We start from the raw sequence: 115343 nt of genomic DNA, 5'->3' as shown, positions 1-115343 counted from the left end.
ACCTTATTATAAAACAGCAGCTCATCAATAACGAAAGCTCGGTCTTGCGAAGAGCGTTTCTTATATTGATGAGCCGCTGTTTTGTTCAGTGTTTCCGATAAGCGGGTAGCACTCTTATTCGGGAGCGAGGGAGTTTGCGTAGCTATCGTAGGATGATTCTCTCGGAGGGGAGGGAGAAAGGTTGTCCTTTAGTGGGGAGGTGAGGATGGAAGGTTTGATATTAAATTGATGAGCCGCTGTTTTGACAGGGCTTCCGATAAGCGGGTAGCACTCTTATTAGGGAGCGAGGGAGTTTGCGTAGCTATCGTAGGATGATTCTCTCGGAGGGGGAGGGAGAAAGGTTGGTATGAAGTGTTTCTTATATTGATGAGTCGCTGTTTTCTCGGTATTTCCGATAAGCGGGAATTACTTCCTCTGGGAGAGAGGGAGTAAAGTCATTCTTTAGTGGGGAGGTGAGGATGAAAGGTTTGGTTTTATTTTTGTAAGTGTTTGGTTAATATAAGGTTAGTTATATAGTTATAGGAATTCTCGAAGCTTAACAAATAATATTTAAAGCGATGCTCATATATCTAAGAGGTCAGATCTTGCGAATGAACACATAAAAGAAGGAGACTATCCGCAACGAAAGCTCGGTCTATCGAAGAGCGTAATTTAAATAAAGCGATGCCCATATATCTCAGAGGTCATGTCTTACGAATGACACTCTTGCGATATATGAGCATCGCTTTTCTTTTTTTTGGGGGGGAGAGAAGAAAAAGAGGAAGGCTTGACTACCAAGACATGAGTCGCCCTCTTGGTTATATGGTTTACATCTTATAGTAAATTATGTTCTTTGGCAAGGTCATGAATTGTAACCTCACCGGAGGAGTATGCCGTATGGCAGCAAACAAAAGCGGATGCTAAGGCTGATTATGTGAATGAATTTTTAAAGATTGGGAACGGACTTTTTAAAATTGCTGATGATGCAGCCGCTAACGAGTTTTTTACAACACAGCAGAGTTTGAAATTAGATATAGTGGATAAAAATTATGAAATCACACATGCACAATGGCAGTATGAACACACGAACGACAGTACATGGCTTGATATTAAAAAGAAGGCCTTAGATGAAAGAGATAGAAATAGCCGGTAGGGTAGGAAAGAATAGAAAACAAAAAGACGGTCTTCCGTTTGAAGGAAGATCGTCTTTTTATTTTCTATTGGTTATGGTTGTTATGATATATGATACGGTGTTTTACGATATATCATACGCGATAAAATTCTTTGTACCATTGTGCGAAGCGGCGTAAGCCTTCGCGCAATGTTGTGTTGGGTTTAAAGTTGAAATCCCGTTCCAGCGCAGAGGTATCTGCATAGGTAATGGGAACATCGCCGGGTTGCATAGGGACAAGTTTTTTGTGACTGTCAAAGTCGTAGTTGGCCGGTAGGACTTCGGCGCGGATAAGCTCTTCTTGAAGAATCGTGACAAAGTCCAGGAGGTTTTCCGGGTTGTTGTTGCCGATGTTATACACAGCATACGGCGGTAACGGGAGACCGTCTTCTCCGGTTTGTTTGGCTGGTGCTTTTTCCATAACGCGTTTTACGCCTTCCACGATATCGTCGACGTAAGTGAAGTCGCGTTTGCAGTTACCGTAGTTGAAAATCTGGATGGTTTCGCCTTTCAACAGTTTATTGGTAAATCCGAAGTAAGCCATGTCGGGACGTCCGGCCGGACCGTATACAGTGAAAAAGCGCAGGCCCGTAGAAGGGATGTTATAAAGCTTGCTGTACGCGTGCGCTAATAATTCATTACTCTTTTTAGTGGCAGCGTAGAGGGAGACCGGATTATCTACTTTATCGTCGGTACTGTAAGGGACCTTTTTGTTGGAACCGTATACAGAAGAGGATGAGGCATATACCAAGTGCTCCACACCGGTAGCGCCATTATCGTAGGAGTGGCGGCAGGCTTCCAAAATATTATAGAAGCCGATGAGATTACTTTCCACATACGAATCGGGATTCGTAATGGAATAGCGAACACCGGCCTGCGCAGCAAGGTTGACAACGATATCCGGCGCATAGGTAGTAAATAGTTGATCAATACAAGCTTTGTCAGCTAAGTTTCCTTTAATAAAATGGTAGGTGGCATTCGGATGTTCGGCGGCGCAAGCTTCGATTTGCTGAAGACGCCATTCTTTGATAGACACATCGTAGTAGTCGCTCATATTATCAAAGCCGATGATTGTAATGGGCGACTGTGTGCGAAGTAATTCCAAGACTAGGTTACTGCCGATGAATCCGGCAGAGCCTGTAACAAGTACGGTTTTTCCGGTAAGAGAAATGGCGGTCTTGGCCGGTGCAGAGGGTGTCGAGGTAGAGGTTACCATGAGATGGGACTCCTTTCTTAGGTACTACTCATAGATTTTTTTGATAGATATTCATTGGGGAAGGTGTATCCCTTTTTTTGTGCATCCCGATTAGAGGATTGATTTCGATTTTCTCTGGATTAATCGCGTTTGAAAATATCGCGAGTATATACCTTATCTTTTACATCGTCTAAGCAAGCATCGTAGCGGTTGGCGACAATAGCCTGGCTTTGTGCTTTGAAGGTAGCCAAGTCATTTACTACTTTGCTGCCGAAGAAGGTTTCACCGTCCTTGAGAGTCGGTTCATAAATAATAACGGTAGCTCCTTTGGCTTTGATACGCTTCATAACGCCTTGGATAGAGGATTGACGGAAATTATCCGAATTGGATTTCATAGTCAGACGATATACGCCGATAATTTTGTGGTTAGCTTCTTCCATGGCCGGGTCCCAAGCACTGTTAGCTTCGTAGGTGCCGGCGATTTCTAAGATACGATCGGCAATAAAGTCCTTCCGTGTACGATTGGATTCAACAATGGCGGACATCATATTTTGCGGTACGTTGTCGTAGTTGGCCAATAGTTGTTTTGTATCTTTCGGTAAGCAATAGCCGCCATAACCAAAGGATGGATTGTTGTAGTGTGCACCGATGCGAGGGTCAAGACAAACGCCGTCGATAATGTTTTGCGTGCTCAAGCCTTTCATTTCTGCATACGTATCCAGTTCGTTGAAGTAGGATACGCGCAGGGCCAAGTAGGTGTTGGCAAATAGTTTGACAGCTTCCGCTTCGGTAAAGCCCATGAAGAGGGTGGGGATATTTTCTTTAATGGCTCCTTGTTGGAGCAACGCGGCAAATACGCGCGCTTTTTGTTCTGATGCTTCGTCGCAGGAAACGATGATGCGGGACGGGTACAGGTTATCGTAAAGGGCTTTCGATTCACGCAAGAATTCGGGGCTGAAGATAATATTTTCCGTATTATATTTTTCGCGCACATGTTTCGTGTAGCCTACAGGAATCGTCGATTTAATAATCATCATCGCCGTTGGGTTTACTTTTAATACCAATTCGATAACGGCTTCCACGGCAGAGCAATCGAAGAAGTTTTTCTTGGTATCGTAGTTAGTCGGGGCGGCAATAATAACGAAGTCTGCATCGCGGTAGGCTGCTTCTCCATCTAAGGTGGCTGTAAGGTTTAATTCTTTTTCAGCCAAGTAGGCTTCGATGTAGTCATCTTGAATCGGTGATTTACGTTGATTAATGAGGTCCACCTTTTCCGGAATGATGTCTACGGCAGTGACTTTGTTGTGTTGTGCCAGTAGGGTGGCCAGGGATAAACCGACGTAACCGGTACCGGCTACAGCAATGGAGTAGCCCCCTTCTTTTAGTGTAGGTATGTTGCTTGCGGCAGTGGTAGAAGCTGCTTCTTCCACGAATACATCGGTAATATCAAAGTCCAGCGTGGCGGCTAACTTTTGTAATTGTTCAATGGAAGGGGTGTATTCTTGGTGTTCGATACGACCGATCATGATACGATTGATGCCGGTGCGATCGGAGACTTGCTGCTGGGTTAAGTTTTTTGCTTTACGACTGATAATAATTGTGTCTGCCAATTTAGCTAGGGATAATGTTTTCATAGGGCACATCCTTTAGAAATATATATGCATGTTACTTTGAGTAACATATGAAGAGATAAATTGTAAAAAAATATAAAAAAAGAGATTTTTAGAGAATTTTTATATATTTATGTTACCAAAAATAAACATTGATGACAATAGAGAAGTTGGTGAATACATAGAGAACTTAGCTAATGAATAGAGATGGTATGCAACGCATATATTTGTAGTAGACCTCCCAAACTATATATGCTTACGTTCCCTCTTGACCTAGAGTCGACTATAGGTAGTATGATAAAACCATAGAAGTAGGAATATCGCATCAAAGAGGTATTAACCGGTAAGATTGCGATTAAGCTGCATACCGGAGAGCCTTACGGTCCGAATATTATTCCTCGTCCTTGGGTAAAAGAGTTGATAGCCAAGCGTTTGCAAGGGCAGTCTATCGTGGAAACCAATACCTATTATGAAGGGGAACGGTATACGACGGAGCAGCACCGGAATACATTGAAGGTAAACGGTTGGGACTTTGCACCGGTAGACATTATGGATGAGGAAGGAATGACGAAGCTGCCTGTACCGAAGGGCAAGTGGTTTGATGCGATGAGCGTAGGGACCCATTTGCTGACATACGATTCATTGTTAGCGTTGACGCATTTCAAAGGTCATGTGCAAGGTGGTTTTGGCGGGTCGAATAAAAATATCGGCATCGGTTGCGCCGATGGTCGTATAGGAAAGAAGATGATTCATACCACGCCGAATCAGCCGGATATGTGGGATATTGCCAAGGAAGAATTGATGGAGCGTATTACGGAATCTACGTTGGCTACGATTACCCATTTCGGTAATCGTGTTGCTTATCTCAATGTACTTCGGAAGATGAGTGTATCCTGCGACTGCGAAGGGACGGCGGCGGAAGCTGTGGTGACTCCGGATATCGGTATGGTCGCCTCGGTAGATTTGTTGGCCGTGGATCAGGCTTCCGTTGATTTGGTGTATGCGCTGCCGGAAGAAAGCAAGCATGCATTGGTAGAACGGATGGAATCCCGTCACGGATTGCGCCAGCTTTCCTACATGAAGGAAATGAATATGGGTCATGATAGATACCGTCTGATTGATATTGACCATGATGATGCGGTCATTACTGCACAGGAAGCGGTAGCCGGTATTAAAGGAACTTGGGTTCCGGATGCATTTCAGGTCTAATACAAGTAGAATGCGAGTCAAACGTATTGAGAATTAAACATAGGAGAGTCAAACATATAAGTGATACTCAGAGGTAGGCTGACAGTCAGGAGGTGTTATGTATGATTACGGTATACGCTATGTCTACGTGTCAAGATTGTATCTATTTGCACGATCAATTATTGAATAATCCTAAGTTTGAAGTGCGTGAAATCAGCGCGCATGTAAAAATCTTGAAAGAGTTTATCCGACTGCGCGATACACATCCGGCGTTTAACGAAGTTCGTCGGCAAGGATTAGTCGGAGTACCGTGCTTTGTCAAGGAAGATGGTTCGGTTACTTTGGTTCCCGAGGATGTCGGATTGAAAGGACGTCCGCAGGAATAGGAACGGGCAGATTATGAAGTGGTATAATGATGTCACAATAACAATATAAGAATAGTACGTAGTGATTGAAAGTAGGGGAAAAATGATGATTATACGACGATGGATTGCCTTACTGTTAGTGATAATAGGGTGTGTTGGAAGTAGTGTTCTAGCCGGAAATTTTTCATTAGCTAAAGATTGGCATCATATTGGTTTTCATGAGCGTACATATACAGTAAAAGGAGAGATGAATGATACGATTACATTTAAAGTAAAAGGGAACGCTTACTACTCATCTATTCAGTTGATAAGTAGTCGGAAAGATGTACCGGTACTACGTTTGCCCTATCCGGAGGGAATGAATATGGCACCTATAGATTTTTATATTAAGGAATTAAGAGATACTACCAGTGGTAAACGCTTTTGGGTCGTAACTTCAAGAGAAGGTAATAAGGTTATTGGATACGGTTTTTGGATTGTAGGGGAATATAAAGGAACATATGTTGTTTATGTGTCTGAGCAAAGTATGAGGAATATGGGGTGGAATCGGCCTCTACACAAAAGCTCAAGAAATTATATAGGAGTTGTGGATGGAGATTTATATATTCGTCTCACGAAGGTACATGTAGATTTTAATTTGCCGACATATATGACGTGGACTGATGAGGATCCAGTAACAGTTAGGTTGTTCTGGGATAATACGGCGAATTGGTTTGGTATGGTCAGTGATGGAGCGACAATTCCAAAGGCCGAGATAGAAACACGCTATTATTGATAGAATAAGTAAATTATTTATATATGTCGATGATTGCACACTAGTATGAATAATTAAAATGTAATAGAAATGTAGTGTATATAAAAAGGTCTGTAACGCAATGAGGAACGCATCCCATTGTGTTACAGACCTTTTATTATATAGATTTTATTGTATAGGTTTTATTGTATAGGTTTTATTATATCGTTATGAATATAAACGTTGTTTACGCAGGAATACCTTTAGAACATCCATTCAACGGTGGTACCGGCAAACACGGAATTGTCGGAGGTGTTTGTTCCTTCCGCATGTTTTACCTGGGCATATCCCAAGGTACCGCGGAGGTATACGTCGCTATGAAGTTTGTATTGACCGGTTAAGGCTACTTCGTTAACGATAGGATAGTTGGCGATGTCCCGTTCCATTTCGGTGCGTTTGGCGTAAAGGCCAAGGGTGGTTTCATTCGGCAGGTAATGATTTACTCGTGCATAGTAGGAGCGGGCTTCGCGTCCCATGGGGTCACCGAGAATGTGACCGCTGTAGGTCCAACCGTTTTGGAAGGTGCCGTGACGGTACCAGTTGCGACCGGTATCGGCGATTTCCAAGGTCATATCCCAGGCGCCGTTGCCGGCGAGGTTAGGCAGGTATGTACCGAAGCGATAGCCTACCTGACTTGGTAAATAGCCAGCCTGGTCCTCGCCGTACAGTTCGCCGTAGAATTGTACGCCCGGCAGACGTAAGCGGAAATCAAAGCCGGCGATATCATTCCATTTATCATTAGAGTATGCGTTGGTACCGGTGAACCAGTCGTTCCAGTCAGAATGGCTTAGCGCATTACCGTTGCCGCCGATCATGGAAATACGAGAGGCACCGATGGTGAAGTAGTTGGTAGGCGTTACATCAACACGTAATCCCAACAGGCCCGGATGATCGAATTCTTCCTTGCCACCCAGCTGTGCAGCTATATCGCGGCGATTGCCTTCCAGTTCGCCGTAGAAAGCATGTACATCAACTTCGCCTAAGAAGCGGAAGAAGCCACCGATTTTCTGCGGTTGCTTAGTTTGTACGCGGAAGGTAGTCAACGGTTTCATCGAATTGCCTAACAGGAGGTTACCGGATGCACCTTGGCCCCAAATCATGGCTTCTTTACCGAAGAGGAGATCCCAAGCACCGATACCGCCTTTGATATATCCTTCTTCAAGGCTTAGCTTGCCGCTGTTATCCTTGTCGTAGCTCCAGCGCGGTTGTGCGGATACGGCGATGTCCTTCGTCAGGTTGCCTTCTACGCGGAAGGTAGCTAAATAATTGGAACCGCGACCGTTGTCATAACCGTTATTCCCGGTGCCGAACGGTTGGTAGTGACCGTTAATCACATTGCTGCGCACATTGCCGTCTTTTTTGTTGTGCACATATCGATAGTTCATCTGATCGCTGTGGTTATAGGCATAGCCGAGGGTAGCGGAGGTGACATGTAAGGGGTTATGTAATTCTTCGCCGTTCAATACAGCCAGTTCTGGTGCTAAATAGTCTTTTAATGCATTGAATTGGCTTTGCAAATAGGCCGGCATCGGTTTGGTGGCGGCTTTGGCTTCCGCTTCTTTTACCCATTGCGCCATTTGTTGACGGCTGTACGGTTTGGCACCGTTCGGCATGGACTTGATATACCCCATACCGCTTAATTTTTCAATGTAGTTGTAGTAGACAGTATCTACAGCCACGTCCGGTGTTGTGGTAGATGCACCGGCTACGGCAGGGAGTAGGAGACTGCCGAGGACAGCCGCATACAATACATGACGTTTCATATAATCACTCTTCCTAACATTGTTAACATATGAATATATACAATAAATAGTAAAATCTACATTATTATATCATAAAGTTTGGTAACACGGTAAGGGAATACTTCCTTTACATATGTAAGTATCTTTGGTACTCTAAGCGTATTGAGTAAAAGGAAGGAGCGTCGATAGATGAAAAAATGGATAGCCCTTGCCGTAGTGGCTGCGGTTATCGTGGCTATTTGGCATAATTCATGGCAATCGGCCGACGTGTCGGATGGCCTGAGCTTACTGATTACCCGTAAGGTACGATGGATCTTTAACGATTTAGGATTTCACTGGTCGGTAGCCTATACAAACCACGTGTTGCGCAAAATGGCGCATGCTTTTGAGTTTATGTGTTTAGGGATTACCACTTATATAGCGTTTTTGGTTATCGGGTGGCGTCGATACGGACGGTGGATAGGCACGTTGCTCCTTTGCATAGTCGTCGCTGCTACCGATGAGTATTTTCAATTCTTTAGTCCCGGTCGGGCACCGATGTGGCAGGATGTGGTGTTGGACAGCGCCGGCAGCTTGGTGGGAATTATTTTGGCATCCGTAGTAGGCCGTGTATTTCGTTATATTACGGGGCGTCACTGATAGATGCCTACGGAACTCGTTACTATGATCATAGAGATGGCCCTATGTGTTAGCTTATGTGTTAGTCTATATATTAATCTATAATGTTAGCTCATGTGCTATCTAGATATTGGCAAAGAATACTACTCATATATGTTGTAAAGGCAGTGCCGTATGGCACTGCCTTTACATTTTTTATTTTGTTTCGATGTAATCGCCGATTTTCTGAATCAATTCTGAAAGAGGAATACCGCTGCGGTGGGATACTTTTTCTAAAGTGGCTTTGCCGGCCATCATTTTAGCCATCGGCGTAGCGAGCATAGTAAACATGGGATGAATGGAAGGCATGTGTTTTTTCAAGCCGTCGACCGTATCGAAGAGATCAAACAGTTTGGTATCGCCGGTTAACGTAATGCCTTTCACGGTGCGCGTCACTTCGGCGGTATCAGTTTTGCCGGTATCTGCTTTGTCGGTTTCGTTGGTAGCATTATCGGCGGTATCGGCAGTGGAGGCAGTATCGCCGTGAACTTCATCGTCCCAGGTAAGCAAGGTACGGGAGCCTTCGAGGGAGCGAATGCGCGTGCAGTCCTGCATCATTTCCAACACGCCTTTGAAGTTTCCTTGTTCATCGCGAACGGCAGTATAGATGATATAAATAAAGAGGTCCGGTTTGTTAATCCAAAACTCGGCCTTGTCCTGTTCACCGCTGCGGAATTTTTCGATAATTTCCTCAACGAGGTGAACGCTCTTGGCAGGGTGACAGTTCTTTACTTCACGGCCGATGACATTGGCACTGCGCGGGAAAATGCGATGCTTCGTGTCGCTGTAGAATTTGACCAGTTCGTTTTCATCAACGTAGGAAAGGTCTACAGGCATGTGCTTGAAGAGAAGGTTAATACGTTCCAAGGAAAGCTTGCCCGTGGCTACATCCAGTTCTTCTTCCGTATTCGTGGTGCCGATATTGTATTTGCCGAGAAGGGCAGCCAGTTCGTTCATAAAGCCCGCCGGTGCCTTCGTAGCGGCGTTAGCGGTTGTTAAAGTATCCGTCGGTACCGTGCCGTAGAAAGGCGGTGTAGGGATGAGGGCAAAGCCGATTTCATGATCGCCGCGGCTCATTACGGCAAAGTCTTCTTCGCTGAGAAGCTTAAAGGCAGTAGGCAGAAGGACTTCTTGTTCTTTGCCCAGCAAATCGCGGAAGTCGTCAATCAGTTTCGGCATGGCGGCTATAAATTCATCCGTAGCGTCTGTGGTCAGTAACGTGTAGGCGCGGCTGATGGATTCGCGTACATTATCGTCGAAGGTCCACATAATTTTGGTGGGGCGATCGAAGCCATAGCGTTCCAACATGGGATACAGCTGATTTTGTTTACGTGATAGGTGGGTAGGCCATTGACGAAAGCGATCGAAGAGACCGAGCCACGGATTTTTGATGAAGTGCGGTGCCTGCAACAATGTTTCCGCTTCGCGGGCCAGGTCTTCGGCGGCGTTGATTTCCTGTTTATATACCCAAAGCGGGTGATTTTCAGGGAATTCATTGTTGGCGCGTACGAGAATACCGTCAAAGAGGGCAAGCAGGTCATCCATGCGATGGGTAATTTCTTCGTCCGTGTAGGTTCCCTTTAATTGTTGTTCGCCGTACGCGAATTCATCCGGGGTACAGGTGCCGATTTTCTCTTTTAATTGGGCACGGGCTTCCTCCATGGTGTATTCGCCGGATAAGTATTTATCTTTAATGGTGATTAATGTAGTTAAGCGATCGGTGTCGGTAAATTTAAAATTCTTTTGTAATTCGTTATTCATTATAAAACCTCCTTAGCGTAGGGATTATGTAGTACAATTCACGTGGCGCACGCTGCGTAAACAGTGTGCTGTTGTGATTGTCATTATAGTGAAATTGAAACATATTTTCAGTAGCTGGGGATACATTTTGCGCAATAACTGTTTGGCAGGATGCACATAGGTTAAATTTGTGCTTGCATAAATGGACATAGTCGCATATAATTGGAATGAACTATTATTACTTGGTCATAAAAGGTGGTCTCATGAGTCGGATAAAAAAACAAGAGCGCCAGCAGCAGTTGCGGGAAAAACTGAATAATACGCCCTTTGTTACTGATGAAGAGTTGGCTGCCTTTTTTCAGGTAAGCGTGCCAACGATTCGTCTGGATCGTTTGGAATTGGGGATTCCCGAATTGCGAGAACGCATTAAGGCTATGGCAGAAGAGCATAGTCATGATACAATAGAGAACGAACGGGTAGAAGTGGTAGGCGAGTTGCTCGATTTAACAGCGGGCAAACAAGGCCTTAGCATGTTGCACACTACGGCGGATATGCTGGATGCCACAGGGTATGTGGAGCCACACTTCTTATATGCCCAGGCCGATTCGTTGGCAAAAGCGGTGATCGGTATTCCCGCCGCCATTGCCGGCGTAGGCAATATAAAATATAAAAATCCTGTTGCGGCGGAATGTAATTTAGTCGCTAAGGCAGAGGTTGTTCGTCGTCGCGGTGACAAAGCATTCATTTGGGTGACGATTAAGGATAAGGTTAGAGAAGTGTTTCGGGCCAAGTTTATCATGGAGCCCGTAAAGAATAGGATGTAATACGGATGAAAATTGCAGTAGACGCTATGGGCGGTGATTTTGCGCCGCTGGAAATTGTCAAGGGCTCCATCGAGGCAGTCAAGGCATTTCCTCACATGGAGATCGTCCTTGTCGGCGATGAAGCACAGATTCATAAGGTGTTAAGCGAATACGGTGAAGCGGATAATCCGCGTATCTCTATTCACCATGCCAGTGAAGTCATCGAGATGAACGAGCATCCGGGTATTGCCTTACGCAAGAAGAAAGATGCTTCCATCGTAGTCGCTACACGGTTGGTACGGGAAAAACAATGTCAGGCCGTTATCGCTCCGGGCAGTACGGGGGCGGCTGTGGCGGCTGCGTTGTTTGGTCTCGGTCGTATCAAAGGCATTGACAGACCGACGATTGCAACGCCGATTCCTACACCGGAAGGTGTAACGGTTATGCTCGATTCCGGTGCCAACTCTAACAGTAAGCCAAAGCACTTGGTGCAGGGGGCCATCATGGGGTATAACTACGCCAGACTTATGTTTGGTAAGGAAAACCCGACGGTGGGACTTTTGAACATCGGTGAAGAATCGACAAAGGGCAATGACGTTGTATTAGCGACGTACAAACTATTGGAGCAGCTTAAGACGATTCCTTTCAAAGGCAATGTGGAAGGCCGCGATATTCCGAAAGGCACGGTGGACGTTGTTGTCTGCGACGGCTTTGTAGGAAACGTGGTGCTTAAATTTGCGGAAGGTCTTGTAGGCGTTGTAACGCAATTATTAAAAGAAGGTATTAAAGAAAGCGGATTATTCGCAAAGCTTGGTGCGTTATTGGTGTATCCGGTGTTTAAGAAGTTGAAGAAACGGCTGGATCACACAGAAAACGGCGGGGCGCCATTACTGGGTGTTAACGGTGTTTTCATGATTTGTCACGGCAGTTCGCGGTCAAAGGAAATTTTGACGGCCATTAAGATTGCCGGTGAATTGGTGGAACGCAAAATCATTGAGAATATTCAGCATAGTATAGAAGAAGAAGGAGCAATTACCTATGACGATGTGGACTAAGCCGGTCGGTATTATCGGTACAGGCAGCTTTTTACCGGATAATGTGGTGACAAACCATGATTTGGAAAAAATGGTGGACACCAGCGATCAATGGATTAGAGAACGCACCGGCATCGAGGAACGTCGTGTTGCGCCGGAAGGTATGAATGCTTCGGACATGGCTACCAAAGCAGCTAAGAAAGCATTGGAAGCGGCCGGGCTTACGGCAGAGGACATCGACTGTATCATCGTGGCTACGTTAACCGGTGATATGGCTATTCCCTCTACGGCTTGTATCGTACAGGCCAATCTGGGTGCCACCAAGGCGGCGGCTTTTGATTTAGGTGCTGCTTGTTCCGGTTTTGTATACGGTTTGATTACAGCCGGTAGCTATGTAAACATGAACATGTTTAAAAACGTGTTGGTTATTGGGGTAGAAGTATTGTCCCGCGTGTTGAACTGGAAAGATCGCGGCACATGCATTCTCTTTGGTGACGGCGCCGGTGCGGCCGTAGTTTCTACCGTTGAAGAAGGGTACGGTATGCGCGGTATGGATATGGGGGCTGACGGTACCGGCGGAATGTCCTTGAGTATTCCATCCAGCGGTACGGCGATGGTGCCAAACGATCAGCGCATAGAAGAAGGTTTAACCTATATTCATATGAACGGTTCGGAAGTATATAAATTTGCAGTAAAAACTATGGGACGGACTGTGCTAAATGCACTGGAACGTGCTAATATGGAATTAGAAGAATTGGATTGCTTTATTCCTCATCAAGCGAACCTGCGCATTATTGATTCCGCAGCGCATCGTTTGAAATTATCCGAGGATAAGGTATTTGTTAATTTACCGAAGTACGGTAATACGTCGGCGGCATCTATAGGGATTGCACTGGATGAGGCGGTACGATCCGGTTTTGTGAAAAAAGGCGATAATGTAGCATTTGCCGGATTCGGGGCCGGATTGACATGGGCCGGCTTAGTAATGAAATGGTGCTAAGGAGGAAAATCATGATAAGGACTGATATTTGCGATTTGTTAGGTATTGAGTATCCTATACTGCAAGGCGGTATGGCATGGCTCGGAACTGCCGAATTGGCAGCCGCTGTGTCTGAAGCAGGTGGTCTTGGCATCATTGGTGCAGGTCACATGCCACCGGATGTATTCCGCAACGAAATTCATAAGTTGAAGGAACGTACGAGTAAACCGTTCGGCTGTAACATCATGTTGATGTCGCCGTTTGTAAAAGAAGTTATGGAAGTGGTTTTGGAAGAACGCGTACCTGTAATCACCACAGGTGCCGGTAATCCGAGTACCTACATTCCTCGTCTGAAGGAAATTGGCACCAAGGTAATTCCGGTAGTGGCTTCCGTATTGTTGGCGAAGCGCTTGCTCCGCGGCGGTATTGATGCAGTTATTGCGGAAGGTACCGAATCCGGCGGTCACGTAGGCGAAATTACTACGATGTGCTTAATCCCGCAGATTGTTGATGCCGTAAATGTTCCTGTTATCGCAGCCGGCGGTATTGCCGACGGTCGCGGCATGGCAGCTGCCTTTGCTTTGGGTGCGCAGGCAGTACAGATGGGCAGTCGCTTTGTTGTATCCGAAGAATGTATTGCACATCCGAATTACAAGGAAGCCGTATTAAAGGCAAAGGATCGTTCTACGGTTATGACCGGTTTGACTACGGGTCATCCGGTTCGCATTTTGGAAAACCTTTTGTCTCACCAGTACCAGGAATTGGAATTCAGCGGTGCGCCTAAGGAAGAATTGGAAAACCTCGGTGCCGGTACGCTTCGCCGTGCAGCTATCGAAGGTGAAGTGAAACACGGCAGCGTAATGATCGGTCAGATTTCCGGTATGCTTACCGATATCAAGCCGTGCGCTACGATTATTAAGGATATTGTTACCGAAGCAGAATCCGTTATTGGCGGTTTGCAGACGGTTGTCAAGTAACATAGGAGGGTACCGATGAAAACAGCATTTGTATTTCCCGGCCAAGGTTCACAGAAGGTAGGCATGCTTCTGGACCTGTATAAGGAATATGAAATCGTTCGTCAGCGTTTTGCCGAAGCAGACGAAGCCTTGGGGTATTCTATTTCCCAGCTTTGCTTCGACGGTCCGGACACGGAATTGGTGAAGACGGCCAATACGCAACCGGCGATTCTTACAGCCAGTGTAGCATGTTATGAAGTCTTAAAGGAAAAAGGCTTTACACCGGATGTAGTGGGTGGACACAGCCTCGGAGAATACAGTGCGTTGGTAGCGGCCGGCGTACTTGATTTCAAGGATGCGGTATATGTTGTTCATAAACGCGGTGAATATATGCAGGATGCGGTACCGCTAGGAAAAGGGGCTATGGCAGCTATTTTGGCCTTACCTCGCGAAACGGTAGTAGACATTTGCGAAGCGGTTGACGGTGAAGTCGGTTCCGTACAGGCGGTTAACTTTAACTGCCCGGGACAGATTGTTATCGCCGGTGAAACCGCTGCCGTAGAAGAAGCATCCAAACGCATGAAGGAAGCCGGTGCGAAACGTGCCGTTATGCTTCCGGTAAGCGCTCCTTTCCACAGTCGCTTGATGGAACCGGCAGCAGCTCGTCTTGAAGAAGAATTGAATAAAATCGCCATCCATGATGCAACTATCCCGGTGGTAGCTAACGTTACCGGCCAGATGGTAACATCCGGCGAAGAAATTAAAAAGCTCTTAGTCGTACAGGCAGCGCATCCGGTACTTTGGGAAGACTGTGTGGATACGATGGTGAAGAGTGGTGTGGAAGCATTTGTCGAAGTAGGACCGGGCAAGGTGTTGACCGGCTTTACGAAGAAGATCAACAAAGAAATGAAGCTGGCAAATGTAGAGGATGTAGCATCCTTGGCTAAAACACTTGAATTTTTGCAAGGGGGGATATAAAATGCATTTGGCAGGTAAAGTAGCATTGATTACCGGTGCGTCTCGCGGTATCGGTCAGGCCGTAGCGTTGGAAATGGCACGGGCCGGTGCGGATATTGCCGTAAACTACAGCGGTAGCGAAGCAGCTGCACAGGCTACGGTGGATCAGGTAAAAGCATTGGGCCGTAAGGCTATTATGGTAAAGGCCAATGTAGCCGATGCGGATGAAGTGGCAGCAATGGTAGAAGCTGTACAGGCTGAATTCGGTCACATTGATATTTTGGTAAATAATGCAGGCATTACGCGCGATACATTGTTGATGCGTATGAAGGACAGCGACTGGGATGATGTAATCAACATCAATCTTAAAGGGGTATACCTGGTAACCAAAGCGGTGTCCAAGCTGATGATGAAACAGCGCAGCGGTCGCATTATTAATATGAGCTCCGTAGTCGGTGTTACGGGTAATGCGGGACAAGCGAATTACAGTGCCTCCAAGGCCGGCGTTATCGGCTTTACCAAGACTTGTGCTAAGGAATTGGCCAGTCGCGGTATTTTGGTAAATGCGATTGCTCCTGGTTTTATTCATACCGATATGACCGACGTACTTCCGGAAAAAGTGAAGGAAGCTACGCTGGCGGCTATTCCGTTGCACCGGATGGCCGAACCGAAGGAAGTGGCATCTGTAGCTGTCTTCCTGGCATCTGAGTATGCGTCTTATATTACGGGCCAAGTACTGAATGTAGACGGCGGCATGGTAATGTAAGCCAATATATAGATAGAACAATGTGAAAGGAGGTGAATCCCAATGACCACGTTTGATAAAGTAAAGGCGATCGTTGTGGAACAGTTAGGCGTTGACGAGTCTGAAGTTACCATTGATTCTACTTTCATCGATGACTTAGGCGCTGATTCCTTGGATATCGTTGAATTGATCATGGCTTTCGAAGAAGAATTCAACGTAGAAATCCCTGATGATGTAGCTGAAAAAATTAAAACAGTAAAAGATACGGTAGAATATATCGATTCTATCAAAGAAGCGTAAGACTGTGCACCGATAGAGGGTGGTATGGCCACCCTCCTGTCGGTATGCACCCAACAGGAGGAATTAATAGTGAAGCTCCCTGAACTTCGCATTGGCAATTTGGTGGCTAAGGTGCCCATTATTCAAGGCGGTATGGCGATCAGATTATCTACGGCTCGTCTCGCAGCGGCTGTAGCAAATGAAGGTGGCATCGGTCTTATTGCGGCCTCGGGTATGCCATTTGACGAATTACGTTACGAAATTAGATTAGCACGAAAATTATCACCTACGGGGATTATTGGTATAAATGCAATGGTGGCGGCCACCCAGTTTGCGGGTTTGGTTCGTACCGCTATAGAAGAAGGAATTGACCTTGTGGTAGCCGGCGCGGGTTTTTCGCGTGATATGTTCGGCATGGGCAGAGAGTCCGGAACGCCTATCGTTCCGATTGTATCGTCTGCTAAGTTGGCTCGTATCTCCGAAGGGCTGGGCGCATCTGCGGTTATCGTGGAAGGCAGTGAAGCCGGCGGACATTTAGGTACAAACCGCTCTTCGCGTGAGATTGTACCGGAAGTTGTAGCAGCAGTGAAGAAGATTCCGGTTATCGGTGCCGGCGGTGTACTTGACGGTAAGGACATCGTGGACATGTTACGACTCGGTGCCAACGGTGTACAGATGGGAAGCCGATTCGCAGCCAGCGTGGAATGCAATGCTTCGGATGAATTGAAGAAGATGTACGTACGCGCTACGAATCCGGAAGATATCGTATTGATTCAAAGTCCGGTAGGATTGCCGGGACAGGCCATTCGCAACAAGTTTGCGGAAACGGTATTGGACGGTACGGTACCACCACCGACGGAATGTGATCGTTGTTTGAAACATTGTTCGCACAAGTTCTGTATTATAAAAGCGCTCTCCCGCGCACAGCAAGGTGACGTTGAGACGGGATTGGTATTTTCCGGCAATAACATGCGCAAGGTAGATGAAATCTTGCCGGTTAAGGAGATTTTTGCCCGTTTGAAGAAACAGGTTGCCGAAATAGAGTAATGTAAGTGATAGATGTAAGAGGTGAAATAATTGGAAAAACGTGTAGTTATTACCGGTCTCGGCGCCGTTACTCCGGTGGGCATCGGTAAGGATGCATTTTATGAAGCACTCTTGGCAGGTAAATCCGGTATTGGCCCGATTACCCATTTTGATGCCAGTGAATATGCCACTCGTATTGCCGGTGAAGTGAAGGATTTTGATATAACCAATTACGGTGTAGAAAAGAAGGAAGCACGCCGTATGGACCGTTCTGCTGAATTTGCTATTGCGGCAGCAGTAATGGCGTTGGAAGATTCTCATTTGGATCTTGATGAAGAAGATCGCGATCGTTGCGGTACTGTAGTAGGTACCGGTATCGGCGGGATCGACTCCATCCACGATGTATATGTAACGTTGTTTAATAAGGGACCTGCTCGCGTAAGTCCGTTCGCAGTGCCGATGATGATTGCCAACATGGTATCCGGTCGCGTTTCTATCCAGCTCGGTCTTCGCGGACCGGCTATTACGGATGTAACTGCTTGCGCATCCGGTACGAATGCTATCGGTGACGCATTCCGTATCGTTGCTCGCGGCGATGCCGATATTATGTTTGCCGGCGGTACGGAAGCAGCTGTATCTCCGGGAGCCGTAGCCGGCTTTGCTTCTATGAAAGCGATGTCTACGCGCAATGATGAACCGGAATTGGCATCTCGTCCGTTCGATGCCGAACGCGATGGCTTTGTTATGGGTGAAGGAGCCGGTATCGTTGTATTGGAAGAATTAGAACATGCCAAGGCTCGTGGTGCTCATATCTACGCAGAAGTTATCGGTTACGGCAGCAATGGCGATGCATACCATATTACGGCTCCGGCACCGGGTGGTGTACAGGCACGTAAATGTATGGAATTAGCTATTAAGGATGCCGGTATCGATCCGAGCGAAATTAACTACATCAATGCGCACGGTACGTCTACCGGTTTGAATGATAAGAACGAAACCTTTGCTATTAAGGAATTGTTCGGCGATCATGCTAAGGATATTGCCGTTAACTCTACTAAATCGATGACCGGTCATTTGCTTGGTGCTGCCGGTGCTATCGAAGCGATTGTTATGGCCATGGCTATCGAAACAGGTAAAATTCATCCGACCATCAACTTGACGAATCCGGATCCGGAGTTGGATCTTGATTATGTTCCGGAAGGGGCTCGTGAATTGAAGGTTAACTGTGCACTTTCCAATTCCTTCGGTTTCGGCGGACACAATGCTACATTGTTGGTACGCCGCTATGAGGACTAATTGAAGGGGCGCAGGACCCATAAGACAATCTCGTTACAGGCTCGTGAGGCTTCGCTTCAGGAGCTTGTGGCGCGTTTGCGCTTACCCTTGACGGATATTGCCTTACTGGACAGGGCATTTACGCATACGTCTTATGCAAATGAAAATAAGGCACGTCATGTACAGCATAATGAACGCTTGGAATTTTTAGGTGATGCTGTATTGGACTTGATTATCGGCGAGTATCTTTTTAAAACATATCCTCAAATGACTGAGGGTGAACTGACGAAAACAAAAGCAGCGATTGTCTGTGAAACTTCATTGGCAGCGTGCAGTAAGAAGCTGGGCTTTGGCAAATATTTATTGTTAGGTCGCGGCGAAGCGGCCACCGGCGGAAGCGAACGTCCGTCGATTTTGGCGGATACCTTTGAAGCCTTGGTGGGAACGCTGTATGTGGATGTATCCTATGAGGCAGCCTCGCAGTTTGTGTTGAGTCATTTGGCAGGATATTTGGAAAAAGCTCGAAAGGGTACCTTAGGTAAAGATTATAAAACGCTATTACAGGAATTTGTACAACAGGAAGGCGAACGCCAGATTCACTATTCGTTAATCGGCGAATCCGGCCCGGATCACGACAAGGTATTTTGTATGGAAGTACGCATTGACGGGCATCGGTACGCGTCTGGTACAGGTAAGAGCAAAAAAGAAGCAGAGCAGCATGCTGCACAGGTAACATTGGCGCAGCTGCAGCAGGCATCATCACATTGATTAGGGAAAGGAGTGGGAGACCGCTCCTTTTTTGTTGACATAAAAGCGACTATGGTTAGGGTGTTACTAGAAGAGGTTGAGCGGTCTAATAGGATATGCGGGAGGTTTGATCGCATACAACCAATGATGAATACGGTTGTGCGCATGATAGAAAGGAGTGACGAAGGGCAGATGGCAAAGCAAGGATTGATTCCTTTTTTTATTCCTCATATCGGATGTCCGCAGCAATGCGTGTTTTGTAATCAACATCGCATAGCTTCGGGACAAGTACAGGCAACGGCGGAAGATGTGGCACGCACTATTGAGGCTTGTACGGAAGGAGGACGGCGTCACACGCAGTCGTTTTGGGAAGTTGCTTTTTACGGCGGCAGCTTTACAGCGTTGCCGGCAGAGCGCCAAGAACGTTTACTTACGCCGGCTTGGCAGGCATTGCAGCGCGGTGCCATTCAAGCCATTCGTTGTTCCACAAGACCGGATGCCATTGATAAAGCAGTGATAGAGCGGCTTCGCCGCTTCGGCGTAACTACCGTTGAATTAGGTGTACAGACGATGAATCAAGCGATGCTGGATGCATCTAAGCGCGGCCATACGACGAAGGATGTAATCCGTGCGGTGGCACTTCTTAACGAGGCAGGGTTTACCGTAGGTATTCAACTCTTGCCGGGACTGCCCGGTGAAAGCTGGCATACCTTGGTAGCCACGGCAGTAGCGGTGGCAGCCTTAGCACCTGATTTTATTCGTATCTATCCGGTAGTAGTGGTGGAGGATACGGAATTGGCAGATATGATGCGCCGTGGTGAATACACACCGTTAACTACGGAAGAAGCAATTGCCTACAGTGCGTTTTTACACAGCTATATGAAGAGTAAAGGGATTCCCACCATTCGCATAGGTTTGCAGGCAACAGAGGATTTTGATAAAGGCATCGGTCTTGTAGGTGGTCCTTACGAAGCGGCGATGGGAGAAATGGTAGTCAATTATGAATATCTCATGCGAATGAAAGCAGTACTGCAAAGCCATCAGGCACAATGGGGACAGCCGAATACAGTGGTTGTAGTGTATCCGCGTACACTTACATCGAAGGTACGGGGGTTACATAACAGCAATCGCAAGGAAGTGGAGCGCCTGTATGATACGGTGCAATGGTCATGGTGCGAATGGGGTAGTCGGTCGTGGCAACGACTGATCCCGATTCATCGTCGATGGGGAACGGCAGAAGCAACAATCGTACAAATGTATATAGATGGTATGGCCTATGTGGTATAATAGATAAGATAATACATAGTGCATAGGTACAAGCAGTAGGAAAGGTGGTAGCCATGCAGCTTCTTCGTTTGGAGCTACGAGGATTTAAATCCTTTGCGGACAAAACTATAGTGAAATTTTCACCGGGCATGACTGCCATAGTAGGGCCTAACGGCAGTGGTAAAAGTAACATTACGGATGCCATGCGCTGGGTGTTGGGCGAATCGAATGTGCGTAATTTGCGTGGCCAGCGTTCGGAAGATGTCATTTTTGCGGGAACGGAAAAGCGTAAACCGCTCAGTACGGCAGAGGTGACTTTAGTCTTTGATAACAGCGATGGGCAATTACCGGTAGAGCGAGCGGAGGTAGCCGTAACCAGACGGTTGTATCGCACCGGGGAAAGCGAATTCTTTATCAACAAGCAAGCGTGTCGATTAAAGGATATTCATTTGCTTTTGGCGGACACCGGGCTTGGTAAGGATTCCATGGCCATTATCGGTCAGAATCGCGTGGATGCTATTTTAAACAGCAAACCGGAGGAACGACGTCTGATTTTTGAAGAGGTAGCCGGTATTGCTCGGTTTAAGCTCAATAAAGAAGAGGCATTGCGGCGCATTGGAACAACGACGCGCAATATGGAACGCGTGGCGGATTTAATGGCCAATCTATCGGAGCAAACGGAAAGCTTGGCAGAGAAGGCCGAGGCAACGCGCGAGTATAACCGCCTCAGTCGAGAACGACGGACCTATGAAGCCGTGCTGACTCTGCATGAGTATCGCACGGCGGATCGCTTATTTACGCGACAGGAAAACGATAAGCTGGCATTGGAAGCAGAGGATGTGGAATTGCAAACGACGGAGGCGACGACCGGCGCGGAAGAGCAACGGTTACAGCTGGCGTTGACGGAACAGCGCAGTGCGCTACGCACCTGTGAAGAGGATTACGCCAAAGCACAGCGCCGTGAGGCAGAGTGCGAAGGGGACGTACGTATGCTGCGCGAGCAAATGCGAACCATGGAAAAAGAAGCGGCGGATAAAAAGAGTCGCTTGGATGAATTGGATGCCTCTCGAGAAGCCGATTCCCAGCAGGTGCAGTTATTGGAAAAACTGATGGCTGACGAAGAAGCGGAGTTGGTATTGCTGCGTGCTAAAGAACGGGAAGCGGAGAGCGATTATACATCGGCTACGGCAGCATTGACGGCCGGGCAAGCATCGTTTATGGAGGCGCAACAAAAGGAGCGGACCCGGCGGGAACAGGAAATGGCGTTGATTGCGAAAGCGGAAAGCTATCGTTCGGATGTGACGGCGGCGGAAGACGAGTATCGGCGCTTAACGGAAAGTTTGGGGCGTTTGGAAACGGAAATCGAAGAAGCGCGCCGTGACACCGCATCTATTCGCGAAGGCTATGAACAGCTGACGACACAATTAACCGAGGCGGAAGCAGACGGACGTCGTTGCCGGGAACGTCAGAGCGAATGTCAGCAAACGATGCGCCGCTTGGAAAAGGAACAGCGCCAGAATCGACAACGGTTGGAGCAGGATAAAGGGCGACGGGAGCTGTTATCACAGTGGGCCGAACAGTACGAAGGCTACAGTGAAGGTACGCGAAACGTATTGAAAGCTACCTTGCCGTGGCGTAAGGCGGTGGCCGGTGCCGTAGCCGAATTATTTACGGTAGATGACACGTATGCAACGGCTATCGAAATTGCTCTCGGCGGCAGTGTCAATCACGTCGTAACCACTACGTCGCAGGTGGCCTCGCAAGCGGTGGCGTATTTGAAGGAAATCCAAGGCGGTCGCGTTACGTTTTTACCGCTGGAAGCGGTAAAGGGACGACGGCTTACATCACCGGCATTAGAAGAACCGCATGTTCAAGGGCTGGCTGTTGATTGCATCAAGTTTGATAACCGCTATGAGGGAATTTTTTCGCAATTATTGGGCAGAGTGATTGTAGTCGATACATTAGAGCATGCCATAGAGTTGCAGAAAAAATACCAGCATCGGTTGTCCGTAGTTACCTTGGGCGGTGAACAATTACAACCCGGCGGATCGTTAACGGGTGGTGCCGTAAAACGGCGGAAGGCTACTGTTATGGCACGCAAACGAGAAGCACAGCAACTGGACGAGCGCATCGCCGTAACGGAGCATCGCTTGGAAGTGGCCAAGGCAGAGATGGCAGCCTGTGAAACGGCACTGAGTGAAACGGATACAGCCTTGGAAGTAGCGACGGAGCGGTATCGCGATTTACATTTACAGCAAGCGAGTCGCGAGGCTACACTTACGGTAGCTAAGGAACGGTTGGAGCGCAAGGAACGAGTATATCATGACGAAACAGTGCGTCGCCGTGAATTGGAGACGCGCAGAGTTCAGCTTACACAGGCATTACAGGATGCCGAGCAACAGCGCACAGCGTTGTATAGCGAAGGCGAAAGTGCGGAGGATGAAGCGGAACGCGTGAAAGAGTTGGGGCGATTGCAGGAGGCCCAACAAAAAGCGTATGAAGTACTGAGTCAAGCGAAGTTGGCCGTTATGCAAGGAGACAATGCACAAGACGAACGACGTCGTACGATTCACGAAAAGAAGGGTGCCATTGCTTCTTATGAATTGCGTCGTCAACCGTTGTATACGGCTTGGCAAGAAGCCAGCGAAGCAATGCAGCATCATTTGCCGCAGGCGTTGTCGGAGGCAGAAACAACATTGAAGGAATGCCGTGCTACCATACAGACCATAGTGTCAGGCAAGGAGACATTTTACGGACGAATTAAAGAGTATGAGCAAGCTATCAATGAATTACGAGAGAGCCGTCAAGATAATGAACATCGTCTTCGTCAGGTGCAGCGCCGCTTAGGAGATATGCGCGAACAGCTGGCGAAGTATGAGGTACAGAAGGAGCAAGCCTTGGAAAGATTGGATGCTCTCGGCTTTACCCGTGAGGAAGCGCAAGCACTGCGCGTAGATGGTGCCGTTGCCGATTGGAAGACCGCACATATTACTTTATCTACGGCTATAGAAGCATTAGGGGCCGTCAATCCCAATGCTATCGAGGAGTATGAAGAGGCAAAGAATAAGCTTGCTTTCTATGAAGCACAGCAAAATGATCTGACCGAAGCGAAGGCGCAGCTAGAAACGGTAATCGAAGAAATTGACAAGGCGATGACCGAGCAGCTGTTGCAAGTGCTGGATATCGTGGGCGAACGCTTTCAGAGTATATTCAGTCAGCTGTTCGGCGGCGGACAGGCACAGATTGTAGTGACCGACCGGGAGCATATCTTGACGGGGGGCATTGATTTTTATATTCAGCCACCGGGAAAGAAGCGTCAGCAGCTGAGTTTATTGTCCGGCGGTGAACGGGCCTTGACGGTTATTGCGCTACTGTTTTCGTTTCTCGATTACCGGCCGGCACCGTTTTGCGTGTTGGACGAAGTGGATGCGGCCTTGGACGAAGCAAATGTAGAACGCTTCGGTCGGTATCTTAAAACCTTGGGTGAGGATACCCAATTCATCGTGGTATCCCATCGTAAGCGAACCATGGAGGCAGCTCATGTATTGCAAGGGGTAACGATGGTGGAACGCGGTGTATCGCGATTGCTCACGGTAACCTTAGAGGATGTAAAGGAGGATATGTAATGGCCTTAGGCTTTTTTAATAAAATAAAAAAAGGGTTGGAAAAAACCCGTAAACAATTTGTAAAAAACGTAGAACGCGTTGTTATCGGCTATGCGCAGATTGACGATGATTTCTTGGATGATTTGGAAGCCGTTATGCTCACCGGTGATTTAGGGGTGCGCACTACGGAGTATTTGATGAAAGAAATTCGTCGCGGTGTTACGGAAGGGATCATTAACAATACCGGCGATGTTATGCCTTTCATGGAAGCGCGCATTGCCGAAATGCTGGGTGCGCAGGAAGAAGAAATGACGTTGCACAATCCGGAGGTTATCTTAGTGGTAGGTGTCAACGGTGTAGGCAAAACGACGACGATTGCCAAGCTGGCGCATTATTACAAAGAAGAAGGTAAATCGGTTATTTTGGCAGCGGCCGATACGTTCCGTGCAGCTGCATCCGAACAGCTTACGATTTGGGCGGACAGGGCCGGTGTTCCCATTGTAAAGCATAAAGAAGGCGCCGATCCGGCAGCGGTTGTATTCGATGCCTTGGCCTCGGCGAAAGCCAAACAGGCCGATGTAGTCATCATTGATACGGCCGGTCGTCTTCACACCAAGACAAACTTGATGGAAGAATTGAAAAAAATAGGTCGCGTAGCCGATAAACAGGTACCGGGTGCACCGCATCAGACGCTGTTGGTACTGGACGGTACAACGGGACAAAATGCAGTAAGTCAGGCGAAACTGTTCGGTCAAGCCGTGCCGGTTAATGGCATTGTTGTTACGAAGCTGGACGGCACTGCCAAAGGCGGCGTAGTTATTTCCATCAAAGAGGAATTAGGGGTTCCCGTACGGTGGATCGGTGTAGGTGAAGGCATGGACGATTTGCGTCCGTTTAATGCCAAGGATTTCACGAATGCCTTATTTGCCAAAACCACGGAAGAGCAGCCGTAGAAACAGAGCAAGATAGAATAAAAAGAGAAGGCATAGGTACGCGAGACGAGATATGGGATTGTAAAGTTAGTAAGGAAGAATAGAAGGACAAAGAGAGAATGAATGTACGTACTATGACACGAGATGATATTATCGCTTATAGCGAACGTGAAAACGAAGTAAACCAATACGGCGCACCGAAGGAAGCCTTTGCTACCATTGCGGATCTTGTTATGTATATGGGGCGCGAATTATATCGCCCCATTACACGCCTGTTACTGGCAAATTGGCGCGAGCTGCAGGGGCGGTTGGCTTCCTTTAAAGACAGCGAATGGGAGCTACCTGCTAAAGTAGCTGACGAAAGCGGACTGGACAAGCGTTCGGTAGCATTACTTATTGAGGTATTGGAAGGACAAGACACGACAATTCAGGCAGAAGCCGGTAAGACGACACTGACCGCGGCAGAGCGCGCAATGATTCAAGAACACTTGCAGGCCAGTCGTACGGAGGTTCCGGCGGAACAGGAGCAGTAATATGGCGACGCCTACTATACACAGAAATTACAGCGGCGAGCCTACACCGTTTAAGGTGGAGGCTCCCTTTGCGCCTATGGGGGATCAACCGGCAGCGATTGATTCCTTGGCGAAGGGAATAGAAAACGGCGATTGGGCACAGGTACTCCTCGGAGCTACCGGCACGGGCAAGACCTATACGATGGCTAAGCTTATCGAACGGGTGCAAAAGCCGACGTTGATTATTGCCCATAATAAAACATTGGCGGCGCAGTTGGCCAGTGAATTTAAAAGTTTTTTCCCGAATAACGCCGTAGAATATTTCGTATCCTATTACGATTTTTATCAACCGGAAGCATATATCGCTTCTACCGACACATATATTGAGAAAGATGCGTCCATTAACGATGAAATCGATAAATTGCGCCACTCGGCGACGATGAGCCTTTTCGAACGACGGGATGTCATTATTGTAGCTTCCGTCAGCTGCATTTACGGCTTAGGCGATCCGGAGGATTACAGTGATCTGGTATTGTCTCTTCGCTTAGGGCAAGAAAAGTCGCGCGAAGAAATACTAAAAAAATTAGTGGATATTCAATACAGCCGTAATGATATGAATTTTACTCGTGGTACCTTCCGCGTTCACGGGGATACTATTGAAATTTTTCCGGCCGCTTACAGTGAAAGAGCGGTGCGGGTGGAATTGTTCGGTGACGAAATCGATCGCCTTGCGGAAATTGACGTACTTACCGGTGAGGTCGTGGCGGAGCGCAAGCATATTGCCGTCTACCCGGCATCGCATTATGTAACGACTAAGGATAAATTAAATCTGGCTATTCAACGAATCGAAGCCGAATTGGATGAACGCTTGGCACAGCTGAAGGCAAAGGATCGTTTGTTGGAAGCGCAGCGCTTAGAGCAGCGTACGCGGTACGATATTGAAATGATGCAGGAAATGGGCTATTGCTCCGGCATTGAAAACTATTCCCGTCTTCTATCGAATCGCAAGCCCGGTGAAGCACCGTTTACGTTGATTGACTACTTCCCCGATGATTTTATGATTCTCATTGATGAATCTCACGTGACCTTGCCCCAGCTGCGTGCTATGTATAACGGGGACCGAGCCCGCAAGGAGAACCTGATTGAATACGGATTTCGCTTGCCGTCGGCTCTCGATAATCGGCCTTTGAAATTTGAGGAGTTTGAAGAACGCATTAATCAAATTGTTTACGTGTCGGCTACGCCGGGACCCTACGAAATGGAAGTGCAAACCAATATTGCGGAACAGATTATCCGTCCTACCGGTTTGTTGGATCCGGTTATCGAAATTCGTCCCATCAAGGGGCAGATGGATGATTTGTTAGGGGAAATTCATCAGCGGACAAAACGTAACGAACGTGTACTGGTAACGACGTTGACGAAAAAAATGGCCGAGGACTTAACGGATTATCTCAAGGAAATGGGCGTGCGGGTGCGATACCTGCATTCCGATATTGCCACTATCGAGCGGGCCGATATTATACGCGATTTACGTGCCGGCGTATTCGACGTTCTGGTAGGGATTAACTTGCTTCGCGAAGGATTGGATATGCCGGAGGTGTCCTTGGTGGCTATCCTTGATGCGGATAAGGAAGGCTTTTTGCGCAGCGATACGTCACTGATTCAGACGATAGGTCGTGCGGCGCGCAATGAAAACGGGCGCGTTATTATGTATGCGGATCGCATAACCGGATCTATGGACAGAGCCATAGCGGAAACGAATCGTCGTCGCAAGGTACAGCAAGCATATAATGAAGAGCATGGTATTGTGCCGAAGTCGATTCGCAAAGAAGTAAAGAACCTTATTGATTTAACGAAACTGGAAGATGAAGAGCAGCCGACAAGTCGCAAGCGAGGACGACGCAGTAAAGATAGCACGGATACGTCTTCGCAAGTGGCGGAAACAACAGCTTCTTATAAAACAGGTGTGACGGCAGCAGCAGAAATGACTGCGGAGGATATATATAATCGGATTGAACGGTTAACCCGTGAAATGAAGGAAGCCGCCAAGCTGTTAGAATTTGAAAAGGCCGCTGCATTGCGCGATGAACTGGGTGAATTGCGTCAGCGTTGGTCTGATATGCATGAGGCAGGCCGGCGTAAACCGCGTGCGGCCAAGGGTCAGAAACAACAAAAGTGAAAGGAGTTGCCGTGAAGGATCAAATTATAGTAAAAGGAGCCCGTCAACATAATTTAAAAAATATTGATGTCAGCTTGCCGCGAGATAAGTTTATTGTCATTACCGGATTGAGCGGTTCCGGCAAGTCATCATTGGCATTTGATACCATATATGCGGAAGGGCAGCGTCGTTATGTGGAATCGCTTTCGGCGTATGCTCGACAATTTTTGGGGCAAATGGATAAGCCCGATGTGGATTATATCGAAGGACTGTCACCGGCAATATCTATCGATCAAAAAACTACCAGTCGTAATCCCCGTTCTACGGTGGGCACGGTGACGGAGATTTACGATTACCTGCGCTTACTATTCGCCCGTATCGGTAGAGCTTATTGCCCGTCTTGCGGCAAACCGATTACGCAACAAACCATCGAGCAGATGGTAGACGATGTGATGCGCTTGCCGGAACGAACGAAAATTCTCGTCATTGCGCCTGTATTGCGCGGCAAGAAAGGGGAACATAAAAATTTACTGGAACGGCTGCGCAAGGAAGGCTTTGTGCGCGTGCGTATCGATGGTACGATTCATACCTTGGAAGAAGAAATCAACCTGGAGAAGAATAAAAAACATAGCATTGAATTGGTTGTGGATCGTCTGGTCGTGAAGGAAGGCATCGAGTCGCGTTTGACGGATTCCATGGAAACAGCGGCGCAATGGGGCGAAGGCCTTGTGATCGTACAGGAGGTAGACGGGCCGGAGCATACCTATAGCCAACATTTTGCCTGCCCGGATTGTCAAATATCGCTGCCGGAAATCGAACCGCGCATGTTTTCCTTTAACAGTCCCTTCGGAGCTTGTCCGGCCTGCTCAGGGTTGGGCAGCACTATGGAGGTCGATGAAGACAGAGTGCTGTTGGACGGCGATACCAGTTTTGCGGACGGTGCCGTATTGCCTCTCAGTTCGAATCCCAATGCATGGTTCATGCGGCAGTTGGAAGGACTTTTGGAGGAATATGGCTACACGCTGGATAATTGCTGGAACGATCTTCCCAAAGAATTACAGGACAAGGTTATGAACGGCACGACGGAAAAGGTGCGTTTCGAATATGAAAATATGCGGGGGGAAATAAAAACATTCCATACCGAATATGAAGGAATTTTACCGATGGTGAAACGGCGCCACAGCGAAGCATCTACGGACAGCATGCGGGAAAGCTTTGAAGAATTTATGTCTATTAAGCCGTGTAAAACCTGTCACGGTGCGCGGTTAAAACCGGAAGCCTTGGCTATTCGCGTAGGGGATAAGAATATTGACGAAGTAACGCAGATGACAATCAATGAGGCCGGTGCGTATTTTAACGAAGTAGTATTGACGGAACGGGAACAGTTCATCGGTGCGCAGATTCTAAAGGAAATCAAGGCCCGTTTGCAATTTTTAAATGATGTAGGCTTGGATTATTTAACTATGAGTCGTAGTGCCGGTACGCTGTCCGGCGGTGAAGCGCAGCGCATTCGTTTAGCTACGCAAATCGGATCCGGGTTGGTAGGGGTCCTGTATATTTTGGACGAACCTTCTATCGGCTTGCATCAGCGCGATAATGATCGCTTGATTGCTACATTAAAGGGTTTGCGTGATTTGGGCAATACCCTATTAGTGGTAGAGCATGATGAAGATACGATGCTGGCTTCCGATTATTTGGTTGATATCGGTCCGGCAGCCGGTGAAAACGGCGGACAGGTTGTAGCGGCCGGCACGGTGGCGGAAGTTATGGCTAACGATGCATCTATAACCGGTCAATATTTAAGTGGTAAAAAATATATTGCTTTGCCGGAGCAGCGACGTAAGCCGGGCAAGCAGTATTTGGAAATCCGCGGGGCCAAGGAAAATAATTTAAAAGGCATCAATGTGAAATTCCCCATCGGTGTGTTTACGGTAGTAACCGGCGTCAGCGGTTCGGGAAAATCCACGTTAATTAATGAGATTTTGTATAAGGGCTTGGCCAATACGCTGTATCGTTCCCATCATAAGGTAGGAGCGCACAAAGAAATTCGCGGTACCGAATATATAGATAAGATTATTAATATCGATCAAAGCCCCATCGGGCGTACGCCGCGTTCCAACCCGGCTACTTATACAGGCGTGTTCGATGCGATTCGCGAGTTGTACAGTCAAACACCGGAAGCGAAGATGCGCGGCTATAAACAAGGACGTTTCAGCTTTAACGTGCGCGGCGGTCGCTGCGAATCTTGTCGCGGTGACGGTATTATCAAGATCGAAATGCATTTCCTGCCGGATGTGTACGTGCCTTGCGAGGTCTGCAAGGGGGCGCGTTACAATCGGGAAACCTTAGAGGTGAAATACAAAGGAAAATCTATTGCCGATGTGTTGAACATGGTCGTTGATGATGCGGTGGAGTTCTTTAAGGCGATTCCTAAGATTCACCGGAAGTTGGTAACGTTGCAAGAGGTGGGCCTGGGTTATATTCGTCTGGGACAGCCGGCAACGACTTTGTCCGGCGGCGAAGCGCAGCGAGTTAAACTGGCGACGGAATTGGCGCGGCGCAGTACAGGGAAAACCTTGTATATTCTGGACGAACCGACTACGGGACTTCACGCCGAAGATATTCGTAAGCTCCTCGATGTATTGCAGAAACTGGTAGACGGTGGCGATACGGTAGTTGTTATCGAGCATAACCTCGATGTGATAAAAACGGCGGATCATATTATCGATCTCGGTCCCGAAGGGGGAACGCGAGGCGGTACTATTGTGGCTACGGGTACACCGGAAGAGATCTGCCGAGTACCGGAAAGCTACACGGGGCGTTTTTTGGCACCTGTATTAGCCAAGACTAAGGCACATATGGAAGGAAAGATTGATGGTTAGCGAAGAATTACTGGAGAAAGTCAGCCATTTACCGACTACACCGGGGGTATATTTATGGCACGATCAGTACAAGCGAATTATTTATGTAGGTAAAGCAATCAATTTGCGCAATCGCGTGCGTTCCTATGTGCGCCACGATAGCCGACGTGCTCCTAAAGTGGAAGCCATGATGCGACGCGCCGTTGATGTGGAGGTTATACAGACAAAGACGGAAATGGAAGCGTTGATTCTGGAAGCTACCCTTATTAAGGAACATCATCCGCGCTATAATATTATGCTTCGCGATGACAAGACATATCCGTATGTGAAAATCACGGTGCAAGAGGAGTTTCCTCGCGTATTGATGACGCGGCGCATGGAACGGGACGGGGCAAAGTACTTCGGCCCTTTCACGGATGTAACGTCAGTACATCGTACGCTTAAGCTGTTGCGGCAACATTTTCCCCTGCGTACATGCCGCAATATGAAGGTGGACCGGCCATGTCTGCAATATCATATGGGATATTGCGAGGCTCCTTGCATGGGATATGTGAAGAAAGAACACTATGCGACGTACATTGACGAGATTGTCCATCTTTTTGAAGGAAAGCGTATTCCCTTATTGGATGTGCTGCAGCAAAAGATGGAAGCTGCCGCGGAGGAGTGGGACTTTGAAACGGCGGCGCTGTACCGCGATCAGCTGCAAAGCATTGAGAAGGTGCAGGAAAAGCAACGGATGGTGACGCAGCGCGGTGACATTGATGTACTGGGGATTGCTGCGGAAGGGCAACTGGCCTGTGTGCAACTCTTTTTTATTCGCAGCGGTCGCTTGTTGGGACGAGAAAATTATTTCGTGCAAAATGACGGTGATGAACCGGTGACGATTATGACGGAATTTATTAAGCAATATTACGGTGCATCTACATTTATTCCAAAGGAACTGTTATTGCCAATGGAAACGGAGGACCGTACGCTTTTCAGCGAATGGTTCAGTGCCATGAAGGGACAGCAGGTGGAAGTCAGTGTACCGCAGCGGGGTTATAAAAAAGATTTGCTTCGCATGGCGGAAGAAAATGCACATAATTTTTTGAACGAACGCCGTCGTCAATGGCAATATAATTTGGATAAAAGCGGCGGTGCGGTGAAAAAATTGGCAGAGGTGTTGGATTTACCGCGTTTGCCGGAGCGCATGGAATGCTTTGATATTTCTCATACCCAAGGAAGTGAAACAGTAGCCTCCATGGTTGTCTTTGAAGGCGGACGGCCGGCAAAAAAAGAATATCGCCGGTTTAAATTGAAAACCGTGCAGGGAAAGCCGGATGATTTTAAATCCATGGCAGAAATTATGGAGCGCCGCTACGGTAATGAACGGGATTGGCCCTTGCCGGATTTGATTATTATTGACGGCGGCAAAGGTCAGCTGAATGCGGCACTTCCGTTGATACGCAAGGTAGGTGTCAGCGATGTACCCGTTATTTCCTTGGCTAAGCGCATTGAAGAAGTGTTTGTGGAAGGCAAATCGGAAAGCATTATCTTGTCACATCATTCGCCGGAATTACAATTGCTCCAGCAAATTCGTGATGAAGCCCATCGTTTTGCCATTACGTACCATCGCAAGCTACGGGGCAAGCGCAATCTGGAATCCATTCTCGATCATATTGAGGGGATCGGCCCCAAACGCCGACAGGCACTGTGGAAGCATTTCGGTACTATGGAAGCCATCAAGGCGGCGACGGTGGAAGAACTGGCGGCGGCAGACGGCATGAATCATAAAGCGGCGGAAGCAGTATATCGTTTTTTCCGCTTGTCGAAGGATGAAAAAAAGAAAATTATCGAAGGCTGATATACATGTTTGACTATGGTCTTTATTTGGGATACTATGGTAATTGTGTGCAATATATTACCTAATTAACAGGAGAGTGATTCCAGTGCAGCAAAAATTATCATTGAGTTCGTCGATACTTATCGGCTCAATGTTGTTCGGCATGTTCTTCGGAGCCGGCAATTTAATTTTCCCGGTTCATATGGGACAGGAAGCCGGTGCTTCTGTATGGCTAGCGACAGTAGGCTTTCTTATTACAGCTATCGGGTTACCGTTTTTAGGTGTGGTAGCCATCGGTATTTCTCGAAGCAACGGCTTATTTGATTTGGCTTCGCGCATACATCCGACCTATGCGAAATTATTTACGGTGTTATTATATCTAACCATAGGTCCTGCGTTTGCTTTGCCGCGTACGGCTACGGTATCCTATCAAATCGGATTGGCACCGTATATCGGCGAAGCCTATCAGACGATGGCCTTGGCCGGTTTTACGTTGGCATTTTTTGTGGTAGCTTTATTCTTTGCCATGAATCCGGGCAAGCTGATGGTGTATATCGGAAAATTGCTCAACCCTTTATTTTTACTCTTTTTGGCAGTGCTTTTGGTGACGGCCTTGCTCGCACCTATGGGAAGTATTGCGGGAGCACCCGTTAGCGGCGATTATGTAAGTCATGCTTTCTTCAAAGGATTTACGGAAGGCTATAACACAATGGATGCACTGGCAGCGTTGGCATTCGGTATTGTCGTGGTGCGTGCCATGCGTGAATTGGGCGTGACCGAACCGAGTGCCATTGCCGGAGGTATTGTAAAATCCGGCATTGTTACGGTTATTTTAATGGTAGTTATCTATGGCTTCTTAGCGTATGTAGGGGCGTCCGGTGTAACGACGCTGGCCCTTTCGGCAAACGGCGGGATTGCTTTGGCACAAACGGCGGATTATTATTTTGGATCCGTAGGGGCTGTTCTTCTGGCTGTTATTGTTACCTTGGCCTGTTTGAAAACAGCGGTCGGTCTTATCAGTGCTTGTTCGGAAACCTTCGCCGATTTATTTCCGGCAAGTATGAGTTATAAACCGTATGCATATGTGTTTACCGTAGTCTCCTTTTTAATCGGCAATGTAGGGTTGACACAAATTATTACGTTGGCTATTCCTATTCTAATGCTCTTATATCCATTGACGATCACGTTGATTTTATTAACCTTTTTATCACCGTTGTTCCATCATCGTCGCGCTGTATATGCTTGGACTACGGGCTTTGCCGTATTGGCTGCTATCGGTGATGCATTGAATACATTGCCGGCAGTGCTAGCGCACACGGCAACGGTGCAAAGCATACTGGCTGCATACGGGCAATTGCCGTTTTTCGATATAGGCATGGGATGGGTGGTGCCATCGATTATCGGTTGTATTATCGGCTGTATACATGCGGCTTTTTCGCGTGCCCAAGTATAACGCATCTATAATTTCACTGATCATGTACGGCTATATTAATTAAGTAGGAGGAATGCTCCATGAATATTTGTGTTACCGGCGGGGCCGGTTTTATCGGGTCCCATTTGACAGATCGTTTGATTGAAGAAGGACATCGGGTTCTTGTGATTGATAATTTATTTACCGGCAGTCGTGAGTTTGTCAATGGTAAGGCTGATTTTCGTGAAATGGATATTCGTGATACAGCATTGACGCAGGTATTGCTGGAATTTAAACCGGATTATGTATTTCACGAAGCAGCACAAACGATGGTGCCTGTATCCATGGAGAAGCCTGCATTGGATTGCGATATCAATCTGATGGGATTGATTAATGTCCTTAATGCGTGTCGGGCTGCTAATGTTAAAAAGTTGATTATGCCATCCTCCGCAGCCGTGTATGGTGATTTAGATACGTTGCCGTTAACGGAAGCTATGCAGGGGGCACCGTCCTCTTTTTACGGTTTGACGAAGCTGACGACGGAAAGTTACTTGCGTATCTATAAGGAAGCCTTTGGTCTTGATTATATTTGCTTCCGCTACTCCAATGTGTACGGGCCTCGCCAGGGGCACGGCGGTGAAGGCGGTGTTATCAGCATATTCTGTGAACGTTTAGCTAAGGGACAAGGCGTTACGGTATATGGTGATGGTGAGCAAACCCGCGATTTTATTTATGTAGGCGATGTAGTGGAAGCTAATATGTTGGCGTTGCAGCATATGGAATGTAGCGGTGTGTATAATGTAAGCACCGAAGTAGGGACTTCTTTGAATACACTACTTGGCGAATTAAAAGTTATTATCGGAACCGATATTGATATCAGCTATGAGCCGACTCGTACCGGCGATATAAAACACTCAAGATTAAGTATCAAAAAAAGCAATAATGACCTTGGATTTAGAGCAAAAATAGATTTGACAAGTGGCCTGAAAACAACGTATCATTATTTTGCAGATATGGAAAATTTTGATATGTAAAGGTGATAATATATTACACTTTTACATATGTGTCAATGAAAATTATCTATGACATATTGGTGTGTTAGATGATGAAGGAGAGATGTATGGAAACGAAAAAGCAACAAGAGAAGAAGATACAGTATATTATTTGCCGTGTTTGCGGATACATCGAAACGGCAGATAAGGCAGATCAGCCTTGTCCGGCCTGTGGTTACCCAAAGACGGTTTGGATGGAGTATAATCCGCGCCGTTTGAATCCGACACGTAAGAAGTTATTGGATTTGCATTTACATCCGATTGCCGTACATTTCCCGATTACCGGTTCGGCAGGTACCTTGTTGGTGCCGTTGATTGCCTTAGTAGTACCTTACGGTTTATCGTATCGTTTGTTCGATGTGGTAACTTTGATTGCTATGATTATGCCTCTTTTGTCATTAATCGGTGCAGTTAGCGGTTACATCGGAGGCAAGTTGCGGTACAAGACGACTACGGCACCGTTGTTAAAACGTAAGATGTACTTGAGCATTGTTTATTTCCTCATTACGCTGGGACAGTCCTATATCGCCTTTTCAACCGGCGTGGGACCGGAAAATGCGTTGATTATGTCTGGGCTGGGATTGGTTTCGTCCGTTGTGGCAGCTGTTCTCGGGAAAAAAGGCTCCCATTTGTTTGCCGGTTTGCATGGACCGTATGTAGCCGGTTAACGAACGTCAATAAAATATGTAATAATGAGTGCTCTGATTCATGTGTTATAATACGTGATGGCAGAGCACTTAATTTTTTTATAGGAGTTGTGATAGATGCAGGTAAATAAAGCAGTACTGCAAATTTTTGATTTTACCTCGTCCTTGGCAGTGTATTCGGAAAATGAACTGCAAGTAGGCGAAGAGCATATACAAAATTATTTGCAAGCTCATGTGGATAAGGCATTTAGGGATCCCGGCGCTCGTACCGGCTATATTCGAGAAGAGAGTCATATAGGTCAGCAGCTGGCATCGTATGCGGCAGGTGAAACTTCGATGGTAGCATTGTCTAAAGCGATGGGGGAGCAACTGTTTAATTATATGAAGCAGGCTACGGAGCCGGTAGTTATGGATGGGATTTTCTGTGAAGCTGCCGGTGATGCAGGCAATTATCTGTGCTTACTTCTTTGCCAAGCACATGATGCATATACGCATCAACTGTTTAGCGAGGATGATGGCACATTGACGACGGAGCTGGTTGAGCATCGGGCAGTACTTCCCATGCCGACGCAGAAAATACGATCTTTTTTTGCCGTCAATTTAGAGAATTACAGTGTACGCGTATTTGAGCCTAAGGGAGAATATGACGGTGAGGTCGTGTATATTCTCAGCGATAAGCTTCTTGACATCGGAACAAATCAGTCGTCACGCGATACGGTGCGTAAAGTAAAAAATATCGTAAATCGAGTGGCAACGGCTCATGAGTCGGACGGCGTAGCAGAGATGGCCAAGGCGAAGGAAATCATTGCAAAGAACGCCGAGGTGTCCGATACCTTAGATCCGGTAGCTGTTATTGAGGATGTGTTCAGCAGTAATCCTATTCAGCAGGAAGCCGCTAAAAAGGAATTGGCCGAAGCCGATATGATGCGACCTTTACCGGTGAATCGTGAGTTTGCCGGCAAGCAGGGACGACAGCATAAGATAAAGACGGATACGGGCATCGAAATCAGCTTTCCCGTAGAATATATGAAGAACCGAGATTTTATTGAAATCGTTACGAATCCTGATGGTACGTTGCGAATCGAGTTAAAGAATATAAATAAAATTTCTAACAAGTGACGTCTGATAAAGGAAAATAAAACGCAGTAAACGAGGTATGAAGTAGGTATGAGTAAGAAGGATCACAAGAAAATAAATGCTATGCGTATTTTGGATACACATAAGGTGGCATACAATGTATTGGAATATGAATGGGAAGAAGGGCGCGGTACCGGTGTACATGCGGCGGAGGAATTACATTTGCCGGCAGAGCGTGTGTTTAAAACATTGGTTGGCCGCGGGGCTAAGACAGGACCGGTTGTTTTTTGTATTCCCGTAGCGGCGGAATTGGATTTGAAGCAGGCTGCTAGAATCAGCGGCAACAAGTCGGTGGAATTAATTCATGTGAAGGAGTTATTGGGTATTACCGGTTATATGCGCGGCGGCTGTTCGCCGGTGGGGATGAAGAAGCTTTTCCCTACATATTTCGATGAAACTATGGCGCAATTCGATGCGGTCTATGTCAGTGCAGGACTGCGCGGTATGCAAATTCAGCTGAATCCGCAGGAATTGGCAGAGGTGGTACAAGCACAGTTTGTACCGCTTACCATGTAACCGATTAGTCCTATGCAGTGAATCATGGAAGAGGATAATATACAGGCAATAGATCCGTATGTAGTATATGGTCAATAGAGAATGTACAATGTATTAATAATAGTGAAGACGTAATGCAAAGGAGGTCGCATGGCCAAAAAGTTTTATGCCGTACAACGAGGGCGTACACCGGGAATCTACGTGACCTGGAGCGATTGTGAAAAGCAGGTGAAGGGATATGCCGGTGCTGTTTTTAAATCGTTTCCCACGATGAAGGAAGCGGAGGCCTTTATGACAGGGGGCAGTGTAAGCATGTCCTTAGCCGATTATTTCGGATCACCTAAGGAAGCCGAGGAAAGAAGGATATTAAGCGGTGGCGTGCCTACGTCTCGTAAATCTATAGGAGAGAGTATATCCGACAAAACTGGAAAAGAAGAGGTCGCACCATCGACAGAAACTATATTGACCGCATATATTGACGGTAGTTTTGATAAAAGAACGGGGGCGGTAGGTGCCGGCGGAATTATATTCCGTGGCAATGAAGAGGCGGAGTTTTCGTTCGGTACTCGCGAATCCCTGTACACGGCGTATTGGAATGTTGCCGGAGAATTGTTGGCAGCACGGCATGTTATTGAGGAAGCCTTGGCAGGCAGATACGATGAGTGTCATATTTACTACGATTATATGGGCATAGAAATGTGGGCCACGGGCCGGTGGAAGGCAAACAATCCTTTAACGCAATCGTACGCTGCTTTTTGTAAAGCCGCAGCTAACAACGTGAAGCTAGTATTTCATAAGGTGGCGGCGCATACCGGCGTAGCCTACAATGAACGGGCAGACAGTTTGGCTAAGGCAGGAACAAAAAAGGTATAGTATGCGCATTGACAAGAATTATGTGAATAGTGGGAATATAGACTTCTAATGAGCATTTATTGGTTGCTAATGAACAAAAATACCGTTACAATGAAAAGGTAGCTATCATCATGATTGCTATGCAAATAATTAATAAAGGACGGTGACAGTTATGAAGAAAATCACATTATCATCGGGTTTTTCCTTTGATTATACAAATATAATGATGGATGGCGGCGTAGTACAACAGGATATCGAAGAATCCTTTGAACGGATTGCTAATGCCGTAAAGGCATCTGAACGTGTACGGCGCAGCGGCGTTGTAGACGGTCATCTTTCCAAAGACGGCGAGCCGGAGGCGGTGCTATTTCCTCAATTACCGTATATAGAGGAAGGGAATATTAACAGCCCAGCGGTGCTTCATCGCTTAGAGGCGCTGGGAAAGCATGCGCAGGCAGAGATTGATGCGGTAGTGAGCTTTGGTATCGGTGGCTCCTATTTGGGAGGCAAGGTGCTGTTTGATGTACATTGCGGCGAATTTTGGAATTCCATGAGTGCGGAAGAACGTAATCAATATCCGCGATTATATTTTAGTGGTAATAATGTAGACGGTGATCGCACGGCAGCACTTATTGATCAGCTTTGCCGTGAAGCACAGGCAAAGAGCGGTAACTACAAGGTTATGCTCATCGTCATTTCTAAATCCGGATCTACGATAGAGCCTATGTCTAATTTTATGGTAGTAGAGCAAGGACTGCGGGATGCAGGCATTGATTACGAAGTCATTGCTGTGACGGATCCTCATGAAGGCGAAAAGGAAACGCTGCTGCACAGCTTGGCAGTAGAAAAGAATTGGCCTATTTTTTCCGTACCGGACGGCGTGGGCGGTCGTTTCTCCGTGTTTACCGAAGTAGGTCTTATTATCGGTGCCGTGACCGGCTTTGCCATTCGAGAATTTTTAGATGGTGCCAAGTCTATGGATGAAGCGTGTCAGACAGGCATTGTTACAGAGAATCCGGCGTTGATGAATGCATTGTTAAAATATATTGCAGCAGAAAAATACGGTCGCAATATAGAAATTATGATGCCCTACGGTGATAATCTTAAGTCCTTATCGGAATGGTATGTACAGCTGTTGGCGGAATCTCTCGGCAAGGAGCAGAAGGATGGCAGTCGGTACGGTCGCACACCGGTGGTGGCCGTAGGTACGACGGATATGCATGCGCAGACGCAGGAGCATCAAGAGGGTCGATACAATAAAATCGTCAGCTTTGTGCGGATAGCAAAAGGAAAATCGGATTTCGTCGTACCGCATACATACGATACGTACAGTAAACTGGCTGCCTTCAGCGGATTACCCTTACATACGATTATGAATACAGCCTTGGAAGCTAACGCAGAAGCATTGACCAGCGATAATCGTTTTAATTGTACGGTAGAATTGCCGCAATTGAATGCATTTCATTTGGGTGAAATCATGTTCATGTATTGCTGGGCTATTTTCTATGAAGGTCAGCTCGCCGGCGTAGATGCGTTTAATCAACCGGGCGTGGAAGTGTATAAGAAGCTGCTGGGTCCTAAATTGGCAGCGCACAAGGAAGAAAAATAGGAGGCGTTACAGCTATGAAGTTATTGGTTACCGGCGGTGCCGGTTACATCGGCAGTCACACCGTGAAGGCTTTATTGGCAGCCGGTCACGAACCGGTGGTATTGGATAATCTATCGCGAGGACATGTGGCAGCCGTACCGGCGGGAGTTGCGTTTATTAATAAAGACATTGCGGATCCGAATCTGGCAGAACTTCTCCGGGAGGAACAGATAGAGGGCATTATGCATTTTGCCGCACATTCGCAAGTAGGCGAATCTATGGTAAACCCTGCGATTTATTATGAAAATAACGTGGTCGGTTCGTTTCGCCTTATCGAAGCAGCACGACAGGCCGGTGTTCGTTATTTCGTATTTTCTTCGACAGCCGCCGTATACGGCGAACCGGATGAGGTGCCCATTAAGGAAACAGCAGACTTGCATCCGACTAATGTATATGGACGTACGAAGCTTATGATTGAACATATGCTTCGTGATTACAGCTCTATTTACGGTATGCATTATGTAGCCTTGCGGTATTTTAATGCAGCCGGAGCCGACCATTCGGGTTGTATTGGTGAAGATCATACACCGGAAACACATTTGATTCCGCTTGTATTGCAGGCAGCGCAGGGAAAACGTGAGTCTATTACCGTGTTTGGTACAGACTATCCTACGGCAGACGGTACTTGTATACGCGACTATATCCATGTCAGCGATTTAGCGTCGGCTCATGTGTTGGCAATGGAATATTTACGTGACGGCGGCGAATCGCAGGTATTTAATTTAGGAACGGGCAATGGCTTTAGTGTTAAGGAAATTATTGATGCGGCTAAGAAAGTGACGGGCATTGATTTTAACGTGACTATCGGTGAACGCCGTGCCGGTGACCCGGCAAAATTGATTTCTTCTTCGGATAGAATTAAAGATATGCTGGGATGGAAGCCGGTAGCCAGTGAGGTAGAACAAGTATTGGCTGATGCATGGCGTTGGCATGAAGCACATCCTAACGGATATGATGACAAAGACTGATGAAGAATACGGAATAAACTAGCAAGTAGTGATTGTTCTACGGCAGAAGAGTAGTTTATTATAAGTGAAAGAAGATAAATAAGTAAAAGAAGGCAAAACATATGAATATAAAAAGACCGAACCGACAGGCAGTATGGGATATAGTAAAAAGAAAGGGCCGACTCCTGTGTGGAGCGGTCTTTTTATTTTGCAGTATTGGTATATACGGTTGGCAGGTAGGCGCGTTACATACTGTTTTCGGACATACATCGGCAGCAAATACAACGTCAACGATAGATGCACATAATAGAGGATACGAATTGACTGAGGGCAAACAGGTAACAGACGACGGAGAAAAAGAGTTAGTAAGCGTAGCCAATAGTCAGCGAGCTTGGCCATTGGAGAATCCCTTCGACGGAATTATACATCACGGAGATACGACTGAGAGTATGTCGATGGAATTAGTTCCGCTACAAGATAGAGGGGGAGAGAATACAGCAAAAAGACAGCGCGGAAGCAGTGAGATGAGAGTAGGAGACTATGTACAGGCGCTGCGGAGCCGGACACCACAAGCATTACAGGGAGATACTTCAACGGCGCCGAAGAAAAGCGTCTCCTCTTCTCGAAATAAAACGGTAACGCTACAAGGTATCGTAACCGGGGGACATCCGGTAGCACTTTTGCGTGTAGGTGAGCAGGAGGAAGCCTGCGGAGTAGGTGAAGGTGTAGGTGGTGTGCGTATTGTTTCTATTACAGATACCAGCGTTGTCATTGCCGACGGCACCGGTACGAGAAGAATATATTTATAGGAGATGGAATACATGGTAATCGGGTATGTACCTAAATCGTTAGTAAAGAAATTTATGTTCATTATGGTGGCTGTGATAACAGTGCTCCTGTGGGACGTGAGTACTACAGTAGAAGCCGCTGTAACAATGCATGTTAATAATGCCAATATAGCCGCATTAGTACGGGGGATTGCCAGATCGGAGGGGATTCCTATTATAGGGACAGAAACTTTATCCGGCGAAGTAACGGCTGACTTTAATCACGAAAGCGGTAAGGAAGCTATCTGTATGTTGGGAAAACTAAAGCATTTTTCCGTAACGGAAGAAAAGGGAATTCTCGTAGTAGATGGCAGCGGAATGGGAAGCAAAGAGGATCGACAGGCGCATATTGTTGTACCTAAGCATCTATCACCACCGGCACTGGCCGATGCATTGGCAGCAGTTATTGATACGAAACGGTGCCGTGTTATAAAAGCTACCAATCAAATTATGGTGTATGCTACGCCGGCCGAATGGCGTCGTATTACAGAGGTGCTGGATACGATAGATCGTATACCGCAACAGGTTCATATTGAAGCGGCCGTGGTAGCTATGGAATCTTCTTATATGAAGGAAGCCGGAATTGAATGGAGTTGGCAAAGCTTGACTGGGCATGGAGAAGACAGCACGCATGAATACGGCGCGATTACTTACGGTAAGCTGCTGCGAAGCGATAGGTACCACGTATTAGTAAAACCGACACTTCATGCGTCGGAAACGGAAGGTAAAAGTGTACTTATTACAAAACCATCCATCATGACGGTAAACGGAGAGGAAGCAAAAATTCTTATCGGTGATAAGCTGCCTGTATTGGTAGAAAATCGCGAAGACGGTGAAACGAGAACGACCGTGCGTTATGAAGAGTCGGGTATTCGATTGACCTGTACACCGTATGTTACATCTGATGGCAGTGTAGATGCGGATATCTTTGCGGAAGTCAGCAGCCCTTCCATGGTGTCCGAATTAAAGGCGTACAGAATTACATCACGAGAAGCACATACGCGTGTACATTTGCGACGGGGAGAAGTGTTGGTTATCGGCGGATTGATGGATAATCGCACGGGACGTCAGGAAAGTAAGGTACCGTTATTAGGGGATTTACCGTTGGTAGGTCATTTATTTCGCCATGCGCGACGTACGAAAGACAGCGTGGAGCTTTGTATTTTAGTAAAAGCCGATGTGATTCCCTCTGTCGGCTATGACGAGGGACCTTTACAATATGTGCCGGATAGAGGATAATTAAATAGATTGTGTAATGACGAGCAAGGAGGCAGGTATGGAGCGAATTCGTATTATAGGATTAGGTAAGTCCTTCGGCATACGTGAAATTTTTAAGGATATATCTTTTGAAATAAAAACCGGCGATCGTCTTGGGTTAGTAGGTCCTAATGGTGCCGGTAAATCGACATTACTTAAATGCATTATGGGGTTGGAAGAACCGGATGCAGGACAAGTAGTCATTGATGATGCGGCCAGTATCGGTTATTTGCAGCAGGATATTAGCCTCGGCAATGACAGTTTGGAAGAAGAAATACAAAAAGCTTGGCGTGATGTACAGCATCTGGAAGAACAACTACAAGAGGTGACGACACGGCTGGAAAAACAACCGGACAACGAACGTGATTTACAGCGATTAGCACACTTGCAGGAACGGTTGGAATGGCTGGGCGGCTATGATTATGAAGCACAAAGTCGTCGCATCGCTTACGGGTTAGGCTTTACCGATGAAGATCTTAAGAAACCGGCGGATGAATTTTCCGGGGGACAGAAGACACGCATTAACCTGGCCAAGGCATTGGTGCGCAGGCCGGAATTTCTTTTCTTGGATGAACCGACCAACCATTTGGATATGGATATGCTGGAATGGTTGGAAGGCTATTTGAGTGCTTATCGCGGCGGAATTCTTATCGTCAGCCATGACCGCTATTTTTTAGATCGCGTAGCGACAGGTATCGTCGAATTGGAGCATCATAAGGTTACCGTATATAAAGGAAATTACAGTCGCTATCTACAGCTCCGGGATGAACGTATGAAGGCGGCGCGAACGGCGTATGAAAAACAGCAGGAATATATCCGTAAGACTGAAGAGTATATTGATAAATACAGAGCCGGTATTAAGTCTAAAATGGCGCGGGGCCGACAATCCCAGCTGAATCGTTTGGAACGTCTGGAGGCACCGGAAACATCAAAGCACCTGCGCTTTACATTTCCGCCGGCTGCCGTCAGTGCCGACAAGGTATTGGTAGTAGAAGAAGTATCTGTAGGTTATGGCAACCGAGATATTATTGATGATGTATCTTTTACCGTACGCCGCGGTGAGGCAGTAGGCCTTATTGGGCCGAACGGTGCCGGTAAATCGACATTGGTCAAAGCGATTATGGGTGAACTGGTGCCGGAGATAGGGTTTATCGATATTGGCAATCGCGTGCAAATAGGCTACTTCTCACAGGAGCATGAGGAGTTACATGATCATTGGACTGTACTGGAAGAAATTATGAATAATTTTAATTATTCCGAAGAAAAAGCACGCAATGTGCTGGGCATGTTCCTCTATCGAGGGGATGATGTATTTAAAATGGTAGGCGATTTATCCGGTGGCGAACGGGCACGATTGGCTTTGCTAAAATTATTTTTGGAAGGAGATAACTTTCTCGTACTGGATGAACCGACCAATCACTTGGACATTCCTACGCGCGAAGTGGTAGAAGAGGCGTTGCAACGTTTTGAGGAAACCTGCTTTGTTATCTCCCATGACCGCTACTTTTTGGATAAGGTAGCCAAGCGTATTCTCGTCTTGGATGAAGGAAAAATTACGGAATACGGAGGTAATTTTTCCTATTACAAGGAAAAACTGCATGAGCAAGCGGAGCGTGAACGATTGGCTAACGAAGAGTCCGAAGCAGGCAAAAGACATCACGGTGCAAATGGTGGAGCGACTATAGCCGATAATGCAGCAGGTGTTAAGGGAGCAAAGACAAAGAGTTCTGTCGATACCGGTAGTGCTGAAGCAACACCGACAGGAGAGGTTAAAAAACCGAATGCGTATATGCAAGCAAAGCGTTTGACAGAAATAGAAACAGAAATTGCCCGCCTGGAAGCAACACTAAAAATGTATGAAGTACAGGTAGCCAATCCTGAAGTGCAATCAGATCCTGAAGAAATGGCACAGGTAGCTAATGCAATGGAAGAGGTAACTACAAAATTAGAAACTCTTTATGAACAATGGGAGGCCTTGGCAGAATGAAGGGACGATTTGCACCAAGTCCTACCGGCCATATTCATTTAGGCAATGCATGGATAGCGATGTTATCGTATATATCCACACGGCAACAGCAGGGTTCGTATGTGCTTCGTATGGAGGATATCGATTATGTACGAGCCAAGCGCAGTTTAGGTGAAGATTTACTGGATGATTTGGAATGGCTTGGTTTCGATTGGGATGAAGGACCGCGAACGGGTGGTCCCGATGGTCCTTACTGGCAAAGTGAACGCTATGATAGATATACGGAAATTTTGGACGCGTGGCAAGAAAAAGGTTGCATTTATCCGTGCTATTGCAATCGGGCACGCTTGCAAAGTATTGCGTCGGCACCGCATCCAGGAGAACCGCCTCATAGTTATGATGGGCACTGTCGTCATTTATCTGCTGATGAGAAAAAGGTGTTGCACAGTAAGAAAGCCCCTTCGTGGCGATTGTGCTGTGATACGCGAAGCGTATATTTCTATGATACTTGGCAAGGACCTCAGTTATATGAATTACAGGCAGCTACCCATGACTGCGTAGTTCGTCGGGCCGATGGTATGTTTGCTTATAATTTAGCGGTCGTGCTCGATGATGCGGCGATGGGGGTTACCGAAATTGTTAGAGGCTATGACTTATTGGACAGCACACCGATTCAGTTGTACATATACGATATATTAGGAAAGGAACCACCGGTTTATAAACATGCACCGCTTATCGTAGATAGCGAAGGGTATCGCTTGTCCAAGCGGCAGCAAAGTATTACGATTCGTGAATTAAAGGACTCGGGATTTAGTGCGGCTATGATATGGGGACGTTTGGCATTATTAGGCGGATTAGTAGATGAATCTATGCTGGGGCCGCAACGGACGATAACGTTGCCAGAGTTGAGAAATATAAAACTAAATTTTACAAAATTAAAATGCCCGTCTATAAGATTGACAAATTTCGATATTAAGGTATAATTAATGGCGTGAGGTGATATACTATGATGCCCCAAGAAGCATTGGAGAAAAAGGTTTGGGCTGTTATCGGTGCCACGGCACGAACAGAAAAATTCGGTTATAAAATTTACAAACATCTTCGTGACCATGGCTATACGGTATATCCCGTAAATCCGAATGTCACCGCTATTGACGGTGATGTTTGCTATCCGTCGTTACGTGCTTTGCCGGAAGTTCCACAGGTAGTTGATTTTGTTGTTCCCGAACGGGTTGGACTTGAGGCGGTTGACGAATGTCAACAGCTGGGCGTGGAAATCGCTTGGTTGCAGCCGGGTGCGGATACATCAGCGGTAATTACCAAGGCGAACGATGCCGGTTTAGCGGTTATAACGGATTGCGTATTAGTACAACTTAAGTAGCCGTAAGTATGACAGGCTTACAGCATGTGAATATAGAGTGACAGTAAAGGAGATATACACATGAGCGATGTAATTAAAGATGTAACCGTAGAAAATTTTAAAGATACCGTAGTTAATCATGAAGGCGTAGCTGTCGTTGATTTTTGGGCACCGTGGTGCGGCTATTGCGTACGTATGATGCCTGTATATGATGAGTTGGCAGCTAACTTGGGTGATAAGGTTGTGCTTGCAAAGGTTAATACGGATGAACAGGTTGACTTAGCAAAGGAATACCAGATTGAAGTATTACCGACATTCGCTATTTTTAAGAACGGTGAAATTGTCGATCGTAAAATTGGCTATGTACCGCTTAGCGAGTTGCAGGCTGCCGTAGAAAAATATTTATAATTGAATAGCGGTAAAGTGGATACGAGCTTTGCCAAGGTATAAAACATCATAGATTACAAATGAAGAAGCAGTAACGAATGGGATATTTTCTCGTTTCGTTACTGCTTCTTTTTATGTCTTATATTATTACGGGTGACCGGCACCTCTATCCTGTAATAGCTGTAAGAGTCGTTGATGTTTAGCACGATCCAGATAACGACTGGCAAGAATATGCGGAATAGATACGCCGATAGCAATACAAATAATAGTTGTTATTCCGGTTACACCGCTACGTAGTGCATGAAGAAGACTTTCAGTATCCAATGTGTTAATCGTAACAATTCCAAAAAGGAAACGATATAGCAACACGCCGGGGATCAAAGGTATAACAGAGGGAATGGAAAGTACCGGTGCAGCCGTTCGGAAGTAGCGACTTGCTTTCAATGCACAGATGCTGATAATAGCAGTAGCTAAAAAGGTAGCACCGGGAAGAGAAAATCCTAAGTACACCAGTAGGGTGTTGCGTATGGCTACGGCAATAAGTCCTCCCATGCCCACCAATGGTAAAAGACGGTACGGAATATTAAAAATAATAGAAAATCCTATGGCACCAACCACAGAAGCTGCTAACTGTAAAGGATATAGTTGACCGGGAAGAATACTCAGGCTGGTAAAATTGGACAGGCGATCAAAATATAATGCCATCGTTATACCGACTGTCATGCTGCCGACGATAAGAAAGGTATTCATAGCTCTTGTCATACCGGCCATGATATGATTGTTTATCATGTCATCTACCGCATTAATGAGGGGAACACCGGGAATCATGAATAAGGTACAGCTTATCATGGCGTAAATCATGGCACCGGAAGCAAACAGTGTGTGCAGTAGATAGGCGGATGTGGTAGCAGTGAAGGCAGCAGCCATGATACTGATATAAATATTGACTTCCCAGCGATTACAGAGTGTACGAACAAAAAATCCTATAATTGCACATAAGGTTGTAACCCACGCAGAAAGAATAGTACCACCGAAGAGCAAAGCAAATGCGCCACAGGCAAAACCGGCAGCTATGTTAAGGAGTCCGTGAGGATAACGCGGCGGTGTTTCGGCAATGGTTCGTAAACGTTTTTCAAATTCATCTAAGGTAAACGATTGCTCCAGCGCTTTCCAAGTTAGCTTACTCAGTACGGAAAGCGTTGTCATATTTACTCCGTGATGTAATGTTTTTCTAAAAACCGTATAGGCATGCGAGTCATCAGAAATATTTAGCATAATTGTAGTATATGAAATATGAACATGTACTAAATTTTCATTAATTCCCATATAGGCGGCAGCACGCAACATATCACGTAAAATCTGATTTGTGTTGGCGCCGTTCTCCATAAGAAGTTGACCCAGTAGAAGCAGGAGATCCATTTTTCGACGGATGTCGTCAAACGGCGTTTCCAATAGGGTCAACTCTTTTTTTGTATATACATTCATTACATACTGTCCTTTCTCTTTATTATCGTTTCTAAAGTATAGCATGATTAAGAGTTGGGCAAAAGAGCAATTCTTCTGTGAAAGAGAGGAGTCCGAAGATAACACCGTTATGGTGTGACAGATTATGAGGTGGTATGCAGTGGTACATAAGGTGGTGGAAAGTGGTGCCCAGTAGGCAAGCTGATATTATAGAAACGAAAAAATGAACAATTATATAGAACTAATATATTATAAAATAGTATGAATACAATAAAAAATTACATTAAATTTCAGAAAAATTTACAAATTGGGCTATATTTATTGTGATAAGTGGGGGATTGTGGTAGAATTTACCATATAGTGGGTGTGGAGAACAAGGATGGAAGGAGGCGAGACAACATGTTCATGGGTGAGTTTTCACATACGATTGATACAAAGGGTCGTTTGATTATCCCTGCGAAGATGCGTGAGCAATTGGGAGAGACTTGTGTTATCACTCGTGGATTTGATTCTTGTCTGGCCGTATACACCTTGGAAAAATTTGAAGATATGCGGGCTCGGTTAGCAAAGCTGTCCGATACCAAAAGCGGCGTACGCGCATTGAAACGCCTTTTATTCGGACGCGCTGCGGAATTGGATTTTGACAAGCAGGGGCGTGTTCTCATTCCCAATTCGTTGCGCACCTATGCCATGTTGAAAAAAGATGCTGTTGTAGTCGGTACCAGTGATCATATTGAAATCTGGAGCCGAGAACAATGGGATCGGTATAACGATGAAGTCGGGGGCAATTTAGAAGCGTTAGTTGAAGAGTTTGATGATATTATGCTGTAGAAAGGGGTCTTGTATGGAATTTCAGCACGTAAGCGTTTTATTGGAAGAAACAGTGACGGCTGTCTTAACAGATCCCGATGGCATTTATGTGGATTGTACGCTGGGCGGTGCAGGTCATTCGCATGCGTTGGGAGAACGCCTTAGCGAAAAAGGTCTGTTAATCGGATTCGACCAAGATGAAGTAGCGTTAGAAGTAGCTAAGAAGCGACTGTCCGATTTACCATGTCGGGTTATGACGATTCCCAGCAATTTTCGGTATCTTAAAAAGGAATTGGCTGAGCGGGGAATTGATGCTGTCGATGGTATTATTTTTGACTTAGGTGTATCCAGTTATCAGTTGGATACGGCAGAGCGTGGATTTTCATATATGAATGATGGACCATTGGATATGCGCATGGATCGGCATAATCCTCTATCGGCGGAAGTCGTTGTTAATGACTATGAAGCAGAGGAACTGGTTCGAATCATCAGAGAGTACGGTGAAGAGCGATGGGCTAAACGCATTGTAGGATTTATCGTAGATGCTCGGCAAAAAGAACGTATTACGACGACGGGACAGTTGGTATCCATTATAAAAAAGGCAATCCCGGCCAAGGCACGTCAGGATGGACCGCATCCTGCGAAGCGCACCTTTCAGGCTATCCGCATCGAAGTTAACCAGGAACTGTCGATTTTACACGATACTTTTGTGGATGCAGCGGAATTACTTACCCCCGGCGGTCGTATGGGGGTTATCACCTTCCACTCGTTGGAAGATCGAATTACAAAACAAACATTTAAAGAATTAAGTACAGGATGTATTTGCCCGCCGGAGCTACCGGTGTGTGTATGCCATCATGTAGCAACAGTGAAAGCAAGAAATAAGGCAATTGAACCTAGTGTGGAAGAGATAGAGCGTAATCCGCGTTCGCGCAGTGCCAAGCTTCGTGTAGCGGAAAAGTTATGATAGACAGGAGAGGATAGCATGTTGGTAGAAAAGGCAGCCTGGAAGATGAATTCGGCACAGCCCTATGTCGGTGACGTACAAAAAGTCAGGCGCCGGGATGGCTCTTTTCTGAGCATGTCTCCGGAGATGAAAGGGATATGCATAGTTGTCGGAATGATAGTGCTTTGTGTTATAATGTTACTGTTCATGCAGTCGATGAAAGCACGTACCGGTTATGAAGTTGTTCGTATGCAGCAGGAAGTTGTACAACTGACCAAAGCCAATGATGAATTAAATTTAGAAGTGGCAGAACTTAAATCGCCGACGCGTATACAAAAAATCGCGCAGGACAAATTAGGGATGGTATTACCGGACGCTTTCGTGTACAATAGCAAAGGTACTACGGTAGAACGTGACGTACAAGTAACGAAGCGTATTGTAGATTAATCTATGGTATAGAGCAGCCCTCAAGGGCTGCTCTCCTTGTTTGAAGTGGAGGTTTTACTGGTGAAGACGGTAAACGAAGTATATAACAGTATTACAAATGCCACCCTGACGGGCAACGGTGACATACAAATTACCGGCATTACTGCGGATTCTCGCGAAGTAAAAAAAGGAAGTTTATTTATTTGCTTAGTGGGGGCTCACGTAAACGGACATAACTATATTGATAAGGCGGTACAAGCAGGAGCGGCAGCCGTCTTGGTATCCGAAGATGTGAAGGTTCCTACGGAGGTAGCGGTTATTCGTGTCAACGATACGAGAAAGGCAATGCAAGAGTGCGTGCCTTATTTTTATGAATACCCGGCGAACAAAATGCGAATGATAGGTGTAACGGGAACGAACGGTAAAACGACAACAACGCATATTATCGGACATATTTTGCGTAAACAAGGATATAAGGTAGGTATTATCGGAACGGTACATGTGCTCATCGGAGATAAAACGTATCCTATTCATAACACGACACCGGATGTAGTCGATTTACAGCATATATTGGCACAGATGGTAGAAGAAGGGGTGACACATTGTGTAATGGAAGTATCTTCCCACGCCTTAGCATTAGGACGTACGGCCGGTGTAGAATACGATACGGCAGTATTCACTAATTTGACGCAGGATCACCTGGACTTCCATCATACCTTTGAAAATTACTTGGCAGCTAAATGTAAGCTTTTTGAACAGGTAAGTGCCACCAATCAGCATAAAGGGAAAAAAGGTGCCGTTATTAATATTGACGATCCTTACGGAAAACGTGTTATGGAAAAGAACTCGGCGCCGCTGATTACCTATGGTACGGAAGGTAGAGGTTCGCTGGAAGCTTCTCATTTGACGATTACAGCTAAGACGTCGGCGTACGATATAGTATGGGATGGTACTACGTATCATAATCATATGCGTATTACAGGCTTGTTTAATGTATATAATACATTGGCGGCAGTAGGTGCTTGTCTTAACGAAGGCATAGGTATGGATGCTATTATTCAGGCATTGAGTGATTTTACAGCTGTGCCGGGACGATTTGAGCTTATCGAAGAAGGACAACCTTTCGCAGTGGTAGTGGATTACGCACATACACCGGATGGATTGGAAAATATATTACAAACAGCCAAGAAGATTGTTGAACATAGAATTTTGGTTGTCTTTGGTTGCGGCGGTGACCGCGATGCAACAAAGCGGCCGATTATGGGACGTATTGCTGCACAATACGGTGATGTTGTATTTGTTACCTCGGATAATCCGCGTACGGAAGATCCGGTACAGATTGTAAAGGATGTAGAGGTAGGTGTAAAAGAAGGCCTTCGTGATGGTGTACGCTATGAGGTTATCGTCGATAGAGCAGAGGCTATTCACAAGGCAATTGCCCAAGCACAGGCCGGTGATGTTGTTATTATTGCCGGTAAAGGACATGAAGATTATCAGATTTTGAAGGATAAAACAATACATTTCGATGACCGCGAAGTTGCTCGAGATGCTCTTAAGGAGAGATAATCATGGCTGAATTTACATTGCAGGAAGTCATTGAAGCTACCGGAGGAAATTATTCGGGAACAGCAAGAAATGATACGATGTTTACGCATATTTCAACGGATACTCGAGCTATTGAGACCGGTAATTTATTTGTGGCATTAAAAGGCGACACCTTTGATGGTCATGATTTTTTAAAGACCGCCAGAGAAAAAGGTGCTACCGGTGCCATTGTTGAGTATGGGCGAGGTATAGATGGTCTCGTTTGTATTGAAGTCGATTCCACGCTGCAAGCATACCAGGATCTTGCTCGATATCATCGGCGCCGTTTTACGATACCGGTAGTTGCTGTAACCGGTTCATCGGGAAAAACAACAACTAAAGAAATGATTGCTGCTGTGTTGGCAACAAAGTATTCTGTTTTAAAGACTGAAAAAAACTTTAATAATGAAATTGGTTTGCCTAAAACATTGTTACAGCTTACTGATAAGCATGAAGCATGCGTAGTGGAAATGGGGATGCGTGGTTTGGGGCAAATTAAAGAGTTGGCTGATATTGCGGAACCTACGATAGGGGTCATTACCAATGTGGGGACCAGTCATATTGAACTGTTAGGCTCACAGGAGGCCATTGCTCAAGCGAAAGGTGAATTAATCCAAGCCATTAAAGAGGATGGTACCGCGATTCTTAATGGTGATGATAATTTCGTTAAAGCTATGGACGGCCTTACTGCGGGGAAAACGATTTATTATGGTATACACCGGCCGGCTACGGTGCAAGGTGTCCAATTAAAATATCGGAAGGACGGGATAGGATTTACTTGTCGGTGTTTTGATGAAGTATTTCCTGTAACCTTACCGATGATTGGGGAACACAATGTATACGATGCGTTAGCGGCAATTACCGTAGGACGTGTTCTCGGTGTGCCATCGGCAAAGATTGCCAAAGGGTTGGCAGCGTTTGCCGGTACACCGATGCGTCAGGAAATCGTATCTTTCCCGGATTTTGTTATTTTGAATGATGCGTATAATGCAAATCCGGCATCGATGGCAGAGTCGATTAGAGCATTAGGACAGCTGGAAGGCAAACGAAAAATTGCTATGCTAGGTGATATGTTGGAACTTGGTGGATACACCAAGGAAAGTCACCGTGAGGTAGGACGCTTACTGGCAGAAGAAGGGTATAGCGCAGTCTTCACCTTTGGTGAAGCAGCAAAATACATAGCAAAAGCAGCTAAGGAAGCCGGTGTGCCAATTGTTAAGCCATGTACCAGCCATATGGAAATGGCTAACGAATATTTGGAAATGGCCGTAAAGGGCGATGTTATTTTGGTAAAAGGCTCGCGCGGCCTGCGGATGGAACGGGTAGTACAGGAACTAAAAGAACGGTAAAATATATTGCATTGTAATCGGTTATGTACTACTATATATAGCGGTGCTTTTTCGTGGTACCATGGCTATCACTATGTTCAATGCAAGAATAAGGGAGCGAACCTGATAAAATGATTTTACAATTGATATATACGTTTATTTTTACATTAGTTGTTACGGTAGTGTTGGGACATTTTGGCATTCCTATGTTGCGACGATTACATGCACAGCAAAGTATACGTGAGGAAGGTCCGAAAAATCATCAAGCAAAGGCGGGGACCCCAACTATGGGTGGGCTCTTTATGATGTTGGCTCTCATCATTGGTGTGCTATTCATGGCTCCGTTGAGTATTACAACAGGAATTTTGCTGTTTCTGACATTGGGTCATGCACTCTTAGGCTTTAGTGATGATTTTATTAAGGCTGTTAAAAAACGTAATCTGGGACTAACAGCTAAACAAAAATTGGCAGGTCAGTTGGTGATGGCAGCTATTTTTTGTTACATTGCAACAGAATACATAACTCTGCCTACGACAGTATGGATTCCTTTTGTTGATACTACCGTAGATATCGGTGCGTTCTATTACTTCTTAGTATTTATCGTTATTGTAGGTACGACGAATGCAGTTAATTTAACGGATGGGCTTGATGGCTTGGCAGCCGGCACAGGTGCGATTGCGGCAATTTCTTATGCGGTTATCGGTTTATTGGCAGGTCTGCCTAGCGTAGCTTTCTATGGCGTAGCACTCTGCGGTGCCGCCTTGGGATTTTTGTATTACAATATGAATCCTGCAAAAGTGTTTATGGGCGATACCGGATCGTTGGCACTGGGCGGAGCGTTTGCCGGCATGGCTATTATGACAAAAACAGAGTTATTACTTGTGATTATCGGGGGCATTTTCGTTATGGAAGCGCTTTCGGTTATTATACAGGTGGCTTCTTTTAAAACGCGAGGTGTTCGCGTCTTTAAAATGAGCCCGATTCACCACCATTTTGAATTATCCGGATGGGGTGAGCAAAAGGTAGTAACACGTTTTTGGTTGGGCGGATGCATATGCGCGATTATAGGATTGGCTGTGTATGTCGTGCAATGTCAATGAAGTCATTAGCTGAGCAGGTGAAATTATGGAATATAAAGGTACACATATTTTAGTATTGGGAGCCGGTGTTAGCGGCATTGGCGTGGCACATATTGTGGCCGGATTGGGAGCTCATGTAGTTTTAAACGACTATAAGCAAGTTTCCTTTGATAAAAAAACGGAACACCTTTTGGAAGAATCCGGTGTCGAGGTCATTACAGGCCGCCAGGATTTTTCATTACTAGATGGAGTAGAGCGTATCATCGTTTCTCCGGGAATTGCGCTGACAATTCCTATTTTGGAAGAGGCGAAGCGTCGCCATATAGAAATTGTTGGCGAGGTGGAACTGGCCTATGAAATTTCCAAGGCTCCCATATTGGCCGTGACAGGAACTAACGGTAAGACAACGACGACTACATTGTTGGCTGAGGTAGTAAAAGCAGCAGGCAAGCCGGTATTTGTCGGTGGCAATATTGGTCTGTCTCTCAGTGAGGCTGCCCATAAGGCAACGGAGGACGGGTATGTGGTAGCGGAATTATCCAGTTATCAGTTGGAAAGCAGTGTCACCTTCCGGCCTAAAGGTGGCATCATGCTAAATATTACGCCGGATCATCTGCAGCGACATAAGACAATGGAAGCCTATCAATATGCGAAGGAAGCTATTTTCCGTAGACAACGGGCTGACGATTTTATGGTTTTGAATATAGATGATCCTATAGTGGCCGATATGGCCATGCGTGTACCTGGCAAAGTTCTCTCAATCAGTCAACAGCGGCGCGTAACAGACGGTGCATTTTTTGAAAACGGCGTATGTTATGCCGTACAAAACGGTAAACCGGATCCGGTAGTCACTGTAAAAGAGATTCATATTCCGGGAGCCCATAATGTAGAAAATATTTTAGCGGTTGTTGCCCTGTCCTATGCACTAGGCTTTTCTAAAGAGAGCATTGCATCAGCCATCGATAGTTTTAATGGGGTGGAACATCGTATAGAAAAAGTAACGACCTATAAAGGTGTTACGTACTATAATGATTCAAAAGCTACAAATACCGATTCGGCTATAAAGGCATTAGATGCATTTCATCAGCCGGTGATTCTGTTGGCAGGTGGTCATGATAAGATGACTCCCCTGGAAGACTTTATAGCTAAGGTAAAATCGAATACAAAAGCCGTAATTTTCATGGGTGAAGCAGCCGATCGATTTACACAAGCCGCTATAACAGCAGGCGTAACGAATATATACCGGGCCGACTCTATGGAAGAAGCAGTTACTATGGGGGCTGATTTGGCTACGGAAGGAGATGTGGTACTGCTGTCGCCGGCATGCTCCAGTTTTGATTGGTATCATTGCTTTGAAGAACGAGGCGACGATTTTAAGCAATGTGTGCATGAAATGGCAAAGAAGGGGGCTACGGAATGAAACGGGTAATCATATCCGGTGGCGGAACCGGAGGTCATATCTATCCGGCGATTACTATTTATAAAGAAATAGCGGCTATGACAGAAGCTGAGTTTTTGTATATTGGTACGGAACGTGGCTTAGAAGCTTCTATTGTACCTAAAGAAGGATTGCCGTTTCGCACGTTACCGGTTCAGGGGTTAGCTCGCAAGCTGTCTCTCCAAACCGCGGTGACACTAGGAAAATCGGTGGGATCTTTGTTTATGGCCAACAGTATTATTTCCGAATTTAAGCCGGATGTGGTTATAGGTACCGGCGGTTACGTGTGTGGTCCTATATTAATGGCAGCAGCATTGCGTAAAATACCTACATTAATTCAGGAGCAGAATGTAATTGCCGGCATTACCAATAAAATTCTCAGCCGTTTCGTCGATGTTGTGGCTGTAGGCTATGAAGAAGCGGCAGCATCATTTAGTCATTGTAAGCGCGTTATTTACACAGGTAATCCTGTGCGACCTGAGGTCCTTATTGATTCGCGCTCCGATGGCCGGCGCCATTTTAAATTAGCCGATTCCGACTTTGCCGTTTTAATTGCCGGCGGATCGCGCGGTGCACGTAGTATAAATAATGCTATGATAGAGGTGCATCGCCATTTTAAAGATAGAAAGGGTATTAAACTCATTCATGTAACCGGAAGTGCCGAATACGATCGAGTGCTAGCAGAATTGGGTGCCGAAGATGGCAACTCTTTCAGTGAGTCGTCGTTAATTTTGTCATATTTGCATGATATGCCAAAAGGCTTGGCAGCAGCGGATTTAGCCGTGTTCAGAGCCGGAGCGGTAGGTCTGGCTGAGTTGACCGTACGCGGGATACCTTCTATCTTGATACCGTATCCCTACGCGGCAGAGGATCATCAGACATATAATGCACGTTCGTTGGTAACAGCCGGAGCGGCGCGTATGATTGTGGATAAGATGCTTACCGGTGAAGATTTAATCGGAGAAATAGAATACTTTTTAGAAAATCGAGAAGAGTTGGCGCATATGGCGTCGGAAGCCAAGGCATTGGGACGACCGAATGCGGCAAGAGATATTGCTCAATTGGCATTGGAAATAGCAAAATAAATGTGAGGAGCGAATGCGACCATGTTGGATGGTATACATAAAATTCATTTAATCGGGATTGCCGGATCAGGCATGCGGGCAATTGCGAATATACTGATTAGTCAAGGATTTCAAGTGTCCGGATCGGATATCAAGGAGTCAGCTGTAACGGAACGTTTCCGTTCTATGGGAGCGACAATTCATATCGGACATAAGGCAGAATATGTAAACGGTACGGATGCAGTGGTTCGTTCGACAGCTATTCATGACGATAATCCTGAGTTGATGGCAGCAAAGGAAAAAGGAATTCCTATTCTTCATCGTTCGGACATCGTAAAAGCTGTACTTGATGTTACGACCGGTATCGCAGTGGCCGGTGCTCATGGCAAGACAACGACTACATCCATGTTGGGACAGATTTTTGTGGAAGCCGGTGAGGATCCTACCGTTATTATCGGTGGCGAAGTAGATTACTTGAAAGGCAGCAGCCAATGGGGGAAAGGCAAGTACAGTATTGCGGAAGCTGATGAAAGCGATGGTTCTTTTCTTAAACTGCGACCGAAAAAAATTGTTGTAACTAATATTGAGAATGACCATATGGATCACTATGGGACCATTGAAAATTTGCATCGTGCGTTTGCACAATTCCTATCCGTATTACCTAGTGACGGAGTAGCTGTAGTTTGTGGTGATAATGCAGCGATTCAATCTATTATTCCTCAAGTAGAACGACGCTTTATCACCTATGGCCTAGGTGAAAATAATGAGTATCGTGCACTGAATATTCATTATGAAAAGGGAAAACTTGTGTATGATATTGCTTTCAAAGGGAATGTTATCGGTCAAATGGTATTACGCGTGCCGGGTACTCACAATGCACTTAACTCGTTAGCTGCTTTTATTATGGCGAAAGAATGCGGATTGGATGCAAAAACTATTTGTGATGCATTATCTCACTTTACAGGTGCCAAACGTCGTTTCGAAACGAAAGGACATACGGCAGGCATATGGGTGGTTGATGATTATGCACATCACCCTACGGAGATTAATGCGACCTTGCAAGCAGCTAAGGCCTTGGAAGAACATCGGGTGATTTGTTTATTTCAACCACATCGTTACACGCGCACAAAGTTGTTGCTTTCTGAGTTTGGGAATGCATTTAAAGCAGCCGATAAAATTTATATGACAGATATTTATAGTGCCGGAGAAGATCCTATAGAAGGCATTGACGGTATGTCTATTCCTACTATGATTAAGAAAACAACGGGACAAGACGTATGCTATGTGGCAGATATAGAAGAACTGCCTGCCCGTGTAAAAAGCGAATTACGTCCCGGGGATTTGGTAATCACCATGGGAGCCGGTTCGATTAATCAATACGGTCCTAAATTGTTGGCACTATTAGGAGACGATAATAAATGAAAGACAAAAAAATTGTTGTATTAATGGGTGGCCCTTCCAAGGAAGCGGAAGTATCTCGTCGGACAGGGGCTGCCATTGCCGAAGCATTGCAAAGCATCGGTTACAAGGCTGAAACATTGGAACTTCGTCCGGCACATGTAGTTGAAGATATACGTGCTGTAGGCGGTGATGTCGTGTTTATCGCTCTTCACGGAAAATTTGGTGAAGACGGGGCTGTACAGGGAGCACTTGAAATGGCCGGCATTCCTTATACCGGTTCAGGTGTTATGGCACATGCGGTAGGAATGAATAAAAAAATCAGTAAAGATGTATTCCGCGGTGCCGGTATTCCTACGGCATCATCCGTATCCTACAACGGTGCGGTACAAAGCGAAGAGGAAATTATTGAAGATATTCACCATCGCTTTTCCTTGCCGGTTGTATTAAAACCGGCTACACAAGGGTCGAGTATTGGTGTGGTAATCGTTAAAGATGAGTCTACATTGGGAACAGCGGTGAAAGAAGCATTATCGTATGACCCAATCTTGGTAGTGGAAGCATACTTGGACGGTCGGGAATTTACGGTATCCGTATTGGATGGTAAAGCATTGCCTGTCATTGAAATCAGACCGCACTCCGGTGAATATGATTACGCGTCTAAGTATACAAGCGGTGCTACGGATTATTTAGTACCGGCTCCGATTGATGAAGAATTGACGGCCACCATGCAACGTATTGGTGAAACTGTATTTAAAGAATTACAGTGTAGCGGAACTATTCGCGTAGATGTTATGACAGACAGCCACGGTGATGCGTATGTGTTGGAATACAACACGATACCGGGAATGACGGCTACCTCGTTGGTGCCTAAAGCCGCGGGCGCATTGGGAATTGACTTTCCTGCATTATGCGAAAAAATATTACAGTCTGCAGGCTTAGGAAAATTCTAGGAGGATAGGGTCGCCCATGAGAGAGTATAAAGGTGGTAACAGCCAGGGCGAACGTCAGTCTGAGCGACCCTGGCAAGCAGTAACGGCTCCGGTAGTGTCTTTTGCCGAAGAATTGCGTAGACGTGGTGTTATCGTTGCCGGTGTTAATGACGACACTACGTTATCATCATCCGGTTCGGTTGCGATGACGGAGGATGACGGGCACTATAGGAATGGCGAATTTCCTGAAAACGCCCCTGACTTAGATACTACGCAAACAGAAGCTAATCAAGACAATAGAAGACGAAAAATGACAACGGATGGGCAACGACAAATGCGAAGCGGTGGCGGAACACAGTTTCGAAAAGGCCCGCACCGTTGGCAGAGAAAAGCGATTATCAGTACGATACTGGTTATCATGGTTCTTGCCTTGCTTTATGTATTACCGATTCCTTTGGGAACGATACAAGTAGTGGGCAGTGATAAGGTGACGGTACAGGACGTGATGGCCGCCGGAGATATTCGTTCTCCTGTTAATTTATTGCAGATTAATACGGGACGTTTGGAAGATCGATTAGCAAATGATTTACGTGTTGAAGTTGCCAAAGTTAACTATGTATTTCCTTTAACTCTTCAAGTTAATATCACCGATAGAAAAGCATTAGCGGTAGTAACGACTAAATTCGGATTTGCGTCGATAGATAAGAACGGACAGGTAATTGCTATGGGGCCGGCTATTGAGGATACGGCAGTACCGATTATATCCGGCGTTAAGCTCGGCAATATTTTATTAGGCGATAAGCTTGATAACAAGGCAATTCACGATGCGTTGGTTTACCTGAATGCCTTGACACCGGATGGCTTAAAATCTATTGCCGAAGTCAATGTAGGTGATGAAAATCAGTTGACGGCATATACCGTAGACGGGCTTCCGCTCCGATTAGGTGATGGCTCCGAACTGGTTAAAAAAGCACAGTTAAGCGAAGAAATGATTAAAGATGTGAAAACACGCGGCGTAGCAGCACAGTATTTAGATGTAAATGTTACGTCACCGTTTATTAAGGTGCAATAGATAGGAAAGGACAAGCATTGAAGCAAGGACGTTGGGCCATTGCGGCGGTAAGTATGGTATTGGGAATCATGTTGGTTACTCAATACAGAATGACTCAGACCATTACAGAGAATAATGTGCATTTGCAGCGAGCCGGGGACTTGGCGTTACAACTTAATGCGGCGCAAAAAGAGCGCGATGAGTTACGGGCTCAGCTGGAAAAAATAAAAAAAGGTACCACTGATGATGTTAATTCGGATTACAGTGTGTTGAAACAACGGGCCGGCTTAACTACGGTCAGTGGTACGGGTGTTGTGGTTACTATCAATGATAGTAAAGTACCTGTTAAGGATAACGAAAACCCCAACTTATATTTAATTCATGACGAAGATATTCTGCGCATTGTTAATGAGTTACGTGCCGGAGGTGCGGAAGCCATTGCGATAAACGATCAACGACTAATCGGTGTATCGGAAGTTCGATGTGCAGGGCCGACAATTATGGTTAACGGCAAAGTGTTTGCACCGCCTTTTGTTATAAAGGCAATTGGTGATCCCAAAACATTATCTGCAGCACTTACGATGCGAGGTGGCATTGTGGATACATTGAAATATTGGGGCATTGAGCTAAAAATCCAAAAAGAAAATCAAGTAGTAGTACCTGCCTTTAATGGTACCTTTCGAGAAGAGCATTTGACGGCTGTAAAAGAGGGGGCGACTACATGATATATGTATATATAGTGTTGGGCCTGATTGTAGGTATCAGCTTAGGTTCTATATCGCCCTTGGAAATTCCGCCGGTATATGCCAAATATACATCGGTAGCATTATTGGCCGCTTTAGACAGTGTGTTTGGCGGAACCAGGGCTGCCTTGGAACGCGTATTTGACTTGTCCATCTTTTTGACAGGATTCTTTTCTAACTCGTTGTTGGCAGCGCTACTTGTATTTTTGGGAAACATTGTCGGTATTGATTTATACTATGTAGCATTAATCAGCTTTGGTTTACGACTCTTTCAAAATACGGCGGCGATACGACGCTTATTGCTTTCGCGCCGTACAAAATGAGGAATGACTACTGGAAAAAGTAGGGGCGATAATGATATAATGTAAATCAGAATGCAATTATAAAGTGGAAAAACTTTGAAATCTATTGTAAAATAGACTAAACAAACTATGGCAAGTATTGTGTGATAATGCAGCGTTAGCAAACGCGGCTACAATACTTGTAATATCCTGCGGAAATAGGAGGAGGATCTTAGATGTCGGAATTCGCAAATATTAAGGTAATAGGTGTAGGTGGCGGCGGAAGCAATGCCGTAAACCGCATGATTGATAGTGGCCTTCAGGGTGTTGACTTCTTAGTGGCCAATACAGAAACACAGGCATTGGATAATTCTAAAGCAGATATTAAGATTCAATTGGGTGAAAAGCTTACAAAAGGCTTAGGTGCCGGTGCAAATCCTCAGGTAGGGGAGGAAGCAGCACAGGAAAGTCGCGAAGAAATAACTAAGGCACTTCAGGGTTCCGACATGGTATTTGTTACTGCCGGCATGGGTGGCGGTACTGGTACCGGTGCTGCACCGATTGTTGCCGAATGTGCCCGTGAAATCGGTGCTTTAACGGTAGGCGTAGTAACGAAGCCGTTTACGTTTGAAGGTAAACGTCGTCGTACACAGGCGGATAAAGGTGTTGAAATGTTGACTAGCAAAGTAGACACGATTATCGTTATTCCGAATGATAAATTGTTACAGGTAGTTGATAAGAAAACCCCGCTTAATGAGGCATTCCGCACGGCGGATGACGTATTGCGCCAAGGTATCAAGGGTATTTCTGATTTGATCACTGTACCTGGTTTAATCAATCTTGACTTTGCTGACGTAAAAACCATTATGACTAATCAAGGTGAAGCCTTGATGGGTATTGGTGTAGGCGAAGGTGAAAATCGTGCTGTTGATGCTGCTAAGATGGCTATTAACAGTCCTTTGCTTGAAACTTCTATTGAAGGTGCAAAGGGAATTCTTTTGAATATTACCGGTAGCAGTGACTTGAGCTTGTTTGAAATTAATGAAGCAGCGGAAATTATTTCCGAAGCTGCCGATCCGGAAGCAAACATTATCTTCGGTTCCGTTATTGACGAAAATCTCGGTGACCGTGTACAGATTACTGTAGTAGCTACCGGATTTGGTGCTTCTCACAATCCAGGACCGGACTTTGGCGGAAACCGCGCTAAACGTCCTATGTCGACGGGAGGTCTCGAAATTCCTACGTTCATGAAACGGTAGGAGTTTCACAGATATCTGTGAGAAGAATATATTTTTATATTGTGTAGTAGTGCTTGGAGGGATACCCGATGAATAAAACATTACTTTTGAGTGCAGTAGTGACTGCTACGGTGACCGGTGCAGCATTTGCGGCTTCCGTTCCGGTGACAGACATTAATGCAGGCCAGAGTAAGGTTGCCGTAGAATACAGCTTTGCTCAACATGCTGAGGGCAACGGCGGTTCCAACGATGGGTTTGGGGCCTCTCTAGCGACTGGTTTGTCCGATAAATTGGCATTGCAGTACGAATACAGCCGTGTTAATCTTGACAAAGGCGGCGATGTGAAGGATCATCGCTTAGAAGCTGTATATAAAGTAAGCAAAAATGTTAATTTATATGGGGCAGGTACATATCTTAGAGCCGATGGTGAACATGAAACCGGTTTCCAAGGTGGCGTAATCGGTCACGTTCCTTTAGCAGATAACTTAAAAGGTTTTGCTAAGGTTGGCTTTGGTAATGATATTAAACAAACGTATCAGATTGGTGCTACTTACGATTTGACGAACGATTTAGGCCTTAACGTATATTATCAGTATGATAAATATAGCGTTGATGGTAATGACAGCGATATTAAAGGCTTACATGCCGGTTTAGGCTATTCGTTCTAAGTAGGATTGGCGAAGAACGCTGAGATTACTTTACAAAGAAGAAAGGCTCCCGAGTACGAGTTGAACTTGTGCTTGGGAGCTTTTCTTTATATTTTATAGTTTGCTCTATATTGTATACAATATTTTTTTATAAAAATGTAAAAAACATGGCACTTTTCATGGTTTATCCCTTGTATAGTGTATATATTTAGGCTATTATAAATATAGATTATTGCTATAATGGATAGGAAGGTGTAGGACATGACTATGAGTATGGCGGCTACGCACGCGAAAGGCAAGAAAGCAAAGGATAATATTTTTGTTATGAATTCACGTGCGCAGGAAGACGCAAAAAAAATCGGTAAGGAAAACGTATTGAATGGTACCTTAGGTTCTATTTTGGACGAAAACGGGGATATCGTTTTCTTGAAAACCGTAGAACATGAATACCTTAATTTACCGCGCAACGAATACGTAGCCTATGCTCCGATTGCAGGCTTGCCGGAATTTTTGGATGCAGCAATCAGTGAATGCTTCGGTGAATCGAAACCGGATGCATATCTTGAAGCGGTAGCGACAGCCGGCGGTACAGGTGGCATTCATCACTTGGTACATAATTATACGAATCCGGGGGATACAGTGTTGACTGCTGATTGGTATTGGGGCGCTTATCAACAGATCTGTGGCGATAATCATAGAACATTAGATACATATCAACTCTTTACACCGGATAATACGTTTAATTTTGAAGCGTTTAAAGCAAAGGCTACAGAGATAGCTGCGAAACAGGAAAATGTAGTATGGATTTTTAATACACCGGGGAACAATCCTACTGGCTTTAGTTTAACCGAAGAGGATTGGGACAAAGTAATTTCTTTTGCAAAGGAATTGGTTGCCAAAGGGAAAAACAAGGTGATTATTGCTTGCGATGTAGCATATATTGATTATTCCGGAGAAAAGCAATCGGTACGGCGCTTCTTTAAAAAATTTGGCAACTTGCCTAAGGAGATTCTTGGTGTTGTTTGCTATAGCTTATCCAAAGGATTTACCATGTACGGTCAGCGTGTAGGCGCGATGATCGGTATTACTTCCGATAAAGATGTACATGAGGAATTCCATGAAATTAATCAATTAACGTCTCGTGCAACTTGGTCTAATATTTGTAGACCGGCTATGCGCACGATGGCAAATATCGTACACGATCCGGCCAAGTTGGCAGCGTACGAAAAAGAAAGAAATGAGTATTGCCGATTAATTAACGAACGAGCACAGATTTTCGTAGAGGAAGCAAAAGAAGTCGGATTGCCTTGTTTACCGTATTGCGGCGGTTTCTTCTTAACGATTCCGACGGAACATTCTAAGGAAGTTGTAGAAGAATTAACTAAGGAACATGTATATGTTATTCCGTTAGGACATGGTATACGTGTTGCGGCATGCAGCATTCCGAAGCGCCAGATGAAAGGTTTGGCAACGACGATGCATACGATTATGAAACGATTGGGGTATTTATAATGAATATAACGGTTACCGATGCTAACGGCACAGCTGTAACCGTACCAAGTGGGACGACAGTAGGTGAGGTAGCTCGCCTACTGCCGTTTTTTACTACGGAGAATGCTGTGCTAGCAATCATACATAATGATATTTGTGATTTTCAGACGGCCTTGTATGAAGATGTAACGATACGATGGTTACCTCTGAATACGCGAGAAGGATTTATGGCGTATCAGCGAAGTCTTATCTTACTGATGGTGCGCGCGGTAAATGATGAATTTCCGGGAGCTACTGTTAAAGTGTTGCATACACTGGGCAATGCCTTATATTGTGAATTAATACATACGAACGGACGTAGTGCCGGTTACGAAGATATACAGCGCATACAGAGAAGAATGCGTCTAATCCAGCGTGAGGAACCGGCCATAAAAAAAGAATTTATGTCTAAAAGCGATTGCTTACGCTATGTGCGTAAGCATGGAAATGATTTTGATTGTAAAATCCTGGAATCTCTGGATTTACCGGAAATAACGTATTACCAAACGGGAAAAACGGCAGATTATTATTTTGGTCCTATGGTCCCTGATTTTTCTTATTTGCGTTACTTTTCGTTAGAATTATACACGCCGGGATTTTTACTTCGCTATCCTGATTGGGAGCGACCGCGTGAATTGGCAACATATAAAGAGGTTCCTAAATTTGCAAAGGTGTTTTTGGAAGCTAAAGAGTGGGGGCGTATGCTCGACTGCAGCTATGTAAGTCAGCTAAACGATCACATTCATGACGGTAGTATTACAGAGATTATCGATTTGGCCGAAGCACTCCAGGAAAAGCGTCGGGCACAGATGGCAGACTATGTAGTTTCGCAGAAGCCGGCGATTCGTTTAATTTTGGTAGCCGGGCCATCCTCGGCGGGAAAGACAACCTTTACCAAACGTTTTTGTACACAACTCAAGGTCAATGGATTGCGTCCTATCATGCTATCCTTAGATGATTATTTTGTGGAACGCGCCTACACGCCACGCTTGCCTGACGGAAGTTATGATTTCGAATCGATTCATGCAATTGATGTAGGATTTTTTTCACAACAACTATTGGCACTGTATGCCGGTGAAGAAGTACGACTGCCACAATTTAATTTTTTAACCGGTACCCGTGAATGGCAAGATAAAACTGTTCGGTTAACGCCGGGATCGCCTGTTGTTGTGGAAGGGTTACATGCATTGAATGATGATCTCAGTCGCGTCGTGCCGCGCTATGAGAAGTGTAAAATTTATTTAGGGGCGTTAACGCAGTTGGCGATTAATGATCATAATCGTATTTCTACATCCTATACACGTTTGGTGCGACGATTGGTGCGAGATCACCAATTTCGCGGACATGGTGCGGAATGTACATTGGAAATGTGGGACAATGTGCGACGCGGCGAGGAAAGTAATATCTTCCCCTTCCAAGAAGATGCGGATATGATTTTTAATTCTGCCTTATTATATGAGTTGCCGGTGCTGAAGGGATTAGCTGTTCCTTTATTGGAAGCGATTACCCCGGAGAGTCCGTATTACTATCAGGCACATCAGCTGCTTCGCTTTTTATCACCTTTCAAGGTATTAGATCCCAGCTATGTACCGAGTAATAGTATTTTAAAAGAATTTATTGGTTAGGACACGATACATATATTTAGTTTACGATATATATAATGTAAAAATATATTACGTGTAAAATATGGTAAATGAAAAATATAGTATATGCAAAGTAGGATAACTTTAGAATATGGCAAATGTGAAATAGTAAGTATTAATAGTATGTAGTAAAGGTAGAAGGCAGTACATATAAAATGTGATAGGTGTAAGACGAAGTAACTGTAAAGATATGATGTAAGACATAATAAAAAATAAAAATCTAATAATAAAAGAGGAACACAGGAGCAAGGACTGTTCTAATGAATAAGTGTATACGATGTAATCATTGAACAGCATGCTACTGTGTTCCTCTTATTTTGTTTGTGTAGATTGTTTAGTATTTAATCCTTGATGATGCATTAAAGCCGATAGCAAATGAGTTTTAATTTAATTTTTTAAAACCTACATTATCATAGGTACAATGTCCGGCATCTTCCGGTACTTCATCAACAAACTCAATGGAGTCGAGCTGTTGTTTTACTTGACCGCGAATGAAGTCAAGATAAATTTTGTAGAGTTCTTTCTTTTCGGCTAATTCTTCTTCAGTTAAAGGAATACCAGCCTTTTTCTTTTTTGCTAATTCGTTAATACGTTGTAATGTTTTATTTATATTCATTATCAGGTTACCCCCCTTATTAATAGATATATACTGCTATTATAGCATGGACGTCAAGCCTTTATCTCATCTATGCATAATGTGTAGCTTTTATCGACAAGGAGTGATATAATCGTGGAGAAATACATTGCATCATTCAAAGGAGTTGTACATGAGAGTAACAAAGGCGATAAAGGCGGAGCAGATTCGGATTTTAGAAGAAACGTATCCGGACGCGAAGCCGGCGTTGACGTATAATAGTCCGTTTGAATTGCTGGTAGCCGTGGTTTTATCGGCACAGTGCACGGACGAACGAGTGAATATCATCACAGCGCGTTTATTTCCGACGTATAGCAATCCGGCGGATATGCTGGCGTTGGGTGTTTCTAAATTAGAAGTGTTAATTCGGGATTGCGGCTTATACAGAGCAAAGGCAGCTAATTTGATTAAAACTTGTGATATCTTGGTGCATACCTATCATGGTGAAGTGCCGGAGTCCTTTGATGAGTTAATCAAGCTACCCGGTGTGGGACGTAAAACGGCAAATGTTTTAGTTTCTGTTTTATTCGGTGTCCCTGCCATTGCCGTTGATACACATGTGTTTCGTGTATCAAACCGGTTGGGCTTAGCAAAAGGGAAGACGCCGGAAGAGGTAGAAGAAAAATTAAAAAAGGCGATTCCTATGGAAAAATGGAGTGCCGCTCATCATTGGCTGATATGGCACGGCCGAAAAATATGTAAAGCGCGTAAACCGTTATGCGGGGAGTGTCCGTTGGCACCGGTGTGTCCATCGGCAGATAAGGAGGCATAAGAATGACAAAGGAAATTGAGTCGTTAATTGCACGTTTTGAGGCCATCGGCTTACGAGGTGTCGCTATCATCAACGAGTTATTGCGTTTCCGTGCATTGGACCAAATGATCAGTGCCAGCGCAGAGGTACGTGAATGGGGCATTACGGCGGACAAATTATATACATTGGCAAAACAGTCTACGGAAGAGGAGTTTGGTCCTGTTACGTATTCGGAAAATGATTTTGGTACCTTGTACGGTCCGTCCTTTGCGGTAGAGCTGATGGATGTTATCAGTGAAACCGGTTATTTGGAAGGTATCGATGCAGGACGTCAGTGGACGGTACCTATGAAGGATATTATCGAAGAGCATAGGCATACAGACGGAATTATTTTATTTGCGTATATTGAAGAGTACGCAGCATTGGCGGAAGATATCCTGCAGGAGCTTCCGGCGGATCGCTTAATTTTTTACACACCGTCGGAAAGCTGTTATGCATTATTTAAAAAATTATATCCTTTGGCACCGATTACCAATGAATGGCCGGAAGATGTTATTTTCGACCATATCGTAGCGGCGTCGACAGGAATTTTCCAAGCTCCGGTGAAGATGATGGAGGAAGTGGCCTCCCGTGTTATGAACATCACCGAAGTGGGAACAGTGCATTACTTTATACCGCTGGCAGCAGTACAAGATCAGGTGGGCATGAATCGCATGGCCATTCAGTACATGCTGTTGCAGCGTCGCTTGGAAAGTGTGCGCGAATGGGCACCTCTAGGGGCGGTAGAATTTTTCTACACAAATCGAGATATCAAAAAGGTTGCACTGGAAATCAGAGAAATTATGAATGACTCTTGGCGGAGCACGCCGTTTATTGCGTTGCCTCATGAAGTACTGGCATCCATGGACACCTTCTCGGTTGTACAATACGGTTTATCTTTGTGTGGTTTCATTCCGGCGTTAAACCCGCAGGATACGGCTATGGGCGATGATGGCTTTATGAAAAACGACGGCCGCTTGCCTTTATATATGCGCCGTGTATTTGAAGCATACAAGGCAACGCGCCTTGAAGTGGAACGCAAAAAAGGGCGTGTCGATTTAAAAATCACGCAGGTAGAAGGTTTGGCACCGGACACGGCTATGAGCGAAGAACAGTTTGCTACAGCGGTAGCTGCTGAATCCAAGGATGATGGCGTTGCATACTGGATGTTTACGAATCCTGTGGCTGCTTATATCTGGTATGCTTATTTCAAAAGCGAAGAAGGCAGTAAGATATTGACGACGTTATCCCATATGGTTCTTACAACGGAAGCATTGTTACAGCTTATGGGCAGTTGCCGACGTCGAATTATCAAAAAAGATGCATTGGCAGTTTTGGAAGAACGTTTCGAAAAGGGACGCAGTGCCTACAAGGACGCACTGGCTCAAGCAGATGCAACATGGGGTGCGGAACTGGAAGCAATGGCGCAGGTAATCTTGCCGGAAGCACCGGAAGTACCGGCGGAAGACACCGATAATAAATAACCGATAAAGGAGATTGATAGAATGGCAGTCGTTAATTTTGAAATTTTTAAAGTATTGGGGACGTTGTCAGAAAATAAAGATGGTTGGAAGAAACAGCTTACTTGCACCAGTTGGGGCCGTTACAATCCAAAGTTTGATTTACGTTCTTGGGACAGCGAATATACGGGCATGACAAAAGGTGTCACATTGACGCTGGAAGAAATTTTAGCATTGAAAGAGTTACTGAACTCCGTTGATTTAGAGCAGGCTATGCAGGAATCTTTTGAAGAACGGGCTGCTGCTAAAGCGGCAGCTAAAGCAGCGGAAAAGGCAGAAGAAAAAAGCGAGTGATGACTTGCATTACAGATAACTGTATGATACAATCATTAAGTATAGTTTAGTCAGTGGAAAGAGGTGTTACAGAATGAAAGAAGGAATTCATCCGAATTATGGTGAAGCTACCGTAACTTGCGGTTGTGGCAATACCTTTAAAACCGGTTCCGTGAAAAGCGATCTCCGCGTAGACGTTTGCTCCAAATGCCATCCATTCTTTACCGGTCAGCAGCGTGCAGCGCAGGCTCGTGGTCGTATTGAAAAATTCAACAAACGTTACGGTAAATAATTATCGCAATGTAATTATACAAATTATACGGCAGAGCCTAGGCTCTGCCTATATTTGTTTGAGAGAGGAGTTCTCGTGAAGCAAAAGCGGATTAAAAAATTTGTTGGAGGCCAGGCAGTCATAGAGGGCGTTATGATGCGTGGCCCAAAATATACAGCGACAGCTGTTCGAGAACCGGACGGCGGCATTGTGGTAGATACGACTCCGACTACATCTTTAGCGGAGCGCTACCCTATACTCAAGCAACCGTTGCTACGCGGTTGCTTGGCATTGTATGAATCACTGACAATCGGGATGAAGGCGTTAGCCTATTCAGCCAAAGCAGCCGGCGAAGAAGAGGAGAGTATGTCCAATAAGGATATTGCCATTACTATGGTGGTGTCTACCTTATTTGCTATCGGACTCTTTTTGGCTTTGCCCACCTTTGTAGCCAAGTACATACCGGGCATTGGAGATAACCATATTGCATTGAATTTAGTAGAAGGGGTTATCCGATTAGCCTTGTTCTTAGTGTATATTTGGGCTATCGGGCTTACGCCGGATATAAAACGCGTGTTTCAATACCATGGAGCAGAGCACAAGGTTATTCACACCTATGAAGACGACCAGCCGCTTACCGTGGAAAATGTACGCAAGCATTCACGGTTGCATGCACGGTGCGGAACAAACTTTTTGCTTATTGTCATGGTAGTAAGTATTATTGTGTTTGCATTTTTAGGCTGGCCGAATTTATTGGAACGCATTGTGTCCAGAGTGTTGTTGATGCCGGTGGTAGCTGGTATTGCTTATGAAGTGATACGATGGGCAGGACGCAGTGACTCGGCAGTAGTAAAAGCACTTATCGGTCCCGGCTTGTGGCTTCAGTACATGACAACGCGGGAGCCCGAAGCAGATCAAATCGAAGTGGCTATTCGCGCGTTAGAAGCCGTGCGCCCGTCCGAAGAAGATGCCTACGAATATATATAAATAACCGAAAGGGGTAACGCACCGATGATGTTGGTGGATAAATTACAAGTAATAGAAGATAAATATATGGATTTGGAACAGCGCATTAGCGATCCGGAAGTGATTGCACGTCAACAGGAGTGGCAAAAGCTGACGCGCCAGCATGCGGGGCTGACGGAAACGGTAGAAACGTTCCGTGAGTACAAAAAGGTGCTGACCGGAATTGACGAAGCGCTGGAAGTGTTGGAAGATAAAAGCATGGATGAAGAATTTCGAGAAATGGCGCAGGAAGAACTTAAAGAGTTAAAAGAACGACGCCAAGAATTGGAAGATAAGCTTCATATCTTATTATTGCCTAAAGACCCGAATGATGATAAAAACGTTATCGTGGAAATTCGTGGCGGTGCAGGCGGTGATGAAGCGGCATTGTTTGCCGGTGATTTATTCCGTATGTATACTAAATATGCGGAAGCGCAAGGCTGGCGCTGCGGAATTATTGATGCTAACGAACCTGAATTGGGCGGTTTTAAGGAAGTCGTATTCTCTGTTGATGGTGACAGCGCATACTCAAAATTAAAATTTGAAAGCGGTGTTCATCGTGTGCAGCGTGTACCGGAAACTGAATCGTCCGGTCGTATCCATACATCGACGGTAACCGTGGCGGTATTGCCGGAAGCGGAAGACGTAGACGTAGAAATTAATGATAAAGATTTACAAATCGATACCTATTGTGCCAGTGGCGCCGGCGGTCAGCACGTTAACCGTACGGAATCGGCAGTGCGTATTACGCATAAGCCGACAGGGATTGTTGTTGCCTGTCAGGACGAAAGGTCTCAATTAAAAAATAAAGATAAAGCCATGCGCGTATTGCGTGCAAAATTACAGGATAAGGCGGAACAGGAAGCAGCGGCCAGCGTAGCTGCTGACAGAAAGAGCCAGGTGGGTACCGGCGATCGCAGCGAACGTATCCGCACATATAATTATCCGCAGGGACGCGTAACGGATCACCGAATCAACTTAACTTTATATAAGCTGGATGCCGTGTTGAATGGAGATTTGGAAGAACTCATTCAAGCGTTGATTACCGCTGACCAAGCGGCAAAAATGCAGGAGGCAGATGCGAATGAATAAGGAGCTGTGGACCATAGGTCGCTTGCTCCAGTGGACGGAGCAGTATTTTCGTAGCAAGGGGATTGAAAGCAGTCGCCTTGATGGGGAAGTGCTGCTTTCTCATATATTGGGGCAGGAACGAATTTACTTGTATGTCAATTACGATAAGCCGCTGACTAAGGAAGAATTGGATGCGTTCCGTCCTTTGGTGATGAAACGAGCAGAAGGATTGAGCGTAGCAGCCATTATTGGTAAAAAGGAATTTATGGGTCTCATGTTTAATGTATCTGAGGATGTGCTTATACCGCGTCCCGATACGGAAACATTGGTAGAGGATATACTGTCTCTTCTCGACAAGGATACGGAATACCGTTTACTCGACGTATGTACCGGTCCGGGAACTATTTTGTATAGCTTGTTGCATTATCTGCCTAAATCTACAGGTATGGGACTTGATATTTCGAAAAAAGCACTTCAAGTCGCAGCTACCAATCGACAGCAATTGGAGTTAGAAGAACGTGCCAAGCTTTGTGTATCCGATATGTTCGGTGCACTGCGCGAATTAGGGGGTTATGAAGAAAGCTTTGATGTCATCACATCGAATCCGCCGTATATACCGACGGCAGAGATTGCCACACTATCCGAGGAGGTTAAACGAGAACCGATGATAGCCTTAGATGGCGGAGAAACGGGACTTGATTTTTATGATATACTGGTAAAAGAGGCACCACTGTACATCAAAAGCGGTGGTTGGCTAGCTGTTGAAATCGGTTGCGGCCAAGAAAATAAGGTAGCCGATATGGCAGCGGCAACCGGCTATTATAGTGACCCCGTATATAACCGAGATATCGCTGGTATTATCAGGGAGTTACGGTGGCAGCGCCTGTAATATGAATTAAAGAAGGTGAGAGAGTTGAAAACTCGAATATACACACATCCGACAGCACAGGAATTGGAGTCCTTAGGAGAGCAGCTCAGGCAAGGTGCCTTGGTAGCCATTCCTACGGAAACCGTGTATGGATTAGGTGCTAACGGACTGGATGCGGAGGCGATGGCTCGCATTTACGAAGCAAAAGGACGGCCTTCGGATAATCCGTTAATTCTTCATGTCCCCGACAGCGAAGCTGTACGACCCTTGGTGAAGAATATCCCGCCGATAGCGCAAACACTGATGGATACATTTTGGCCGGGACCGCTGACGATTACGATGCCAAAATCGGATATAGTACCGGATAAGGCAACGGGGGGATTACCGAATGTTGCTTTGCGCTGTCCGGATCATACCTTGTGTAGAGAATTTTTGCGAGCTGCCGGTGTACCGGTGGCAGCACCGAGCGCTAACATATCCGGCCGTCCCAGTCCGACAACGGCTGAAGATGTGTACCATGATATGAATGGTAAAATTGAAGCAATTATCAATGCAGGTCCATGTACTATCGGTGTAGAATCTACTGTTGTGGAATGCAATGAAGACGGAGTAACTATTTTGCGTCCCGGCGGTATTACGGAAGAAATGCTGGCTAAGGTTGTCGGTACGGTTCGCTACGATGCGGCTTTGGTCGGTGCCAATACGATACCGAAAGCGCCGGGGATGAAGTACAAGCATTATGCACCGGATGCGGCGATGACTACGTATGTGGGAAATGTCGATGCCGTTGTGCAGGCTATCGTAGATCGATTAAAAACTATAGCACCGTCAACGTCCGCAACCGATAAGACGAAGGTGGGCTTATTGATAAGCGAACAATGTTGGCAACGGATGAAGTCACAAGTAGCGACAATGGATTTTGCCGTAAAAGCAATAACTTACGACAGCAAGGAACCGGCACAATCGCTGGCTAAGGAATTATATAGCAGTTTATTACGATTCAATGAATGGAATGCTGATGTGATTATCGCAGAAGGTGTATTTCCGGCAGGATTGGGGACAGCTGTTATGAACCGTATGGATAAAGCCAGTGCCCATCGGGTTATTCGTGTATAACCGATGATTGCTTACGAGAGCAGAAGTAACAATACTAGCAAAAAGAGGTAAGAAGAATGAACGTATTATTTGTATGTACCGGCAACACATGTCGGAGTCCTATGGCGGAAGGATTATTCAGAGCCATTAACGAAGCCAAACATGAAAATCATTTGGCATTGTCTGCCGGATTATTTACAGCGCCGGGTGCGGAACCGACACCGAATGCTGTTAAAGCAGTGGCAGCTGACGTGGATATTTCCGAGCACAGATCGCGTGCGGTATCGCCTAAGTTTATCGATGCCGCAGATGTGGTCATTGGCATGACTACGGATCACAAAAATGTATTGCTTCGTCAATATCCGTTCGATAAGGATAAGATTTTTACACTGGGTGAATGGGCCGGTACCAATGAAGAGGTAGAGGATCCGTTTGGTCAGGATCAAAGTGTATATGATGCGTGTGCAGCTCAAATCAAACAATTATTAGAAAAAGGATGGACTAAGTTAGAGAAATAACGGATAATAGGAATGAGGTACGATATATGGATTGTACCGTATAGGTAGAGCGAATCGAAATCGCACGGGAGGTATACATGAAAATCGCATTAGGCGCCGATCATGGCGGGATTCATCTGAAAGAAACCATTAAGACTTTTTTAACGGAACAAGGTTTTGAGGTAACCGACTTTGGTACTCATTCCGAAGAATCCGTTGATTATCCGGATATTGCCGAACCGGTAGCAAAAGCAGTGGCAGCCGGTGAATATGACCGCGGCATTTTGATTTGCGGCACAGGTATCGGTATAGGCATTGCTGCCAATAAAGTAAAGGGAATACGTGCAGCGTTATGTCATGATTGCTTTTCGGCAAAGGCATCGCGTGAGCACAATGATGCTAATATTTTGACCATGGGTGAACGCGTTATAGGACCCGGCTTAGCCCTGAGTATTGTGGATATTTGGGTACACACCGAATTTAGCGGTGGACGTCATGCAAGACGGGTAGCCAAAATTACTAATTTAGAGGTATAATAGGTAAAATATTCAAATTAGAATATAAGTAACAGGGTAAGTAGGAGGTTACGTATGGAAACATTACAGAAGCGCGATCCTGAAATTGCAAAAATGATTGAGATGGAATTAGGTCGCCAACGCAATAAGTTGGAAATGATTGCATCTGAAAACTTTGTATCCAAAGCGGTTATGGAAGCACAGGGCAGCGTACTGACGAACAAGTATGCGGAAGGGTATTCCGGTAAACGGTATTACGGTGGTTGTGAATATGTTGACATGGTAGAAACCTTAGCCATCGAACGCGCTAAAAAATTGTTTGGTGCCGATCATGTGAACGTGCAGCCTCATTCTGGTTCCCAGGCTAATTTTGGTGTGTACTTCGCGCTGTTGAAACCGGGCGACACCATTATGGGTATGAACTTGTCCCACGGTGGTCACCTTACACATGGATCGCCGGTTAATATTTCCGGTACGTATTTTAATATCGTTCCTTACGGTGTAGATGAAACGACACAGGAAATCGATTATGATGAAATGCGTCGTATTGCCTTGGAAACAAAACCTAAACTAATTATCGGTGGCGGCAGTGCCTATTCCCGCATTATCGATTTCAAGAAAATGGCCGATATTGCTCATGAAGTAGATGCTATTTTCATGGTTGACATGGCTCATTTTGCCGGCTTGGTAGCTGCCGGTCTTCATCCGAACCCGGTAGAATATGCAGATGTTGTTACTACGACTACGCATAAAACATTGCGCGGACCGCGCGGTGGCATGATTATGTGTAAGGAAAAATATGCAAAAGCGATTGATAAAGCAATCTTCCCTGGAATTCAGGGCGGCCCGCTTATGCATGTTATTGCTGCTAAAGCCGTTGCTTTCGGTGAAGCATTGCAGCCGGAATTTAAAGTGTATGCACAGCAGATTATTACTAACGCTAAAGTATTGGCACAGGCATTGGCTGATTACGGCTTCACTATTGTATCCGGCGGTACCGATACGCATGTTATGCTCGTAGATGTGCGTAACACAGGCCTTACCGGTAAGGAAGCCGAATATCTTCTCGATGAAGTAGGCATTACCTGCAATAAGAATACGATTCCTTTCGATCCTGCCAGCCCGTTTGTTACCAGCGGTATTCGCTTGGGCACACCGGCATTGACCAGTCGTGGACTTAAGGAAGACGATATGAAAGAAATTGCCGCAATTATTGATTTGGTCTTGCATAATCCTGAAGATACGGCTAAACTGGAAGAAGCGCGCAAACGCGTAGCCGTGCTTTGTGAAACCTATCCGTTGTATTAATCGGCGGGAGTGACGAGTGCACAAATTTTGGATACGTATGTGAGGAGGCAACGACGATTCATGAATGTTAATGTAATGACACATCCTTTGATTCAGCATAAGGTAACGTTAATTCGTTCCGTAGAAACAGGTGCTAAAGACTTTAGAGAATTATTGGAAGAAATTACTCTTTTGATGGGCTATGAAATTACTCGCGATTTCCCGTTGGAAGATGTAGAAGTACAGACTCCGTTGGTAAAAGCAATCGGTAAACAGATTGCCGGTAAAAAGGTAGCCGTTGTACCTATTTTACGTGCCGGCTTAGGTATGGTTAACGGATTGTTGGAACTTATGCCGATGGCTAAGGTAGGTCATGTAGGTTTATACCGTGATCCGGAAACATTAAAACCGGTTGAATACTATTGCAAAATGCCGACGGACTTGGCAGAACGTCGCATCATTGTAACGGATCCTATGTTGGCAACCGGTGGCAGTGCTTCGGCAGCGATTTCTTTGCTCAAGGAAAAAGGAGCTAAGGACATCCAGTTAATGTGCTTGGTAGCTGCACCGGAAGGGGTAGAAGTCGTTAATCGCGATCATCCGGATGTACGCATTTACGTAGCTGCCTTGGATGAAAAACTAAATGAACACGGTTACATTCTCCCGGGCTTGGGTGATGCAGGTGACCGTATTTTCGGTACAAAATAATATATAGTGTAAACTATTTATAGGGAAAGACCGTTTCTGGTATTCAACAGAGACGGTCTTTTTAATTTTACGCTTTACAGCTTGCACATAATAGGATACAATAGCCATGTAAGTTGTTTTTTTAATTTTAGTGGGACGCAAATTGCTCCTATGGGACGAAAAGAGGTGTGGGATGAAAGAGTTATCGGAAGTGTATCAACGCATAGCGCCGGAGCTGATGCGTGTAGTGGAAGAACGATATGTACTTTTAAACCATATTTCTTATGCGCAACCTGTGGGTCGTCGCATGTTGGCGGGCCTTAGCAAGCTATCGGAGCGTGTAGTACGATCACATGTGGAAATCATGAAGGACAATGGTTTGATTGATTTTACGCAGCAAGGGATGATGCTGACCGACGAAGGTAAAGAGTTGCTCCCCAAACTTACAGTATCATTGCAGGAAATGAATAAAATCGGCGAACTGGAAGAAGCGATACGCGATGCGCTATGTATCGATAGAGTCATTATTACCGGGACAACCGGTGAAGCGGTGACAGATCGGAAAGAGTTGGGCTTTAATGCATCCAAACTTTTGCAAGACGTAGTTACGCCGGGGGCCGTTATCGCCGTCAGTGGCGGCAGTACAATGGCTGCAGTGGCGGAGGCGTTACCTGTAAAGCGTGTAAAACCGATTGTAATTCCCGCGCGTGGCGGTATCGGCGAACGTGTTGAGTATCAGGCGAATGTGATTGCATCTGTTATGGCAGATAAACTTCAAGGTATTTATAAGATGCTTCATCTGCCGGATGGTTTGACAAAGGAGTCATTGGCCATTCTTACAACGATGGAGCCTCAAATTAAAGAGATTATGGAGTTGGCAGCTCGTACCGATGTATTGATGTTTGGTATAGGCGAAGCTATTCACATGGCCGAGCAGCGTCACATCAGTGATGCGCAGCGTGAGGACTTACGGAGAAAGCGCGCTGTTGGGGAAGCCTTGGGATATTATTGTGATATAGACGGGACCATCGTTTACGCTACAAATAATGTAGGTATCGATTTTGCCGACATCGGACGTATTGCACATGTCATTGCCGTAGCCGGCGGTGCAGTAAAGGCACGAGCTATTATCGGTGTGATGCGTGCCTGCCACAGAGGTACGCTGATTATTGATGAAGCGGCAGCAGAAGCTATGATGGCTTTGTTGCGTCGATGAGGAAAAGCCCGTAATCATCGTGGTTTTATTACAACGTAATGTTAATTACAGCTATATGATGTAAGATAGATTATTTTAGTGCTTGTGTGAAGGTAACAGTAGGAGGAAAAAAGCATGGCAGTGAAAATTGGTATTAATGGATTTGGGCGTATCGGTAAGTGTGTAATGCGTGCAGCATTGCAAAATCCTGATGTAGAAGTAGTGGCAATCAATGACGTAGGTGATATTCAGGGCTCTGCATTGATGCTGAAGCATGACTCCGTTCATGGTATCTTACCGAATGATATCCATGTAGAAGATGATCACTTGGTAATCGACGGCAAAAAAGTTACTGTTTTCCATGACCGCAATCCGAAAAACTTGGATTGGAACGGTGCCGGTGTAGAAATCGTTGTTGAATGTACCGGTAAATTCCGTACGGCCGAAGAAGCAGGCGCACACTTAGGTGGATCCGTAAAGAAAGTTATCATTTCCGCTCCGGCAAAGAACGAAGATATCACCATCGTTATGGGGGTAAATGAAAACATGTACGATCCGGCTAAGCACACGATTATTTCCAATGCAAGCTGTACGACAAACTGCTTGGCACCGTTTGCTAAAGTATTGCATGAAAAATTCGGTATTAAACGCGGATTGATGACGACTATTCATTCGTACACTAATGACCAACGTATTCTTGACACACCGCATAAAGATTTGCGTCGCGCCCGCGCTGCGGCTTTATCCATTATTCCGACAACGACCGGTGCAGCTAAAGCGGTTGCTAAAGTATTGCCGGACTTGGAAGGCAAGTTGAATGGCTTCGCTTTGCGTGTACCGACGCCGAACGTGTCTATCACCGATTTGGTTGCTGAACTGGAAGTAACAGCAACGAAGGAAGAAATCAATGATGCTTTCCGCGAAGCAGCACAAGGTTCATTGAAAGGCATCTTGGGCGTATCCGATTTACCGTTAGTATCCTGTGATTTCAACGGTGATCCGCGCAGCTCTATTGTTGACGCTGATTTGACGATGACAATGGATGGCAATATGGTTAAGGTTGTTTCCTGGTATGATAACGAATGGGGCTACTCTATGCGCATGGTAGATTTAGCTGCGTACATCGGTAAGAAAGGTTTATAATACGACGGGGGACTACTGGGTAGTCCCCTTATTTTATCTGTACATATTGGGAAGCAATTCTGTATATATTGGGAGGCACTCATGAAAAAAACATTGGAATCTATTGATGTAACCGGTAAACGTGTGTTTGTACGAGTTGATTTTAACGTGCCGTTGAAAGATGGTGTTATTACGGATGATACGCGTATTCGGGCTACCTTACCTACATTGCGCTATTTACTTGATCATAAAGCAAAAATTATTTTAGCATCCCACTTGGGTCGACCGAAGGGGGAACGTAAGCCTGAATTTTCCTTGCGTCCTTGTGCAGCGCGTCTATCCGAATTGCTAGGTGTGCCGGTGGCGTTTGCCGATGATTGCGTCGGCGATGCAGCAGAACGTGCGGTGGCTGCCTTAAAAGAAGGAGACATCGTTTTACTGGAAAATCTACGCTATCATAAAGAAGAGGAAAAGAATGTGCCGGAATTTGCCGAAGCGTTAGCAAAGTTGGCCGAAGTAGGTATTAACGATGCATTCGGTGTATCCCATCGTGCACATGCTTCCGTAGAAGGCATTACTAAATTCTTGCCTATGGTAGCCGGCTATCTTCTGGAAAAAGAAATTAATTATATCGGTGGTGCCGTATCCAATCCGCAGCATCCCTTTGCAGCTATCATTGGCGGTGCTAAGGTAAGTGATAAAATTGAAGTTATTTCCAATTTATTGCCTAAGGTAGATGTATTGATTATCGGTGGTGGTATGGCGAATACTTTTATCGCCGCTAAGGGATATCCGACGGGAACTTCTCTCGTAGAAGCTGATAAAATTGAATTGGCTGCATCCTTAATTAAAGAAGCAAAAGCACAAGGAACTAACTTATTATTGCCGACAGACTTTGTTGTAGCCGATGCGTTCTCAAATGATGCTCAGCATAAAGTCGTTCCGGCAGACGGTATCGAAGATGGCTGGATGGCACTTGATATCGGGCCGGCATCGCGTAAAGCCTTTGCCGATGCATTAGCTCCGATGAAGCTTATTGTATGGAACGGACCTATGGGCGTATTTGAAATGGACAATTTTGCGGAAGGCACCAATGCGGTGGCTAAAGCAGTTGCTGCTTCCACAGGAACGACTATCGTCGGTGGCGGTGATTCGGTAGCTGCCGTAGAAAAGACGGGAGTAGCCGACAAGATTTCTCATATTTCCACAGGCGGCGGTGCTTCCTTGGAATATCTGGAAGGCAAGGCATTGCCGGGTATCGAAGCATTGGCTGAATAAAATAGAGGAGGCATTTCTATGAGGCGACAAATCATCGCAGGCAACTGGAAAATGCATACCACCAGAGCGGAGGCCATCGTGCTTACGGAAGCAATTAAGCAAGCATTTGCTTCTTATGACGGGGAACGGGAGGTAGTCTTGTGCCCGCCGTTCACATCGCTTAGTGCCGTAGCAGATTTAGTTGGTGATACCGCTATTGGGGTAGGCGCACAGAATATGCATTATGAATCGGCCGGTGCTTTTACCGGAGAAGTTTCGCCGCTTATGCTGACCGACATCGGCTGTGAATATGTAATTTTAGGACATTCGGAGCGCCGTCAATACTTTGGCGAAACCGATGCGCTGATCAATAAAAAATTGCAGGCAGCGTTTGCTAATGCCATTACGCCGATTCTTTGTGTCGGTGAAAGTCTGGCACAGCGTGAAGCAGGTGAAACACTAAGCTTCATAAAGGCACAGCTTACGGCAGGACTGACGCAGATAACGGCAGCCCAAGTGAGTGATATGGTCATTGCGTACGAGCCGATTTGGGCCATCGGTACAGGTAAGACCGCTACGGCGGCACAGGCCGAAGAGGTATGTAAGGCAATCCGCCAAACCGTAGCAGTGCTTTACGATACAGCTACGGCAGAAGCGGTGCGCATCCAATACGGTGGCAGTGTGAAAGGCAGTAATGCAGCAGACATACTGAGTCAACCGAATATAGACGGCGCACTAGTTGGCGGTGCATCGCTGAAATCTGAAGACTTCGTAGCCATTATCAACGGATAAAGGAGGTTGCAATGGCAAAATTAAAAGCGCCGGTTATGCTGGCAATTTTAGATGGTTTCGGTATAGGGAATACGGAGGATCCGACAAATGCGGTCGTACAGGCAAAACCTACGAATTTCATGAAATTATGGAACACATGTCCGCATACTACGCTGACAGCTTCGGGATTAGCTGTGGGCTTACCAGAAGGGCAGATGGGTAACTCTGAAGTAGGTCATCTGAATTTAGGGGCCGGTCGTATTGTATATCAGGAATTAACACGGATTACCAAGGATGTGGAAGACGGTGAATTCTTTACGCGGCCGGTTATTCGTGAATTATATGCAAAGGCACAGCACAGTCGCTTGCAGCTTATTTCGCTGTTATCCGATGGCGGTGTGCACAGTTCTTTAGAACATTTGAAGGCAGTTATTAAAGGTGCGAAGGATGCCGGCGTTCAAGAGGTATATGTACACGCATTACTCGATGGACGTGATGTGGCACCGAAGAGCGCATTAAGGTATATTGAAAACTTGGAAGCCTATATGCAGGAGTTAGGCCTTGGGAAAATTGCTACCGTAGGTGGGCGTTATTACGGTATGGACCGCGATAAACGATGGGACCGTATTGAAAAAGCTTATGAAGCAATTGTAGATGGCATGGGGGAAAGGGCATCTTCCGCGGCAGAAGCAGTACGGGTGTCCTATGATGCAGGCGTAACGGATGAATTCGTTGTGCCTACCGTGCTTGATACCGAAGGATGTATTCATGACGGTGATGCCGTTTTGGTATGTAATTTTCGTCCTGACCGTGTGCGGCAGATTACACGTGCTCTTTGCGATGAATCCTTTGACGGCTTTGCACGGAAGAAAGGATATCTATCGTTGTACATCGCAACGATGACTGTATATGAAGAAGGCTTGCCCGTACATGTGGTATATCCTAAAGAAGTGTTGGAAGACACGTTGGGTGCTGTATTGTCTGCAGGCGGTTACACACAGCTTCGCATCGCGGAAACGGAAAAATATGCGCATGTAACGTATTTCTTTAATGGCGGTGAAGAAACACCTTTTGAAGGTGAGGACCGAATCTTAGTACCATCGCCAAAGGTGGCTACCTATGATTTGCAGCCGGAAATGAGTGCCTACGAAGTAACGGATCATGTGGTAAAAGCGATTACCGATGGGACATATGACATGATTATTCTAAATCTGGCCAATCCGGATATGGTAGGTCATACCGGCGTGTTCGAAGCAGCTGTAAAAGCAATTCAAGCGGTGGATGCATGCTTAGGAAACATCGTTGATGCTATCCGTAAGGTAAACGGTTATCTGCTTGTCACTGCCGATCACGGTAACTCGGAAATTATGGTGAACCATGAAACAGAAACACCACATACGGCACATACTACTAATCCTGTACCTTTAGTACTGGTGGGACCGGAAGGTCATACACCGCAATTGGCGGAAGGAAAGTTATGCGACATTGCACCGACTATGTTGGCATTGGCAGGAATACCGCAGCCTACAGCGATGACAGGAAAAAGTTTGCTGATTAAGTAAGGTCAACAGTAACTAACAAACGTAGCGAAGCCGAAAAGTAGCGAAGCCGAAAAGTAGCGAAGCTATATACAGTGTTGCTGTTTAGTATGGAACACAAAAATATAAGGTAAGAAGCGCTGACATTCGTTGTAGAAGAATTAGGCAAAGTAAGAATGATGTTGTATCATATATAGAGAAGCACATGCACATGCGTTGCATGGCAATAAAGTTGACAGTATTCAATCCCGACCGGGGCCTGGATACATCTGAAGGAGGAAATTATCATGGCAATGATTACCGACGTATACGCAAGAGAAATTTTGGATTCTCGCGGCAATCCGACAGTAGAAGTAGAAGTATATTTGGAAGACGGCACCATTTCTCGTGCTGCCGTACCGTCCGGTGCCTCTACGGGGATGTTCGAAGCCGTTGAATTGCGTGATGGTGACAAGAGTCGTTATTTGGGCAAAGGCGTATTAAAAGCAGTTGAAAATGTAAACGACATTATCGGTCCTGCTATTATCGGTTACGACGCTACCGAACAGGTCGCTATCGATAAAATTATGATCGAGCTTGACGGTACTCCGAATAAAGGCAAATTAGGAGCCAATGCTATCCTTGGTGTATCTATGGCTGTAGCAAAGGCAGCAGCGGAATCGCTTGATTTGCCACTTTTCCAATATTTAGGCGGAACCAATGCCAAAGAATTGCCGGTACCGATGATGAATATTTTAAACGGCGGTGCTCATGCCGATAACAATGTAGATATTCAGGAATTTATGATCATGCCGGTAGGCGCAGAAAACTTTGCACAGGCATTGCGGATGTGTGCCGAAATCTATCATACCCTTAAAAATGTATTGAAGGGTAAAGGCTTGGCAACAGGCGTAGGTGATGAAGGCGGTTTCGCACCTAACTTGGGATCCAATGAAGAAGCATTGCAGGTTATCTGCGAAGCAATCAAAGAAGCCGGTTTGGAACCGGGGAAAGATATCATGTTGGCTATTGATGCCGCTTCCTCGGAATTTTATAAAGATGGCAAGTACGAATTAGCCGGTGAAGGCAAGACGAAAACAGCAGCCGAAATGGTTGACTTCTACGAAGAATTAGTTAATAAATATCCGATTATCTCCATTGAAGACGGACTGGCAGAAGAAGATTGGGACGGTTGGAAAGTATTGACCGAACGCCTCGGCAAAAAGGTTCAGCTCGTAGGTGATGATTTGTTCGTAACCAATACGGAACGTCTGTCTAAAGGGATTACTAATGACACAGCCAATGCTATTTTGATTAAAGTAAATCAGATTGGTACCTTGACGGAAACCTTTGATGCCATCGAAATGGCAAAACGTGCCGGATATACTTGTGTAATTTCGCACCGTTCCGGTGAAACGGAAGATGCTACCATTGCCGACATTGCTGTCTCTGTTAATGCCGGACAGATTAAGACGGGAGCTCCGGCTCGTAGCGAACGTGTAGCTAAGTACAATCAGTTGCTTCGCATCGAAGATTTACTGGCAGAAACGGCACAGTATCGTGGCCGTGATGTATTCTACAACATCAAGAAGGGCTGATTTTCGATGTATCGCATAACTATAACTACAATATTGTAACTAGTAATTGGTGTGTTGCGGCACTGGAGGCCTGCCGACATTGCCTTGCGGCATGCGGCGGGCCTTTATTGTATTCCGTGGCAAGGGGGAAGAAATGGGTACATGTGAGCATAAAGCATATAATTTTACATCCGTTCGAAAACCAATGTATGCGACTAACGGTATGGTATGTACATCGCAGCCGTTGGCAGCGCAAGCCGGCCTAGCAGTGTTGAGAGAAGGGGGAAATGCAGTTGATGCCGCTATAGCTACAGCGATAACATTAACTGTTACAGAGCCTAACAGCAATGGTCTTGGCAGTGATGCCTTTGTGTTAGTATGGGCCGACGGTGCACTGCATGGTTTGAACGGTAGCGGTGCCTCGCCGCAGTCATTGTCATTATCTGCGGTAAAAGCCGGCGGCTACAGTGCCATGCCCGAACGCGGCTGGATTCCTGTTACGGTACCGGGAGCACCCGGAGCCTGGGCAGAGTTACACCGTCGATTTGGACGTTTGCCGTTTGAACGACTTTTTTCCGATGCGATTCGATATGCCGAAGAAGGGTACGGGGTATCGCCGACCACAGCCAAGGAATGGCAAGAGGCGTTACAACTGATGAAGCCCTTTGCCGGAAAGGCTCCCTTTGCCGGATTCTTTGACACTTTCGGTTATGGTGGTAAAGCACCAAAGGCGGGAGACAGGGTGTATCTTCCGGGACATGCTAACGCATTGCGGCTTTTGGCAGAATCACATTGTGAATCTTTGTATCGCGGCGAACTGGCGAAGGTTATCGATGAATTTTCAAAAGCTACGGGAGGCTATATTACGAAGGATGACTTGGCTGCCTATCATCCGGAATGGCAAACGCCGATTTCATGTAAGTATCATGGCTATGACGTTTGGGAGATGCCACCGAATACGCATGGCTTGGTAGCTCTTATGGCATTGGCTATTTTGGATGAAGTGCCGTGTAAGCAATTCGGTACGGCAGATACAGTGCATAAGCAAATCGAAGCGCTTAAGCAAGCCTATATAAACGGGAAGGCTTTTATTACCGATCCTAATCATATGTCGGTGTCCGTGGAAGAATTATTATCGCCGGAGTATATTCAACGATTGCGTAATACCATCGGTGACAGCGCCGTAAAACCGAAAGCAGTACGTCCCGATTCGGGAGGAACCGTATATTTAGCGACAGCAGACAGGGAAGGAATGATGGTCTCCTTTATCCAAAGTAATTATATGGGCTTCGGCTCGGGGATTGTCATCCCCGGTTACGGGATTGCTTTGAATGACCGAGGGGCTAATTTTAGTTTAGACGAAGCGCATGACAATTGCTTGGCCGGCGGCAAACGACCGTACCACACGATTATTCCCGGATTTCTCACAAAAGATACCCTTCCGGTAGGTCCCTTCGGTGTGATGGGAGCTTTCATGCAACCGCAAGGACATGTACAGGCGGTGATGAATATGATTGACTTTGCTATGAATGGGCAAGAAGCATTGGATGCACCGCGTTGGCAATGGATTGATGGTTTACGCATTGAAGTGGAACCGGGATTTGGCGATGACGTAGTACGCCGTTTGAAGGAATTGGGACATATTGTAAAAGTAAATTCGGATCCGACTTCATTTGGTAGGGGCCAGATTATACGCCGTAAGGAGGACGGTGTCTTGGAAGGTGCCAGCGAAGCTAGAGCGGATGGATTGGTAGCGGCATACTAGGAGAGCATGGAATTAATAATTTCAGAATGAGGAATAGACGACAGTCGATACTATAACGGTATCGGCTGTTTTTTTATATGTATTGAAAAAGATGCTAAAAGCCTAAGTAACGTTGGACGTATGGATGCTACTGAGTCTGTGAATACTACTGAATGTGTAAGTACTACTGAGAGTACAAATACTACTGAGCATGTAAATAACACTGAGGATGCAAATAACACTGAGCGTGTAAGTAACACTGACAGACGCAATTGGCACAGAGCGTAGAATATTGAATGGCTAAGAAGTTATATAGGAGATGTACTGCATTCCTTAGAATTATATAGTGTCACATCGAAACAAAGCGGTGCGAACAAGAAAGGAGGTACTTATGTTTCATGTTGATATTGAGCTTGACCGCATGATACGGTCAGCAAAGAAGAAAGGAGCCAGCGATTTACATTTTGAAGCATTGGAGGAGGGCCTTGTCTTACGCTTACGCATTGACGGATTACTGGAGGAAGAAGGGCGAATTCCCTTGCCGGCGTCGGACCAACTGATTAATCGGATTAAAGTGCTTAGCGGTTTGGACATCGGTGAACGACGGATACCGCAGGACGGACGATGGCGTTGGGAAGATAAGGACATGGTTGTGGTAATGCGCGTCTCGACTATGCCCTCTATGTACGGTGAAACTGTGGTTTGCCGCATCATGGGTAATGAAGGCTATCGGCGGAGCTTAGCTGAACTCGACATGTCAGAAGTATTACTGGAAAAAGTACGGGATGTGCTACACAGACCGTATGGTCTTTTAGTCGTAGCAGGACCTACCGGATCCGGTAAGACGTCGACCTTGTATGCGATGCTGCGCGAATTGGATATTGCCCATCAGAATTTGGTGACATTGGAAAATCCGGTGGAATCTTCTATTGAAGGGGCGGTACAGGTACAAATTAATCCTAAAGCGGGTTTGACCTTTGCCAATGGCTTGCGCGCTGTACTACGACAAGATCCAGACACCATCATGGTCGGTGAAATTCGGGACAACGAAACAGCCGCCTTAGCCATCCGAGCTGCCCTAACAGGGCATCGAGTAGTTTCTACTATTCACACGAATACGGCGCTGGGTGTGATAGACCGATTGGTAGATATGGGGGTTGATCGCTATTTAGTAGAAGCCACACTGATAGGCGCTTTATCGCAGCGACTTGTGCGACGTAAATGTGGCGATGGCTACAAAGGGCGCATGGCCATCTTTGAAGGTTGGATTACGCCGAGAACACATATGGATTGGACATCACCGGAACAGTATATGGTATGCACGCTGGCCGAAGCCGCCCGCCAAGCGGTGGAAGAAGGAGACACTACTTGGGATGAATTACATCGAGTAGGAATTACGGAGATGACGACATGCTGACATCTGTGATTGATACAGCCATTATGCGAGGGGCAACAGATATACATATAGCATGCGGCAGTCCTCCGTTTTTACGACATGGTCGCCATCTTGCACCGATTTCGTCGGAAGAACTATGTACGCCGGAAGATATGCGATGGTTGCGTTCGCAATGTGAGGCTACGTCACATACAGTACTGCCTAATATGTCAGATGATGTAGTTAACGATACTAGTTCTGTACTTAGCGATAATGGTGGCTTTGTATTTAGTGATAATGGTTCGTACGATGGTGCCTTCAGCTATGAAGGACTGCGTATTCGCGTTCATTTATTCTCGGCATCTGGTACGTTGTGTGGCACGTTGCGACTTTTATATGATCGATGTGCCGCGCTCGGTGACAGCGACGAGGATCGATTGTTAATCCGATTGTCCGAACTGAGAGAAGGGCTGATTTTACTGACGGGACCTACGGGGTCGGGAAAGTCATTCACTTTAGCCTCCTGCTTAGAGTATATCAATCGCACAAGGGAAACACATATTATTACTTTGGAGGATCCGGTGGAATACGTTTTTACCGGTAAGCGTGCATTAATTCATCAACGTCAGCTGGGACAGGATGTAGTATCTATGGCGGAAGGGGTAAGAGACGCACTACGGGAAGATCCGGATGTCCTCATGATTGGTGAACTCCGTGACAGAAGTACATTGGAAGCCGCGCTGCATGCGGCGGAAACAGGACATTTAGTATTTGCTACCATGCATACACAGCGTGCTGTAATGGCCATTAATCGTATGATCTCCTTGTTTCCGGCGGCACAACAGGATGAGGTACGCAGTCAGCTGTCACAAGTATTGCGCGCCGTTATATGTCAGCGCCTCATCATTACAGATACCGCATTTTATCCGCTGCGTGATATCTTGCTGAATACCAAGGCGGTAGCAAACTTGATACGACAACGTAAAGAACCGCAAATTATTTCTATTCAGGAAACACAGCGTCCTATGCAAACAATGGAAATGGCAGCCGATAAATTGCGAAGGCAAGTGGGTTCGATTCCCGAATTAGAGGAGGTGATGGAATCCATCCATGAATTGGTATAGCTATAAAGCCTATGATCAAGAGCATCATATCTATGAAGAAGGTATGTGGGCAGACAGTGAAGACGAGGTACGTTTTAAACTGCGCCGTAAAGAATGGTATCTCATCGGCATTACCGAGATGCATTCCGTTGCTGCTGCCCATGGGCATTGGCGGTATAAGGACTGTATTGAATTTTCGTATCGCATGTCATTACTTATCGAGTCGGGGTTACCGATGAGCAGTATCATGAAATTTCTCATGAACAGCGGCGGCTCTATACCCTATGATATTCTCAATGAAGCCTTACAACGGGGTAAACTCATTTCGGAGGCACTGCGTGATACGGGTTTTCCCCTTATCGGTTGTACCTTGCTTCAAGCCGGTGAACTATCGGGGACGATGGGAGAATCGTTTCGGATTATTCATCGCTATTACGAACAAGAAGCCTCGTGGCGACACAAGCTGATGTCGGCCTTGGCATATCCTTTGTTTTTGGCAGTATTGATGATTATCTTCACCGGTGTAGCCGTAGGTTTTATCTTACCGGCCTTTCGCAATGTGTTTGCTTCCATGCAAGTACACCTACCACTGCTGACGCGTCTGCTGTTTGCTTTCGGTGATTGGTGGCGAGTGTATTGGTGGTGGGCACTGATGCTTGCGGCTGCGCTGGGAGGCTTGCTGACTATGGCTTATCGTAAGCCGACGATGAAACTGCGTCTACATCAATGGTGGTGGCAACATATTGTTTGCTATGAACGATGTCACGCTTTTTATTTAGCTCGTTTATGTCGTGTATGGTCAATGCTGCTCGACAGTGGACTATCCATTACCGATGTAATGGCGCTGACAGCCAATTTATGGAATAACCGATATGCGACTGCCTGCCAACAGCAAGCGATACAGGCCATACAAAGCGGTCGCGGCATCAGTACATCTCTTAAAGAGTCCGGCCTTGGCAGTCCCTTGCTTTGGGAGATGATAGCTATCGGTGAAGAAACGGGAGAAATGGTAGCCATGATGTCTCATTGTGCTACCTATTACCAACGCATCGTAACACAAGTAACGGCCTCGTTGGAACGTTTGATGGAACCGTTGATGGTAACCTGCATGGGGATTGGTGTAGCCATATTGGTTATCGCGGTTATGCTTCCCATGTTTCAGGCTGTTACGGTGATTCATCAATGATACGCAGATTATATTTATTTTGTAATATATAGAAAGAAGGGTGCTTCACATGCACATGAGTAACACATGGAAAACATATACTAACACATTACAATCGTCGTATAAAGAATATATACATCGATTATGCAATCGTTGGCAGCGTCGATGCACACTACGTGCAGCACATCGTCATTCGGGGGGCTTTACATTGGTTGAACTCATGGTAGTTGTCGCCGTTATTGCTATCCTGGCCGCTATGGCGATGCCCCAGTTTTTATCGGCTGCCGATAAAGCGCGGGATGCAAAGATACAAGCAGATACACAGACAATTGCCAATGCGGCGCAGCTGTATATGGTTGATAAAGCCACTACGGATGTACCGACAGTGAACGAGTTATATCAATCCGGCTATTTGTCAGAGAATGTAAAGACACCGAAAGGCGGCGAGTACACAATCACCTTGGAAGCGAATGGCAGCGGCAGTGGCAAGCATGTAGCCGTAACGGCCTCCGATGCAACGGATAGTAAGGAACAATAATTTTTGGCAATGGATAACATAGGAGAAGACATATGAGATTACTACTGCAAGGCTACGACATCATTCTCATAGGTACGGCCATGGCTGGCGCACTCGGTTGCCTCTATCTCTTGCGCGCTTGGCGTTGCGTAGCGATTGTTACCACCTATCGTCGTATTGCTACCGCATTGGGTGGAAGCCTGTACGGCATAGTCTGCATAGCTTTACACGGTCATGCCGTATCGCCGATGATTACCGTAAGTACCATACTGTTCGGTTTAACATTACTATACGGTGCTGCCATTGATAAGCGCTACTACATCCTGCCGGATGAAGGAGCTTTGTGTATTGGTATAGTTGGTTTGCTTCGATGCTATTGGTATGATACTGCGTATCTCGACGTGGGAATTGTACTGGTCATTGTCGGTAGTGTAGGATATATGCTTCGCCGTCTCAGCCAAGGCGGTATGGGAGAAGGGGATATTAAATGGGTGTTGGCGATTTCCGTTTGGCTTACGCCGTTGGAATTGGCGTATACAATGATACTCGCATGCACGGCCGGTCTGGTATGGGGTCTGCATAACAGACGGCGCTATATTCCTTTCGGCCCATTTCTATGTACGGCCACATGGTGTGTATATTGTTTTCAAAGTGTAGTGAAAGCGTATCGGTAATGAAATTAAAAAAACAAGGATCAAGACAAGAGGGAGGATTGCTGATTGAACTTATGATGTATGTAGCACTGCTAGGTATTTTCTTCGCTATAGCTGTTCTTACCATGCAATCTACAATGAATGAAGACAGGGTCTTTGACACGACAACAAGGCAGCTCTATTATGCGATGCGACGTATGCAGATTATGACGCAGCGCGGTAGTACTACCGGTGGTGGCAGAGTGAACCGAATGGATGTGGATGAACATGGCTATTCATATAATCCCTTTAAGAAACTGTGGGGTGAAGAAGAAAAGCGATTACCGCCGACAATCAAAATTACATTAGATGGTCCGAGCCACCCGAATCTAAATGTAGATGCCATGTTCGGACAGCGGACACTATATCGAATGTATATTAAGGATACCCTGTTAAAGCGAACGCGCACCTATATATTTTCACAGCAAACACCACGCATTCGTTGGGAGGACAGTACACGATGAACGATAGGCAACAACGCATTCTCAGGCACAATGGATTTATGTATGCCGATGCTATGCTTACTACGGTAATTGCCGTGGTAGCCGTATTGGGATTGACGATGATGATTACGACGGCTTTGGGGCGTATGCATGAGGCGACAATTCGTGACACGATACTGCAATATACTATAGCCGCTATGGAACAAGGCAAAGCGGATTACCGTAAGCAAGGCACAGCCACACTGCCTAATCATGATACTCATAGGGAGGAAGGCTATCGGACGGAGCCGACCATTACACCTGATGAAATCAAGGGCGAGACAGTCAAGCGATTGACGGTACGCGGTTATTATCAAGATGAATTATATTGTACGTTGACAACGATTCTCTGGGATGAAAGGACGATGACACCTCATGCCACTGCTGCCACATCACTATGAAAGAACAATCCGATGGCTTCGGGAACATCTCCTCGGTTGTGAAGAAAGGAGCCAACGAATAGTTCGGCAAAAGAAAGAAGCAGGGTACATGCTGGCGGAACTGTTAATTGCCATGATGATTATTTTATCGGTGATGAGTGTCGTGATGTCAACGATGGCTTCGTCGGTACTCTGGGCACAGCGCTTGGAAAATACTTGTGAAATAATGTTTGACGGACGTTTGTGCCGATTGTTAATAAGTAATTACCTTCAACGTAGTGATAAGAAAATGTACCTCATTCAGCATCATGCGGTATCCAATGGTCAAGACGGGTTTTATTTTGTACGAGGAAATGTGAAGAGAGAACTATCAACGGGACAGCTGCAAGTAGTTGGACTGGAAGATTTACCGCCATATAAAAATCCTGTTATGTTCCGACCATTGAGCGCTAATAATGTGTATGATGGTTCGTATTTTGAAAAAAATCGCAATGGTACATACAGCATGCATTGGCGTGAAACGGCAGCTACGATTCCAAGACTGCGCGGAAGACAACAAATTATCTACCGTGCGCAGACCACACTGTTTCCTGCATATGATTATTTTACTATGGCAGACAGCTATCAAAAGGAGTAATCCTATGAGTGAGGCAAGAAAAAGTCAATGGCAGTGTCGCCCGGTGCCCTCATTACTGCGGAAGATGTATGTCGGACGATTACTTACATATAAAAAACGCAACGGATTTTTTTCTTATATAATGCTGCTCATTACGGCGGCCTGTTTCCTATTTTGGAGTGGAATCATGGCAGAGGTACAGCATTGCGTTATGAGTATAGTAGAAGAACAGCAAATGACGGATATGGATTATAAGGCAGAAGGCTGGGGCGTTGTGATTACTAAGCAATATTTACATCATTCACCACATATTGTGTTGCGTCGACAGCGGACGTATCTATCAACGGAACAAGAAAAAGTAACCTACTATATTACGCCGGCGGATAATACGAGTGAAGGTACAACGGGAGAAACCCAAATTACCGTATATTATGAGAACAAGGTTCTTGGCATGAGTGTTACCTATGTAGTCAAAATGGAGGAAACCGTGCGAGGCGGAACGCGCATGGCACGGATTACACATGCAGCGCTTACGTTCTAGCCACATAAGAGATAACTGGTTATAGGAGTAAGGTATGAAAGAAAAAAATGTTATCGGCATTGCTTCGGATACAACAATGCTGCTTGGATTAAACGGATATATAAAAGAAGATTGTCTTGTCATTGACGATGTAATGTGCGCATCGCGTAAGCATACGCTCGAAGAGGATTGTGAAGCCTTTGTGCATCGATTCTCTTTGGAAGGCGAACGAATGGCGGTAGCTGCCGTCAGTGCTTACCGTTGCGGCGGTATGGAAATACCTAAACTATCGCGCCAAGAAGCGAAAGATATGCTTCATTGGCAATTAGAAGATACCTTAGAATGGGACAAAGATACGTACTATAGTGACTTTATGTTGACAATGCGTGAGGAAGCCGGAGCAAAGGCGGGGACGGATTATTTATATTGGGTAGTGCTACCGAAAGTGCATGTAGATGCGTTGGCGACCGGCTATTTTCGCGGTGGCGGAGATGTGCGGATCATTGATTATTGGCCGTCTCCATTAAGTCGCGTATTTGAGGAAACGGGAGCGAAGGCTCTCGTGTGGCCGGAAGGTGAAGGATGGCGCCTGACAGTATGGAGGCAGGATATTTGTTATGTATCCCTGTATAGTGGGGCTGATGAAGCCTCGTTACGGCAGGCGCTGCAGGAAGCGGAGCAAGCTATCTTTTTAGTGGGCCTGTCCGGCATTGACGGCATATATGCATATACCGAAGCGGTCCCTTACGACGGGATGAGCATCGAAGCGTCGGAACAGGTTTTTCCCGAGTCCTTATACAACGAATATGGCATGCTGTCGCACGCTTCCTATCAATGTACTAACCGTGCCGTTACTTATGAAGAGAAAGGATCTATGTTATGGGATATGGCACTGGGACTGGTATGGAGGGGATTGGGAATGAAGACATATGATTAATTTTTTATCCCCTACTATGCGCTTTCACAGCTGGTGCCGTCGACATAGAGAGTGGCTGCGTATTGGATTGGTAATCGTAGCTTTGCTTTTTCCCGCTACAATCCTTACTGCAGCATACGAAAGCGTGACATGGGTTCGCTATCGCATGATGTGGAAGGCAGAGCAGCAACAGCCCTTGCCAAATCATACGGCACTTGTGCGTTACCGGAAATGGGTTGAAGCGCATAGTTCCAGAACATCCAAACGGAATGACGAAGCCACTTTGTTGCATAGCATCGACTGCGCACAAGGTGCGGTGATGTTGACGGCTGTTACCTTTTCGGAAACGGGCTTTGTTATTGAAGGACGAGCACCTAATCCGGAGGCAGCCATAGCGTATGGTGAGCATCTGAAAGGCACGTTGAAAGGAGTTGTCATTCATGCCAAACAAGATGATGCGAGAACACATGGAGCGACTTCGTTTCGTGTGGAAGGAAAGTATACGGTACCTGCCGATGTCAAAAAGGACAGCCACCGTACTTCTGATTAGTTACGTACTGGGGATGGTTGCGGCAACGGCAGTGGCTGCCTATTGCCATCATGATATCCGACTGATGACGGCGTATAGCGAGGAGCGAAATTTACAGCGTCAAGCAGAAGAGGCGGTGATTCATAGTCGGCGGTATCAATTTGTACAGCACATACAAAGGGTTTCCCGTGATTCTCTCAAAAATGACATTATAGAGCGTATCGGTAGCCGTGCACTTACGGTAGTCGGTATAGAGGAGATAGGTACATCCGGATTACAATGGGAAATCACCGGATCCCTGCAAGACTATCTGACACTGGCAGCTGATATTGGTGAAGCGTATCCTACTGTGCGAGTACAACCATTGCAAATAGCGAAAAAAGAGGGACTGTTACATATTCGGTTTCGTACGGAGAATACAGCGAGTACATAATTAAGGAAAGACGGCCTTAGGGCCGTCTTTTTCATTTGAATACAGCCGTTTTCATTTCCTTTTTAAGAGCGATGTAGTAGAATAGAATACAAATATAAAAATTAGTAAAGGATAGAACGGCAGGTTAGTATGAAACGAAATATAGTTCTTATCGGCTCCATGGGGAGCGGTAAAAGCCATTTGGGGCGAAATTTAGCGGAGGCTCGCGGATGGCAGTTTGTCGATACCGATCGTGTTCTGGAACAGCGTTATCAGTTACCTATTGCGGATATATTTAACAAATTGGGAGAACGCGCTTTCAGAACAGCCGAATTAGAGGTGTTAAAACGGGTTTGTATGTATCATGAAGCGGTCATTTCCGTAGGCGGTAATTTTCCTATTGAAATGAAGACGCTTCGTTTTTTGCAAAAGTATTCGTATATTGTTGGCATCAGAGCAGCGGAGTATCGTATTGTACGCCGGGTAAATCGAAAAATAGGGAAACGTCCTACTATGGATTACAATGATGTACAAGGCTTCGTGGCATCGATGATGCGATGTTGGCGACCGGTATATAAAAAATGTGATTTTGTCTTGGATACCACACACGGTCATACAATGAGCTTGGTGGATGAAGTAGAAGAGCAGCTAACAAAAGAGGCGGTTGCTTTTAAAGCACGTAAGCAACCTAAATTGCAACTAAAGCAACCTCAATCGCAGCGAAAGCAACCTAAAGCGCCATTAAAAGGAGGACATGCATATGAAACGAATAGCCGTATTAACCAGCGGCGGCGATGCGCCGGGGATGAACGCAGCCGTACGAGCCGTCGTTCGCAAAGGAATATATGAAGGATTGGACGTAGTCGGTATTCATCGCGGCTATGAAGGCTTATTAAATGAAGAACTGCGTCCGTTGTTACGGCGTGATGTAGGCGGTATTGTCAATCGCGGCGGTACGCTCCTTAAAACAGCGCGCTGCCCCGAATTTATGGATAAGGTATACCAGAAAAAAGCAGCCGAAGTACTGAAAAAATATGACATAGATGCTCTTGTGGTTATCGGCGGTGACGGTTCCATGGCAGGTGCACAGGCATTGGCCGAGTTGGGTGTTGTGACCATGACAATCCCCGGCACCATTGATAATGATATGTGCGGTACGGAATATACCATTGGCTTTGATACGGCATTGAATACGGTGGTGGAAGCGGTCAGTAAAATCAGAGACACCACAACGGCTCATGATCGTGTAGCCATCGTGGAGGTTATGGGGCGTCATGCGGGACATATTGCCGTAGGATCCGGTCTTGCTTGCGGTGCCGAAATTGTCTTGATTCCGGAAAAGCCGGTGCCTTTGGAAGATGTTTGTCGTCATTTAGATGAAACACATCGTGCAGGCAAAACCAATAGCATTATCATCGTAGCCGAAGGAGCGTACCACAGCTATGATGTATGTAATTTTATTAAAGAACACATGCATATATCTCCCAGTGTTACCGTCTTGGGATATTTACAGCGCGGTGGCATGCCTTCGGCAAAGGATGCCATGATGGCAGCCCTTATGAGCGAAGCAGCCATTGATGGATTACTGGCAGGTAAATGTAATTGTTTGACTGCATCCGTTAATGATCACGTTGTGCTGTTGCCCTATGAAGAAGCCAAATCAATTACCTACCCGGTATCCGATGCGTGGTATGATTTGATTTCCGTATTGGGACGGTAGAGAAACATAAGGTTCACTTTTATTTCATTAATAAAGCGTATCATGTATGCACTGCAAATGTAGCGTGTTGTGTGTACAGTGTACGACATAGTAGAAGTTAGTTGAGGAAAGGGCGTTAGAGCATGTGGAACAACCGTATATGGAAAAACCGTAAGCTATGGGTCATTATTGTACTCATCCTTTGCATAGCCGGCGGTGGTTATTTATATGCAAAGAACAAGGATGCAACGGCAAAACCGGCGTATACGACGGGAAAGGTAGAGCGAGGTACTATTGCATCGGTTATCAGCGCAACCGGTACGATTAATCCTGTCAAATACGTTGATGTATCCACCAATGTAGCCGGCAAATTGGAGTCGGTATTGGTGAAGGAAAATCAGAAGGTCACCGAAGGAGAAGTCATTGCAACCATTGATGATCGTCAGCTGCAAGCCGTTGCCGATGATGCCAAAGCGGCATTGGATAATGCGGCGGCTGATTTGGAACGGTACCGAACCTTGGTAGGACAAGGGGCCGTATCGCAGCAATCCTACGATAATGCATTGGTAAAATACCAACAGGCACAAGCGGCGTATAACCGAGCACAGGCCAATTTGAGCGATACTACCATTACCGCACCGATGAGTGGCACGATTATCGGGACACCGTTAAAAGCAGGGCAAACGATTAGTACCGGTATTTCTACGCAGATGATTATTGCCACCATTGCGGATTTATCTGATTTGGAAATTTATTTGACCGTCGATGAAACCGATATCGGCAATATTAAAAAAGGCGCTCGCGTAGACTTTACGGTCGATGCGCATCCGGGGCAGACTTATACCGGCTATGTACGAGATATTGCACTGGGTACAAAAGGGAATATGGGGACTACCAGTACCAGCGTTGTTTACTACACGGTGCGTGTAACGATACCGACGGAATATGCAGCAGACTTTTTCCCGACTATGACGGCGCGTGCTACAATCTACGGCGATGAACGTACTAATGTATTGACGGTGCCTTTGGCAGCCGTTCGTACCGATAAAGTCGGTGAGTATGTATATGTTATTCGCGATGGGCAGCCGGTACGTACCAGTGTAACGACGGGAATCACCGGTGATACCTCCATTGAAATTGTCAAAGGCTTAAACGAAGGCGATGAAATTGTTGTCAGCGGCGATGTAACGTCGGCAACTAAGAAGGCTTCCTCCGGCGGCGCGCCGCATATGTAGGAGGTGCCTATGAAAAAAGAGGTTATCGTAATTAAGGATATCAAGAAAACGTACGTTAACGGTAAATTGCAAGTTCCCGTACTGCACGGTATCAATCTTACGATTTATGAAGGCGAGTTTACATCTATCATGGGCCCGTCCGGATCCGGCAAGTCTACCTTTATGAATATTTTAGGTTGTCTGGATCGGCCTACCTCCGGATCGTATCGGTTGGACGGTGAGGAAGTAGCGGATTTGTCCGATGATGAATTGGCCTATGTGCGCAATAAGCGTATCGGCTTTGTGTTTCAAAGCTTTAATTTGCTGCCGAAGTTGACGGCGCAGGAAAATGTGGCTTTACCGATGATTTATGCCGGTGTCTCCAAGGCGGAACGCAACGCCAGAGCAGCGGAGCTTCTTACCTCGTTGGGATTAGGCGAACGTTTGGATCACCTTCCGTCGGAACTTTCCGGCGGCCAGCGTCAGCGCGTGGCCATTGCTAGGGCATTAGCCAATAACCCGTCTATCATCATGGCCGACGAACCTACGGGGAATCTTGATTCCAAATCAAGTATTGATGTAATGAATATTTTTACGCGGCTCTATGAAGAAGGGCGTACGATCATTCTTGTTACACACGAGCCGGATATTGCAACCTACGCCAGTCGTAATGTAGTATTACGCGACGGTCTTATCGAAGAAGACAAACCCAATCCTCATATGGCAGGCTTGAAAGGAGGCACAGCTCATGTATAAAGAAGGCTTTATTATGGCATGGGCTTCCCTTATTGCGAATAAGATGCGTTCCCTTCTTACCATGTTGGGAATTATCATCGGTGTAGCTGCCGTAATTGCGTTGGTATCCATCGGTTTTGGTGTGCGGCAACAAATCCAGGACTCCATTTCCAGCTTAGGCAGTAATTTGTTGATGGTATATCCGGGGGCACCGCGAACACCGGGGGTACGACCGACCGCAGCATCGCAAAAAACGTTGAAGGTCAAGGATTATGAAACCTTGAAGAAGCTAAACGATGTGGATATGATATCCCCGGTAGCGGGCAGCTCTTCCTATGTTATTGTGTATACCAATAAAAACTGGACGACAACGGTAAACGGTATTAACAGCGACTTCCAGTATATTAATAACTGGACGATGAAGTCCGGCCGTTTCATTACGGATGCACAGGTAGAACGACGCGAACGCGTTGCTGTCATCGGTAGCACGGTAGCCAAAAATTTGTTTGGCGATGAAAATCCGGTAGGCAAGGATATTCGCATCAAGAACGATCCCTTTAAAGTAGTAGGGGTGCTTGATACAAAGGGGTCCGGCAGCTTTGGTAATGACCAAGACGATATTGTCTTTATCCCGTATACGACGGCAATGGAACGTGTGCGCGGCGTAGATTATCTAAGCATGATTTATATTAAAGCCAAGGACGGCGCCGATTTGAATCGAGTACAGTCGGACATTGAAAATATTATGCGCGTCCGGCACAAAATAAAAAACCCCGAATTGGATGATTTTAATGTGCGCAACATGGCAACCATCATGGAAACGGTAAATGAAACTACCGGTACGATGACATTATTCTTGGGAGCAGTAGCAGCCATTTCTTTGTTAGTCGGCGGTATTGGCATTATGAATATTATGCTTGTGTCGGTAACGGAACGAACCCGTGAAATCGGGGTTCGCAAAGCCTTGGGAGCAACTTATCGCGTCATCGTTATGCAGTTTCTCATCGAGGCCGTAGTTATCAGCCTTATCGGTGGAGCCATCGGTGTCGTCTTCGGCATCGGCGCATCTAAGCTAATCAGTGCGGCTACGTCTATGAAGACGGTTATTTCCATGGGGCCTATCCTTTTATCCTTCGGATTCTCTATGGCCATCGGATTAATCTTCGGAATTTATCCTGCCCGTAAGGCAGCGAAGCTCAATCCAATCGATGCGTTGCACTACGAATAAAAAGAAGATAGCAGAAATCCTGCTATCGTTATATAATTGAGTGGGAACACTTGATTAGGTATAGAGTCGGCGATGCCTGTTGAGGTATCGTCGATTTTTTGTAGAGGAGATACTATATGTTAATTTCATGGAACAGTACACAGGCGTGTAATCTAACATGTCAGCATTGCTATCGCGATGCATCACCGCAAGCATTAAAAGAAGAATTGACTACGGCGGAGGCCAAACGATTAATTGAACAAATTGCCAAAGCCGGTTTTAAGATTATGATATTCAGCGGCGGTGAACCGTTAATGCGTCAAGATATGCCGGAGCTTATTGCGTATGCCGCAAGCCAAGGACTTCGTCCGGTATTGGGTACTAACGGCACACTTCTGACGGAGGATATGGTATATACGCTCAAGGAAGCAGGTGCTATGCGCGTCGGCATCAGTCTGGACAGCCTTGATGAAAAGGAACACAATCGATTCCGCGGTCATCCCGATGCATGGGCTATGACAATGGCAGGCATAGAAAATTGTCGGCGCGGTGGCTTGGGCTTTCAGATTCATACGACAGTAACACGGCGCAACAAGGATGAATTGCTTACGATTACGGATTGGTGTGTTGCGCATGGGGCAAAGGGGCATCATGTATTTTTCTTGGTGCCTACCGGTCGCGGTAAAGATATCGAAAATACGACATTGCGTACCGATGAGTACGAAGAGGTGTTGACCAGTCTGATGCGTAAACAAAAAGAAGTGCCCTTGGAAATTAAACCAACCTGTGCACCGCAGTTTATGCGCATCGCTCGGGAAGAGGGCATTCCTTTGCGCTATCGTCGCGGTTGTTTGGCCGGTATCAGTTATTGTATTATCAGTCCTACCGGGAATGTACAAGCTTGTCCGTACTTACCGGTAGTATCGGGTAATGTTCGGGAACGCCGGTTTGACGAAATTTGGTTTGATGAAGCCATCTTTGGAAATTTCAGACATAAAAAGCCTCGCGGCTCCTGCGGTGTTTGTAAATACTATACAGTTTGCGGCGGTTGTCGTGCGCGGGCGTACTACTATAACGATGGCGATTATATGGCTGAGGAACCGTGGTGTAAGTTCAGTCACTATAAAGAATGACCGGTTGTACGGAAAGGAAGATAGATGAAAAAAGCAGAAATCAGAACACTGGTTGATCATTTTGATCATGTACGAGCTCAAAATACCTATGAATGGGCAAAGGATATACGCGTTACCGGCGGTGATCCGGGACATATAGAAATGACATTTACTACGGATATACGCCGTCACGCCAATTTGCGCGGTGATTTACACGGTGCTGTTTGTGCCGGCTTTTCCGACAGCGTGATGGGTACGGCCTGTTTTACCCTGGGGAAGTCCGTTGTTACGTTGGAACTGAAGGGCAACTTTATGAAAGCCGTTAAACCGGGTAGTGTACTGCGCGGTGTGGGACGCGTAGAGCATAACGGCAAGCGCACTATGGTTACCACCGGTCGCATCTACGATGAAGTAGGCGATTTGGTGTATATGGCATCGGGCACGTTCTATGTCATCGATACCTATGAATTACCGGAATTACCGTGGCGTTTATAATCAGATAGTATCTTGGGAGGTAAAGTTATGGCGATAAAAGAAGAAATAAAAAAATCATCGGAACTGCGTTTTGATGGACGATTGATACAAGTAACCTTCGACGTAGCCGAAGTAAACGGTAAGGATGCATGGCGCGAGGTTGTGCATCATCCCGGTGCCAGTGCGGTAATCGCTATTGATGATAAAGGACGCATTGTTATGGAACGACAATATCGCTATGCCCTGGGACGTACACTATTGGAAATTCCCGCCGGCAAATTAGACGGCGATGAAGATCCGCTTGTTTGTGCGCAGCGCGAATTGGCCGAAGAAACGGGATACCATGCCGAGGAATGGCATTCCTTAGGCACCATTGCTACCAGTCCGGGATTTTGTAATGAAATGATTCACTTATATATTGCTAAAGGTCTTACTAAAGGTCAGACGCATTGGGATCCCGACGAATATGTAGAACTGGAATATTACACGTTGACGGACCTTATGGATGCCATTCGTCAGGAAGAAATTAAGGACAGTAAAACCTTGGCGGCTATTGCCTTGGCATTACCGTATCTTTCATAAGTAGTATCCGTACAAAACAGAGCAGTAAGAAATACGGGAACAAGGAGGTAGATAAGGATGTTTAAACGAGTCATTGTACTTGTTATGGATAGTGTCGGCATCGGCCATGCGCCGGATGCCGCTGCTTTCGGTGACGAAGGGGCAAATACCATAGGTCATATTGCGGAAGCGGTAGGACCAATTCGATGCCCTAATTTACGGCGTTTGGGGTTAGGACGCTTGGTTACAACGGGAACCGATGATGATGGAGCGATGACAGGTATATACGGTGCTTTGACGGAAACGAGCACCGGCAAAGATACAACCAGCGGTCATTGGGAATTAATGGGACATCCCGTTACGGTACCGTTTCCCACATTTTATGAAGGATTCCCCAAGGAATTGATGGATCGCTTTACAGCGTGCACCGGTTATGGCTATTTGGGCAATGAAGTGGCATCGGGAACAGAAATTATCGAACGCCTTGGCGCAGAGCATATGCGTACCGGTAAGCCCATCGTATATACTTCGGCGGATTCGGTATTTCAAATTGCTGCCCATGAAGATGTCATTCCGTTGAAAGAATTATATCGTATATGTCAAATTACCCGTGATGAAGTATGCGTCGGTGACTATGCGGTAGGACGCATTATCGCCAGACCTTTTGTCGGTGAGTTGGGCTCCTTGGTGCGTACATCGAATCGCCATGATTACAGCCGCATGCCGGAAAAAACATTGTATTTGGAAATATTGCAGGCTGCGGGCAAACAAACCATCGGCGTTGGGAAAATCGGAGATATTTATGCACATGTAGGTCTTAGTGCATCCTATCCCAGCAAGAGCAACTCGCACGGCATGAACATAGCGGCTCGACTTTTGGGCGGAGATTTTACGGAAGGCCTTATGATGGTCAACCTGGTTGAATTTGATAGTCTCTATGGTCATCGTCGTAATCCGGCCGGGTACAAACGGGAGATAGAAGACTTTGATTACCAGTTGGGTGGATTTATAGAATTATTGACAGATGAGGATCTGTTATTAATTACTGCCGACCACGGTAATGATCCGACGTGGAAAGGCACCGATCACACCCGCGAGCAAGTACCTCTTCTCGGTTACTACAGAGGTCTTACGGAAGCAAAGCCTATCGGCATACGTAAGAGCTATGCCGATTTGGGACAGACCGTACTGGATAACTTCGGCTGTGTCGGTGAGTATGGTACATCGTTCTTATCACTTATAAAATAAGATAAATAGATATAAAACAGTGTGAACATATGGGGAGGATTACTATGAGCAAACAAATTTTATTTGTGTCCGGTCACACTCACATGAGAGACTCGTTGGCCAATAAAACAATTTTAAATGACATGAAAACAATGTATCCAAATGCTACGTTCGATTATTTGACGGAAAGCTATCCGGATTTTGCTTTCGATGTAACAAAGGAACAGGCTAAACTCAAAGCGGCGGATATCATTGTCATCGAATATCCGATGTTTTGGTTTAATGCCCCTTCCATTGTGCAGCGTTGGTTTGAAGAAGTATTTCTCCATGGCTTCGCTTATGGCACCGGCGGAGATAAATTACAGGGGAAGACAATGATTGTTTCTCTTACGTCCGGCGCACCGGAGGAAGTGTATACGGCTGATGCGGCAGGGACACCGGGCATTGAAAACTACCTGTTGCCTATGAAAGCAACCGCTGCCTACACAGGAATGAAGTGGGGTGGCTTTATTTACAGCGGCGGTATGATGAGCATCGGTGTTGATGAAGCGACCAAACAAGCATTGATGGATAAAGCTAAGGATCACGCCAAACGTTTACACGCTCTCATCGCATCGGTACTCGGTTGAGGTGCATCCCTATGAGTATGCATGTGAATCGGGAACAAACAGAGAAGGTACCTTTAATGACGACCGGCACGGCTGTATTGTTTGCAGCTGCTGCCGGTCTTGCTATCGGCAATCTTTACTGGGCGCAGCCATTACTTGCTATGATAGCCGATGATTTTGGTGTGCCGGTGTCAAGCGGTGGTTTTCTGGTGACGGCGACCCAAATAGGCTATGCCTTAGGAATTTTCTTTTTTGTTCCCTTAGGTGATGTTATGTCACGTCGAACATTGGTAGGAATGACAATGGGGATTACGTCGGTAGCGTTATTACTCTGTTCCTTGGCTCCCGGATTTAGCATGTTAGCTGTGGCATTAGGACTTTTAGGCTTGGTTACCGTATCAGGTCAAATCCTATTGCCCATGGCCGGAGATTTGTCATCTGCCGATAATCGCGGTCGTATCGTCGGCATTGTTACAGCCGGTATTACCGGCGGTATCCTGTTTGCTCGTTTTATCAGTGGATTCGTAGCAGATGAAATAGGTTGGCCCGGACTTTATGTAGGTGCTGCAATAATAAACACCATCGTTACTGTAATTATGCTGCGCGTGTTACCTTATGAAAAGCGAAGAACGTCATTTAGTTATCCCCGGTTGCTATGGGATGTGTTCGGTGCAGTAAAGCGCAATCCAAAATCCTTGGAACTACTCACCTATACAGGACTAGGCTTTGGTATTTCTTTTAATATATTTTGGACAGTACTTACCTATGTATTGTCAGAAGCTCCGTACAACTATGGTCCGCTTCAGATCGGTTTGGTCAGTCTTACCTCATTGGTAGGCGCCATAGCCGGCATTTGGATTGGTCGCATACAAGATAATGGATATGGTCATTTGGCATTAGGCATAAGCTTTGCTCTCAGTACAGCCGTATTGGCTTTGGCTGCTTATATCCATAATTCAATTCTAGCTATACTTATTGTTGCCGCCGTATTTGCATTAGCTATACAAGGCATTTGTGTACTTGTACAGTCTGAGCTATTTGCGCTTTCCGATACGGAGCGAAGTCGGTTAAATACAGCTCTCGTGGTAAGTAATTTTATCTTTGCTGCCGGTGGGAGTCTATTTTCTACTTGGTTATGGAATCATGGCGGTTGGCCTCTGGCTGTAGGTGGTGCTTCCTTGGCATCCTTTGCCGGATTAATATTGTGGTGGCTTTGTCATAAAAAATAAAAATTTTTTTCAAAATAAAAAGGGTATTCAGTCATTCATATAGAATTATATAAACATAAGGAATAACGAACTCCCATTTGGAGTTTGAAGAAAGGATGTATAACTATGAAAGTGACAGTTAGAGGTAAAAACATTGAAGTGACGGCTGCGCTGCGCGAGTATTTGGAAAAACGTTGCGAAAAATTGTCTCGCTATTTCGATGCACCTTTTGAAGTGAAGGCTGTATTATCCGTAGAAAAAGAAAAGCGCGTTGTTGAGTTGACCTGTTTTGTAGAAGGTTTGCCTCTGCGTGGGGTTGAAAGCAATACTGACATGTATGCAGCGATTGACCTGGTAGTAGACAAGATTGTCCGTCAGATTCATAAATATAAAACACGCTTGGCACGACGCTTTAAGAAAGCAAATGCATTCCGCCCGGATGCGTATGTACCGCCGGTAGCTGTTGAAGAAGAAAAGATTTCTGTTGTACGTCGCAAACACTTCCGCGTACAGCCGATGGATGTAGAAGAAGCAATCATGCAGATGAACCTTGTTGGTCATGACTTCTTCATGTTCTTCAATGCAGAAACAGAAACAATGAACGTCGTATATCGTCGTAAAAACGGCGACTATGGTTTGATTGAGCCTGATTTATAATACATAATAAACAGATGTTTATGCTGTTGAGGAGATATTGACAGAATAATTACGTTAAGCACAATTAGCATCATCGTATAATTCAACATAAAGAAAGAAGGCTACTCATGTCTTGGCAGTCAGATTTAGTAAATGACCTGTCTACGACATGAGTGGCCCTCTTTTTTGTTTGACGCATGTTCTTCCTTAGAATATAATTAGGGATAAGGTTTATTTGGTTTACTACAGACCGTATGAGGTTACAAATAGAGTTGAGGAGGCTGTTGCATGAAGGACAGATATGTAGCACAGGATATTGAAAAGAAATGGCAAGCCTATTGGCTGGAAAACGGAGTATTCAAAACAGAGTATGATGAATCAAAGGAAAAGTACTACGTTTTGGAAATGTTCCCGTACCCATCCGGTAACCTTCATATGGGACATGTGCGTAACTACTCCATCGGTGATGTGGTAGCACGTTTTAAGAAAATGAAGGGCTTTAATGTGTTGCATCCGATGGGATGGGATGCATTTGGCATGCCGGCAGAAAATGCAGCGATTAAGCATGGTATTGCACCAAAAACATGGACGCTTGATAATATCGAAAATATGAAACGGCAGCAGCAAGCATTGGGGCTTTCCTATGATTGGGATCGCGAAGTAGCTACCTGCAAGGAAGATTACTATCGCTGGACGCAGTGGTTGTTCCAACAGTTCTACAAAAAAGGCTTGGCCTATAAAAAGGAGGCCAAGGTTAACTGGTGCGAACATTGCCATACAGTATTGGCTAACGAACAGGTTATTGACGGACTTTGCTGGCGCTGCGACAACAAGGTAGAAAAGAAAGACTTAAAGCAGTGGTTCCTTAAAATTACGGACTATGCCGATCGCTTGTTAGCTGATTTGGATACCCTTGAACATTGGCCGGATCGCGTTAAGACGATGCAGCGTAACTGGATCGGTCGCAGCGAAGGGGCGCAGTTTGCTTTTGAAATTCCGGCTATCAACAAATCCGTTGAAGTGTACACAACGCGTGTAGATACGATCTTCGGTGTAAGTTACATCGTATTGGCGCCGGAGCATCCGTATGTACAGGAATTGATTGCGAATGCTGCCAATAAAGATGAATTGGATGCATTTATTTATCGCATTCGTAATTTAAATGAAATCGATCGTACGTCAACAGATGTAGAGAAGGAAGGCCTTTTCACCGGCGCCTATGCAAAACATCCGATTACAGGTAAAGACGTACCGATTTGGATTGCCAACTATGTATTGGTAGATTATGGTACCGGCGCCGTTATGGGTGTACCGGCACATGACGAACGCGATTATAAATTTGCGAAGAAATATGATTTGCCTATTAACTGGGTAGTACAAAATGAAGCGCAGGACCTTGACTTTGCGGCACAAACAGATGCGTACCATGAAGACGGCATTTTGGTAAACTCCGGCGATTTTACCGGTATGACATCTGCCGATGCACGGGAAGCATTGTGTAAGTATTTTGAAGAAAAAGGCATTGGTGCTAAAAAAGTTAACTACCGTCTTCGGGATTGGTTAATTTCCCGTCAGCGTTATTGGGGCGTGCCGATTCCGATTGTATACTGTGATCACTGCGGAGAACAGTTGGTACCGGAAGAAGAGCTTCCTGTTCGTTTACCGGAAGACGTTGTGTTTGACGGAGGCGCCATTTCTCCGTTAGCCACATCGGAACATTTTGTACATGCCAAATGTCCTAAGTGCGGTGGGGAAGCTCGACGCGAAATCGATACGATGGATACGTTTATTGATTCGTCCTGGTATTTCTTACGTTACACTGATGCGCGCAACGATAAGGAAGCCTTCAACAAGAAAATTGCCGATTATTGGATGAATGTAGATCAGTACATCGGCGGTATTGAACATGCAATTTTGCATTTGCTGTATTCCCGTTTCTTTGTAAAGGTATTACATGATCTGGGCCTCGTTAATGTAAATGAACCGTTCAAGGGTTTGCTAACACAGGGGATGGTTCTTAAAGAAGGCAGCAAGATGTCTAAATCTAAGGGCAATGTAGTATCACCGGAAGAAATTATCAATAAATATGGTGCTGATACGGCACGCTTGTTTATTTTATTTGCCGCACCAGTTGATCGTGATTTGGATTGGAGCGATCAAGGGGTTGAAGGTTCGTACCGCTTCTTGGGACGCGTATGGCGCATCGTCGATCAGTATGCATCAATGGCACATACTCACGATGGAAAACTTACAAAGGACGAAGCGGCCTTACGTCGTGAACTTCATCGTGCAATCAAAAAGGTAACGGAAGATTTGGACGGACGCTTCAATTTCAATACGGCTATCAGTACCATTATGGAATTGGTAAATGCTATGTACCAGTACAAAGATGGTCATGATGCCGTACAAGGTGACTTGGCGGAAGAGTTGGTACAGAAACTGTTACTTTTACTGGCTCCGTTCACACCGCACATTACGGAAGAGTTGTGGCATGAATGTGGTTACGAAGGCAGTGTTCATCAGCAAGCTTGGCCGACGTATGAAGAAAAGGCGTTGGCTGTAGACGAAGTTGAAATTGCCGTGCAGGTTAACGGTAAAGTACGCGATAAGTTGACGGTAGCTGTCAACATGGATAAGGCAGCTTTGGAAGAACAGGCAAAAGCATTACCGCGCGTACAAGAATTCATCGACGGCAAGAACGTAGTGAAGGTTATTGTTGTGCCGAATAAGATTGTTAATATCGTAGTGAAATAATCTGCGAGGAGTGATTGTATGCCTAAACGTGAAGATTATATCAGCTGGGATGAATATTTTATGGGCGTGGCGAGCTTGGCAGCGAAACGTTCAAAGGATCCGAATACACAAGTTGGTGCGTGTATTGTAAGCAATGATAATAAAATTTTATCTATCGGTTACAATGGTATGCCCTTAGGTTGTAATGATGATGAATTTTCGTGGGACCGTGATGTGACGGCAGATAATAAGTATTTCTACATTGTTCATAGCGAGTTGAATGCAATTTTGAATTATCGCGGCGGTTCCTTGGAAGGCAGCAAGATCTATGTAACTCTCTTTCCTTGTAATGAATGTGCTAAGGCCATTATTCAAAGCGGGATTAAGGAAGTCATCTACTGGCAGGATATTTATAAGGATACGCGCGAAGTTATTGCTTCAAAGCGCATGCTCCGCACAGCCGGTGTACAGTTGACGGAATACATTCCGTCCGGTCGCATCGTAGAGTTGCAAATGTAATAGCAACTATAGATAAAAAACTGTCAGTGAAAAACTGTAAATGAAAAACTGTAAATAAAAAAAACTATAATTGAAAGATCCCACCGAGGTGCGGATGGAGAATTCAGTGTATGATTTCTTCACCAGTATCATCGGTGGGATTTTTTAGTGGAATAATGCTATTGTTAATTAATGGAGCAGGACCAAGTACGCGACGCACTATTAGCTTTATTGTACTGTAAACTCTATGTTGTCTTTTGGTAGATTCACATATATAATGATTGTGTGATAGCTTAACACGTAATTATTTATAAAAGTGTGATAAAGTAACACCTAATAATATATAAAAGTGTGATAAATTTCACGAAATTATATATAAAAATGTGAGGAGGCAGAGATGGAGCGATTTATTTTAAAAAAGTTATTAGCTTGGAAAGAGTCTCCCTACCGCAAGCCGTTAATTTTAAAAGGAGTACGGCAAGTTGGCAAAACATGGATATTAAAAGAGTTTGGCCGACGCTACTATGAAAATACAGCGTATTTCAACTTTGATGAAAACGAAGAATATAAACAATTCTTTGAAACTACTAAAGATGTGGAACGTATCCTTCAAAACTTGGTTATGGCTAGCGGACAACAAATCGTGCCTGAAAAAACGTTAATCATTTTTGATGAAGTACAGGACTGCCCTAAAGTGATTAATGCAATGAAATATTTTTGTGAGAATGCACCACAATACCATGTTGCCTGCGCCGGATCGCTTCTGGGCATCGCATTGGCAAAGCCATCGTCGTTTCCTGTGGGAAAAGTCAATTTTATGCAAATTGATCCAATGACATTTTCAGAATTTCTGCTTGCTAACGGTGACGGCAATTTAGTGGACTATATGAATGCATTACATAGTATTGAGCCTATCCCTGATGCTTTTTTTAATCCGCTGTATGAAAAATTGAAGATGTATTATGTAACCGGCGGCATGCCGGAGTCAGTATTGATGTGGACAGAGGCACGAGATATTTCTGCCATGCAACATGTGCTATCAGATATTATAGGTGCCTATGAACGAGATTTTGCTAAACATCCCAATACTAGGGAATTTCCTAAAATTTCTATGATTTGGCAATCCATTCCTTCACAGCTGGCAAGAGAAAATAAAAAATTTATTTATAAAGTAGTTAAAGAAGGTGCTAGAGCACGTGAATATGAGGATGCATTACAATGGCTCGTAGATGCTCGGTTAGTACATAAGGTATATCGCAGTACGGCTCCAAAACTTCCCATGTCAGCGTATGACGATATATCGGCATTTAAAATTTATTTGGTTGATGTGGGACTGCTTCGACGCTTGGCACAACTGGCACCAACTGCATTCGGGGATGGCAATCGATTATTTACCGAGTTTAAAGGAGCGTTAACGGAAAATTTTGTACTGCAATCCCTAACGACACATTTTGAAGTTGAACCACGCTATTGGTCACAAACAAATCCGTCATACGAAGTAGATTTTCTGGTACAACGGGAGAACGATATTATTCCTATAGAAGTGAAAGCCGAAACAAATACAACCAGTCGAAGTCTGAAAAAATTTAAAGAACTATTTTCAGATATGATTAAACTTCGCGTGCGATTTTCGTTAGATAATCTTAAACTGGATGACGATGTGTTAAATATTCCGTTGTTTATGATTGATCAAACGGATAGATTGATAGAGATGGCACTTAATAAGATTTCGTAGATACCAAGATAGAGGGTGGCTTTGGCTGCCCTCTATTTTTTACATGTGATTAGTTCAGCTGTGATATAATAGCACTGTATATTTTCACTGCTAAATAGATAATGAAATAAGGAGTCATCATGTTTTCACATTTTTTTATGGGTATCCAACAAGATATCAAGCTGGCGATTCTGGCACCAATTATATGTGCTGTTTTTAGATATGTCTTTATCAAAGTGTATCGACCGAAGAAGTCTCTTCCCAATGATAGCAAACGTCTACGGGAATGTTACCGATACGGATTTTGGTGGGGCATGGATTTTAATGCGTATGTGTTTTTAATTTCTATGCTCCTCGTAAGTATACCGGCAGCTTTCTTGGAGACGTACTATGCATGGAGCGATACGGTTCGCATTATATTAAACACTATATATATGCTAGTACTGTATACGGCATTTATGGGGAAGATGATTTTTTATTATCACTTCCATGATATATACAATCCATTGGTTCGCTTGGGAAAAAATGCAGACAAAATGAACTTTGTGGACATTTTCTTTAATCAGAACCACGGTGCTTGGATTTTGTTGGGATACATTCCCTATACAGTGCTTTGCGTAATGGCAACGAAGGGCTTATTGGCCTTGCCTAGTATAAGTTATCCTGCTATAGATAATGCTATGTTACGCTATGCGTTTAACACGAGTATCTTTATCGGTGCGGTAGTGCTGTTTTATTTCTTCCGATTTGGTGGTACGTTGAATCACCGCAATAAACCGGAATGGGATGAAGTCCCATCTTTGGTAAAAGAAGATATGTTTTTGGCGAAGGCAACAGTAGATGATTTAGTGGCTTTGGAAATGGTATGGAAACGTCCTATACAAGATGTATTGGCGCATACGGATGAGGAATCATGGGACATTTTAAAGAAGGGACACCTGGTACCTACTAGTAGTAATACAGTTAAACGCAATTTAGAAACAGAGGCTAGAGAAGTAACGTCTAAAGAAACAGAGGCCAGAACAACAGAAATAGCTCCGTCTGACACATTGTGTACTAAGGATAATCCGCTGGATTATTTTAAAAGGCAAGCAAAGGGGCCTCGTATTGAGGCTCCGTCGCGAGTCTTTATGGTTGTCGGTGAAAGCTATACGCAATCCATGTGGGACGATCCCTTTGCCGTATTACATTTAGGTGACCGCGGTAAAAAGTTCCGCAGTCAACAAGGGGCATTTACGGTGAATCATTTACTGCCGGCCGGTATGGTGTCGCAACCGTCTATCACCAGTATGTTGGCAGGTATTTTTGATGCTAACCTTGAAATCAATGAAAAGAATGAGTTTTGGACATATACTATCGCTACTTCGTTGCCGTATCAATTAAAAAAACTGGGATATAAGACAGTGCTATGGTATGGTGGTAGCCTGTCATGGGCCAGCCTCGGCGCATTTGCCAAAGCTATCGGCTTTGATGAAGCTTATGGTGGTCCGGATATTTGTGAAAAAGGGGCACCGGCTACATGGCTTGGCGTATATGATCATATTTTTCTTGAAGCCGTAACCAAGCGTATTGAGCAAGAAAAGGATGAAAAGGTATTTCACTTTGTATATACTACCTCGAATCACGGACCTTATACGATTCCGATTAAAGAATACGGTTGGGATCCGGAAAAAATTATGCCGGATGCTCCGGAATGGTTGCGTCGCAACAAGACAGCTATGGCAGATATGGGGACATACTGGTATACAGAAAAGGCGATGTTTGATTTTATTGAACATATGCAAGAGCGCTATGAAGATGCACTTATCATTGCCACCGGTGATCACTCACGGCGTGTGTATCAATATGATGGCAGTTTAATGGAACGAACAGAGGAAACACTACGTGAAAAATATATGGCTGCTTTCGCTATGTACCATCGAGATTTCACGGCAGATATGTTTGCAGGCAATACCATTGGCGGACATATGAATATATTGCCAACGATCATTGAAGCCATTGCTCCTAAGGAGTTTACCTACTATGCATTGATGCCATCATTCTTTGAACCTATTGATTCGGTTGTCACTCCGTATCATTGGTTGACTAAGGACCGTATCGGGTATTATGCCGACGGAATCAGCCAGGCCCTTACTGATACGGGAACAGGTACGATACAAAAGGAAGAGCTGTTCGGTAACAGACGAGATGCGTATGTGGAAGTGACGGGGTATGCAGTGCGGCATCCTGAAAATTTGATACCTACCGTTTCGTCATATTAACTGTTACCTTTAAGTTGCGTATGACGTATAACTCATAACTAAAAAATTTACAGGGTTAGTCGTTTTAGGTAGACAAACCAATGGTCAGCCTATTCATAAAATGAATAATAACTAAGATGTGAAGACACAAAGATGTTTCCTAGTATATTATAGAATAAATTGATGAATGACCTTGTACGTATAGGAGACTTCTTAGTAGAAGTCTCCTTTTATTTTGAAGGATGTGTTACCTTGGATAATGTGACAGTCGTTATCTTAACGTATAATGAAGAAAAGCTAATCGAAAAGGCCATACAAAGTGCATTGCCATGTACGTCTCATGTTCTTGTTGTTGACTCGGGTAGTACCGATCAAACTACAACTATAGCAAAAGAACTGGGAGCTACTGTTGTGTATCGCAAATGGGATGATGATTTTAGTGCGCAACGAAATTTTGCGTTACAGCATGTGACAACACAATGGGTGCTGTACTTAGATGCAGATGAGTTTATTAACCAAGAACTAGCTGAGGAGATTCGACGAGTCACTTCTCAGGAACAACCTTTTTATTCGTATGAAATAGTGCGCCGTGCATTTGCTTTTGGAAAACGATTCAAGCATGGCTCTATGCGTCCGGATAAAGTGCAACGGTTATTCCCGCGCGATGCCGTAACATGGATAAATAAGGTTCATGAACGTCCGGAAACAAATTTAGCCGTTAAAACATTAAAAGGCTATGCTGATCACTATACATATACAAGCTGGGAACAATATTGGAATAAATTTAATCACTATACAAGCATTTGGGCCGAGGATGCATATAAGAGAGGGAAGAAGGGGTCTTATCTATCTGCGTTTGGGCATGCTACATATGGTTTTATAAAAATTACTTTTTTAGACAAAGGAATATTGGATGGCTGGTTAGGCTTAGTGATGTGTTGCAACCATTTTATGTATACTTTGATGAAGTATGTGAAGCTTGTTGGTTTAGATAAAAGGTAAAATATAATGGACGATATAATATCAATAGTATTAGCGTGTGACAATAATTATGCCTCCCATGCATTGGTGGTGGCATCTTCGATAATAGATTATACGCAATCAAAAGTTTGGTTTCATATACTTTGTGATTCAATAGATGGGATAACTCAAGATAGAATGCGTGCTTCTATTAAGAGAAAAAATGTTGATGTCTCTTTTTATGACACTGATTCTAGTGTGATGTCTGATATATATAATCAGTGATCATATAAGTAAGGCCGCTTATCTACGCTTGATGATAGGCGATATATTACCCAATGATATTAATAAAGTAATTTACTTAGATGTAGATTTAGTCGTATGTAAAGATATAAAAGAATTATGGCAAGTAGATATGCATGATCATGTGCTGGCTGCGGTTCCAGACTATGGGATATTATCCTCAAAAAAATCATTAGCAGAAAAGCATAAAAGCTTTGGCTGGAAACGAGATAATGGATATTTTAATTCTGGTGTATTAGTAATTAATCTTGTTAAATGGAGAGAACAAGGTTATGGGGCTAACGTGCTGAACGCTTCTCAAACACATAATTTTAGACATCATGATCAGGATGCCTTGAACATGGTTGTAGATGGAAATTGGGAACCATTAGATTTGTCATGGAATGTGATTCCTCCTGTGTATGAACTAAAACCAGCTATTCTGATGTGTACACAATTAAGAAAAAATGCTATTAAAGCTAACAAAAATATTGGTATCCTCCATTGGGCAGGAAGAAAAAAACTTGGCAGTATCAATTATATGAGCCCTTTAACGGTGAGTACTATAAATATACAAAAAATGTCGCTGACCATACATCATTTCCTTTTAGAAAAAAGATAGTACTACAGTTTAGAAAATTTATTCTGGGGAGAGCGTGAATTTGGTATGAAGTATAAGAATATTCTTATAGAAGCTATTATGAATTTAGGAGATCTTGTGGCGCTAACAGCTATAGTTCCTTTAATAAAAAAATATAATCCTGAGGCAAAAGTAACATTTCTTGTTAAAGCGGGATTTGATGATTTATTAAATAAGGTACCTAGTTTAGATGGTTATATAGTATATGTTTACAAGAGTGGTGGCGGTGCACAAGGAATTTGGTATTTGGCAAAACAACTTAGGACGAGAAAGTTTGACTGCTTTATATCCTATGACCCTCGTTTTAGGACGGAGTTGGCTACTTTTATAGCCAATATACCCTATAGATTTACAGTAGGTTCTGTTTTTGGATGGAACACGAAAACCTATCTATTTACCAAAAGAGTTAGATTTGATGACTATGATATTGATTTACATACAACAAGTGCTACTTTTGTTGAAGCAACACGAAGGATACTTGGGATAGACAAGGTTCATGAACACTATACTCCATGTGTGAAAGATATTAGACCATGTTTAAATTGTCTATTAGGGGGGGACGTTCGATATATAACTTTATCGGTAGCGACAAAGTCAGAAAAGAGGTCCTGGCCTGCAATTAACTGGAGTGAACTTATTAATCGACTTTCTGAAATCACTGATAAATATATCATTTTGATTGGAACAAAAGAAGATTCCACCTTGTCATCGAAAATTATAGAAAATGTTAACGATAGTTCGAAAATAATTGATTTATGTGGGAAGACCTCTTTGGATGAATTAATTAATTTGCTGTCACATTCTGAACTTTCAATAAATATTGATAATGGAGTAGGACATTTGGCAGCAGCTTTGAAGCGCCCTACGATTACTTTATTTCCAACTGCGGATCCTAAACGCTTTATTCCAGTAGGTCCCTTATCTATTGCAGTTCAATCAAAAAGAGAGATTAACGTGTCAGATGTTCTTAGAAAGGTTTTAAGTCTCAAAATACCTAATTAAAGTATAATGAGGGATAGGAAGGACTAGTATGAACCTATTTATATTAAGTAGCTTTGCTACACTACTGATTACAAAAGATAGCTATAACTACATTCCCTTTGTTTTTTCTCTTGTAGTTCTAGCTAAGTTGTTACTCGAAAAAAAGAAAATAAATTTGAGGCTTCGGGCATGATTGTGGGTAAGTAGCCTCTGCCTCGCCCACTGT

The 115343-nt window shown here is 45.3% G+C and carries 110 protein-coding genes and 1 pseudogene; 104 read left to right on the top strand and 7 right to left on the bottom strand.

From position 1 onward, the window contains the following. Positions 1 to 913 precede the first annotated feature (913 nt). Complete coding sequence (locus Q5873_RS05600) at positions 914 to 1132, top strand: hypothetical protein (protein ID WP_303059742.1); 219 nt, start codon at positions 914 to 916, stop codon at positions 1130 to 1132. Between the two features lie 112 nt (positions 1133 to 1244). On the opposite strand, the gene Q5873_RS05595 is transcribed toward Q5873_RS05600, so the two are convergent. The 3 genes and pseudogenes from Q5873_RS05595 to Q5873_RS05585 form a co-directional block, all read right to left on the bottom strand. Further along, on the bottom strand, positions 1245 to 2366 hold the full coding sequence (locus Q5873_RS05595) for an NAD-dependent epimerase/dehydratase family protein (RefSeq protein ID WP_303059740.1): 1122 nt from the start codon (positions 2364 to 2366) through the stop codon (positions 1245 to 1247). 119 nt (positions 2367 to 2485) lie between these two features. After that, positions 2486 to 3709: a nucleotide sugar dehydrogenase gene (locus tag Q5873_RS05590; protein ID WP_303059756.1), complete on the bottom strand. Its 1224-nt coding sequence runs from the start codon at positions 3707 to 3709 to the stop codon at positions 2486 to 2488. 75 nt (positions 3710 to 3784) lie between these two features. Next, positions 3785 to 3979: pseudogene (locus Q5873_RS05585) on the bottom strand (helix-turn-helix transcriptional regulator); the annotation flags it as partial. 300 nt (positions 3980 to 4279) lie between these two features. Between Q5873_RS05585 and Q5873_RS05580 the strand changes: the two are divergent. The 3 genes from Q5873_RS05580 (at position 4280) to Q5873_RS05570 (ending at position 6283) form a co-directional block, all read left to right on the top strand. Then, entirely contained in the window at positions 4280 to 5164 is an 885-nt protein-coding gene (locus Q5873_RS05580) for a DUF362 domain-containing protein (protein WP_367997320.1), read from the top strand. A gap of 101 nt (positions 5165 to 5265) precedes the next feature. Continuing rightward, positions 5266 to 5529 carry a hypothetical protein gene (locus Q5873_RS05575; protein ID WP_288190525.1) on the top strand — a complete coding sequence of 88 codons (264 nt, stop codon included), beginning with the start codon at positions 5266 to 5268 and terminating at the stop codon, positions 5527 to 5529. Positions 5530 to 5611: 82 nt separating this feature from the next. Beyond that, positions 5612 to 6283, top strand: coding sequence for a hypothetical protein (locus Q5873_RS05570; protein WP_028255723.1), 672 nt, complete (start codon positions 5612 to 5614; stop codon positions 6281 to 6283). Between the two features lie 221 nt (positions 6284 to 6504). Here Q5873_RS05570 and Q5873_RS05565 read toward each other — a convergent pair whose 3' ends face one another. Next, positions 6505 to 8064, bottom strand: coding sequence for a capsule assembly Wzi family protein (locus tag Q5873_RS05565; RefSeq protein WP_303059737.1), 1560 nt, complete (start codon positions 8062 to 8064; stop codon positions 6505 to 6507). Positions 8065 to 8232: 168 nt separating this feature from the next. On the opposite strand from Q5873_RS05565, the gene Q5873_RS05560 reads away from it, so the two are divergent. Next, positions 8233 to 8682 (top strand): VanZ family protein, encoded by a 450-nt coding sequence (locus Q5873_RS05560; RefSeq protein WP_303059735.1) that lies wholly within the window; start codon positions 8233 to 8235, stop codon positions 8680 to 8682. A 174-nt stretch (positions 8683 to 8856) separates the two neighbouring features. Here Q5873_RS05560 and Q5873_RS05555 read toward each other — a convergent pair whose 3' ends face one another. Then, positions 8857 to 10461, bottom strand: a complete 1605-nt coding sequence (locus Q5873_RS05555) for a DUF438 domain-containing protein (RefSeq protein WP_303059733.1) — start codon at positions 10459 to 10461, stop codon at positions 8857 to 8859. A 242-nt stretch (positions 10462 to 10703) separates the two neighbouring features. Between Q5873_RS05555 and fapR the strand changes: the two genes are divergently transcribed. The 31 genes from fapR (at position 10704) to trxA (ending at position 46404) form a co-directional block, all read left to right on the top strand. After that, entirely contained in the window at positions 10704 to 11264 is a 561-nt protein-coding gene (fapR, locus tag Q5873_RS05550; protein ID WP_028255726.1) for a transcription factor FapR, read from the top strand. Between the two features lie 5 nt (positions 11265 to 11269). Next, positions 11270 to 12298, top strand: a complete 1029-nt coding sequence (plsX, locus tag Q5873_RS05545) for a phosphate acyltransferase PlsX (RefSeq protein WP_288300926.1) — start codon at positions 11270 to 11272, stop codon at positions 12296 to 12298. Further along, positions 12282 to 13277, top strand: a complete 996-nt coding sequence (locus Q5873_RS05540) for a beta-ketoacyl-ACP synthase III (RefSeq protein WP_303059730.1) — start codon at positions 12282 to 12284, stop codon at positions 13275 to 13277. Before plsX ends, Q5873_RS05540 begins: the two co-directional genes overlap by 17 nt. Positions 13278 to 13288: 11 nt before the next feature. Next, positions 13289 to 14233: an enoyl-[acyl-carrier-protein] reductase FabK gene (gene fabK, locus Q5873_RS05535; protein ID WP_028255729.1), complete on the top strand. Its 945-nt coding sequence runs from the start codon at positions 13289 to 13291 to the stop codon at positions 14231 to 14233. 15 nt (positions 14234 to 14248) lie between these two features. Continuing rightward, entirely contained in the window at positions 14249 to 15190 is a 942-nt protein-coding gene (fabD, locus tag Q5873_RS05530) for an ACP S-malonyltransferase (protein ID WP_028255730.1), read from the top strand. Position 15191: 1 nt separating this feature from the next. Next, positions 15192 to 15935: a 3-oxoacyl-[acyl-carrier-protein] reductase gene (gene fabG, locus Q5873_RS05525; RefSeq protein WP_028255731.1), complete on the top strand. Its 744-nt coding sequence runs from the start codon at positions 15192 to 15194 to the stop codon at positions 15933 to 15935. A 42-nt stretch (positions 15936 to 15977) separates the two neighbouring features. Beyond that, a complete protein-coding gene (locus Q5873_RS05520; RefSeq protein WP_028255732.1) occupies positions 15978 to 16214 on the top strand; it encodes an acyl carrier protein in 237 nt (78 codons plus the stop codon). A 69-nt stretch (positions 16215 to 16283) separates the two neighbouring features. Further along, positions 16284 to 17240 (top strand): NAD(P)H-dependent flavin oxidoreductase, encoded by a 957-nt coding sequence (locus Q5873_RS05515; protein WP_205087338.1) that lies wholly within the window; start codon positions 16284 to 16286, stop codon positions 17238 to 17240. Positions 17241 to 17270: 30 nt separating this feature from the next. After that, positions 17271 to 18515 carry a beta-ketoacyl-ACP synthase II gene (fabF, locus tag Q5873_RS05510; protein WP_028255734.1) on the top strand — a complete coding sequence of 415 codons (1245 nt, stop codon included), beginning with the start codon at positions 17271 to 17273 and terminating at the stop codon, positions 18513 to 18515. After that, a complete protein-coding gene (gene rnc / locus Q5873_RS05505; RefSeq protein ID WP_051245873.1) occupies positions 18516 to 19262 on the top strand; it encodes a ribonuclease III in 747 nt (248 codons plus the stop codon). It begins immediately after the preceding gene. Between the two features lie 171 nt (positions 19263 to 19433). Further along, positions 19434 to 20528 (top strand): elongator complex protein 3, encoded by a 1095-nt coding sequence (locus Q5873_RS05500; protein ID WP_303059724.1) that lies wholly within the window; start codon positions 19434 to 19436, stop codon positions 20526 to 20528. A gap of 53 nt (positions 20529 to 20581) precedes the next feature. Then, positions 20582 to 24133 (top strand): chromosome segregation protein SMC, encoded by a 3552-nt coding sequence (gene smc / locus Q5873_RS05495; protein ID WP_303059722.1) that lies wholly within the window; start codon positions 20582 to 20584, stop codon positions 24131 to 24133. Next, the gene (gene ftsY / locus Q5873_RS05490; RefSeq protein ID WP_303059721.1) at positions 24133 to 25065 is read left to right on the top strand and encodes a signal recognition particle-docking protein FtsY; all 933 of its coding nucleotides are present in this window, start codon (positions 24133 to 24135) and stop codon (positions 25063 to 25065) included. The genes smc and ftsY overlap by 1 nt, the downstream gene beginning before the upstream one ends. A gap of 98 nt (positions 25066 to 25163) precedes the next feature. After that, positions 25164 to 25577 (top strand): hypothetical protein, encoded by a 414-nt coding sequence (locus Q5873_RS05485; RefSeq protein ID WP_051245875.1) that lies wholly within the window; start codon positions 25164 to 25166, stop codon positions 25575 to 25577. Between the two features lies 1 nt (position 25578). After that, on the top strand, positions 25579 to 27735 hold the full coding sequence (gene uvrB / locus Q5873_RS05480; protein WP_288300936.1) for an excinuclease ABC subunit UvrB: 2157 nt from the start codon (positions 25579 to 25581) through the stop codon (positions 27733 to 27735). A gap of 11 nt (positions 27736 to 27746) precedes the next feature. Continuing rightward, positions 27747 to 30596: an excinuclease ABC subunit UvrA gene (gene uvrA, locus Q5873_RS05475; protein WP_303059717.1), complete on the top strand. Its 2850-nt coding sequence runs from the start codon at positions 27747 to 27749 to the stop codon at positions 30594 to 30596. Then, positions 30589 to 32418 carry an excinuclease ABC subunit UvrC gene (uvrC, locus tag Q5873_RS05470; protein ID WP_303059716.1) on the top strand — a complete coding sequence of 610 codons (1830 nt, stop codon included), beginning with the start codon at positions 30589 to 30591 and terminating at the stop codon, positions 32416 to 32418. The genes uvrA and uvrC overlap by 8 nt, the downstream gene beginning before the upstream one ends. Before the next feature lie 85 nt (positions 32419 to 32503). Then, the gene (gene brnQ / locus Q5873_RS05465; RefSeq protein WP_303059715.1) at positions 32504 to 33850 is read left to right on the top strand and encodes a branched-chain amino acid transport system II carrier protein; all 1347 of its coding nucleotides are present in this window, start codon (positions 32504 to 32506) and stop codon (positions 33848 to 33850) included. Positions 33851 to 33909: 59 nt separating this feature from the next. Continuing rightward, entirely contained in the window at positions 33910 to 34842 is a 933-nt protein-coding gene (locus Q5873_RS05460; RefSeq protein ID WP_303059714.1) for an NAD-dependent epimerase/dehydratase family protein, read from the top strand. 86 nt (positions 34843 to 34928) lie between these two features. Continuing rightward, positions 34929 to 35528, top strand: a complete 600-nt coding sequence (locus tag Q5873_RS05455) for a rubredoxin-like domain-containing protein (RefSeq protein ID WP_288759481.1) — start codon at positions 34929 to 34931, stop codon at positions 35526 to 35528. 96 nt (positions 35529 to 35624) lie between these two features. Further along, positions 35625 to 36626, top strand: a complete 1002-nt coding sequence (locus Q5873_RS05450) for a nucleoid-associated protein (RefSeq protein ID WP_303059711.1) — start codon at positions 35625 to 35627, stop codon at positions 36624 to 36626. A 48-nt stretch (positions 36627 to 36674) separates the two neighbouring features. After that, a complete protein-coding gene (gene ybaK / locus Q5873_RS05445) occupies positions 36675 to 37160 on the top strand; it encodes a Cys-tRNA(Pro) deacylase (RefSeq protein ID WP_303059710.1) in 486 nt (161 codons plus the stop codon). 129 nt (positions 37161 to 37289) lie between these two features. Further along, positions 37290 to 38012, top strand: coding sequence for a ribonuclease H family protein (locus Q5873_RS05440; protein WP_288300946.1), 723 nt, complete (start codon positions 37290 to 37292; stop codon positions 38010 to 38012). Between the two features lie 151 nt (positions 38013 to 38163). After that, on the top strand, positions 38164 to 39600 hold the full coding sequence (locus Q5873_RS05435; RefSeq protein ID WP_303059707.1) for a glucose-6-phosphate isomerase: 1437 nt from the start codon (positions 38164 to 38166) through the stop codon (positions 39598 to 39600). A gap of 14 nt (positions 39601 to 39614) precedes the next feature. Beyond that, positions 39615 to 40607 carry a UDP-glucose 4-epimerase GalE gene (gene galE / locus Q5873_RS05430; protein WP_303059705.1) on the top strand — a complete coding sequence of 331 codons (993 nt, stop codon included), beginning with the start codon at positions 39615 to 39617 and terminating at the stop codon, positions 40605 to 40607. Positions 40608 to 40708: 101 nt separating this feature from the next. Next, positions 40709 to 41395, top strand: a complete 687-nt coding sequence (locus Q5873_RS05425; protein ID WP_303059703.1) for a hypothetical protein — start codon at positions 40709 to 40711, stop codon at positions 41393 to 41395. A gap of 12 nt (positions 41396 to 41407) precedes the next feature. Beyond that, a complete protein-coding gene (locus Q5873_RS05420) occupies positions 41408 to 42652 on the top strand; it encodes a type II secretion system protein GspD (RefSeq protein ID WP_303059701.1) in 1245 nt (414 codons plus the stop codon). A 37-nt stretch (positions 42653 to 42689) separates the two neighbouring features. Further along, positions 42690 to 44657, top strand: a complete 1968-nt coding sequence (gene abc-f, locus Q5873_RS05415; RefSeq protein WP_303059700.1) for a ribosomal protection-like ABC-F family protein — start codon at positions 42690 to 42692, stop codon at positions 44655 to 44657. Then, complete coding sequence (gluQRS, locus tag Q5873_RS05410; RefSeq protein WP_303059698.1) at positions 44654 to 45619, top strand: tRNA glutamyl-Q(34) synthetase GluQRS; 966 nt, start codon at positions 44654 to 44656, stop codon at positions 45617 to 45619. The genes abc-f and gluQRS overlap by 4 nt, the downstream gene beginning before the upstream one ends. A 23-nt stretch (positions 45620 to 45642) precedes the next feature. Continuing rightward, complete coding sequence (locus tag Q5873_RS05405; RefSeq protein WP_288300957.1) at positions 45643 to 46017, top strand: CoA-binding protein; 375 nt, start codon at positions 45643 to 45645, stop codon at positions 46015 to 46017. A gap of 60 nt (positions 46018 to 46077) precedes the next feature. After that, positions 46078 to 46404, top strand: coding sequence for a thioredoxin (gene trxA / locus Q5873_RS05400; RefSeq protein ID WP_302225413.1), 327 nt, complete (start codon positions 46078 to 46080; stop codon positions 46402 to 46404). Between the two features lie 126 nt (positions 46405 to 46530). Here the strand turns inward: trxA and Q5873_RS05395 are convergent, their stop codons facing one another. Continuing rightward, the gene (locus Q5873_RS05395) at positions 46531 to 47868 is read right to left on the bottom strand and encodes a threonine/serine exporter family protein (protein WP_303059696.1); all 1338 of its coding nucleotides are present in this window, start codon (positions 47866 to 47868) and stop codon (positions 46531 to 46533) included. A 378-nt stretch (positions 47869 to 48246) separates the two neighbouring features. On the opposite strand from Q5873_RS05395, the gene mraZ reads away from it, so the two are divergent. The 17 genes from mraZ (at position 48247) to Q5873_RS05310 (ending at position 65967) form a co-directional block, all read left to right on the top strand. Then, entirely contained in the window at positions 48247 to 48678 is a 432-nt protein-coding gene (mraZ, locus tag Q5873_RS05390; protein ID WP_028255755.1) for a division/cell wall cluster transcriptional repressor MraZ, read from the top strand. A gap of 13 nt (positions 48679 to 48691) precedes the next feature. After that, positions 48692 to 49624 (top strand): 16S rRNA (cytosine(1402)-N(4))-methyltransferase RsmH, encoded by a 933-nt coding sequence (gene rsmH, locus Q5873_RS05385; protein WP_303059695.1) that lies wholly within the window; start codon positions 48692 to 48694, stop codon positions 49622 to 49624. Positions 49625 to 49642: 18 nt separating this feature from the next. Beyond that, entirely contained in the window at positions 49643 to 50050 is a 408-nt protein-coding gene (gene ftsL / locus Q5873_RS05380) for a cell division protein FtsL (RefSeq protein ID WP_205087315.1), read from the top strand. Between the two features lie 60 nt (positions 50051 to 50110). Continuing rightward, on the top strand, positions 50111 to 51595 hold the full coding sequence (locus tag Q5873_RS05375; protein WP_288759505.1) for a UDP-N-acetylmuramoyl-L-alanyl-D-glutamate--2,6-diaminopimelate ligase: 1485 nt from the start codon (positions 50111 to 50113) through the stop codon (positions 51593 to 51595). Positions 51596 to 51597: 2 nt separating this feature from the next. Next, positions 51598 to 52962, top strand: a complete 1365-nt coding sequence (locus Q5873_RS05370; protein ID WP_288190791.1) for a UDP-N-acetylmuramoyl-tripeptide--D-alanyl-D-alanine ligase — start codon at positions 51598 to 51600, stop codon at positions 52960 to 52962. 110 nt (positions 52963 to 53072) lie between these two features. Continuing rightward, positions 53073 to 54041 (top strand): phospho-N-acetylmuramoyl-pentapeptide-transferase, encoded by a 969-nt coding sequence (mraY, locus tag Q5873_RS05365; protein WP_288300962.1) that lies wholly within the window; start codon positions 53073 to 53075, stop codon positions 54039 to 54041. Positions 54042 to 54066: 25 nt separating this feature from the next. Next, complete coding sequence (murD, locus tag Q5873_RS05360; protein WP_303059691.1) at positions 54067 to 55440, top strand: UDP-N-acetylmuramoyl-L-alanine--D-glutamate ligase; 1374 nt, start codon at positions 54067 to 54069, stop codon at positions 55438 to 55440. Further along, positions 55437 to 56543: an undecaprenyldiphospho-muramoylpentapeptide beta-N-acetylglucosaminyltransferase gene (murG, locus tag Q5873_RS05355; RefSeq protein WP_303059690.1), complete on the top strand. Its 1107-nt coding sequence runs from the start codon at positions 55437 to 55439 to the stop codon at positions 56541 to 56543. Before murD ends, murG begins: the two co-directional genes overlap by 4 nt. A 21-nt stretch (positions 56544 to 56564) precedes the next feature. Then, entirely contained in the window at positions 56565 to 57944 is a 1380-nt protein-coding gene (murC, locus tag Q5873_RS05350; RefSeq protein ID WP_302227159.1) for a UDP-N-acetylmuramate--L-alanine ligase, read from the top strand. Then, positions 57941 to 58873, top strand: a complete 933-nt coding sequence (locus Q5873_RS05345; protein ID WP_303059687.1) for a D-alanine--D-alanine ligase — start codon at positions 57941 to 57943, stop codon at positions 58871 to 58873. Before murC ends, Q5873_RS05345 begins: the two co-directional genes overlap by 4 nt. A gap of 16 nt (positions 58874 to 58889) precedes the next feature. Then, positions 58890 to 59924: a cell division protein FtsQ/DivIB gene (locus tag Q5873_RS05340; protein ID WP_303059686.1), complete on the top strand. Its 1035-nt coding sequence runs from the start codon at positions 58890 to 58892 to the stop codon at positions 59922 to 59924. 17 nt (positions 59925 to 59941) lie between these two features. Further along, entirely contained in the window at positions 59942 to 60628 is a 687-nt protein-coding gene (locus tag Q5873_RS05335) for a DUF881 domain-containing protein (RefSeq protein WP_028255764.1), read from the top strand. Continuing rightward, positions 60625 to 60969, top strand: a complete 345-nt coding sequence (locus tag Q5873_RS05330) for a small basic family protein (RefSeq protein WP_028255765.1) — start codon at positions 60625 to 60627, stop codon at positions 60967 to 60969. Before Q5873_RS05335 ends, Q5873_RS05330 begins: the two co-directional genes overlap by 4 nt. Positions 60970 to 61163: 194 nt before the next feature. Next, a complete protein-coding gene (gene ftsZ / locus Q5873_RS05325) occupies positions 61164 to 62186 on the top strand; it encodes a cell division protein FtsZ (RefSeq protein ID WP_028255766.1) in 1023 nt (340 codons plus the stop codon). Positions 62187 to 62254: 68 nt separating this feature from the next. Beyond that, positions 62255 to 62833 carry a porin family protein gene (locus tag Q5873_RS05320; protein WP_288190132.1) on the top strand — a complete coding sequence of 193 codons (579 nt, stop codon included), beginning with the start codon at positions 62255 to 62257 and terminating at the stop codon, positions 62831 to 62833. Positions 62834 to 63073: 240 nt separating this feature from the next. After that, complete coding sequence (locus Q5873_RS05315; protein ID WP_028255768.1) at positions 63074 to 64324, top strand: pyridoxal phosphate-dependent aminotransferase; 1251 nt, start codon at positions 63074 to 63076, stop codon at positions 64322 to 64324. Continuing rightward, positions 64324 to 65967: a nucleoside kinase gene (locus Q5873_RS05310; RefSeq protein ID WP_303059681.1), complete on the top strand. Its 1644-nt coding sequence runs from the start codon at positions 64324 to 64326 to the stop codon at positions 65965 to 65967. Before Q5873_RS05315 ends, Q5873_RS05310 begins: the two co-directional genes overlap by 1 nt. A 400-nt stretch (positions 65968 to 66367) precedes the next feature. Here Q5873_RS05310 and Q5873_RS05305 read toward each other — a convergent pair whose 3' ends face one another. Then, a complete protein-coding gene (locus tag Q5873_RS05305) occupies positions 66368 to 66601 on the bottom strand; it encodes a DUF896 domain-containing protein (RefSeq protein WP_288300969.1) in 234 nt (77 codons plus the stop codon). A 151-nt stretch (positions 66602 to 66752) separates the two neighbouring features. On the opposite strand from Q5873_RS05305, the gene nth reads away from it, so the two are divergent. From nth to Q5873_RS05055, 51 genes are all read left to right on the top strand, one after another. Then, a complete protein-coding gene (nth, locus tag Q5873_RS05300) occupies positions 66753 to 67391 on the top strand; it encodes an endonuclease III (RefSeq protein WP_028255770.1) in 639 nt (212 codons plus the stop codon). Between the two features lie 2 nt (positions 67392 to 67393). Then, positions 67394 to 68893 carry a hypothetical protein gene (locus tag Q5873_RS05295; RefSeq protein WP_303059679.1) on the top strand — a complete coding sequence of 500 codons (1500 nt, stop codon included), beginning with the start codon at positions 67394 to 67396 and terminating at the stop codon, positions 68891 to 68893. A 21-nt stretch (positions 68894 to 68914) separates the two neighbouring features. After that, positions 68915 to 69223: a YdbC family protein gene (locus tag Q5873_RS05290; protein ID WP_303059678.1), complete on the top strand. Its 309-nt coding sequence runs from the start codon at positions 68915 to 68917 to the stop codon at positions 69221 to 69223. Between the two features lie 73 nt (positions 69224 to 69296). Then, the gene (gene rpmE, locus Q5873_RS05285) at positions 69297 to 69494 is read left to right on the top strand and encodes a 50S ribosomal protein L31 (RefSeq protein ID WP_028255772.1); all 198 of its coding nucleotides are present in this window, start codon (positions 69297 to 69299) and stop codon (positions 69492 to 69494) included. Positions 69495 to 69569: 75 nt separating this feature from the next. Continuing rightward, positions 69570 to 70460: a DUF1385 domain-containing protein gene (locus tag Q5873_RS05280; RefSeq protein ID WP_288300974.1), complete on the top strand. Its 891-nt coding sequence runs from the start codon at positions 69570 to 69572 to the stop codon at positions 70458 to 70460. 27 nt (positions 70461 to 70487) lie between these two features. Then, positions 70488 to 71570 (top strand): peptide chain release factor 1, encoded by a 1083-nt coding sequence (gene prfA, locus Q5873_RS05275; RefSeq protein ID WP_028255774.1) that lies wholly within the window; start codon positions 70488 to 70490, stop codon positions 71568 to 71570. After that, entirely contained in the window at positions 71563 to 72438 is an 876-nt protein-coding gene (gene prmC / locus Q5873_RS05270; RefSeq protein WP_303059675.1) for a peptide chain release factor N(5)-glutamine methyltransferase, read from the top strand. The genes prfA and prmC overlap by 8 nt, the downstream gene beginning before the upstream one ends. A 24-nt stretch (positions 72439 to 72462) precedes the next feature. Further along, positions 72463 to 73533, top strand: coding sequence for an L-threonylcarbamoyladenylate synthase (locus Q5873_RS05265; RefSeq protein ID WP_303059673.1), 1071 nt, complete (start codon positions 72463 to 72465; stop codon positions 73531 to 73533). A gap of 56 nt (positions 73534 to 73589) precedes the next feature. Continuing rightward, a complete protein-coding gene (locus Q5873_RS05260) occupies positions 73590 to 74030 on the top strand; it encodes a low molecular weight protein arginine phosphatase (protein ID WP_028255777.1) in 441 nt (146 codons plus the stop codon). A gap of 77 nt (positions 74031 to 74107) precedes the next feature. Beyond that, complete coding sequence (rpiB, locus tag Q5873_RS05255; RefSeq protein ID WP_028255778.1) at positions 74108 to 74545, top strand: ribose 5-phosphate isomerase B; 438 nt, start codon at positions 74108 to 74110, stop codon at positions 74543 to 74545. 54 nt (positions 74546 to 74599) lie between these two features. Beyond that, the gene (gene glyA / locus Q5873_RS05250; protein WP_303059671.1) at positions 74600 to 75832 is read left to right on the top strand and encodes a serine hydroxymethyltransferase; all 1233 of its coding nucleotides are present in this window, start codon (positions 74600 to 74602) and stop codon (positions 75830 to 75832) included. 60 nt (positions 75833 to 75892) lie between these two features. Then, positions 75893 to 76519 carry a uracil phosphoribosyltransferase gene (gene upp, locus Q5873_RS05245; protein ID WP_028255780.1) on the top strand — a complete coding sequence of 209 codons (627 nt, stop codon included), beginning with the start codon at positions 75893 to 75895 and terminating at the stop codon, positions 76517 to 76519. Positions 76520 to 76691: 172 nt separating this feature from the next. Beyond that, a complete protein-coding gene (locus Q5873_RS05240; RefSeq protein WP_303059669.1) occupies positions 76692 to 77714 on the top strand; it encodes a sugar-binding transcriptional regulator in 1023 nt (340 codons plus the stop codon). A gap of 114 nt (positions 77715 to 77828) precedes the next feature. Further along, the gene (gap, locus tag Q5873_RS05235; RefSeq protein ID WP_028255782.1) at positions 77829 to 78836 is read left to right on the top strand and encodes a type I glyceraldehyde-3-phosphate dehydrogenase; all 1008 of its coding nucleotides are present in this window, start codon (positions 77829 to 77831) and stop codon (positions 78834 to 78836) included. A gap of 81 nt (positions 78837 to 78917) precedes the next feature. Then, positions 78918 to 80093: a phosphoglycerate kinase gene (locus Q5873_RS05230; protein ID WP_303059666.1), complete on the top strand. Its 1176-nt coding sequence runs from the start codon at positions 78918 to 78920 to the stop codon at positions 80091 to 80093. An 18-nt stretch (positions 80094 to 80111) separates the two neighbouring features. After that, positions 80112 to 80864, top strand: coding sequence for a triose-phosphate isomerase (tpiA, locus tag Q5873_RS05225; RefSeq protein WP_303059664.1), 753 nt, complete (start codon positions 80112 to 80114; stop codon positions 80862 to 80864). Positions 80865 to 80875: 11 nt separating this feature from the next. Continuing rightward, entirely contained in the window at positions 80876 to 82405 is a 1530-nt protein-coding gene (gene gpmI / locus Q5873_RS05220) for a 2,3-bisphosphoglycerate-independent phosphoglycerate mutase (protein WP_303059662.1), read from the top strand. Between the two features lie 263 nt (positions 82406 to 82668). Beyond that, complete coding sequence (gene eno, locus Q5873_RS05215; RefSeq protein WP_303059660.1) at positions 82669 to 83958, top strand: phosphopyruvate hydratase; 1290 nt, start codon at positions 82669 to 82671, stop codon at positions 83956 to 83958. 133 nt (positions 83959 to 84091) lie between these two features. After that, a complete protein-coding gene (locus tag Q5873_RS05210; RefSeq protein ID WP_303059658.1) occupies positions 84092 to 85702 on the top strand; it encodes a gamma-glutamyltransferase family protein in 1611 nt (536 codons plus the stop codon). A gap of 370 nt (positions 85703 to 86072) precedes the next feature. Further along, positions 86073 to 87098 (top strand): GspE/PulE family protein, encoded by a 1026-nt coding sequence (locus tag Q5873_RS05205; protein ID WP_303059656.1) that lies wholly within the window; start codon positions 86073 to 86075, stop codon positions 87096 to 87098. Next, positions 87092 to 88180 (top strand): type IV pilus twitching motility protein PilT, encoded by a 1089-nt coding sequence (locus Q5873_RS05200; RefSeq protein WP_303059655.1) that lies wholly within the window; start codon positions 87092 to 87094, stop codon positions 88178 to 88180. Before Q5873_RS05205 ends, Q5873_RS05200 begins: the two co-directional genes overlap by 7 nt. Beyond that, positions 88167 to 89345, top strand: coding sequence for a type II secretion system F family protein (locus tag Q5873_RS05195; RefSeq protein WP_303059654.1), 1179 nt, complete (start codon positions 88167 to 88169; stop codon positions 89343 to 89345). The genes Q5873_RS05200 and Q5873_RS05195 overlap by 14 nt, the downstream gene beginning before the upstream one ends. 55 nt (positions 89346 to 89400) lie before the next feature. Further along, a complete protein-coding gene (locus tag Q5873_RS05190) occupies positions 89401 to 89862 on the top strand; it encodes a competence type IV pilus major pilin ComGC (RefSeq protein ID WP_303059652.1) in 462 nt (153 codons plus the stop codon). Between the two features lie 32 nt (positions 89863 to 89894). After that, positions 89895 to 90515 (top strand): prepilin peptidase, encoded by a 621-nt coding sequence (locus Q5873_RS05185; RefSeq protein ID WP_303059650.1) that lies wholly within the window; start codon positions 89895 to 89897, stop codon positions 90513 to 90515. A gap of 38 nt (positions 90516 to 90553) precedes the next feature. Continuing rightward, positions 90554 to 90997 (top strand): pilus assembly FimT family protein, encoded by a 444-nt coding sequence (locus Q5873_RS05180; protein WP_303059648.1) that lies wholly within the window; start codon positions 90554 to 90556, stop codon positions 90995 to 90997. Further along, complete coding sequence (locus Q5873_RS05175; RefSeq protein ID WP_303059646.1) at positions 90994 to 91416, top strand: hypothetical protein; 423 nt, start codon at positions 90994 to 90996, stop codon at positions 91414 to 91416. The genes Q5873_RS05180 and Q5873_RS05175 overlap by 4 nt, the downstream gene beginning before the upstream one ends. Then, positions 91391 to 92032: a type II secretion system protein gene (locus tag Q5873_RS05170; protein WP_288300995.1), complete on the top strand. Its 642-nt coding sequence runs from the start codon at positions 91391 to 91393 to the stop codon at positions 92030 to 92032. The genes Q5873_RS05175 and Q5873_RS05170 overlap by 26 nt, the downstream gene beginning before the upstream one ends. 166 nt (positions 92033 to 92198) lie before the next feature. Then, positions 92199 to 92552, top strand: coding sequence for a hypothetical protein (locus Q5873_RS05165; protein WP_303059645.1), 354 nt, complete (start codon positions 92199 to 92201; stop codon positions 92550 to 92552). Positions 92553 to 92586: 34 nt separating this feature from the next. Then, complete coding sequence (locus tag Q5873_RS05160) at positions 92587 to 93468, top strand: hypothetical protein (protein ID WP_303059644.1); 882 nt, start codon at positions 92587 to 92589, stop codon at positions 93466 to 93468. Continuing rightward, complete coding sequence (locus Q5873_RS05155; protein WP_303059643.1) at positions 93461 to 93997, top strand: hypothetical protein; 537 nt, start codon at positions 93461 to 93463, stop codon at positions 93995 to 93997. Before Q5873_RS05160 ends, Q5873_RS05155 begins: the two co-directional genes overlap by 8 nt. Next, positions 93963 to 94409, top strand: coding sequence for a hypothetical protein (locus tag Q5873_RS05150; RefSeq protein ID WP_288759566.1), 447 nt, complete (start codon positions 93963 to 93965; stop codon positions 94407 to 94409). Before Q5873_RS05155 ends, Q5873_RS05150 begins: the two co-directional genes overlap by 35 nt. Before the next feature lie 129 nt (positions 94410 to 94538). Continuing rightward, positions 94539 to 95237, top strand: a complete 699-nt coding sequence (locus tag Q5873_RS05145; RefSeq protein ID WP_028255799.1) for a shikimate kinase — start codon at positions 94539 to 94541, stop codon at positions 95235 to 95237. Next, a complete protein-coding gene (gene pfkA / locus Q5873_RS05140) occupies positions 95149 to 96108 on the top strand; it encodes a 6-phosphofructokinase (protein WP_288190655.1) in 960 nt (319 codons plus the stop codon). Before Q5873_RS05145 ends, pfkA begins: the two co-directional genes overlap by 89 nt. A gap of 122 nt (positions 96109 to 96230) precedes the next feature. Continuing rightward, a complete protein-coding gene (locus tag Q5873_RS05135) occupies positions 96231 to 97322 on the top strand; it encodes an efflux RND transporter periplasmic adaptor subunit (protein WP_303059639.1) in 1092 nt (363 codons plus the stop codon). Between the two features lie 9 nt (positions 97323 to 97331). Then, on the top strand, positions 97332 to 98057 hold the full coding sequence (locus Q5873_RS05130) for an ABC transporter ATP-binding protein (RefSeq protein WP_276788747.1): 726 nt from the start codon (positions 97332 to 97334) through the stop codon (positions 98055 to 98057). Continuing rightward, the gene (locus Q5873_RS05125; RefSeq protein ID WP_028255803.1) at positions 98050 to 99264 is read left to right on the top strand and encodes an ABC transporter permease; all 1215 of its coding nucleotides are present in this window, start codon (positions 98050 to 98052) and stop codon (positions 99262 to 99264) included. Before Q5873_RS05130 ends, Q5873_RS05125 begins: the two co-directional genes overlap by 8 nt. A gap of 116 nt (positions 99265 to 99380) precedes the next feature. Next, complete coding sequence (gene nirJ2, locus Q5873_RS05120) at positions 99381 to 100376, top strand: putative heme d1 biosynthesis radical SAM protein NirJ2 (RefSeq protein WP_303059636.1); 996 nt, start codon at positions 99381 to 99383, stop codon at positions 100374 to 100376. A gap of 24 nt (positions 100377 to 100400) precedes the next feature. Beyond that, positions 100401 to 100850: a PaaI family thioesterase gene (locus Q5873_RS05115; RefSeq protein ID WP_038155292.1), complete on the top strand. Its 450-nt coding sequence runs from the start codon at positions 100401 to 100403 to the stop codon at positions 100848 to 100850. A 27-nt stretch (positions 100851 to 100877) separates the two neighbouring features. Continuing rightward, on the top strand, positions 100878 to 101411 hold the full coding sequence (locus tag Q5873_RS05110) for an NUDIX hydrolase (protein ID WP_028255806.1): 534 nt from the start codon (positions 100878 to 100880) through the stop codon (positions 101409 to 101411). Between the two features lie 57 nt (positions 101412 to 101468). Continuing rightward, entirely contained in the window at positions 101469 to 102638 is a 1170-nt protein-coding gene (locus Q5873_RS05105; RefSeq protein ID WP_303059633.1) for a phosphopentomutase, read from the top strand. A gap of 44 nt (positions 102639 to 102682) precedes the next feature. Continuing rightward, positions 102683 to 103246, top strand: a complete 564-nt coding sequence (locus tag Q5873_RS05100; RefSeq protein ID WP_303059631.1) for an NAD(P)H-dependent oxidoreductase — start codon at positions 102683 to 102685, stop codon at positions 103244 to 103246. 11 nt (positions 103247 to 103257) lie between these two features. Next, positions 103258 to 104454, top strand: a complete 1197-nt coding sequence (locus tag Q5873_RS05095; RefSeq protein WP_303059629.1) for an MFS transporter — start codon at positions 103258 to 103260, stop codon at positions 104452 to 104454. A 105-nt stretch (positions 104455 to 104559) separates the two neighbouring features. Beyond that, positions 104560 to 105090 (top strand): ribosome hibernation-promoting factor, HPF/YfiA family, encoded by a 531-nt coding sequence (gene hpf, locus Q5873_RS05090; protein WP_205087281.1) that lies wholly within the window; start codon positions 104560 to 104562, stop codon positions 105088 to 105090. Positions 105091 to 105357: 267 nt separating this feature from the next. Continuing rightward, complete coding sequence (gene leuS / locus Q5873_RS05085) at positions 105358 to 107823, top strand: leucine--tRNA ligase (RefSeq protein WP_303059628.1); 2466 nt, start codon at positions 105358 to 105360, stop codon at positions 107821 to 107823. Positions 107824 to 107841: 18 nt separating this feature from the next. Continuing rightward, the gene (locus Q5873_RS05080; RefSeq protein ID WP_028255811.1) at positions 107842 to 108321 is read left to right on the top strand and encodes a deoxycytidylate deaminase; all 480 of its coding nucleotides are present in this window, start codon (positions 107842 to 107844) and stop codon (positions 108319 to 108321) included. A gap of 376 nt (positions 108322 to 108697) precedes the next feature. After that, a complete protein-coding gene (locus tag Q5873_RS05075) occupies positions 108698 to 110035 on the top strand; it encodes an ATP-binding protein (RefSeq protein ID WP_028255812.1) in 1338 nt (445 codons plus the stop codon). Positions 110036 to 110154: 119 nt separating this feature from the next. Next, positions 110155 to 112275 (top strand): LTA synthase family protein, encoded by a 2121-nt coding sequence (locus Q5873_RS05070; protein WP_028255813.1) that lies wholly within the window; start codon positions 110155 to 110157, stop codon positions 112273 to 112275. A gap of 240 nt (positions 112276 to 112515) precedes the next feature. After that, a complete protein-coding gene (locus tag Q5873_RS05065) occupies positions 112516 to 113256 on the top strand; it encodes a glycosyltransferase family 2 protein (protein ID WP_303059753.1) in 741 nt (246 codons plus the stop codon). 6 nt (positions 113257 to 113262) lie between these two features. Continuing rightward, on the top strand, positions 113263 to 113499 hold the full coding sequence (locus Q5873_RS09670) for a glycosyltransferase (RefSeq protein WP_367997317.1): 237 nt from the start codon (positions 113263 to 113265) through the stop codon (positions 113497 to 113499). Next, on the top strand, positions 113480 to 114118 hold the full coding sequence (locus Q5873_RS05060) for a glycosyltransferase family 8 protein (protein WP_367997319.1): 639 nt from the start codon (positions 113480 to 113482) through the stop codon (positions 114116 to 114118). The genes Q5873_RS09670 and Q5873_RS05060 overlap by 20 nt, the downstream gene beginning before the upstream one ends. A 45-nt stretch (positions 114119 to 114163) precedes the next feature. Beyond that, entirely contained in the window at positions 114164 to 115138 is a 975-nt protein-coding gene (locus Q5873_RS05055) for a glycosyltransferase family 9 protein (RefSeq protein ID WP_028255815.1), read from the top strand. Positions 115139 to 115343 lie beyond the last annotated feature (205 nt).

Origin of the sequence: Veillonella magna (genome assembly GCF_959600285.1) — a bacterium.
Taxonomy (GTDB): Bacteria; Bacillota; Negativicutes; order Veillonellales; family Veillonellaceae; genus Veillonella_A; species Veillonella_A magna.
This window is presented reverse-complemented; position numbering and strand designations above follow the sequence as displayed.

Coding starts and splice junctions, on each gene's coding strand:
- Q5873_RS05595 (WP_303059740.1), bottom strand. CDS start 2,366: ATGGTAACCTCTACCTCGACACCCTCTGCACCGGCCAAGACCGCCATT.
- Q5873_RS05575 (WP_288190525.1), top strand. CDS start 5,266: ATGATTACGGTATACGCTATGTCTACGTGTCAAGATTGTATCTATTTG.
- Q5873_RS05570 (WP_028255723.1), top strand. CDS start 5,612: ATGATGATTATACGACGATGGATTGCCTTACTGTTAGTGATAATAGGG.
- Q5873_RS05565 (WP_303059737.1), bottom strand. CDS start 8,064: ATGAAACGTCATGTATTGTATGCGGCTGTCCTCGGCAGTCTCCTACTC.
- Q5873_RS05560 (WP_303059735.1), top strand. CDS start 8,233: ATGAAAAAATGGATAGCCCTTGCCGTAGTGGCTGCGGTTATCGTGGCT.
- Q5873_RS05555 (WP_303059733.1), bottom strand. CDS start 10,461: ATGAATAACGAATTACAAAAGAATTTTAAATTTACCGACACCGATCGC.
- fapR (WP_028255726.1), top strand. CDS start 10,704: ATGAGTCGGATAAAAAAACAAGAGCGCCAGCAGCAGTTGCGGGAAAAA.
- plsX (WP_288300926.1), top strand. CDS start 11,270: ATGAAAATTGCAGTAGACGCTATGGGCGGTGATTTTGCGCCGCTGGAA.
- Q5873_RS05540 (WP_303059730.1), top strand. CDS start 12,282: ATGACGATGTGGACTAAGCCGGTCGGTATTATCGGTACAGGCAGCTTT.
- fabK (WP_028255729.1), top strand. CDS start 13,289: ATGATAAGGACTGATATTTGCGATTTGTTAGGTATTGAGTATCCTATA.
- fabD (WP_028255730.1), top strand. CDS start 14,249: ATGAAAACAGCATTTGTATTTCCCGGCCAAGGTTCACAGAAGGTAGGC.
- fabG (WP_028255731.1), top strand. CDS start 15,192: ATGCATTTGGCAGGTAAAGTAGCATTGATTACCGGTGCGTCTCGCGGT.
- Q5873_RS05520 (WP_028255732.1), top strand. CDS start 15,978: ATGACCACGTTTGATAAAGTAAAGGCGATCGTTGTGGAACAGTTAGGC.
- Q5873_RS05500 (WP_303059724.1), top strand. CDS start 19,434: ATGGCAAAGCAAGGATTGATTCCTTTTTTTATTCCTCATATCGGATGT.
- smc (WP_303059722.1), top strand. CDS start 20,582: ATGCAGCTTCTTCGTTTGGAGCTACGAGGATTTAAATCCTTTGCGGAC.
- ftsY (WP_303059721.1), top strand. CDS start 24,133: ATGGCCTTAGGCTTTTTTAATAAAATAAAAAAAGGGTTGGAAAAAACC.
- Q5873_RS05485 (WP_051245875.1), top strand. CDS start 25,164: ATGAATGTACGTACTATGACACGAGATGATATTATCGCTTATAGCGAA.
- uvrB (WP_288300936.1), top strand. CDS start 25,579: ATGGCGACGCCTACTATACACAGAAATTACAGCGGCGAGCCTACACCG.
- uvrC (WP_303059716.1), top strand. CDS start 30,589: ATGGTTAGCGAAGAATTACTGGAGAAAGTCAGCCATTTACCGACTACA.
- Q5873_RS05460 (WP_303059714.1), top strand. CDS start 33,910: ATGAATATTTGTGTTACCGGCGGGGCCGGTTTTATCGGGTCCCATTTG.
- Q5873_RS05455 (WP_288759481.1), top strand. CDS start 34,929: ATGGAAACGAAAAAGCAACAAGAGAAGAAGATACAGTATATTATTTGC.
- Q5873_RS05450 (WP_303059711.1), top strand. CDS start 35,625: ATGCAGGTAAATAAAGCAGTACTGCAAATTTTTGATTTTACCTCGTCC.
- ybaK (WP_303059710.1), top strand. CDS start 36,675: ATGAGTAAGAAGGATCACAAGAAAATAAATGCTATGCGTATTTTGGAT.
- Q5873_RS05440 (WP_288300946.1), top strand. CDS start 37,290: ATGGCCAAAAAGTTTTATGCCGTACAACGAGGGCGTACACCGGGAATC.
- Q5873_RS05435 (WP_303059707.1), top strand. CDS start 38,164: ATGAAGAAAATCACATTATCATCGGGTTTTTCCTTTGATTATACAAAT.
- galE (WP_303059705.1), top strand. CDS start 39,615: ATGAAGTTATTGGTTACCGGCGGTGCCGGTTACATCGGCAGTCACACC.
- Q5873_RS05425 (WP_303059703.1), top strand. CDS start 40,709: ATGAATATAAAAAGACCGAACCGACAGGCAGTATGGGATATAGTAAAA.
- Q5873_RS05420 (WP_303059701.1), top strand. CDS start 41,408: ATGGTAATCGGGTATGTACCTAAATCGTTAGTAAAGAAATTTATGTTC.
- abc-f (WP_303059700.1), top strand. CDS start 42,690: ATGGAGCGAATTCGTATTATAGGATTAGGTAAGTCCTTCGGCATACGT.
- gluQRS (WP_303059698.1), top strand. CDS start 44,654: ATGAAGGGACGATTTGCACCAAGTCCTACCGGCCATATTCATTTAGGC.
- Q5873_RS05405 (WP_288300957.1), top strand. CDS start 45,643: ATGATGCCCCAAGAAGCATTGGAGAAAAAGGTTTGGGCTGTTATCGGT.
- trxA (WP_302225413.1), top strand. CDS start 46,078: ATGAGCGATGTAATTAAAGATGTAACCGTAGAAAATTTTAAAGATACC.
- Q5873_RS05395 (WP_303059696.1), bottom strand. CDS start 47,868: ATGAATGTATATACAAAAAAAGAGTTGACCCTATTGGAAACGCCGTTT.
- mraZ (WP_028255755.1), top strand. CDS start 48,247: ATGTTCATGGGTGAGTTTTCACATACGATTGATACAAAGGGTCGTTTG.
- rsmH (WP_303059695.1), top strand. CDS start 48,692: ATGGAATTTCAGCACGTAAGCGTTTTATTGGAAGAAACAGTGACGGCT.
- ftsL (WP_205087315.1), top strand. CDS start 49,643: ATGTTGGTAGAAAAGGCAGCCTGGAAGATGAATTCGGCACAGCCCTAT.
- Q5873_RS05370 (WP_288190791.1), top strand. CDS start 51,598: ATGGCTGAATTTACATTGCAGGAAGTCATTGAAGCTACCGGAGGAAAT.
- mraY (WP_288300962.1), top strand. CDS start 53,073: ATGATTTTACAATTGATATATACGTTTATTTTTACATTAGTTGTTACG.
- murD (WP_303059691.1), top strand. CDS start 54,067: ATGGAATATAAAGGTACACATATTTTAGTATTGGGAGCCGGTGTTAGC.
- murG (WP_303059690.1), top strand. CDS start 55,437: ATGAAACGGGTAATCATATCCGGTGGCGGAACCGGAGGTCATATCTAT.
- murC (WP_302227159.1), top strand. CDS start 56,565: ATGTTGGATGGTATACATAAAATTCATTTAATCGGGATTGCCGGATCA.
- Q5873_RS05345 (WP_303059687.1), top strand. CDS start 57,941: ATGAAAGACAAAAAAATTGTTGTATTAATGGGTGGCCCTTCCAAGGAA.
- Q5873_RS05340 (WP_303059686.1), top strand. CDS start 58,890: ATGAGAGAGTATAAAGGTGGTAACAGCCAGGGCGAACGTCAGTCTGAG.
- Q5873_RS05330 (WP_028255765.1), top strand. CDS start 60,625: ATGATATATGTATATATAGTGTTGGGCCTGATTGTAGGTATCAGCTTA.
- ftsZ (WP_028255766.1), top strand. CDS start 61,164: ATGTCGGAATTCGCAAATATTAAGGTAATAGGTGTAGGTGGCGGCGGA.
- Q5873_RS05320 (WP_288190132.1), top strand. CDS start 62,255: ATGAATAAAACATTACTTTTGAGTGCAGTAGTGACTGCTACGGTGACC.
- Q5873_RS05315 (WP_028255768.1), top strand. CDS start 63,074: ATGACTATGAGTATGGCGGCTACGCACGCGAAAGGCAAGAAAGCAAAG.
- Q5873_RS05310 (WP_303059681.1), top strand. CDS start 64,324: ATGAATATAACGGTTACCGATGCTAACGGCACAGCTGTAACCGTACCA.
- Q5873_RS05305 (WP_288300969.1), bottom strand. CDS start 66,601: ATGAATATAAATAAAACATTACAACGTATTAACGAATTAGCAAAAAAG.
- nth (WP_028255770.1), top strand. CDS start 66,753: ATGAGAGTAACAAAGGCGATAAAGGCGGAGCAGATTCGGATTTTAGAA.
- Q5873_RS05295 (WP_303059679.1), top strand. CDS start 67,394: ATGACAAAGGAAATTGAGTCGTTAATTGCACGTTTTGAGGCCATCGGC.
- Q5873_RS05290 (WP_303059678.1), top strand. CDS start 68,915: ATGGCAGTCGTTAATTTTGAAATTTTTAAAGTATTGGGGACGTTGTCA.
- rpmE (WP_028255772.1), top strand. CDS start 69,297: ATGAAAGAAGGAATTCATCCGAATTATGGTGAAGCTACCGTAACTTGC.
- prfA (WP_028255774.1), top strand. CDS start 70,488: ATGTTGGTGGATAAATTACAAGTAATAGAAGATAAATATATGGATTTG.
- prmC (WP_303059675.1), top strand. CDS start 71,563: ATGAATAAGGAGCTGTGGACCATAGGTCGCTTGCTCCAGTGGACGGAG.
- Q5873_RS05260 (WP_028255777.1), top strand. CDS start 73,590: ATGAACGTATTATTTGTATGTACCGGCAACACATGTCGGAGTCCTATG.
- rpiB (WP_028255778.1), top strand. CDS start 74,108: ATGAAAATCGCATTAGGCGCCGATCATGGCGGGATTCATCTGAAAGAA.
- glyA (WP_303059671.1), top strand. CDS start 74,600: ATGGAAACATTACAGAAGCGCGATCCTGAAATTGCAAAAATGATTGAG.
- upp (WP_028255780.1), top strand. CDS start 75,893: ATGAATGTTAATGTAATGACACATCCTTTGATTCAGCATAAGGTAACG.
- Q5873_RS05240 (WP_303059669.1), top strand. CDS start 76,692: ATGAAAGAGTTATCGGAAGTGTATCAACGCATAGCGCCGGAGCTGATG.
- gap (WP_028255782.1), top strand. CDS start 77,829: ATGGCAGTGAAAATTGGTATTAATGGATTTGGGCGTATCGGTAAGTGT.
- Q5873_RS05230 (WP_303059666.1), top strand. CDS start 78,918: ATGAAAAAAACATTGGAATCTATTGATGTAACCGGTAAACGTGTGTTT.
- tpiA (WP_303059664.1), top strand. CDS start 80,112: ATGAGGCGACAAATCATCGCAGGCAACTGGAAAATGCATACCACCAGA.
- gpmI (WP_303059662.1), top strand. CDS start 80,876: ATGGCAAAATTAAAAGCGCCGGTTATGCTGGCAATTTTAGATGGTTTC.
- eno (WP_303059660.1), top strand. CDS start 82,669: ATGGCAATGATTACCGACGTATACGCAAGAGAAATTTTGGATTCTCGC.
- Q5873_RS05210 (WP_303059658.1), top strand. CDS start 84,092: ATGGGTACATGTGAGCATAAAGCATATAATTTTACATCCGTTCGAAAA.
- Q5873_RS05205 (WP_303059656.1), top strand. CDS start 86,073: ATGTTTCATGTTGATATTGAGCTTGACCGCATGATACGGTCAGCAAAG.
- Q5873_RS05200 (WP_303059655.1), top strand. CDS start 87,092: ATGCTGACATCTGTGATTGATACAGCCATTATGCGAGGGGCAACAGAT.
- Q5873_RS05195 (WP_303059654.1), top strand. CDS start 88,167: ATGAATTGGTATAGCTATAAAGCCTATGATCAAGAGCATCATATCTAT.
- Q5873_RS05190 (WP_303059652.1), top strand. CDS start 89,401: ATGAGTAACACATGGAAAACATATACTAACACATTACAATCGTCGTAT.
- Q5873_RS05185 (WP_303059650.1), top strand. CDS start 89,895: ATGAGATTACTACTGCAAGGCTACGACATCATTCTCATAGGTACGGCC.
- Q5873_RS05175 (WP_303059646.1), top strand. CDS start 90,994: ATGAACGATAGGCAACAACGCATTCTCAGGCACAATGGATTTATGTAT.
- Q5873_RS05170 (WP_288300995.1), top strand. CDS start 91,391: ATGCCACTGCTGCCACATCACTATGAAAGAACAATCCGATGGCTTCGG.
- Q5873_RS05165 (WP_303059645.1), top strand. CDS start 92,199: ATGGCAGAGGTACAGCATTGCGTTATGAGTATAGTAGAAGAACAGCAA.
- Q5873_RS05160 (WP_303059644.1), top strand. CDS start 92,587: ATGAAAGAAAAAAATGTTATCGGCATTGCTTCGGATACAACAATGCTG.
- Q5873_RS05155 (WP_303059643.1), top strand. CDS start 93,461: ATGATTAATTTTTTATCCCCTACTATGCGCTTTCACAGCTGGTGCCGT.
- Q5873_RS05150 (WP_288759566.1), top strand. CDS start 93,963: ATGTCAAAAAGGACAGCCACCGTACTTCTGATTAGTTACGTACTGGGG.
- Q5873_RS05145 (WP_028255799.1), top strand. CDS start 94,539: ATGAAACGAAATATAGTTCTTATCGGCTCCATGGGGAGCGGTAAAAGC.
- pfkA (WP_288190655.1), top strand. CDS start 95,149: ATGAAACGAATAGCCGTATTAACCAGCGGCGGCGATGCGCCGGGGATG.
- Q5873_RS05135 (WP_303059639.1), top strand. CDS start 96,231: ATGTGGAACAACCGTATATGGAAAAACCGTAAGCTATGGGTCATTATT.
- Q5873_RS05130 (WP_276788747.1), top strand. CDS start 97,332: ATGAAAAAAGAGGTTATCGTAATTAAGGATATCAAGAAAACGTACGTT.
- Q5873_RS05125 (WP_028255803.1), top strand. CDS start 98,050: ATGTATAAAGAAGGCTTTATTATGGCATGGGCTTCCCTTATTGCGAAT.
- nirJ2 (WP_303059636.1), top strand. CDS start 99,381: ATGTTAATTTCATGGAACAGTACACAGGCGTGTAATCTAACATGTCAG.
- Q5873_RS05115 (WP_038155292.1), top strand. CDS start 100,401: ATGAAAAAAGCAGAAATCAGAACACTGGTTGATCATTTTGATCATGTA.
- Q5873_RS05110 (WP_028255806.1), top strand. CDS start 100,878: ATGGCGATAAAAGAAGAAATAAAAAAATCATCGGAACTGCGTTTTGAT.
- Q5873_RS05105 (WP_303059633.1), top strand. CDS start 101,469: ATGTTTAAACGAGTCATTGTACTTGTTATGGATAGTGTCGGCATCGGC.
- Q5873_RS05100 (WP_303059631.1), top strand. CDS start 102,683: ATGAGCAAACAAATTTTATTTGTGTCCGGTCACACTCACATGAGAGAC.
- Q5873_RS05095 (WP_303059629.1), top strand. CDS start 103,258: ATGAGTATGCATGTGAATCGGGAACAAACAGAGAAGGTACCTTTAATG.
- hpf (WP_205087281.1), top strand. CDS start 104,560: ATGAAAGTGACAGTTAGAGGTAAAAACATTGAAGTGACGGCTGCGCTG.
- leuS (WP_303059628.1), top strand. CDS start 105,358: ATGAAGGACAGATATGTAGCACAGGATATTGAAAAGAAATGGCAAGCC.
- Q5873_RS05080 (WP_028255811.1), top strand. CDS start 107,842: ATGCCTAAACGTGAAGATTATATCAGCTGGGATGAATATTTTATGGGC.
- Q5873_RS05075 (WP_028255812.1), top strand. CDS start 108,698: ATGGAGCGATTTATTTTAAAAAAGTTATTAGCTTGGAAAGAGTCTCCC.
- Q5873_RS05070 (WP_028255813.1), top strand. CDS start 110,155: ATGTTTTCACATTTTTTTATGGGTATCCAACAAGATATCAAGCTGGCG.
- Q5873_RS09670 (WP_367997317.1), top strand. CDS start 113,263: ATGGACGATATAATATCAATAGTATTAGCGTGTGACAATAATTATGCC.
- Q5873_RS05055 (WP_028255815.1), top strand. CDS start 114,164: ATGAAGTATAAGAATATTCTTATAGAAGCTATTATGAATTTAGGAGAT.